109 protein-coding genes, 1 tRNA gene, 1 pseudogene and 1 riboswitch (2 of these 112 running past the window's edge) are annotated in these 115,343 nt (G+C 51.3%); of the genes and pseudogenes, 82 read left to right on the top strand and 29 right to left on the bottom strand.

Going from position 1 to position 115,343, the window contains the following annotated elements:
* Together OIM03_02715 and OIM03_02720 are read right to left on the bottom strand one after the other, a co-directional pair.
* Positions 1–604: the beginning of an ABC transporter ATP-binding protein/permease gene (locus OIM03_02715; GenBank protein HJI73187.1), read on the bottom strand. Its footprint begins 1,061 nt before the window's first position; only the first 604 of its 1,665 coding nucleotides appear in the window; the start codon lies at positions 602–604; the stop codon falls past the left edge of the window.
* Positions 601–2,331 carry an ABC transporter ATP-binding protein/permease gene (locus tag OIM03_02720; GenBank protein ID HJI73188.1) on the bottom strand — a complete coding sequence of 577 codons (1,731 nt, stop codon included), beginning with the start codon at positions 2,329–2,331 and terminating at the stop codon, positions 601–603. Before OIM03_02720 ends, OIM03_02715 begins: the two co-directional genes overlap by 4 nt.
* A gap of 190 nt (positions 2,332–2,521) precedes the next feature.
* On the opposite strand from OIM03_02720, the gene OIM03_02725 reads away from it, so the two are divergent.
* Positions 2,522–3,184, top strand: coding sequence for a hypothetical protein (locus OIM03_02725; protein ID HJI73189.1), 663 nt, complete (start codon positions 2,522–2,524; stop codon positions 3,182–3,184).
* Between the two features lie 28 nt (positions 3,185–3,212).
* Entirely contained in the window at positions 3,213–3,878 is a 666-nt protein-coding gene (locus OIM03_02730; protein ID HJI73190.1) for a DUF3298 domain-containing protein, read from the top strand.
* A 337-nt stretch (positions 3,879–4,215) separates the two neighbouring features.
* Here OIM03_02730 and OIM03_02735 read toward each other — a convergent pair whose 3' ends face one another.
* The gene (locus OIM03_02735; protein HJI73191.1) at positions 4,216–4,839 is read right to left on the bottom strand and encodes a LysE family translocator; all 624 of its coding nucleotides are present in this window, start codon (positions 4,837–4,839) and stop codon (positions 4,216–4,218) included.
* 138 nt (positions 4,840–4,977) lie between these two features.
* Between OIM03_02735 and OIM03_02740 the strand changes: the two genes are divergently transcribed.
* Both OIM03_02740 and OIM03_02745 read left to right on the top strand, forming a co-directional pair.
* A complete protein-coding gene (locus OIM03_02740; GenBank protein HJI73192.1) occupies positions 4,978–5,688 on the top strand; it encodes an SIMPL domain-containing protein in 711 nt (236 codons plus the stop codon).
* A 128-nt stretch (positions 5,689–5,816) separates the two neighbouring features.
* Positions 5,817–6,305, top strand: a complete 489-nt coding sequence (locus OIM03_02745) for a GNAT family N-acetyltransferase (protein ID HJI73193.1) — start codon at positions 5,817–5,819, stop codon at positions 6,303–6,305.
* Positions 6,306–6,641: 336 nt separating this feature from the next.
* Here the strand turns inward: OIM03_02745 and OIM03_02750 are convergent.
* Both OIM03_02750 and OIM03_02755 read right to left on the bottom strand, forming a co-directional pair.
* A pseudogene (locus OIM03_02750) lies at positions 6,642–7,160 on the bottom strand (nitroreductase family protein).
* 69 nt (positions 7,161–7,229) lie between these two features.
* Positions 7,230–7,601 carry a RidA family protein gene (locus OIM03_02755; GenBank protein ID HJI73194.1) on the bottom strand — a complete coding sequence of 124 codons (372 nt, stop codon included), beginning with the start codon at positions 7,599–7,601 and terminating at the stop codon, positions 7,230–7,232.
* Positions 7,602–7,941: 340 nt separating this feature from the next.
* Here OIM03_02755 and OIM03_02760 point away from each other — a divergent pair, with 340 nt between their 5' ends.
* The 4 genes from OIM03_02760 (at position 7,942) to OIM03_02775 (ending at position 11,418) form a co-directional block, all read left to right on the top strand.
* On the top strand, positions 7,942–8,871 hold the full coding sequence (locus tag OIM03_02760) for a phosphatidylglycerol lysyltransferase domain-containing protein (GenBank protein ID HJI73195.1): 930 nt from the start codon (positions 7,942–7,944) through the stop codon (positions 8,869–8,871).
* A gap of 20 nt (positions 8,872–8,891) precedes the next feature.
* The gene (locus OIM03_02765; protein ID HJI73196.1) at positions 8,892–10,148 is read left to right on the top strand and encodes a GNAT family N-acetyltransferase; all 1,257 of its coding nucleotides are present in this window, start codon (positions 8,892–8,894) and stop codon (positions 10,146–10,148) included.
* A 356-nt stretch (positions 10,149–10,504) separates the two neighbouring features.
* Positions 10,505–10,798: a GIY-YIG nuclease family protein gene (locus OIM03_02770; protein ID HJI73197.1), complete on the top strand. Its 294-nt coding sequence runs from the start codon at positions 10,505–10,507 to the stop codon at positions 10,796–10,798.
* Positions 10,795–11,418 (top strand): YybS family protein, encoded by a 624-nt coding sequence (locus OIM03_02775; GenBank protein HJI73198.1) that lies wholly within the window; start codon positions 10,795–10,797, stop codon positions 11,416–11,418. Before OIM03_02770 ends, OIM03_02775 begins: the two co-directional genes overlap by 4 nt.
* A gap of 85 nt (positions 11,419–11,503) precedes the next feature.
* Here the strand turns inward: OIM03_02775 and OIM03_02780 are convergent, their stop codons facing one another.
* On the bottom strand, positions 11,504–11,677 hold the full coding sequence (locus tag OIM03_02780; GenBank protein ID HJI73199.1) for a hypothetical protein: 174 nt from the start codon (positions 11,675–11,677) through the stop codon (positions 11,504–11,506).
* A gap of 455 nt (positions 11,678–12,132) precedes the next feature.
* Here OIM03_02780 and OIM03_02785 point away from each other — a divergent pair, with 455 nt between their 5' ends.
* From OIM03_02785 to OIM03_02800, 4 genes are all read left to right on the top strand, one after another.
* Positions 12,133–12,780, top strand: coding sequence for a metal-dependent transcriptional regulator (locus OIM03_02785; GenBank protein HJI73200.1), 648 nt, complete (start codon positions 12,133–12,135; stop codon positions 12,778–12,780).
* A 692-nt stretch (positions 12,781–13,472) separates the two neighbouring features.
* The gene (locus tag OIM03_02790) at positions 13,473–14,873 is read left to right on the top strand and encodes an FAD-dependent oxidoreductase (GenBank protein ID HJI73201.1); all 1,401 of its coding nucleotides are present in this window, start codon (positions 13,473–13,475) and stop codon (positions 14,871–14,873) included.
* Positions 14,874–16,166, top strand: coding sequence for an adenylosuccinate lyase (gene purB / locus OIM03_02795; protein ID HJI73202.1), 1,293 nt, complete (start codon positions 14,874–14,876; stop codon positions 16,164–16,166). It abuts the gene before it with no gap.
* An 82-nt stretch (positions 16,167–16,248) separates the two neighbouring features.
* Complete coding sequence (locus tag OIM03_02800; protein HJI73203.1) at positions 16,249–16,887, top strand: hypothetical protein; 639 nt, start codon at positions 16,249–16,251, stop codon at positions 16,885–16,887.
* 429 nt (positions 16,888–17,316) lie between these two features.
* On the opposite strand, the gene OIM03_02805 is transcribed toward OIM03_02800, so the two are convergent.
* Positions 17,317–18,192, bottom strand: coding sequence for a LysR family transcriptional regulator (locus OIM03_02805; protein HJI73204.1), 876 nt, complete (start codon positions 18,190–18,192; stop codon positions 17,317–17,319).
* 142 nt (positions 18,193–18,334) lie between these two features.
* Here OIM03_02805 and OIM03_02810 point away from each other — a divergent pair, with 142 nt between their 5' ends.
* Together OIM03_02810 and OIM03_02815 are read left to right on the top strand one after the other, a co-directional pair.
* Complete coding sequence (locus OIM03_02810) at positions 18,335–19,285, top strand: aldo/keto reductase (protein HJI73205.1); 951 nt, start codon at positions 18,335–18,337, stop codon at positions 19,283–19,285.
* Entirely contained in the window at positions 19,282–19,869 is a 588-nt protein-coding gene (locus OIM03_02815) for a flavodoxin family protein (protein ID HJI73206.1), read from the top strand. Before OIM03_02810 ends, OIM03_02815 begins: the two co-directional genes overlap by 4 nt.
* An 87-nt stretch (positions 19,870–19,956) precedes the next feature.
* Here OIM03_02815 and OIM03_02820 read toward each other — a convergent pair whose 3' ends face one another.
* Positions 19,957–20,475: a flavodoxin family protein gene (locus OIM03_02820; protein HJI73207.1), complete on the bottom strand. Its 519-nt coding sequence runs from the start codon at positions 20,473–20,475 to the stop codon at positions 19,957–19,959.
* A gap of 453 nt (positions 20,476–20,928) precedes the next feature.
* On the opposite strand from OIM03_02820, the gene OIM03_02825 reads away from it, so the two are divergent.
* Both OIM03_02825 and OIM03_02830 read left to right on the top strand, forming a co-directional pair.
* Positions 20,929–21,390 (top strand): low molecular weight phosphotyrosine protein phosphatase, encoded by a 462-nt coding sequence (locus tag OIM03_02825; protein HJI73208.1) that lies wholly within the window; start codon positions 20,929–20,931, stop codon positions 21,388–21,390.
* A 131-nt stretch (positions 21,391–21,521) separates the two neighbouring features.
* Positions 21,522–22,568, top strand: coding sequence for a zinc-dependent alcohol dehydrogenase family protein (locus OIM03_02830; GenBank protein HJI73209.1), 1,047 nt, complete (start codon positions 21,522–21,524; stop codon positions 22,566–22,568).
* Positions 22,569–22,649: 81 nt separating this feature from the next.
* Here the strand turns inward: OIM03_02830 and OIM03_02835 are convergent, their stop codons facing one another.
* On the bottom strand, positions 22,650–22,967 hold the full coding sequence (locus tag OIM03_02835) for a hypothetical protein (GenBank protein HJI73210.1): 318 nt from the start codon (positions 22,965–22,967) through the stop codon (positions 22,650–22,652).
* 101 nt (positions 22,968–23,068) lie between these two features.
* Between OIM03_02835 and lonC the strand changes: the two genes are divergently transcribed.
* From lonC to OIM03_02855, 4 genes are all read left to right on the top strand, one after another.
* The gene (gene lonC, locus OIM03_02840) at positions 23,069–25,048 is read left to right on the top strand and encodes a Lon family ATP-dependent protease (protein HJI73211.1); all 1,980 of its coding nucleotides are present in this window, start codon (positions 23,069–23,071) and stop codon (positions 25,046–25,048) included.
* A 12-nt stretch (positions 25,049–25,060) separates the two neighbouring features.
* Entirely contained in the window at positions 25,061–26,497 is a 1,437-nt protein-coding gene (dnaB, locus tag OIM03_02845) for a replicative DNA helicase (GenBank protein HJI73212.1), read from the top strand.
* Positions 26,498–26,524: 27 nt separating this feature from the next.
* A complete protein-coding gene (locus OIM03_02850; protein HJI73213.1) occupies positions 26,525–27,253 on the top strand; it encodes a uracil-DNA glycosylase in 729 nt (242 codons plus the stop codon).
* Between the two features lie 130 nt (positions 27,254–27,383).
* Positions 27,384–28,475, top strand: a complete 1,092-nt coding sequence (locus tag OIM03_02855) for a L,D-transpeptidase (GenBank protein ID HJI73214.1) — start codon at positions 27,384–27,386, stop codon at positions 28,473–28,475.
* 508 nt (positions 28,476–28,983) lie between these two features.
* Here OIM03_02855 and OIM03_02860 read toward each other — a convergent pair.
* The 4 genes from OIM03_02860 to OIM03_02875 form a co-directional block, all read right to left on the bottom strand.
* Entirely contained in the window at positions 28,984–29,439 is a 456-nt protein-coding gene (locus OIM03_02860; protein ID HJI73215.1) for a hypothetical protein, read from the bottom strand.
* 31 nt (positions 29,440–29,470) lie between these two features.
* Positions 29,471–29,899: a VOC family protein gene (locus tag OIM03_02865; protein ID HJI73216.1), complete on the bottom strand. Its 429-nt coding sequence runs from the start codon at positions 29,897–29,899 to the stop codon at positions 29,471–29,473.
* Between the two features lie 181 nt (positions 29,900–30,080).
* Positions 30,081–31,490: an aspartate ammonia-lyase gene (locus tag OIM03_02870; GenBank protein ID HJI73217.1), complete on the bottom strand. Its 1,410-nt coding sequence runs from the start codon at positions 31,488–31,490 to the stop codon at positions 30,081–30,083.
* A 456-nt stretch (positions 31,491–31,946) separates the two neighbouring features.
* A tRNA-Gly gene (locus tag OIM03_02875) sits at positions 31,947–32,020 on the bottom strand.
* Positions 32,021–32,457: 437 nt separating this feature from the next.
* On the opposite strand from OIM03_02875, the gene OIM03_02880 reads away from it, so the two are divergent.
* The 23 genes from OIM03_02880 to OIM03_02990 all read left to right on the top strand — a co-directional run bounded on the left by OIM03_02880 (position 32,458) and on the right by OIM03_02990 (position 56,722).
* On the top strand, positions 32,458–34,296 hold the full coding sequence (locus OIM03_02880; protein HJI73218.1) for a diguanylate cyclase: 1,839 nt from the start codon (positions 32,458–32,460) through the stop codon (positions 34,294–34,296).
* Positions 34,297–34,428: 132 nt separating this feature from the next.
* A complete protein-coding gene (locus tag OIM03_02885) occupies positions 34,429–35,208 on the top strand; it encodes a TatD family hydrolase (GenBank protein HJI73219.1) in 780 nt (259 codons plus the stop codon).
* Between the two features lie 133 nt (positions 35,209–35,341).
* A complete protein-coding gene (locus OIM03_02890) occupies positions 35,342–35,902 on the top strand; it encodes a TetR/AcrR family transcriptional regulator (GenBank protein ID HJI73220.1) in 561 nt (186 codons plus the stop codon).
* On the top strand, positions 35,895–37,889 hold the full coding sequence (ftsH, locus tag OIM03_02895) for an ATP-dependent zinc metalloprotease FtsH (GenBank protein HJI73221.1): 1,995 nt from the start codon (positions 35,895–35,897) through the stop codon (positions 37,887–37,889). The genes OIM03_02890 and ftsH overlap by 8 nt, the downstream gene beginning before the upstream one ends.
* Before the next feature lie 408 nt (positions 37,890–38,297).
* Positions 38,298–39,353, top strand: coding sequence for an efflux RND transporter periplasmic adaptor subunit (locus OIM03_02900; GenBank protein ID HJI73222.1), 1,056 nt, complete (start codon positions 38,298–38,300; stop codon positions 39,351–39,353).
* 81 nt (positions 39,354–39,434) lie between these two features.
* Positions 39,435–42,530, top strand: coding sequence for an efflux RND transporter permease subunit (locus OIM03_02905; protein ID HJI73223.1), 3,096 nt, complete (start codon positions 39,435–39,437; stop codon positions 42,528–42,530).
* A gap of 143 nt (positions 42,531–42,673) precedes the next feature.
* Positions 42,674–43,165, top strand: a complete 492-nt coding sequence (locus tag OIM03_02910; GenBank protein ID HJI73224.1) for a GNAT family N-acetyltransferase — start codon at positions 42,674–42,676, stop codon at positions 43,163–43,165.
* Between the two features lie 281 nt (positions 43,166–43,446).
* Positions 43,447–43,929, top strand: a complete 483-nt coding sequence (locus OIM03_02915; GenBank protein ID HJI73225.1) for a hypothetical protein — start codon at positions 43,447–43,449, stop codon at positions 43,927–43,929.
* Positions 43,930–44,116: 187 nt separating this feature from the next.
* A complete protein-coding gene (locus OIM03_02920; protein HJI73226.1) occupies positions 44,117–44,587 on the top strand; it encodes a MarR family transcriptional regulator in 471 nt (156 codons plus the stop codon).
* Positions 44,588–44,713: 126 nt separating this feature from the next.
* Positions 44,714–45,451: a gamma-glutamyl-gamma-aminobutyrate hydrolase family protein gene (locus tag OIM03_02925; GenBank protein HJI73227.1), complete on the top strand. Its 738-nt coding sequence runs from the start codon at positions 44,714–44,716 to the stop codon at positions 45,449–45,451.
* Between the two features lie 1,033 nt (positions 45,452–46,484).
* Positions 46,485–47,597, top strand: a complete 1,113-nt coding sequence (locus tag OIM03_02930; protein ID HJI73228.1) for an undecaprenyl/decaprenyl-phosphate alpha-N-acetylglucosaminyl 1-phosphate transferase — start codon at positions 46,485–46,487, stop codon at positions 47,595–47,597.
* A 34-nt stretch (positions 47,598–47,631) separates the two neighbouring features.
* Entirely contained in the window at positions 47,632–48,789 is a 1,158-nt protein-coding gene (wecB, locus tag OIM03_02935) for a UDP-N-acetylglucosamine 2-epimerase (non-hydrolyzing) (protein HJI73229.1), read from the top strand.
* Between the two features lie 88 nt (positions 48,790–48,877).
* The gene (locus tag OIM03_02940; protein HJI73230.1) at positions 48,878–49,114 is read left to right on the top strand and encodes an AtpZ/AtpI family protein; all 237 of its coding nucleotides are present in this window, start codon (positions 48,878–48,880) and stop codon (positions 49,112–49,114) included.
* Positions 49,115–49,121: 7 nt separating this feature from the next.
* A complete protein-coding gene (locus OIM03_02945; GenBank protein HJI73231.1) occupies positions 49,122–49,505 on the top strand; it encodes a hypothetical protein in 384 nt (127 codons plus the stop codon).
* Between the two features lie 43 nt (positions 49,506–49,548).
* Positions 49,549–50,211, top strand: coding sequence for a F0F1 ATP synthase subunit A (gene atpB / locus OIM03_02950; GenBank protein ID HJI73232.1), 663 nt, complete (start codon positions 49,549–49,551; stop codon positions 50,209–50,211).
* Positions 50,212–50,343: 132 nt separating this feature from the next.
* Positions 50,344–50,595: a F0F1 ATP synthase subunit C gene (gene atpE / locus OIM03_02955; GenBank protein HJI73233.1), complete on the top strand. Its 252-nt coding sequence runs from the start codon at positions 50,344–50,346 to the stop codon at positions 50,593–50,595.
* Positions 50,596–50,637: 42 nt separating this feature from the next.
* Positions 50,638–51,132 (top strand): F0F1 ATP synthase subunit B, encoded by a 495-nt coding sequence (atpF, locus tag OIM03_02960; protein HJI73234.1) that lies wholly within the window; start codon positions 50,638–50,640, stop codon positions 51,130–51,132.
* A gap of 2 nt (positions 51,133–51,134) precedes the next feature.
* On the top strand, positions 51,135–51,680 hold the full coding sequence (locus tag OIM03_02965; protein HJI73235.1) for a F0F1 ATP synthase subunit delta: 546 nt from the start codon (positions 51,135–51,137) through the stop codon (positions 51,678–51,680).
* A gap of 15 nt (positions 51,681–51,695) precedes the next feature.
* Entirely contained in the window at positions 51,696–53,240 is a 1,545-nt protein-coding gene (gene atpA / locus OIM03_02970; protein HJI73236.1) for a F0F1 ATP synthase subunit alpha, read from the top strand.
* Between the two features lie 5 nt (positions 53,241–53,245).
* Positions 53,246–54,127 (top strand): ATP synthase F1 subunit gamma, encoded by an 882-nt coding sequence (atpG, locus tag OIM03_02975; protein ID HJI73237.1) that lies wholly within the window; start codon positions 53,246–53,248, stop codon positions 54,125–54,127.
* Positions 54,128–54,160: 33 nt separating this feature from the next.
* Positions 54,161–55,594: a F0F1 ATP synthase subunit beta gene (gene atpD / locus OIM03_02980; GenBank protein HJI73238.1), complete on the top strand. Its 1,434-nt coding sequence runs from the start codon at positions 54,161–54,163 to the stop codon at positions 55,592–55,594.
* 3 nt (positions 55,595–55,597) lie between these two features.
* Positions 55,598–56,017, top strand: coding sequence for a F0F1 ATP synthase subunit epsilon (locus OIM03_02985; protein HJI73239.1), 420 nt, complete (start codon positions 55,598–55,600; stop codon positions 56,015–56,017).
* A 186-nt stretch (positions 56,018–56,203) separates the two neighbouring features.
* Entirely contained in the window at positions 56,204–56,722 is a 519-nt protein-coding gene (locus tag OIM03_02990; protein ID HJI73240.1) for a nitroreductase family protein, read from the top strand.
* A gap of 113 nt (positions 56,723–56,835) precedes the next feature.
* Here OIM03_02990 and OIM03_02995 read toward each other — a convergent pair whose 3' ends face one another.
* Both OIM03_02995 and trxA read right to left on the bottom strand, forming a co-directional pair.
* Entirely contained in the window at positions 56,836–57,768 is a 933-nt protein-coding gene (locus OIM03_02995; GenBank protein ID HJI73241.1) for a LysR family transcriptional regulator, read from the bottom strand.
* 478 nt (positions 57,769–58,246) lie between these two features.
* Positions 58,247–58,570 (bottom strand): thioredoxin, encoded by a 324-nt coding sequence (gene trxA / locus OIM03_03000; GenBank protein HJI73242.1) that lies wholly within the window; start codon positions 58,568–58,570, stop codon positions 58,247–58,249.
* Between the two features lie 349 nt (positions 58,571–58,919).
* Here trxA and OIM03_03005 point away from each other — a divergent pair, with 349 nt between their 5' ends.
* Together OIM03_03005 and OIM03_03010 are read left to right on the top strand one after the other, a co-directional pair.
* Positions 58,920–59,504, top strand: a complete 585-nt coding sequence (locus OIM03_03005; GenBank protein HJI73243.1) for a hypothetical protein — start codon at positions 58,920–58,922, stop codon at positions 59,502–59,504.
* Between the two features lie 28 nt (positions 59,505–59,532).
* Positions 59,533–61,287 carry a carbon starvation protein A gene (locus OIM03_03010; protein HJI73244.1) on the top strand — a complete coding sequence of 585 codons (1,755 nt, stop codon included), beginning with the start codon at positions 59,533–59,535 and terminating at the stop codon, positions 61,285–61,287.
* A gap of 164 nt (positions 61,288–61,451) precedes the next feature.
* Here the strand turns inward: OIM03_03010 and OIM03_03015 are convergent, their stop codons facing one another.
* The 5 genes from OIM03_03015 to mnmA all read right to left on the bottom strand — a co-directional run bounded on the left by OIM03_03015 (position 61,452) and on the right by mnmA (position 67,697).
* Complete coding sequence (locus OIM03_03015; GenBank protein ID HJI73245.1) at positions 61,452–62,294, bottom strand: IS3 family transposase; 843 nt, start codon at positions 62,292–62,294, stop codon at positions 61,452–61,454.
* A gap of 29 nt (positions 62,295–62,323) precedes the next feature.
* On the bottom strand, positions 62,324–63,022 hold the full coding sequence (locus tag OIM03_03020; GenBank protein HJI73246.1) for a helix-turn-helix domain-containing protein: 699 nt from the start codon (positions 63,020–63,022) through the stop codon (positions 62,324–62,326).
* Between the two features lie 390 nt (positions 63,023–63,412).
* Positions 63,413–63,967, bottom strand: coding sequence for an anaerobic ribonucleoside-triphosphate reductase activating protein (gene nrdG, locus OIM03_03025; protein ID HJI73247.1), 555 nt, complete (start codon positions 63,965–63,967; stop codon positions 63,413–63,415).
* Between the two features lie 64 nt (positions 63,968–64,031).
* Positions 64,032–66,230 (bottom strand): anaerobic ribonucleoside-triphosphate reductase, encoded by a 2,199-nt coding sequence (gene nrdD, locus OIM03_03030; GenBank protein ID HJI73248.1) that lies wholly within the window; start codon positions 66,228–66,230, stop codon positions 64,032–64,034.
* A 408-nt stretch (positions 66,231–66,638) separates the two neighbouring features.
* Positions 66,639–67,697, bottom strand: coding sequence for a tRNA 2-thiouridine(34) synthase MnmA (mnmA, locus tag OIM03_03035; protein ID HJI73249.1), 1,059 nt, complete (start codon positions 67,695–67,697; stop codon positions 66,639–66,641).
* A 319-nt stretch (positions 67,698–68,016) separates the two neighbouring features.
* Between mnmA and OIM03_03040 the strand changes: the two genes are divergently transcribed.
* The 5 genes from OIM03_03040 (at position 68,017) to OIM03_03060 (ending at position 73,458) form a co-directional block, all read left to right on the top strand.
* Positions 68,017–68,814 (top strand): enoyl-CoA hydratase/isomerase family protein, encoded by a 798-nt coding sequence (locus OIM03_03040; GenBank protein HJI73250.1) that lies wholly within the window; start codon positions 68,017–68,019, stop codon positions 68,812–68,814.
* Between the two features lie 12 nt (positions 68,815–68,826).
* Positions 68,827–69,525 (top strand): alpha/beta hydrolase-fold protein, encoded by a 699-nt coding sequence (locus tag OIM03_03045; GenBank protein ID HJI73251.1) that lies wholly within the window; start codon positions 68,827–68,829, stop codon positions 69,523–69,525.
* 39 nt (positions 69,526–69,564) lie between these two features.
* A riboswitch (Fluoride riboswitch) is annotated at positions 69,565–69,632 on the top strand.
* A gap of 34 nt (positions 69,633–69,666) precedes the next feature.
* On the top strand, positions 69,667–70,053 hold the full coding sequence (gene crcB / locus OIM03_03050; GenBank protein ID HJI73252.1) for a fluoride efflux transporter CrcB: 387 nt from the start codon (positions 69,667–69,669) through the stop codon (positions 70,051–70,053).
* Between the two features lie 318 nt (positions 70,054–70,371).
* Positions 70,372–71,769, top strand: coding sequence for a hypothetical protein (locus OIM03_03055; GenBank protein HJI73253.1), 1,398 nt, complete (start codon positions 70,372–70,374; stop codon positions 71,767–71,769).
* Between the two features lie 348 nt (positions 71,770–72,117).
* Entirely contained in the window at positions 72,118–73,458 is a 1,341-nt protein-coding gene (locus tag OIM03_03060; GenBank protein ID HJI73254.1) for an anaerobic C4-dicarboxylate transporter, read from the top strand.
* Between the two features lie 80 nt (positions 73,459–73,538).
* On the opposite strand, the gene OIM03_03065 is transcribed toward OIM03_03060, so the two are convergent.
* On the bottom strand, positions 73,539–74,945 hold the full coding sequence (locus tag OIM03_03065) for an SLC13 family permease (protein ID HJI73255.1): 1,407 nt from the start codon (positions 74,943–74,945) through the stop codon (positions 73,539–73,541).
* Positions 74,946–75,098: 153 nt separating this feature from the next.
* On the opposite strand from OIM03_03065, the gene OIM03_03070 reads away from it, so the two are divergent.
* Complete coding sequence (locus tag OIM03_03070; GenBank protein ID HJI73256.1) at positions 75,099–76,049, top strand: LysR family transcriptional regulator; 951 nt, start codon at positions 75,099–75,101, stop codon at positions 76,047–76,049.
* Here OIM03_03070 and OIM03_03075 read toward each other — a convergent pair.
* Positions 76,035–76,961: a transglycosylase domain-containing protein gene (locus OIM03_03075; protein ID HJI73257.1), complete on the bottom strand. Its 927-nt coding sequence runs from the start codon at positions 76,959–76,961 to the stop codon at positions 76,035–76,037. The two genes, OIM03_03070 and OIM03_03075, sit on opposite strands and share 15 nt — an antisense overlap.
* A 302-nt stretch (positions 76,962–77,263) precedes the next feature.
* On the opposite strand from OIM03_03075, the gene gyrB reads away from it, so the two are divergent.
* From gyrB to OIM03_03140, 13 genes are all read left to right on the top strand, one after another.
* On the top strand, positions 77,264–79,213 hold the full coding sequence (gene gyrB, locus OIM03_03080) for a DNA topoisomerase (ATP-hydrolyzing) subunit B (GenBank protein HJI73258.1): 1,950 nt from the start codon (positions 77,264–77,266) through the stop codon (positions 79,211–79,213).
* 268 nt (positions 79,214–79,481) lie between these two features.
* Entirely contained in the window at positions 79,482–79,862 is a 381-nt protein-coding gene (locus OIM03_03085; GenBank protein ID HJI73259.1) for a type II toxin-antitoxin system HicB family antitoxin, read from the top strand.
* 53 nt (positions 79,863–79,915) lie between these two features.
* Positions 79,916–80,374 carry an Lrp/AsnC family transcriptional regulator gene (locus tag OIM03_03090; GenBank protein HJI73260.1) on the top strand — a complete coding sequence of 153 codons (459 nt, stop codon included), beginning with the start codon at positions 79,916–79,918 and terminating at the stop codon, positions 80,372–80,374.
* Between the two features lie 186 nt (positions 80,375–80,560).
* On the top strand, positions 80,561–81,775 hold the full coding sequence (gene gltS / locus OIM03_03095) for a sodium/glutamate symporter (GenBank protein ID HJI73261.1): 1,215 nt from the start codon (positions 80,561–80,563) through the stop codon (positions 81,773–81,775).
* 80 nt (positions 81,776–81,855) lie between these two features.
* Positions 81,856–82,485, top strand: a complete 630-nt coding sequence (locus OIM03_03100; protein HJI73262.1) for a site-2 protease family protein — start codon at positions 81,856–81,858, stop codon at positions 82,483–82,485.
* Between the two features lie 235 nt (positions 82,486–82,720).
* Positions 82,721–83,377 (top strand): trimeric intracellular cation channel family protein, encoded by a 657-nt coding sequence (locus OIM03_03105; GenBank protein ID HJI73263.1) that lies wholly within the window; start codon positions 82,721–82,723, stop codon positions 83,375–83,377.
* 428 nt (positions 83,378–83,805) lie between these two features.
* Positions 83,806–85,287: a chorismate-binding protein gene (locus tag OIM03_03110; protein HJI73264.1), complete on the top strand. Its 1,482-nt coding sequence runs from the start codon at positions 83,806–83,808 to the stop codon at positions 85,285–85,287.
* Entirely contained in the window at positions 85,271–85,837 is a 567-nt protein-coding gene (locus tag OIM03_03115; GenBank protein ID HJI73265.1) for an aminodeoxychorismate/anthranilate synthase component II, read from the top strand. Before OIM03_03110 ends, OIM03_03115 begins: the two co-directional genes overlap by 17 nt.
* A 25-nt stretch (positions 85,838–85,862) precedes the next feature.
* Complete coding sequence (gene trpD / locus OIM03_03120) at positions 85,863–86,876, top strand: anthranilate phosphoribosyltransferase (GenBank protein HJI73266.1); 1,014 nt, start codon at positions 85,863–85,865, stop codon at positions 86,874–86,876.
* Entirely contained in the window at positions 86,873–88,288 is a 1,416-nt protein-coding gene (trpC, locus tag OIM03_03125; protein ID HJI73267.1) for an indole-3-glycerol phosphate synthase TrpC, read from the top strand. The genes trpD and trpC overlap by 4 nt, the downstream gene beginning before the upstream one ends.
* Before the next feature lie 5 nt (positions 88,289–88,293).
* Positions 88,294–89,484 (top strand): tryptophan synthase subunit beta, encoded by a 1,191-nt coding sequence (gene trpB / locus OIM03_03130; GenBank protein ID HJI73268.1) that lies wholly within the window; start codon positions 88,294–88,296, stop codon positions 89,482–89,484.
* Positions 89,477–90,262: a tryptophan synthase subunit alpha gene (gene trpA / locus OIM03_03135; GenBank protein ID HJI73269.1), complete on the top strand. Its 786-nt coding sequence runs from the start codon at positions 89,477–89,479 to the stop codon at positions 90,260–90,262. Before trpB ends, trpA begins: the two co-directional genes overlap by 8 nt.
* A 250-nt stretch (positions 90,263–90,512) precedes the next feature.
* The gene (locus OIM03_03140) at positions 90,513–91,442 is read left to right on the top strand and encodes an alpha/beta hydrolase domain-containing protein (protein ID HJI73270.1); all 930 of its coding nucleotides are present in this window, start codon (positions 90,513–90,515) and stop codon (positions 91,440–91,442) included.
* A gap of 59 nt (positions 91,443–91,501) precedes the next feature.
* Here the strand turns inward: OIM03_03140 and OIM03_03145 are convergent, their stop codons facing one another.
* Positions 91,502–91,804, bottom strand: a complete 303-nt coding sequence (locus tag OIM03_03145; protein HJI73271.1) for a hypothetical protein — start codon at positions 91,802–91,804, stop codon at positions 91,502–91,504.
* On the opposite strand from OIM03_03145, the gene OIM03_03150 reads away from it, so the two are divergent.
* The 6 genes from OIM03_03150 to OIM03_03175 are packed head-to-tail and all read left to right on the top strand — an operon-like array spanning position 91,700 to position 96,176.
* On the top strand, positions 91,700–92,659 hold the full coding sequence (locus OIM03_03150; GenBank protein ID HJI73272.1) for a 7-cyano-7-deazaguanine synthase: 960 nt from the start codon (positions 91,700–91,702) through the stop codon (positions 92,657–92,659). The genes OIM03_03145 and OIM03_03150 overlap by 105 nt on opposite strands.
* 17 nt (positions 92,660–92,676) lie before the next feature.
* The gene (gene queD, locus OIM03_03155; GenBank protein ID HJI73273.1) at positions 92,677–93,006 is read left to right on the top strand and encodes a 6-carboxytetrahydropterin synthase QueD; all 330 of its coding nucleotides are present in this window, start codon (positions 92,677–92,679) and stop codon (positions 93,004–93,006) included.
* Positions 92,996–93,679 (top strand): putative 7-carboxy-7-deazaguanine synthase QueE, encoded by a 684-nt coding sequence (gene queE / locus OIM03_03160; protein HJI73274.1) that lies wholly within the window; start codon positions 92,996–92,998, stop codon positions 93,677–93,679. The genes queD and queE overlap by 11 nt, the downstream gene beginning before the upstream one ends.
* A 2-nt stretch (positions 93,680–93,681) precedes the next feature.
* The gene (folE, locus tag OIM03_03165) at positions 93,682–94,248 is read left to right on the top strand and encodes a GTP cyclohydrolase I FolE (GenBank protein HJI73275.1); all 567 of its coding nucleotides are present in this window, start codon (positions 93,682–93,684) and stop codon (positions 94,246–94,248) included.
* A gap of 24 nt (positions 94,249–94,272) precedes the next feature.
* A complete protein-coding gene (locus OIM03_03170) occupies positions 94,273–95,235 on the top strand; it encodes a hypothetical protein (GenBank protein ID HJI73276.1) in 963 nt (320 codons plus the stop codon).
* The gene (locus OIM03_03175; GenBank protein ID HJI73277.1) at positions 95,232–96,176 is read left to right on the top strand and encodes a hypothetical protein; all 945 of its coding nucleotides are present in this window, start codon (positions 95,232–95,234) and stop codon (positions 96,174–96,176) included. Before OIM03_03170 ends, OIM03_03175 begins: the two co-directional genes overlap by 4 nt.
* A gap of 179 nt (positions 96,177–96,355) precedes the next feature.
* Here the strand turns inward: OIM03_03175 and OIM03_03180 are convergent, their stop codons facing one another.
* Together OIM03_03180 and OIM03_03185 are read right to left on the bottom strand one after the other, a co-directional pair.
* Positions 96,356–97,231, bottom strand: a complete 876-nt coding sequence (locus OIM03_03180) for an IS3 family transposase (GenBank protein HJI73278.1) — start codon at positions 97,229–97,231, stop codon at positions 96,356–96,358.
* A gap of 61 nt (positions 97,232–97,292) precedes the next feature.
* Complete coding sequence (locus OIM03_03185; GenBank protein HJI73279.1) at positions 97,293–97,925, bottom strand: helix-turn-helix domain-containing protein; 633 nt, start codon at positions 97,923–97,925, stop codon at positions 97,293–97,295.
* A gap of 326 nt (positions 97,926–98,251) precedes the next feature.
* On the opposite strand from OIM03_03185, the gene OIM03_03190 reads away from it, so the two are divergent.
* From OIM03_03190 to OIM03_03200, 3 genes are all read left to right on the top strand, one after another.
* Positions 98,252–99,217 (top strand): macro domain-containing protein, encoded by a 966-nt coding sequence (locus OIM03_03190; GenBank protein ID HJI73280.1) that lies wholly within the window; start codon positions 98,252–98,254, stop codon positions 99,215–99,217.
* A gap of 117 nt (positions 99,218–99,334) precedes the next feature.
* Positions 99,335–100,000 carry a VWA domain-containing protein gene (locus OIM03_03195; protein ID HJI73281.1) on the top strand — a complete coding sequence of 222 codons (666 nt, stop codon included), beginning with the start codon at positions 99,335–99,337 and terminating at the stop codon, positions 99,998–100,000.
* A 427-nt stretch (positions 100,001–100,427) separates the two neighbouring features.
* Complete coding sequence (locus OIM03_03200; GenBank protein HJI73282.1) at positions 100,428–100,970, top strand: flavin reductase; 543 nt, start codon at positions 100,428–100,430, stop codon at positions 100,968–100,970.
* Positions 100,971–101,185: 215 nt separating this feature from the next.
* Here the strand turns inward: OIM03_03200 and OIM03_03205 are convergent, their stop codons facing one another.
* The 3 genes from OIM03_03205 to OIM03_03215 all read right to left on the bottom strand — a co-directional run bounded on the left by OIM03_03205 (position 101,186) and on the right by OIM03_03215 (position 103,829).
* Positions 101,186–101,947 (bottom strand): hypothetical protein, encoded by a 762-nt coding sequence (locus OIM03_03205; protein HJI73283.1) that lies wholly within the window; start codon positions 101,945–101,947, stop codon positions 101,186–101,188.
* A 180-nt stretch (positions 101,948–102,127) separates the two neighbouring features.
* The gene (locus OIM03_03210) at positions 102,128–102,775 is read right to left on the bottom strand and encodes a hypothetical protein (GenBank protein HJI73284.1); all 648 of its coding nucleotides are present in this window, start codon (positions 102,773–102,775) and stop codon (positions 102,128–102,130) included.
* Between the two features lie 406 nt (positions 102,776–103,181).
* Positions 103,182–103,829 (bottom strand): hypothetical protein, encoded by a 648-nt coding sequence (locus OIM03_03215; GenBank protein ID HJI73285.1) that lies wholly within the window; start codon positions 103,827–103,829, stop codon positions 103,182–103,184.
* 301 nt (positions 103,830–104,130) lie between these two features.
* Between OIM03_03215 and OIM03_03220 the strand changes: the two genes are divergently transcribed.
* The 7 genes from OIM03_03220 to OIM03_03250 all read left to right on the top strand — a co-directional run bounded on the left by OIM03_03220 (position 104,131) and on the right by OIM03_03250 (position 110,845).
* Positions 104,131–104,358: a hypothetical protein gene (locus tag OIM03_03220; protein ID HJI73286.1), complete on the top strand. Its 228-nt coding sequence runs from the start codon at positions 104,131–104,133 to the stop codon at positions 104,356–104,358.
* A 16-nt stretch (positions 104,359–104,374) separates the two neighbouring features.
* Entirely contained in the window at positions 104,375–104,617 is a 243-nt protein-coding gene (locus OIM03_03225; protein HJI73287.1) for a hypothetical protein, read from the top strand.
* A gap of 12 nt (positions 104,618–104,629) precedes the next feature.
* The gene (locus tag OIM03_03230) at positions 104,630–105,532 is read left to right on the top strand and encodes an RluA family pseudouridine synthase (protein HJI73288.1); all 903 of its coding nucleotides are present in this window, start codon (positions 104,630–104,632) and stop codon (positions 105,530–105,532) included.
* Between the two features lie 817 nt (positions 105,533–106,349).
* Positions 106,350–107,705 (top strand): sodium-dependent transporter, encoded by a 1,356-nt coding sequence (locus OIM03_03235; protein HJI73289.1) that lies wholly within the window; start codon positions 106,350–106,352, stop codon positions 107,703–107,705.
* Between the two features lie 60 nt (positions 107,706–107,765).
* Positions 107,766–109,133, top strand: coding sequence for a sodium-dependent transporter (locus OIM03_03240; GenBank protein ID HJI73290.1), 1,368 nt, complete (start codon positions 107,766–107,768; stop codon positions 109,131–109,133).
* A gap of 215 nt (positions 109,134–109,348) precedes the next feature.
* Positions 109,349–110,605 carry a Glu/Leu/Phe/Val dehydrogenase gene (locus OIM03_03245; protein ID HJI73291.1) on the top strand — a complete coding sequence of 419 codons (1,257 nt, stop codon included), beginning with the start codon at positions 109,349–109,351 and terminating at the stop codon, positions 110,603–110,605.
* Between the two features lie 48 nt (positions 110,606–110,653).
* Positions 110,654–110,845, top strand: a complete 192-nt coding sequence (locus OIM03_03250) for a hypothetical protein (GenBank protein HJI73292.1) — start codon at positions 110,654–110,656, stop codon at positions 110,843–110,845.
* Positions 110,846–111,240: 395 nt separating this feature from the next.
* Here the strand turns inward: OIM03_03250 and OIM03_03255 are convergent, their stop codons facing one another.
* Positions 111,241–112,812, bottom strand: a complete 1,572-nt coding sequence (locus OIM03_03255) for an IS3 family transposase (protein ID HJI73293.1) — start codon at positions 112,810–112,812, stop codon at positions 111,241–111,243.
* 753 nt (positions 112,813–113,565) lie between these two features.
* Here OIM03_03255 and OIM03_03260 point away from each other — a divergent pair.
* Complete coding sequence (locus tag OIM03_03260; protein ID HJI73294.1) at positions 113,566–114,408, top strand: deoxyribonuclease IV; 843 nt, start codon at positions 113,566–113,568, stop codon at positions 114,406–114,408.
* Positions 114,405–115,343 carry the 5' portion of an exonuclease SbcCD subunit D gene (locus tag OIM03_03265; GenBank protein ID HJI73295.1) on the top strand. It continues 228 nt past the right edge of the window, so 939 of the gene's 1,167 nt are visible here — the first part of the coding sequence; the start codon lies at positions 114,405–114,407; the stop codon falls past the right edge of the window. The genes OIM03_03260 and OIM03_03265 overlap by 4 nt, the downstream gene beginning before the upstream one ends.

A 115,343-nucleotide genomic window follows, 5' to 3' on the forward strand; every position in this document is an offset into this window, starting at 1 on the left:
CGGCTTTCCTGTTGTCGAGCTGCGCGGAGAGCATGCGGCGCTGGAATGATCTCGTGAGGAGGAAGAGAATCGGCAGCGATAAGAAGAGCAGGATCATGAGGCCCTTGCTCAGGAAATAGACGACGCAGAGGATGGAAACGATGCGGAAGACGTCGGAAATCATGGAAATGATGCCCGAGTCGAAGAGGTCTTCGAGGGTATCGACGTCGTTCACGAAGAGCGAGGCGAGCGAACCGCTGTCGTTTTCTATGAAGACGGAAGAGGGCAGGCGCGAGAGCTTGTCCGCCATGAAGGAGCGGATGTGGCGCGTCGAGCGCTGGCCGAAGATCGTGATGATCGTTTCCTTGACTGAGTCTGCAATGCCCGAGACGGCTGTCAGGGCAAAGTAGAGAAGGCCTGCCTGGAGGAGGAAGGGAAGCGTCGCATTTTCTGCCGTCAGTTCATCGACGATGCGCCTGAGGATCAGCGGCGGCGTGACGGAAACGGTGACGGAGATGAGGATCGCAAGGACGAGCCCGATGGTCAGCTTCTTATTATGCAGGGCAGCATAGCGGAAAATGGAATAAAGCGGGCGCTTCGTGTCGACGGGATTCTTTTTGTTCATTTATCGTCCCCTCCTTCCGCGAGGGCGTGCTGCATCTTCCAGAGGCGGCGGTACTGCCTGTTCTTGCTGAGAAGTTCTTCATGGGGAAGGACCTCTACACTTCCGTCGCCAGAAATCCAGACGACGCGGTCGAAGTCCTTGAAGAAATGGAGACGGTGAGAAATGAGGATGACGATCGAATCCCTCAGCATCGGGCGGATGTTGGTGAGGATTTCCTCTTCCGTCTTTCTGTCGACGGCGGAGAAGGGATCGTCCAGGATGAGGAGCGGGCGCTTGTGGTAGAGCGTACGGGCCAGAGCCACGCGCGCCTGCTGGCCGCCGGAAAGACGGAGGCCGCCCTCTCCGATCATCGTGTGGATGCCATCCGGGAAGGAGGAAATTTCCTTGTCCATCTCGACAGCTTTAAGAACAGCATCGAGATCGCCGGGCTTTCCGAGGCGGATGTTGTCCTCGATCGTTCCGGAGAAAAGTTCAGGGCGGTGGCCCATGTAGCCGACTGTGCCGATGGGGTCGATTTCGCTTCCAAGGCGCTTTCCTCCATAAAGGATCGTGCCCTCATAAGGGTACTCGCAGAGGAATGTGCGGCCGAGCGTCGATTTCCCGCTGGCAACTTCCCCTGTGACGCCGATGAATTCACCGGACCTGGCTTCAAGATTGAAATCCTTGTAAATCGGGTGGTCGCCGCCCGGGTAGGTGAAGGAAACGTGGCTGACGGAAAGATCGGCAGACGGGGACACTTTTTCTTCTGTCTCCTCGATATCCTTCAGGTAAGGACGGACGCGGACCCATGACACCTTCGCTTTCTGCACAGCATTGAAAAGATGCGCTGCATGGGAGGCTTTCACCGCAAGGCGCGCAAAGCAGGCAAGGTAGGCGGAGAAGGCCGCAATGTCCCAGGAAGCCCAGCCCGTCCCCATGACGTTCCTGCCGCCATGGACGATGATAAAGAATGCGCCCGTCATGGCGATGACTTCATAAAGAGGCTCCATCGTATTGCCCCATAGATTGGCGCGGACGGTCTTCTTCTTATAATCGGCAAGGTACGTCTCATAGATGGTGTCCTGCGCCGTTTCCTCGCCGAAAATGCGGTAAGTGAGCGCATTCCTGATGCGGTCCATTGTGCGGTCAGAAAGGCGCCCGCTTGATTCTTTCCCGGCGCGTGCGCTGTCGGTCACGACCTTCTTGAGCCGGCCGGCAATGAAGTAGGCAATCGGAGGGAAGAGAAGGACGAGGAATGTCAATTTCCAGTCATAGTAAAAAAGGAGCGCGGCATAAGCCACCATGACGACGCCCGTGTCGAAGACCTCCGTCGTGAATTTGCGCATGCCTTCCACGCAGGCATCGACGTCCGAGACGACGCGCGTCATGAGGGATCCTTCCGTCTCGCCCGCCTTCGCCGTTTCCTGATGGATGAGCGTGCGGTAAAGGATTGCCTTCATCGCAAGGGAGATGTCGTTCGCAAAATGGCGCACGTAGAGACGCTTGAGAGCGCGGCAGCCCTGCACGATCATGATCGTCAGAAGGTAGAGCGAAGCGAGGCGCAGCATAGCCGAAGGCGCTCGCTCGCCGCCCAGGATATCTATCACGTACTGGGCCAGCTGTCCTTCAAACCAGGGAGAGAGCGTCATGCCCACATTGTAGATGAGCCCGCTGATCGTCACGTACAAAAGGACCTTCTTCTCTCCCGCAAAATAATAGAGAAGATCCGACGGCGTATATTTCTTCATAATAATCTTCTTTCTTCCTGCTTCCTGAATTTTTCCTTTTTCTCTATTATAATTCAGAGAGAGACACATGATTTTAAACAATACTTAAAATAGAAACAAGAATGACAAATGAGAATTTTTCCTGTTTTGGCAAAGTGTTTTTTAGTATATAATGAGAAACAGATATGAGGAAAATAAAGGGGGACCTTGTATGAATTGGAAAAAAGCTGCTGCAGCGGCCGTTTTTGTACTCGCACTCGGGGGAAGCATCGGAGCGGATGCTGCCGCCATTTCCCTTCCGGGACTTTCCGGAAATCCGGCGGAGCAGTCCGGGGCATTCCGCACAGACGACTACCATCTCACGCGTGCTTACCTCAAAAGCCCGTACCTGATTGCGCACGGCATCAATGAAAACTTCGCAGGCTACGTCAATGCGGCGATTGCCAGGGAGAAAAGGAATTTCCTGGACGAACTTTCCAGGGAACCTGCCGGCATCACGGGGATCATGACGTGGAATGAAGGTCTTATCGCAAACTACTACAGCAACCTGCAGGGGATCACAAGCCTTGTCCTCATCGAGGAATGGAAGAGCGCAAGCGGCTCCTCCCTCTTCGTGAAGGGACTCAACTTTGACGCGGGAGGAAATCTCATTCCCTTCAAGCGTCTCTTTCCGCGCATGACAGCAGGCGATGCGGAGGAAAGGATACAGGCATATGCATCCAAAGCGGGGATCATGCTGCTTCCTCATAGAAAGGCGGCCCTTCCCACGAACTACTACGTGTCGAAGAAAGGCGTCGTCTATGCCATTTACCAGCCGGGCGAAAGGACGCTTTACAAGTACGGCGTCTTCTGCGTCCCGATAGGGACAGTCTGACCCGGCATTCCATCAAGGAGGAATCACTATGAAGAAATTGGAAATCGGCCTTATGGCTGCCCTGCTCCTGTTTCCAGCCATTGGCACCGCTGAAGCGTACACCGCCGAGACACTGAAACAGGCGCAAGGCCCTGCCATTGTTTCTGAATCCTACAAAGACGGCACCATGGAAGTGCGCAAAGCCGTCTCGAAAGACGCAAATCTCCTTCGCCGCGCAAGAATCAACAGCGCCATCGATACAGAAATCGACCGCTTTGCCAGCTATGTGGCAAAAGCCAATCAGCGCACCGGAGGCGGCACAAAGGGATGGATCAACTACAAAGAAGGTATGGTTGGAGAAAACGATCCGTACACCAGCCTTCTCCTCTTCGAATCCGTTTACTATTACCATGCGGCGCATCCCCTGACCTATGCCAAGGGACTGACCTTCGACCAGATGGGACATAAAGTCACCTTCGAAGACCTCAAGAAGAAAATGCCGAACCTCACCCTGGAAGAACTCCGCCGCCAGACCGCCCTTCAGGCAGAGGCCAACCACCTCTTCCTCTTCAAGGACTACAAGATCAACAAATTCCCGGAAACCTTCTACATCGACAAAAACAATCACCTCTACTTCGTCTTCCAGCAATACGCCATCGCTCCCTATGCCGCAGGCTTCATCGTCATAGACATGGGCGAAGTCCCGGAGAAATAAGCATTTTAAAAGGGGCTGTAGAAATCTCCTAAAACACTGCTTCTCCTTTTCTCGAGCGAAGCGAGGTTTAAAGGTGTTTACCTTCCCAGACGGGGAAGGAGGGCCACGAAGTGGCGGTTAGGGTTGATTTCCACGAGCGAAGCTATATAAGTTTAAGACAAATAAGAACTGAGTTCCTTTGTTTCTCATCGCAGAGCTGCCCCCAACGGAGGGAAGTGCCCGAAGGACGAAAGGGGTGCAGTTTCTAAGAAGGCGAAGCATCCTTTACGGTTTTAATCATCCTACCCATCAAAAAAGGAAGTGCATCTGTCAAAGAACGCACTTCCTTTTTATTTCATTACAGGAACATCAGCCCGATGGCGATCAGGAGGAGAAGCGTGCCCTCCACGCGGCTCATGATGAGCGGGAAGCTCTCATGACGGATGAGGGTATCCTTTAGCTGGCCGGCGCAGATGGCGGCGATCGAGAAGAGGATGGCTGCCTGGATGGAGAACGTCAGCCCCAGAAGACCGATCTGAAGACTGGGGGAGAGGAACCCATTCGGCTGGACGAACTGCGGAAGAATCGCGAGGAAGAAAAGAAGCACCTTCGGATTCGACGCATTCATGAGGAAACCCCTCTTGTAGAGCGCAAAGCTCTCCGACTTGTCCACCACGTCGCCCGCCTTGATCGAAGCACCCTTCGAACGGAAAGCGCCGTAGGAGAGATAGAGGAGGTAAGCCGCGCCGCAGTATTTCAAGACCATGAAAGCCGCCGGCGAACTCTGGATGAAAGCCGCCACACCTGCCATGACAAGAAGCGTATGCCAGAGAGGACCCGTCGCCAGCCCCATCGCCAGCGTCACACCCTGCCTGGGCCCTGCCGAAAGACTCTTCGTCAGGATGTACATATTATCCGGCCCCGGAGCCAGCGTCAGCAGGATCGCCGCGCCAAGGAAAGACAAGTAATTCGCTAAATCCATCTCTTCGCCTCCTCAAAAGTAAATTTCAATTATTATATCATTTTCAGCGGTGCTCTGGCGGGAAATTTGACCCTGATCCCCTAAGAGTGTATAATATGACTTATAGTCAATTATTTTACAAATGAAAGGAAGGTTCCCATGAAAAAGAAATGGCTGGCCCTTGCGGCCGCAAGTCTTCTCGTATTCTCTACCATGACAGCGCAGGCAGAAGAACCTGCCAGAAGAAGCATCACCGTTTCCGGATCGGGACAAGTGACCGCCAAGAGCGACATTGCCACCCTTCATATTTCCGTACAGACAGAATCTGCCAACAGCAAAGCTGCCGTCCGTGAAAATGCGAACACGATGACCGCCGTCAGAAACGCCGTCATTGCAGCAGGCGCCGACGCTTCCAAGATCGAAACACAGAACTACAGCGTCTATCCGCAGCAGAACTACGACAACAAGGGAAGAAAAACCGACCTGAAATACATCTGCAACAACACCATGAACGTCACCGTCACCAACATTGCAAGGACAGGTGAAGTCATGGATGCAGCCATCAATGCAGGCGCCACCCGCCTCGACTCCGTCGACTTCGGTGTGAGCGATACACAGAAATTCAAGGACGCATCCTTAAGAGCCGCTGCCCTTGATGCCAAAAATAAAGCCAACATCCTGGCATCAGCCCTCGGACGTACCGTCGTGAACGTCATCTCCGTCAACGAAGACAGCGTGAACGTCGTCCCGTACCGCCTGATGTCTTTCAAAGCCGCCGCTGCCCGCGACAACGTGGAAACGACGACACCCGTAGACCCCGGTGATTCCAAAATGGAAAGCCACGTCACCGTCGTCTTTGAAATTGCCTGAGGATAATTTTATATAAAAAGAAAAAAGGGCTGTGACAAAATGGATAATCATTTCGTCACGGTCCTTTTTCCTTGCAAATTTTCAGGGAAAGTGCCTAGAATAATAAAAAAACAAAAAGGAAGAAAGAAATGGAAATCACAAACGCATCCATAGAAGACATTGACCGCATCGAAGAAATCGCAACCGCGGCATTCAAAAGCACAGTCTACTACGCCAAGCCCATCCTCACCGCCCACGTAGAACACTTCCCGCAAGGCTTCCTCCTTGCCAGAGAAGGGAAAGAAATCCTCGGCTTCATCTGCGGCCTTGGCGCCAGAGAAACATCCATACAGGGCTGGATGTACGAAAAGAAAGCCCGCCCCGAAGAAAATCCCACCACCTTCATGGGTCTCTACCTCGCCATCGATCCCAAGTATCAGGGAAAAGGCATAGGCACCAAGCTCCTGAAGCAAGCCGAACACCTCTCGGCCACCCTGGGCTGCACACGCCTCACACTTATCTGCGAAGACCACCTCGTCCCGCTGTATAAGAAACTAGGCTACAAACTAGACGGCATCAACGCCCTCAAATACGGCAACAAAACCTGGTACGACATGTCCATACAAACAAAAAAATAAAAGAGCCCAAAGCAGAGCCATGCCGTATTACTTGCTTTCCCAGACGGGGAAGTATGCCTTTGACCTTGCCCTGGAAGGGAAGGTTTGGATAGGATTACGAAAGGTCCAAAACAAATCAGATTGGAAATCTTTTCTTTATTCCTTGTGAAGCCTTCCCTTCTGGGGAAGGTGCGCAGCTTATCTTTTATCTGTAGCTGCGCGGAAACAGCAGTTAATAAGTAAAGGGATGAGTTGCATTTCCACCGAGCGCAGCGAGGTTGTATGGTTTTCTTCCTCTCCCACACAAAAAGGACTGCAGAAATACATCTCGTATTTCCGCAGTCCTTTTCTATTTCCCTATTTCTTGATGCAGATTTCATCAAGCGGACGTTTCGGGACGCAGTAGTCCTTGTTTTCATCCAGATAATACTTGATCGAACCATTCTCAGGAACGTCGACGATCGTGCTCTTGCAGCCCGGGTATCCCAGAGCAATCAGGAGACGCGGGTTCCAGTCTTCCGGAACCCCGAGGAGCTCCGTCATCTTCGGGAATTCGACAGCGCCCAGCATAGCCGAGCCGATGCCGTAGCTGTACGCATTCAGCGTAATCGTCCTTGCTGCGATGCCCACATCCACATCAGCCCACGGATTGCCGCGGCCTTCCTTGCAGATGAGGACGAAAGCTGTAGGCTGTTCGCCAACCTTCGGCGTGCCGAGCTCCTTTGGAAGAGCAGCGGCCCAGTGGATCATCGGCTGCATCTTGGCGACAAGATCCGGATCCTTTACCAGCACATAACGGAGCACCTGCCCGTTCATCGCGCTGTTCGCAATGCGGACATTGTCCATCAATTCATCCAATACTTCCGGAGCGATCTTTTCCTGCGTGAAACGGCGTTACGCACGGCATCCGGTGCAAAGCGACTTGAAATCCATAAGAAATCCTCCTTATTTGACGTGAGCGATGACTTCCACTTCACAAAGCGCCCCAGCAGGGAGAGCCAGGACAGACACACAGCTTCTGGCGGGCTTGCTGATGAAATGCTTCCCGTAAATTTCATTGAAAGCTGCGAAATTTTCCATATCCGTCAGGAAACAAGTCGTCTTCACGACAGCTTCCATATCTGCGCCAGCCTTCTTCAACACAGCCTCGATATTTGCGCAAACCTGCTCAGCCTGAGCCTCCAGACCCTCAGCAAGCTTTCCCGTTTCCGGATTGATTCCGATCTGACCGGATAAAAATACAAGATTTCCGACCTTCTTAGCCTGAGAATAAGGCCCCAGAGCAGCCGGAGCATGCTTCGTTTCAATAGTCTTCATAGAAATCCCTCCAATGGAAAAATATAAAGATTCTGACCTAAATATAAACCTTAAATAGATATAAAAGCAAGAAGTACCCAAAGGGGAACCACTGTAGGGACGCCGCAGGTATCTATAGAATTTTCAATCCGCAAACAAATGTTGATAATCGTAAAAGTCGATACCGGCTTGCCTTCCCAGACGGGGAAGGGGAACCGCGGAACGCGGGGGATAGGGTTGATTTTCCAAAAGAGCAGAGTCACAATGATTGCTCACTCTGCTACAGCGTTTTTTCCTTTCCTTGATATATGTGGTAGAATAGAAACAGATAGTATTCAAAAATTTAAATATATACGAAACAATGTATACAGAACAAATTTATAAGGAGATGGGCATCATAGAATTTCATCCGTTTCGCATAGAAGATAAGAAAATGATCGACGGATTCTTCCGCATTCACCATTATGAGCAGATCGACTGCACATTCAATACGCTTTTCATCTGGCAGAAGGCGCACGACACGTCCTGGGCTGTTCAGGATAATATCCTTTTCATCCGAGCAGGACATGGCAAGGACCTTTTCTTCCTTCCGCCATTTGCCAAGGAAGAAGAGGAATTCAAGCATGGCCTTGACCTGATTCATGAAGAACTCGATAAGCTGGGCATGCCTTTCCGTCTGAAATCCGCATCCCGCTGGGTGACGGAACAGATCGAAAGACTGCTGCCGGGCAAGTATGATTTCATCGAAGACAGAGACAATGAGGAGTACGTATACCGCACCGCTGACATGATCAGCCTGCCGGGCAAGAAGCTCCGCATGAAGAAGAATCACCTGAATGCATTCCTCCGTCAGTACGGCGGGGATTACACTTACGAATCGATCACGAAGGAAAACATGGAAGATGCGAAAGCGGGCATCCATGAATGGTTCGAACGTCATGGCGACATCGAGGAAGAAGAGGAAGCCATGAAGATCTGCTTTGACAACTGGGATGAACTGGGCGTCAAAGGCGCGATCATTCGTATTTACGGCAAGGTGGAAGCCTTCACCAATGGCGACCTTGTCAATGAAAGAATGGCACATATTATTTTTGAAAAGGCAAATCCGAATATCAGGGGATTATATCAGGCGATCAACAGGGATTTCCTGATCCATGAATTTGCCGACACGGAATTCGTCAACCGCGAAGAAGACCTGGGCATCGAAGGCCTGCGTGAGGCGAAGATGGGCTACAACCCGGATCATCTGACTGAAAAGTTTGATGTCGTGCTGAAGAAATCATCTGACTGACCTGTTGACAAGGAGGAAAGATGAAAATCCGCAAATCTACACTCTCCGACGAGTCTGATGTAAAGGCGCTCTGGGGCTACTGCTTCGAACCGCCGACAGATCCGTTCTTTCAATGGTACTTCAAAGAGCTTGCCAAGCCTGAGGAAATCCTCGTAGGTGAGAACCAGGGCAGCATCGCATGCGACCTGCACCGCCGTCCGTATGACCTTTCTATCAGGGGGCTCCGCTATCCTGTCGACTACATTGTCGGCGTTGCGACGCACCCGGCAGCGCGCATGAGAGGGTACGCCAAGGAGCTCATCCGCGGCGAATTCCACCTCGCGCTGAAAGAAGACAAGCCCTTCGTCATCCTGATGCCGTCGGCCGCTTCCTTCTACCTGCCGATGGGCTTTGGCTTCTATGCCCACCAGTGGGAAAGAAGCGCAGCACCTGAAAAGCTCGCAGCTCTGGGAAGAAGAGCCGATTCCTGCCGCACGCTCACGAGTTCCAATGACTGGAAAGACCTCGCTTCCATTTACAGAGAATATACAAAGAAGAGAAACGGCTGGGCTTACAGGGACGAAGTATCCTGGGAAAAGCACATCGATGCACAGCTTCTTGAAGGCTATATCGCTGTCACCTATGACAGAAAAGGCCCGTCCGGATACCTTTTCTACACCCTGGACGACAGAAAACTGATCGCCTCTGAAATGGCATTCAAGAACGAAGCAGGACGCAAAGCGCTCTATGCCTTCATGGCAGGGCATCAGGGCTCCGTCGATACCTGCGTATGGTACGAACCGCTTGACGACCACTCCTTCCGCTACTGGCAGGACGGCGCCGAGCATACATATATCAAGAACCGCACATTTTCCTTCATGCTCGGACGCGTCATCGACCCTGTCATCGCCTTTGACGGCCTTCCCTGCAGCAAGGAAATCAAGGGAGAAATCGCATTCCAGCTCATCGACTCCTTCCTTCCTGAAAACAGCGGCATCTACGTCCTCCGCGCCGAGGACGGCAGAATCCATGCCCTGAAGGAAGACGTCTTCTACGATCTGAAATGCCACATCGAAGACATCTCAGGCCTCCGCCTGGGCTCGGTCCCTGATCCCGTATTCAGCATCGACGCAGGAAGCCTCGCTGAACTCTTCATGGGCGCAGCCGACCTCTCCGAACTCGTCGAAGCAGAAAGAGCAACAATTCTTCTCTCTGACGATGAAGCAGCAGAAAAAGCGGTGGACCTCGCCGTAGCCATGCTCCCAAGAGAAAGAAACTGGATCAACGAATGGTTCTAATAAGGATAAAATAAAAGGGGCTGTGACAAAATGGTTAATTATTTTGCCACAGCCCTATTTCAATTGGGATATTCCGTTAAAAGATTATCTAACATTTATAAGCATTGACTTGGTCTGAATACCAAACAACCTCGCTGCGCTCGAAGGAAATGAACCTCCTCAGTCGGCTCCGCCGCCAGCTCCCCCTACGGGGCAAGCTCCGACACCCTTAAACCGAACTTCGTTCGAGAAAAGAAGTCAGCACTTTGGTGGATTTTGTCACAGCCCCTTTTGTCTGATACATTATAAATTTCCTCTATGCACTCCATGGTATAATAAAGGATATTATTTTCCTGTGGTAATGAGAAGAAACGGACATGAGCGAAGAAACGACGGAGAAGGAAGAGCGGAAGTATTTTACTTACATGGTGCGGTGCGCGGACGGGAGTCTTTATACGGGATTCACGGTGGATGATGTGCATCGGCGTGTGGCGGTGCATAATTCCGGGAAGGGCGCGCGGTATACGAGGAGCCGGCTTCCTGTGGTTCTGGCGTGGTATCGCGAGTGGGGGACGGAGCATGAGGCCCGTTCGATGGAATACCGTTTGAAACGTATGAAGAAAGAGGAGAAGGAGGCCATGGCGGCTTCTTTCGGAGAGGAGAAAACGTGAATCCTGCTGTTAGAAGAACGAAGTATTTGACGGAGGCAGCGGCGGCTGCTGCGATTGCGGCACTCCTGGTGCTGCTGAAGCTTTTGGCGCCGTTCCTGGTTTTCGTCACGATGATTGCGGCGGCAGTTCCGATTGCCATCATCTGTGATTTCCATGGCATGAAATGGGGACTTGGCACCTGCGTAGCTGAAGTCCTGATCGTGAATATGTTCGGCGGGCCTGAAATCGGGCTGACGACGGCTTTCTATGCGGCGGCTCTCGGTCTTGCGATGGGGTATGGCTTCCGTCATAAGCTGTCGTATGCAAAGACGCTGAATCTGACGGCGCTTGCCTATATCGTGGAAATGTCGTACAAGATTGTTTTCTCCATTTATATTCTGGGAATCGCGGATGCGCTTTCGTCGATGATCGACCGTCTGGTGACGTTCGTCCGCTGGGCATGGCAGCCGCTGTCTCAGATTTTCGGCTTCGACCCGGATCCCGGCAAGACAGTCTTCACGACGTCCGGCATTATCATGGTGGCTTTGATATTCGTCCTGAATGCATACTGCTATGCGTACCTGAATCTGGAAATCGGGAGCGACATCCTGAAACGCATCAAGGCAGGAAGAAGAGAATGATAAAAATAGAAAAAGAGAGGTCTCGTGATGAGGCTTCTCTTTTTTATTTCCAGATTATCTGTCTCCTGGCTGTCCAGAGGGCGTTTTATCTGTAGCTGTAATTGTTGTAGGGATTTCCATCAGGATACGTGTGGTGGTGGGGCTGTACGTAGGTACCGTCGTTGCGCTGGTAGCCATGGACATAGACATCAGCGGATGCAGTCTGGGCGCCTGCAAAGAGGGCAGTGAAAAGGATTGCTGCTGCGATGAGTTTCTTCATATACTTCTCCTTTGTTGAATCATATGATTCAGAAAATATTCCAGCCTGATAAAAGGAAATTTTTTATTATGGCTAAAATAGAAACGGGTATCTTTTACTATAAGGGGGCTGTCAGGGATTGTCAACGCAGAAAAGCGGCCTGAAACCGTTCTGAAATGGTTCTGCGCTCTTCATTTCTTTCGAAAATATCGGGGAATAAGGCACTTGAAATGGAAATTGTTCTGAATTAACCTGTATAAAGATTTGTTTATTAATTATTTAACATTTTATGGTTAACCTGTAATTTTCGAAGAAGATGCCGCTTTATATTTCGATTTTCTTCCCAAAAATCAATTTTTATACTGTAAAAAAATTACTGGATGGCATATAATAAAATTAAACAAGAGTATCGGTATAAAAATTTAGGGAATGACTATTTTTCCCGGTGATGATGAGAGAAAGAGGGTATAAAGAAAATGACATCCGGCAAGGAAGATTATCTGAAAGCGATTTATCTCATCAGCGAATCCCATGAGCTGGTGACGAACAAGGAACTGTCAAACATGCTCCATGTATCGCCTCCGTCTGTTAGTGAAATGATTACGAAACTGCAGAAGCAGGGGTATGTGGACTATACGGCATACAAGGGCAGCAAGATGACGAGAAAGGGCCGCCGCGAGGCAGGCCGTCTGCTGCGTTATCATTCTCTGTGGGAAGTGTTCCTCGTAGAGAAACTGGATTTCTCCTGGAGCGAGGCACATGAAATCGCAGAGGGTCTGGAACACCAGACGACGGAACCATTGTCTGAAAGACTGGACAATTTCCTGGATCATCCGGTCCACACACCGCGCGGTGATCCGATTCCGAGAAAGGACGGCAGCCGTTCCGGCATTACGCACCGTCTCCTGAGCGATCTGGAAGTGGGCGAGATGAGCCACATCCGCCGTGTCATGGAAGATTACACGCTGATGGATTATGTCCAGGGCAAGAATATCGGCATCGACATGGAAGTGACTGTGAAGGAGAAGGAACCTTACGAAGGTCCGATTCTTCTCTCTACGCCGATCGGGGACATTTCCCTGAGCTACAAGGCAGCACAGCAGATTTTCGTTGACGACGACTAATGAAGTAAAAATAAAAAGGGAGCTGTGACAAAATGTTCAATCATTTTGCTACGGCTCCTTTTTGCTATTGGAATACTCCAGTAAAGGATTATCTAACAAATGTATTTATTGGTTCTATCTGAAAACCTCAAAGGATGCTTCGCCTTTTTAGAAACTGCACCCCTATCGCCCTTCGGGCACTTCCCTCCGTTGGGGGAAGCTCGGCGATGAGAAACAAAAGAAATTAGTTCTTATTTGTTTTGAACTTACATAGCTTCGCTCGAGAACTACTGTATTCCCGGTCTCCGACTGGACCTTCTCCTTCGGAGCAAGGTTAACACCCTGAGCGATGATGCTTCGCCTTTTTAGAAACTACACCCCTTTCGCCCTTCGGGCACTTCCCTCCGTTGGGGGCAGCTCTGCGATGAGAAACAAAAGAAATCAGTTCTTGTTTGTTTTAAACTTATATAGCTTCGCTCGAGAAAAGGGATAAGCAGCGTTTTAACGGATTTTGTCACAGCCCCTTTTTGCATCTAGTGATTTCCTATTTCCTTTTCCCTTGCATTTCCTTCTTCACTTCTGTAAAATAAAAAAAGGGATAATCTTTTACAGATGATCCGGCCCCCATGCGGGGCTTTTTTGTTGCCTGTTTTCCCAGAGGCGGGCGGGAACGGCGCTTTTCGCCGGATTTGATGAAATCGGAAGTGCGTTACATGGCTAAGAATTATGATGTGATTATTATTGGCGCAGGCCCTGCGGGGATTTTCACTGCGCTGGAAATCGCAGATACGGGCCTTTCTGTGCTGATTCTTGAAAAAGGGCTGGATATCCGCGATCGTATCGCTTTGAACAAGAACGGGACGGCGCCGGCGAGCGACAGGCGCGCGAATATTGTCTCCGGCTGGGGCGGAGCGGGGGCTTTCTCTGACGGGAAGCTGACGCTGACGACGGATTACGGCGGCAATCTGGACGATTACATGAATAAGGGCGAATTGTCCCGCCTGATTTCCTACGTGGATTCCATTTACTGCCAGTTCGGCGGTGCAGACAGGAAGGTCTACGGGGATGAGCATCTGGAAGAGCTCCATGCGCTGAAGAGAAAGGCAGCTGCGGCTGACCTGGCTTTCATTCCTGCCCGCATCCGTCATTTGGGGACGGACGTGAACAGTGAAATTCTCTCCCATATGAGAGACAGCCTGCCGAATAATGTGACCGTCATCGCACAGACGCCGGTCGACACGATTCTGGCGGATAAGGACGGCAGCGTCCTTGGCGTTGTGGCTGGCGGAGAAACGTACCACTGCAAGTACCTCGTTTCCGCTCCGGGCCGTGACGGCGCTGAATGGTTTGCCGGCGAGGCGAAGCGCCTGGGCCTCAAGACGAAGTCGAATGCTGTCGACATCGGTGTCCGCGTAGAGTCTCCGGCTGAGATTTATGAACCGATCACCGACCTCTGCTATGAGTCCAAACTCGTTTATTTCTCTGAAGACTTCGACGACCGCGTCCGCACCTTCTGCATGAATCCGTACGGCTTCGTCGTCACGGAAAATAACAACGGCCTCATGACGGTCAACGGCCATTCTTATGCGAATAAGAAGAGCCAGAATACAAACTTTGCGATCCTCGTTTCCAAGCAGTTCACCGAACCTTTCCATGAACCGATCGAATACGGCAAGTATATCGCATCCCTGGCCAATATGCTGGGCGGCGGCCCGATCGTACAGCGTCTGGGCGACCTTCGCGACGGACGCCGTTCGACGCCGGAACGCATCAGGAGAGGCCTTGTTCAGCCGACAATGCCATCCGCTGCACCGGGAGATTTATCTTTGGTCTTGCCATATCGCTTCTTAAAGGATATTATGGGGATGTTCGAAGCGCTGGATAAGGTAGCGCCGGGAGCCAATTCGCGCCACACGCTTCTCTATGGCGTAGAAGTGAAGTTCTATTCCTCCCGGATCGAGCTGTCAAACAAGCTTGAAACAGTGATTCCTAATTTCTTTGCTATTGGTGATGGAGCCGGCATCACCAGGGGTCTTGCACAGGCCTCCGCAGCCGGCGTAGTCGTGGGTCGTGAAATTTGCGCCCGCATTGGTCAACCGAAAGGGGATATTTAAATGATTCCAAGGTACACACGCCCTGAAATGGGCAAGATTTGGGACGAAAGAAATGAATGGCAGACAATGCTGGATGTCGAGATCGCAGCCTGCGAAGCAAACGCGAAACTGGGCCGCATTCCTGAAGAAGCCGTCAAGGTCATCAAGGAAAAGGCAAACTTCGACGTAGACCGCATTCATGAAATCGACCATGAAATCAACCATGACATCATCGCTTTCCTGACAAACGTCGGCGAATACGTAGGCGATGAAGCCAAGTACATCCACATGGGCCTGACCTCCACCGATGTCAAGGATACCGGACTCAATGTCCAGATCAAACAGGCATCCCAGGTCCTCATTGCCGATCTGGAAAAACTCGCAGAAGTCCTGAAGAGAAGAGCTGTGGAATTCAAGTACACACCAACCATCGGCAGAACACACGGCGTCCATGCTGAACCGACCACCTTCGGCCTGAAGATTCTGCTCTGGTACTCCGAAACCCTCCGCAACATCGAAAGAATGAAACGTGCTGCTAAAGAAATGGCAGTCGGCAAACTCTCCGGTGCTGTCGGCACTTATGCGGATATCGATCCATTCGTAGAAACCTACGTATGCCAGAAACTCGGCCTCACTCCTGAAGTCGTAGCTACCCAGGTCGTTCAGCGCGATCACCATGCTGAATACATCACAACCCTCGGCGTCATTGCAGGCGTTCTTTCCCAGATCGCTCTGGAAGTCCGCCACCTGCAGAGAACCGAGGTCAGAGAAGCAGAAGAATACTTCAGCCCGAAACAGAAAGGCTCCTCCGCAATGCCACATAAGAGAAACCCGGTCAAATCCGAAAGAATCTGCGGCATGGCAAGAGTCATCCAGGGCTACAGCGTACCGGCATTCGAAGACATTCCGCTCTGGCATGAAAGAGATATTTCCCACTCTTCCGTAGAACGTGTCATCATTCCGGATGCTACCATCGCTCTTGACTACATCCTGGACCAGACGACCAGCCTGATCGACAAGCTCCTCGTTTATCCGGAAAAGATGATGGCTGACCTGAACCTCACCGGCGGCCTCATTTACAGCCCGAGAGTACTCCTGGCCCTCGTTGCCAAAGGCGCTTACAGAGACACCGCTTACCGCTGGGTACAGAGAAACGCTATGAAACGCTGGCTGCAGGGTGAAGATTTCTACGAAAACCTCTGCAAAGACGAAGACGTCAGAAAGTATCTGAACGAAGAAGAAATCAAGGCATGCTTCGACTACAAGCCGATGCTCGTCCATGTCGATGAAATCTTCGCAAGATTCGGACTTTAATCAAAAAGCTGAAGGCTTATGAGGATCCGCCTGCCAACGCGGGCGGATTTCTCACACATAAGCCGAAGAAGGAGCACCATTCATGAACTTGACAGTCATCCTTGTCATTATCCTCACGACCGTCCTTTTCGTTCTGAACTACCGCATGCTGCAGATGAAGAAGAACGTGACGAACATCGTGGACCAGATCGTCGCAGCCCACAGCCGCGATAAAAACTTCAAGAACCAGGAATTCCTGCACTACTACAAATCCAACGGCAACATCTGGCTCTCCGCCATGGAGCCGATGTTCAGGAAATCCCTCACGCTGAAAGCAGCCGTCTGCGTATTCAGCATCGTAGGCGCCCTCGTCATGATCGGCCTTGCCTACGTAGAGGACATCTACATCCTGGCCGTCTATCCCTTCCTTCTTCTCGTATTCCTCATCAAACTGGCGATGGACATCGAACTCGTCTCCTCTGATGACAAGAAAAACGCGAAGAAATCCATGTCCAACTACGTGAAACTCTACCCGAACGATCCCACAGCCAAGGGCATCAAAGAAGGCAAGACAGACAAACTCCACGTATGGTACATGACAGCCAAGAAAACCTCCGTCCAGACCGGCCGTCTGGGCAAAGGCGGCGAAGCCCAGGAAGCCATCGCCAAAGCACAGGAAGGCAAAGGCCCCAAAGGCCCGAGACCCCCAAGACCCGGATTCAGAAAACCAGGCAGAAGATAAAAAAACAAAAAGAGATGCACAACAAAACGCTGTGCATCTTTTTTATGTGGGGTTCTATACTCGCCTTCCCAGACGGGGAAGAATGCCTTTGACCTTGCTCTGGAAGAGAAGGTGCGCCGTATACCAGTTGATAGTAGCGGTAGCAATACAAATGTCTCATAAGTTAGTGTACGGGGCGGATGAGTTGCATTTCCTCAAGGCAAAGCCTTGGTTTTATGGTTTTCAAGAGGGTTGATTACCGACAGCCGTCAGGCTGGTTGTAAGGTTTTTTACGAACGAAGTTCGGTTTAAGGGTGTTTGACCTTGCCTCGTAGAGGAAGGTGGCGCGCATGCGCCGAATGAAGTTCATCTCCCGCGCAGCTTGCTGCGGTTGTAAGGGTTTTTACGAACGAAGTTCTGTTGTACGGTTTTCTAATCTCCAAAGCCCCCTCATCTCAGCTCCTTCTCCAGCTCTTCCAGCAGAATCTTTGCCGCCGGCGTGAATGCCTGGTACTTCTTCCATATGACATGCATGGGCGAGGAGAGCTCGGGGGAGAGCGGGATGAAGACGAGGCCGCTTCCCTTTCCTGTATGGACAAGATTGTCAAAGCCGATGGGGTATCCGAGTCCTTCTTTCACCATGAGCGTCGTATTAAAAAGAAGATCGTACGTCGCCGCGATGTGGAGGCGGGGCGTTTCTTCTCCGAACCAGGAAAGCAGTTCTTCCTGCATGCCCTGACGGGACACGATGAGAGGAAGCTCCTTCAATTCATCAAGTGTGATGCAGGATTTTCCTGCCAGCGGATCATCGTCCCTTGCAATGATGCCCCAGCAGTCCTTGTAGGGGACAGTGAGGCAGTTGTACTTGGAAAGATCGGCGCTCTGCACGATGACAGCCATGTCGAGGAGACCCTTGTCGATACGTTCCGTCACGGCATCCGTCCCGCTGCTGTAGAAATGGAAGTGGATATTCGGGTACCGCTTCTGCACCACGCGCGCAGCATGCATGAAAAAGGACAGCCCGGACGATTCCGCGCACCCGATGCGGATATCGCCGCCGGTGATTTCATCCAGTGATTTGAATTCAGAAGCCGTCTTGTCCACCATGTCGAGGATATCCTCCGCGCGTTTCCGGAGAAGCTGCCCTTCGTCCGTCAGATGGATGCGGTGGCTGCTCCTGACAAAAAGGGGCCGGCCCAGTTTCTCCTCCAGCTCCTTCAGCTGCCGTGACAGCGTCGGCTGCGACACGTGGAGAAAAGCCGCCGCCTTCGTGATATTCTCTTCCCTCGCCACTTCCAGAAAGTATCGTAATACACGGATTTCCATGGAACACCTCCTTATTTCTTCATTGTACAGGAAAGAGCAGGTATTTGAAATATGAATATCTAGGAATAATTAAAGAGTATTTTAAATATCTCGCAAAAATGAGTAGAATAAAGTCCTAAATGAAATATGGAAGGTGAACGACATGACAGAAAAGAAATTACCGCCCCTCGCACTGGGCGCATGGTCCTGGGGAGCCGGCATGGCTGGCGGAGACCAGGTTTTCGGAAATCACTACTTCGAGGACGACCTCCGTCCCGTTTTTGATAAAGCCATGGAAAAAGGACTGACCCTCTGGGACACGGCAGCTGTCTATGGAGAAGGAACGTCTGAAAGGATCCTGGGCAATTTCGTGAAGGACGTGCCAAGAGAAGACGTCCTCATTTCTACGAAATTTACCCCGCAGATCGCAGGCCCCGGGGAAGACGCCATGGAGAAGATGCTGGAGGGAAGCCTCTCCCGTCTTCACACGGACTACGTGGATATCTACTGGATCCACAACCCGATGGACGTCGAACGCTGGACGAAGGATCTCATCCCCCTCGCTAAGAGCGGAAAGATCAGGAAAATCGGCGTTTCTAATCATAACCTTGATGAAATCAAAAGAGCGCAGGAAATTCTGGCAGAAGGCGGACTTTCCATTTCCGCCATCCAGAACCATTACAGCCTCCTGCACCGCTCCTCTGAAAAAGCGGGCATCCTGGATTACTGCAAAGAGCACGGCATCACATTCTTCTCCTACATGGTATTGGAGCAGGGCGCGCTCTCCGGCAGGTACGACGAAGCGCATCCATTTCCTGAAGGAACAGGGCGCGGCAATTCCTATAATCCGTACTGGAAGGAGATCGGGAAACTCGTCGAAGCATTGAGGGAAATCGGAAGGGCGCATGAAGCAAAGCCGTCCCAGATCGCAGGCGCATGGGCGATTGCCAAAGGGACGCTTCCGATTATCGGCGTGACGAAAGTCTATCAGGTGGAAGAAGCCGCAAAGATGGCGGACATCCATCTGACCGGAGATGAAATCAGCAGCCTGGAAAGTCTGGCGGACAAGGCCGGCATTTCCACGCTCCGTGAATGGGAAAAGGAGATGGCATGATGAAAGTACTGGGCATTTGCGTAAGCGCAAGAAAGAACGGAAATACAGCAATCATGATGCGGAAGGTCTTCGAAGCGCTTGAAAAGGAAGGCATCGAGACCGAGCTCGTCCAGTTCGCCGGGACCGTCATCGAGCCGTGCAAAGCATGCTGGGCATGTGCAGGAAGAGGAAACTGCGTCCATAAGAACGACTGCTTCCGCGAAGTCTTTGAAAAGATGAAAGAAGCCGACGGCGTGCTCCTGGGCTCCCCGTCCTATTCCGCCAATGTATCCTCCAACATGCAGGCATTCCTCGAAAGAGCCGCCGTCGTCTGCGACCTGAACCCGGGCCTCGTGAAGCATAAAGTAGGCGCCGCCGTCGCCGCTGCCAGAAGAGCCGGCCCCCTGCAGGCCATCGACACCATGAACCATTCCTTCCTGAACCATGAAATGATCGTCGCAGGATCGACCTACTGGAACATGGCCTACGGAAGACTTCCGGGAGAAGTCGAAAAAGACGAAGAAGGCATGGCCAACATGCAGAACCTCGGAGAAAACATGGCATTCCTCCTGAAAGCCATCGAAAAAGCGAAAGAAAATAATTGAGACACCAAAAAAGGATGTACATGGGATTTCCCGCTGTACATCCTTTTCATTTTCAGAAGGAAGAATCGATTCATTTCTCCCTCCTTTTTACTGATCCTTGAGATGCTGGTACATGACCCTTGCAAAAGTTTCGGCCTTGGCCAGATCCTCATCATTCGGATGCCTCGCTGAGCCTGAGAGGAGGCAGCACTCACTCAGGATTCTCGTCTCCGTATTCCCGAATGGATATTTTTCAAACATTTTCCGTACCGTCTCTTTCGATACGGCTCCCCGGCAGAGGAAGGTTCCTTTCGGGAAACTGTCCGAGGGGAGAAGGTTTTTGGCATTTTGCATGCTGGCGATGGCGTGCGCCGATTCAGGGTCGGCTGCCAGCGTGGCAAAGAGGAATATGTGACGGTTCGTCAAATGGCGAAGCACGTTCGCCGCTTCTTCGCAAGCCGTCCCTCCCTCAATCCAGAAACCAAGGAAAACACAATCATAAGCGGAAAGGTCTCCAGCCTCTTCAATAGGCTTTACGACAGTATCTCTGGGAAGCGCTCCTGCCATAGCAAGGGCAATCCTCTCCGTGTTTCCCGTACGTGATGAGTATGCGACAATCGTTTTCATGAAGAACTCCTCTCGAAAGAAGAAAGTTGAAACGATTTCATGCGCGGCAATGGCTGAATACAGGAAGGTGGGGGCCTTGCCTGCGGAACCCGGGGATGGGAAGGAACCTTTCTTTCATTCCTCCTCCCTCCAGAGCTCCGGGCAGATACAGCCGTGATGAACCCGATGGAAACCGAATGGATTTCCTGCATGGGGGATTGTCTATGCCGGGAGAGAGACGTCCCGGACCTGCATACGGGGGTATGTCGGGCAATTTAAATATCTCTATCAACAACTAAAGGATACCATAAAAAATGTAATTGGTGCTATATAATATTATTATAGGAGTTATGGACAAATCGAAAGAGATGGGCAATTACTGTACCATCTTTACTATACTATCTAAAAATGTAGTATAAATGTGGTATATTGGAAGAAAAGAAGTCAGGCGGAAATCCGCCGGAAGGAGGAATTATGTACCGCGTGCTTTTTGTCTGCCACGGCAATATCTGCCGTTCGCCGATGGCGGAATTCATCATGAAGGATCTGGTGGAGAAGGCAGGACTTTCTCAGGAAATCTTCGTTTCTTCGGCTGCCATGACGTCGGAGGAAATCGGCAATGACATGTACCCGCCGGCCAAACGAATGCTGACAGCGATGGGCGTGCCCTTCGAGAAAAGGAAAGCCCGCCGTATGACGAAGGCGGATTATGAGGAAAATGATGTCATCATCGGGATGGATGAGGAGAACTGGCGCCACCTGCTCCTTCTGACGGGCGGCAGGAAGGAAAAGCTGCACCTCCTGATGGATTACACGGACAGGCCGGGCGAGGTTGCCGATCCCTGGTACACAGGAGATTTCAAGGAAACGTACCGGGATATTCTGGACGGATGCAGGGGACTCCTTGCTGCTATTCGAAAAGATGAAGGAATGTAGAATTTCATAAGTTTTTCTTATAGAAAGATGGCCGGATTTGAATTGATTCGGCTGTCTTTTCTTTTTATACTTAAGGTAGGAAAGAATGCATTTGTTACGGCATCTGGAATGCCGGTAAGGGGGGAATAGACATGAAAGCAGGAGTATTTGTAGAACCAGGACGTGTCGAGGTCAATAATGAAGTGCCGATCCCGAAGGTAGAAGGCGAGAATGAAGCCGTGATCCGCGTGCTGCGCGCATGCGTCTGCGGTTCGGACCTCTGGTGGTTCCGCGGCATCAATCCGCGTCCGCATGGAAGCTTCACTGGCCATGAAGCCATCGGCGTCGTCGAAGAAGTCGGAAGCGCTGTCACGACGGTCAAGAAGGGCGATTTCGTCATCGCTCCTTTTACCCACGGCTGTGGCTGGTGCGCTGCGTGTCAGGCCGGCTTTGATGGCAACTGCCTGAACGCCCCGCAGGAAATGAATGCAGGGTATCAGGCAGAATATGTCCGCTTCAAGAATGCGGGCTGGGCCCTGATCAAAGTACCGGGCGAAGCTTCGGATTACACCGATGCCGATCTCAATTCCTTCCTGACACTGGCCGATGTCATGGCGACCGGCTACCATGCCGCCGCTTCGGCTGAAGTGAAGGAAGGGGATACCGTCGTCGTCATGGGTGACGGCGCTGTCGGCCTCTGCGGCGTCATTGCCGCCAGAATGCGCGGCGCCAAGCGCATCATTGCCATGAGCCGCCACATCGACCGCCAGGAACTCGCCCTTGAATTCGGCGCAACAGACATCGTCGCAGAAAGAGGCGATGAAGCTGTCGCCAAAGTCATGGCGATGACCCACGGCTCCGGCGTCGATGCAGCCCTTGAATGCGTAGGCACACAGCTCTCGCTTGATACGGCAGCCAAAGTATGCCGCCCGGGCGCCATCGTAGGACGCGTAGGCGTACCGCATGGAGAAGACGTCGATACCTCCATCCTATTCTGGAAGAACGTAGGATTAAGAGGCGGCGTTGCACCGGTTACGACCTATGTAAGAAACATCCTTCTCCCGGCCGTCCTGAACGGCACCATCCATCCTGGAAAAGTCTTCACCAAGAGATTCACCCTCGATGAAATCCAGGAAGCTTACGATGCCATGGACAGAAGAGAAGCCATCAAATCCCTCCTCGTCATCCATGATGCATAAGGGATGAAGGAAATGAAGGAATAAGGCAAATGAAAAAGGACTGCAGAATGAGCAATCATTCCCGCAGTCCTTTTCTATTTCTTATTCATCTTCATCATCTTCGAATTTGCTCTGCCAGAGCATTTCGTTGTACTTGTTCTGATAGAATTCCGCTTCTTTCTTTTCGCGCCAGAAGGAGCGGTCGTCGCAGATGGCGACCATTTCGTCTGCGATTTCTTCCATGCTCGGCATATCGGCATGGGTGAGGTAGTGGAGCATTTTTCCCATGGCGCGTTCGGTGCCAAGGCCGGCGGCGAGGGCGGTGCCGAATTCGGGCGGGTAGCCCATGGCGCTGACTTCCTTTTCTATTTTCGCGCGAAGGCGCTGTCTTTCTTCGTTATCTATGAAATGTGGTTCCATGAGGCCTCCTTGTTTCCCTTATCTTATAGGAAGAGGGCAGATTTGACAATAGATGCATAGATGCTCCCTTATGGTGTAAAATAGTAGGAAGAGGTCGCAGCATGCGGCTGAAAGAATGGGGGGATACCAAGATGGAAGATGTGAAAGATTTGCTGGGCCGGCTTTTGAATCGCGTCGACGGAAGCGGCATTTCCGATGAGGATCTGAACCGCCAGATCAATGCGATTTACAGCATTTACGCCAGCGCTGTCGGATCGGAACAGATCATCGTGCAGGCGAGCCGGTTCAACGCTTTGAAATATATTCATGACGAGAATCCGCGAATCCGGCTGATCGGAATGGAGAGGCTCATACTGGAGAGCCGCGAATACACGCACCAGCCAGCTGACGATGAGATCCCCGCCATCCTGGATAAACTGGAGGACAAGCTGGCAGAAATGCTGGCGCGCCAGGCGGTGGAAAAGCAGCTCGAGGAAAAGATCGCTGACCGCCTTGACGAACGTCATCAGGAATATGTGAATGAGATCCGTCAGGAAATCATTGAAGAAGAAATGGGCGAGGGTGAGTCTCCTGCGAACAGGAAGAAGATGGAAAAGCTCGAGGCGATGGACAAGGTGAAGCTGACTTCCACGGTCATGCAGGTCGTCCGTCCGCAGAGCTTGTCTGAAATCGTGGGGCAGGACCGTGCCGTGAAGGCGCTGGCTTCCCGCATCGCATCCCCGTATCCGCAGCACCTCATCCTTTACGGGCCTCCGGGCGTCGGCAAGACGACGGCGGCAAGGCTGGTCCTGGATGAAGCGAAGAAGCTTCCTTTCACGGCTTTCGGGGAGGATGCGCCATTTGTCGAATGTGACGGCACGACGCTCCGCTGGGACAGCCGGGACATGACGAACCCATTGATCGGTTCTGTCCATGACCCGATCTATCAGGGCGCGCAGAGGGATCTGGCGGATGAAGGCATCCCGGAACCAAAGCCGGGCCTTGTGACGGATGCGCATGGCGGCGTCCTTTTCATTGATGAAATCGGCGAGCTTGATCCGATGATGCTGAATAAACTCCTCAAGGTGCTTGAAGACAAGAGGGTCCATTTCGAATCGGCTTACTATGATGAAGATGCGCCGGGCATCCCGGAATACATCAGGAAACTTTTCAAGGAAGGCGCACCGGCAGATTTCATCCTGATCGGCGCTACGACAAGGGACCCGTCGGAAATCAATCCGGCGATCCGCTCGCGCTGCGCAGAAGTTTTCTTCGACCCGCTCCAGCCGGAGCATGTCATTGAAATCGTCAATCATGCAGCCGAGAAGCTGAAGGTGCACCTGGACGATGGTGTCGCCCGCCTCATCAGCGAGTACACGATGGAAGGCAGAAAGGCTGTGTCCCTTCTGGCGGATGCCTACGGGCTTGCCGTCTATGAAAAGGGGAGCGCCGATGCGCCTGTCATCACGCTCGATCTCATGAAGAAGACCGCGATGGCATCCCGCCTCTCCCCGTGGTATGACAAGGTGGCAAGCGACATTCCGAAGGTCGGCCATATTTACGGCCTTGGCGTTGCAGGGTACTGGGGAAGCACGGTCGAAATCGAAGCGACCGCATTCCCGGCAAGGGAAGAAGGAAAAGGGACGATCCATTTCAATGAAACGGCCGGTTCCATGGCCAAGGATTCTGTCGCAACGGCGGCATCGGTCGTGCGTGAGCTCACGGACAAGGTCCTTTCCGATTACGACCTCCATGTCAATATCGTGGGCGGCGGCAATATAGACGGCCCCTCGGCGGGCAGCGCCATCACGGCGGCGATCATTTCAGCCGTGGAAAAGATACCGCTCCGGCAGGACTATGCTGTGACAGGGGAAATTTCCCTCTCCGGCGAAGTGAAGCCGGTCGGCGGCGTGTATGAGAAAGCATTCGGCGCGCGTCAGGCAGGCATGAAGGGCATCCTCATTCCGGAAGGAAACCGTTCGGACATCGAGGAAGGGCACCTGGGCCTGACCGTCACGCCGGTGAAGAATATCCGGGAAGTACTCGACAAGATGCTTGTCAGGACACCCAAGACGGCAGGCGAGGAGCCTTTGCCGGTATAAGGAGGAATTGGTTTGGCAGATACAAAAAAACGCGGCCAGGGAGACTTTCGGCGTGAACCGAAGCCGGACACGAGCTCGATGATCCTGTCCCGCGTCCCGCCGCAGAATGTGGATGCGGAGAAGTCCGTCCTGGGCGCTATGCTCCTCGACAAGGATGCGATCCTTATGGCAGAGGACAAGCTGACGCCGGAGGATTTCTACCGCGAGGCGGATGCCGTCATTTTCAAGGCGATTCTGAACTTGTCCCACAGGGGCGAGCCGGCGGATATCCTGACGGTCACGGAAGAATTGAAGCGCATGGGGCGCCTCGACGATGTGGGCGGCGTTCTTTACATCAATGAACTCCCCATGAATGTCATTTCCCCGAAGTCCGTCGACCGCCATGCCGATATCGTGGCAGGCAAGGCCAAGCTGCGCCGCCTGATCGATGCGGCCGGCATCATTGCCGAAGAAGCGTATTCCGAGCAGGATACGGTCGAAGACATCACGGACAATGCGGAAAAGTCCATCCTCGAAGTCACGAGGGATGAGAGAAAGAGCGACTTCACGCCGATCGGTGAAGCCGTGCAGAACGAGCTGGAAGAAATTTCCAGGAAGTTCCGCAATAAGGAAACAATCACAGGCATTGCGACGGGCTTCCCGTCCCTGGATGCCCTGACGAGCGGTTTCCAGAAGGGCGACTTCATCATCGTCGCTGCCCGCCCGTCCATGGGTAAGACGGCCTTCGTCCTCAATATGGCAAAGAATATGAGTATTTCCTCGGCGCACAAGCATGTCGCCTTCTTCTCTCTGGAAATGTCCCGCGAGCAGCTCGTGCAGAGACTTCTTTGCTCCACGGCCCTGATTGACAGTGCAAAACTCCGTACCGGCCGTATTTCCACACAGAAGGAATGGGACCAGCTCGCCAATGCAGCCAGCGTCCTCATGGATGCGCCGCTGTATATCGACGACACGCCGGGTGTCTCGGTCTCCGAGATCCGCTCCAAGTGCCGCCGCCTCAAGGCTGAGCAGGGGCTCGACATCATCATGATCGACTACCTCCAGCTGATGCAGGCCAAGAGCACCGCAAGAAGCGGGGACAACCGCCAGCAGGAAATTTCCGAGATTTCCCGATCGCTCAAGAGCCTTGCCCGTGAGCTGAATGTCCCTGTCATCGCGCTTTCCCAGCTTTCCCGAAGCGTCGAAGCGCGTCAGGACCACAGGCCGTTCCTCTCCGACCTCCGCGAATCCGGATCCCTGGAACAGGATGCCGATATGGTCAGCTTCCTTTACCGCGAAGCGTACTACAACCGTGAAATCGAGGATGACGACCCGAGAAAGAATGAGACGGAAATCATCCTGGCCAAGAACAGAAACGGCCCGGTCGACACTGTGAAGCTCCACTTCGCCGGCCAGTTCACGCTGTTTTATGAAATCACGAATCAGGAACCGCCGCCCGATATGCAGTGATCCTGACCTTGGAAAGAGGGAAAAACTATGGATTTATTCGGACATGAGGATCCCGAAGACCGCCTGGCAAGGGAAAAGCAGATGTCGTATGCGTCGCATGAGGAAATCAAGCGCGCCATCGAAGCCTGCCATCGCTGCCACCTTCGTGATGAGGGAGGCCTTGGCCCCGTCCTTTCTACAGGCCCGGCCGATGCTCCGCTCATGATCGTCGGGGAAGGCCCGGGGCGTGTGGAAGATGATTACGGCGGACCCCTGATCGGCCCGTCGGGACAGCTCCTCGACAAAGCGCTCGCCTCCGTCGGCATCACACGCGACCATGTCTATGTGACGAATATCGTGAAGTGCCGTCCGCGCGGCAACCGCACGCCGACGATCGAAGAAGGCCATTTCTGCGGATCCATATGGCTTGCTGAAGAAATCCGGCAGGTCAGGCCGAAGGTCATCATCGGCCTTGGCAAAGTCGCCCTCCGTTTCTTTCTGGGAAGAGACGCGGGCATCGTCCGTTCGCGCGGACACTGGATCGACTACCACGGGATACCCGTCATGCCGACCTTCCATCCGGCCTACCTCCTGCGTCAGACCGGCCATGAGCTCGTCGAAGCCAAGTGGCAGGTCTACTACGACCTGAAAGCGGCGAAGGAAAGAGCTGAAGAAGCAGCGCCTGACTGGGTATGGAAGAGTGAAACACCGCCGAACCTTCTTGAGGAACTTGCCGGAGAGCGTGAGAAACGCCACGCGGGAGGGCCTCATTTCTGACAGAAAAATAACGGATGCATTCCTTTGACACAGGGCCGCCTTTGCGGTATCCTGTCAATATGTCGCAAGACATGGAATCCATCCGTTTCTTTATACCCGGGAAGGGTTTTCATAAAAAGGGGAAATTGCATTGCTGAAGAAAATCATTCTGGCCGCATCGATTGCGATCGCGCTCTCGCCCGTCATCGGGATTGAGGCCAAGACTCCGGCATCCAGTAAGGGGAAGCAAGCGCCGGCTCCCATTATTACGATCACATCCAGCGCGCCTGCCGCAGAGACAGTGAAGGCAGCGCCCGAAAAAGAAGCGCCTGTTCAGGTCAAAATCACGCCGGCCAAGGCAGAAACGACCGATAAGGAAGGAAAGAAGAAGCCTGCCTTTGAAGACAAGCGCATAGAAATCAACCTTGCCAGCCGTCTCCTGACTCTCTATCAGGGCGACGTGGGCATCCGCATGTATCCGGTCGCTCCGGGCAAGCCTGACTCTCCGACGCCCGTCGGCAGAAGAAAAGTCGTCGATATGGAAATCAATCCGACATGGATCGATCCTGATCATCCGGAAGTGGAAATCCCATCCGGCCCTGACTGCCCGATCGGCTACCGCTGGATCGGTATCGGCGGCAACTACGGCATCCACGGGACAAATGTCCCCTCTGCCATCGGCACCTATGCTTCCCATGGCTGTGTCCGCCTCAATGAAAAAGACGTCGAAGACCTTTATGCGCACATCGTCAAAGGCATTCCCGTCGACATCATCTACGAACGCGTCGTCATCCATGTGCAGCCGGACAAGACGCTGACCTACTACGTCTATCCCGACGGTTACCACAGAGAACCGCTGACCGTCAAGGACATTGAAAATAAGCTCGCTCCTTACGGCGCCTCTGCTTTCGTGAATGAAGACCAGGTCCGCGAAGCCATCGAATCCTCCGACGGCCAGCCGAACTACGTCGCCAAAGTCTACGACCTTTACGTCAAAGGCACGAAGCTTTCCGACAAGGCCCTCGGCAAAGACGGCGCTGTCTACATCCCCGTCATGCCCGTCGCCAATGCGGCAGGCGTCCGTGCCGAATGGTCCCCGAACTGGCAGCAGGTCAGAACCAAGTACGGAAGAGCACCGGGCATCTCCAAAGGCGGCTCCCTCTACGTCAATGCCAATGAAGCAGCTGCCCTCTTCGGCCTCAAAGGCACCCTCGAAGACAACGGCACCTACGTTATTCAGTAAAATGGCTTCTTGATATTTGCCAGCATTTCCTTTATACTGATGTCAAAAGGTACCTCTGTGCCGTTAGGCGCGTTATTCGCTACGCGTTTTGGCGGAGGTACCTTTTTATTGTATTTTTTTGGTATTTGTTAAAGCAAAAGCATCTCCCCGGCGCGGTTGCTGCACGCTAGTGGAGATGCTTTTTGCAGATGATCTGGATTCTTAGTCGTCCGCTTTCCATGAGTCCGGAAGGAGGCAGCCGACGAGGATGCCCTCTTCGGCCTCAAAGGCACCCTCGAAGACAACGGCACCTACGTCATCCAGTAAAATGGTCTCTTGATATTTGTCACCATTTCCTTTATACTGATTTCAAAAGGTACCTTCCTGCCGTTAAACGCGTTATTCGCTACGCGTTTGGCGAAGGTACCTTTTTATTGTGTTTTTGGGTATTTGTTAAAGCAAAAGCATCTCCTCTGGCACGGCTGCTGCGCGTTTCGAGGAGATGCTTTTTTGCAGATGATCGGGATTTCTAGTCTTCCACTTTCCATGAGTCCGGAAGGAGGCAGCCGACGAGGATGCCCACGACGAGGACGCCGTACTTGATGCCTGAGGGCATGAAGAGGTCGGCGACGGCGTACATCAGGACGACGACGGCGGCGAGTTCCTTTCCTCTGGGGTAGACGCGGTAGCGCTGGAACCAGGAGGAGAAGAGGATGACGTTCGCGATGAGCGTCAGGAAGAGCTGCGCGCCTGTGATGATGACGAGCGTCGTCATCTGCGGCAGCTGGAGCAGATAAGCCGCTGTCATGATGCCGATGGCAATGAGGGCGACGGGGATGAGGAAGAGCATCCTTTTGATGAATGTTTTCCTTCGTATGGTCTTTCTCCAGTCGAATGCGTTCTTCCTGTATGCCGAGAAGGCGAGGATCAGGATGGTAAGGACGTATTCAGCGATGAAAAACAGATTGGCCTGATGAGGTGTCATAGTGTTCCTTTCCCAATAAAACAGGACGGGCTCATTCGCTTGCGAGCTCGTCCTCATCTATAAAGTGCGGCTTCTTGCGGAGCGTCTTGTCCGCATAGCGTGCGATTTCTATGAAATTTCCATCCGGGTCGATGAGGTAGATGCTCTTCATCGGTCCGCGGGCGCCGTTTCTATCGACGATGCCGGTCACAAGCGGTGCATGGCGTTCTTCGAGCTTGCGGAGCACCTCTTCCATCGGGGAATCCGTGATGAGGCAGAGATTGATGATGCCCGTACGCACAGCGCTCGGAGTAAAGTCCGTCAGCCCTTTTTTCAGCGTGATTTCACAGGAACCGAAGTATAGGCAGATTTGCCCGTCTTTTTCATGCGCTTCCATGGAAAGGACATCATGATAAAAGCGGAGACACCGGTCGATGTCCGGTGTGGTCAGTACGATATGGTGATTATCGCGTAGTTTCATGAATTCCCCTCTTTTCTTGTCTCTTTCGGAAATATGGTTATTATTTTAATGACTTTCGTTCAAAAGTGCAAACCGCAATGCACGATACACAATAAAAGAATGTGAAAGAAGAACTCTTCATCCACATTCCTTTATTTTATTCTTATTCTATTATATACGATGAATCAATGATCCGTAAGTCTTACCGGGCCAGCGCGTCCTTGCCGCCTGCGATGCCCGGATGGGTCATTTCATAGGGCGAGAGGATTTTCTGGATGGCGCTTTCAGAGAGGAGCTTCCTTGCAAGGAGAATTTCCCGCACGGGACGTCCTGTCGTGTAAGCTTCCCTCGCTGTCGCGGCGCACTTTTCGTAGCCGATATGCGGGAGGAGCGCTGTGATGACGCCGACGCTGTGGTCGACCCAGCTCTTGCACTGCTCTTCATTCGCCTCGAGGTCCTTCAGCAGTTTCTCAGTGAATGTGGTGACTGCATTCGTGAGGTAGAGGAAGGAGTGGAAAAGGTTGAAGGAAAGGACCGGCTCCATGACGTTCAGCTCGAGCTGCCCGTTTTCGACGGCCAGTGTCAGGGTCAGGTCATTCCCGATGACCTGGTAGCAGGTCTGGTCGAGGACTTCTGCGATGACCGGATTGACTTTGCCAGGCATGATGGAGGAGCCGGGCTGGCGGGCAGGCACCTTCAGTTCATTGAGGCCGCAGCGAGGGCCGGATGCCATGAGGCGGATGTCGTTGGCAATCTTGATGAGGGAAAGGGAAACGACCTTGAGCGCGCCGGAGACATCAGCAAAGCAGTCCGTCGTATTCGTCGTATCGATCAGGTTGTCCGCTGTCTTGAAGGAAAAGCCGGTCAGCTGGGAAAGGATTTCCGGGAAGAGGCGGATGTATTCCGGTTCTGCATTGAGCCCGGTGCCGACGGCGGTGCCTCCCATGTTGAGCGCTTCCAGAGAAGAAAGGGAAAGGGAAATGCGGCGGATTCCGCGGCGGACGGCAACGGCATACGAATCCATTTCCTCGCCAAGGGTGATCGGTACAGCGTCCTGGAGGTGCGTGCGTCCCATCTTGATGACGTCCTTGAATGCTTCTCCCTTTTCATCGAAGCCTCTTGCCATGGAAGAAAGCGCATCCATCAGGCGGTATGCTTTCCTGACGAGGCAGACTTTGATCGAAGTCGGGAAGACGTCGTTCGTCGACTGCGCCATGTTTGCATGGTTGTTCGGTGAAATGATGTCATAGCGGCCCTTCGGATAGCCGAGGAGCTCGAGCGCACGGTTGCAGAGGACTTCATTCATGTTCATATTGACGGATGTGCCGGCGCCGCCCTGGATGGGATCCAAAGGAAACTGGTTGAGCAGTTTTCCTTCGATGATTTCATCCGCTGCGCGTATGATGGCGTCCCCGATTACGGGATCCATCCGTCCTGTCTTCAGATTGGTCAGGCAGGAAGCTTTTTTGACGACAGCCATGGACTGGATGAAATCCGGGTCAAGCTGCGCGCCGGTGATCTGGAAATTTTCCATGGCTCTCATCGTCTGCACGCCGTAATATACCTCATCAGGTACGAGTTTCTCTCCCAGAAAATCATGTTCCTTTCTCATTTTGCAAGCCTCCTGTAAATGAAATAGATAGATTTGATAGAAATGGATAACTTTTCCTTATAGAAAAACAGAGCTTCACATAAGAAAAGGGGGCAGAGCTTCCGCACCAAGCGGACCGCTCTGCCCCACGAAGAAGGGCGTCCGGCACTGCTCTGCCGGACGCCCTTGTCGCTCTTATGTACTTATGGAAATGCTCTAAGGAGTGCTCTCCTATGGAAGTAGTGTACATCTATCCCGGGAGAGTGTCAAGAAAATTTTTGTCAAATTTCTGTAAGGGGAAAGGGAGCAGCTTTTGCTCATTTCCCTGGGGAAAGTATATTTTCCAGGCACGGCAAGAATTGTAAACCTGTTTTCTCATCAGATTCAAAGAATAAAGAGTTAACAATTTATTTTTGAACATTTGCGAGATAGATATAACAGAAAAAGAGGACCCGTCGGGCCCTCCTTGGCTTTTCATGGAGCGGATGAAGGGAGTCGAACCCTCCTGTCCAGCTTGGGAAGCTGGCGTTCTACCGATGAACTACACCCGCATATTCAATTACTAAGTAATCATATCATTTTTTGTGAAAAATTTCCAGTCCCACTCTCCAGGCTGCGATAAAGCTTGAGGAAACCGAAGTTTCCAGGGAATGCATTAAAGCGCTAAAGATTTTCATTAAGTCCCGGGAAATGCAAGAAATCTATATATCGCGAATTCAGAAAAGTGAATACAATTTTACAAAAATTATGAAAATCAATAATAATTCATACTATTTCAAAATATAAACTAACAATAAACTCAAATCTATATAGACAGAAATCTATAAAATTTTTAATATACTAGAGTTTATCGAAGAAGATCTAACATATAGCAATTTTCGATAAAAACTGATATAATGTTTTCGAATAAATCAGTATATTTTTTGTTTATTATTTCAGCAATACGGAGTATTCCTTTTTGATAAATTGACAAGCGGAGAATAGAGAAATGGACAAATTCAAAAGGTTTCGTTCCTTCTTTTACTTGCCGGTCATTATTATCGGCTTGCTCTGCACGATTGTCCTCGACTGGGCTCTCTATGTCCAGGAGGAAAAAAACCTACAGAACTGGATGCAGCAGATCGCGGATGCAGAAATCCTGCGTCTGAACCGCGCCATGGACAGGTATATCAATATTTCAGCGGCCATCGAGGACCATTTGATGGAGAACAAGGGACTTCCTCCCGGGGATTACATGCGTAATCTCTACTTCTACTCGATGAGCCAGTCTTTGCGTGAAATAGAAATCCAGACGGCGCCGGACGGCCAGGTGCGCCCTGTCTATCCGCAAAACGGCAGTGTGCTTTCTGGTTTCAACCTTTTCGGAGAGAGCCAGTTTGCCAAGCGCGCAGCTTATGGAAGAGCGCAGGATGTCGTCGTGATTGAATCCGGCGTTCCTATGGCAGACGGCACGACGGGTATGGCAGTCGTCCGCCCTGTTTTCATGGACAGGACTGCCGATAAATCCTTCTGGGGCTACATTGTGGTAGCAGTCGACCAGGACAAGCTCGTCCACGAGGCGAATATCGACCGTCTCGACCAGATGGGCATCGTCTATACGCTGATGAGAAAAGGCTATGGCGAGTCCGAGTACACTTTGATCGACACGAATCAGAACTCGACGCACAGGGCGATCGATGCATGGAGTACGATCCAGTCCTCCGGCACCGTCGACGGGGACGAATGGCGCCTCATCATGCATCCGACAGGCGGATGGGTGAACTTCTGGCTGCTCTTCATTTCCACATGGGCAGGCCTCATCACCACATTCATCATTGCATGGCTCTGGCAGAGAAACAAGCGTCTTCGCTTCATTGGCGAGACAGATGCGCTGACTGGCGTATTCAACAGAAAGGGCGGCGACCTCGCTGTCGACAAGTATCTTCGTGCAAACCCGAGAAAATCGGCGATGGTCATTGCTGTCGACGTGGATAATTTCAAAATCATCAACGATGTCTACGGTCATGCGGCAGGGGATCTTGCACTGAAGACCTTCGTCCGCGACATGAAGCGCATCTTCGGCGCGAGCGCGATCATCACGAGAAACGGCGGCGATGAATTCGTCATCTTCTGTCCTTACAATAATAAGGAAGGCGTTTTCAATGATATGCGCCGATTCACGGAAGAACCGCATATCTTTGGTTTCAACGATAAGGAAATCCATTTCACTTCGTCGCTTGGCTGCGCTGCCTACCCTGAACAGGGAAGCAACTACGGCAACCTCTGCATCAAGGCAGACTTTGCCCTCTACGGCGCGAAGATCGACGGCAAGTCCGGCTGGAGGAAGTTTGATTCTTCCCTGACGGAACTCCGCCACCGTTTCCAGTTCGGCTTCAATCTGAGCGATATGGCAAACGGCATGCCTGGTGCCATGATCGTCTACAAGGCAGACAAGAGCGGCAAGCTTCTCTTTGCGAGCCATATGGCCATCGACCTCTTCGGCTGCACGGACTGGGACGATTTCATGAAGTACACAAGGACCGCTGTCTGGAAGCTCATCTATACCGAAGACCTCCAGTACGTCCGCTCGGAAATCAAGAGACAGACGCATCTTGAAAAGAACAAGAACAATATTCACTTCGTCAATCACCGCATCGTCACGAAGGACGGCAGAGTGAGGGAAGTGGAAAGCATCGGGCGCCTGCGCCACAATGCATTCTATGGCAACCTGTACTATGTATTCCTCTATGACCGCGAGCAGAAGCTTGAAAATCTGAGCTCGGACAAGCACCCCTGCAAAAACAAGCATGTGGGAATGAAGCAGGACGAGAAGAAAGACGATAAGTAGATCATAATAAAAGAACTGTGAAAGATGGGATGACCATTTCTCGCAGTTCTTTTTTATTTCCCTGCAAATCGGCAAGGCTCTGTTTCTTACGATTTCCTCATGTCATGGTAAAATAATAAAAAAGGAGGCATTATGGAAACGAAATATTATGATATCGGTTTGAACCTGTTCACACGTTCCTTCCCGGACCCGGAGAAGATCATACGGAATGCGGAGGAAGCCGGGGTGCGCTGCATCCTGACCGGCTCGGAAGCGCGTGAGAATGAGCTGGTGGCAGATTTTGTGAAGCATCATGACGTATGGGGCACGGCGGGCATCCATCCGCACAGCGCCGATACGGCGAAGGAAGAAGATGTCGAGCGTGTCAGAGAGCTTGTCATGACGAATCCGAAAATCGTGGCTGTCGGGGAGACGGGCCTTGATTACGATCATATGTATTCGAAGAAGGAGAACCAGATCCATTTCTTCAAGGAGCTTCTGGATGTGGCAGAGGAAACGGGAAAGCCGCTCTTCCTTCACGAAAGGGATGCAGCAGATGATTTCATCGCCTGCTTCAAGGGCCATGAGGATCTCTGCCAGCGTGCGATCGTCCACTGCTATACGGGGGACAAGAAGACGCTCGAGCGGTTTCTCGATATGGGCTTCTACATCGGCATCACGGGATGGATTTGCGATGAAAGGCGCGGGGAGGCTCTGCAGGACGCTGTTTCCATCCTGCCGCTGGACCGCGTGATGATCGAGACGGATGCGCCGTACCTGACGCCGAGGGGCTACCACCTTCCAAGGACGAACGTGCCGCAGAATATTACCTACGTGGCAGAAACGCTTGCCAGGTACATGCAGGTGCGTCTCGATCCGCTCCTCGAAGCAGCCAAAAAGAACACAGAAGACTTCTTCCACATCAAGAGCTGAGGGTCTCAAAAAAGACTCTCAAGTTTCACATGAGACACTATTGACTCATTTCAATGTGTATGATATGATTGTCTCATCTAAGACCGAAGTGTCTTATTTGATACAGCATAGTTGCAAATGAGAGAGGTGTTTTATGGAAACGGGGACCAGAGAAAACGAATTGAAGAAGCTGGCTTCCGCGCTCTGTACGAAACCGGGAGGCTCCGCCAGGGATCTGGCTGCGGCAGCCGGGATCAGCAAAGCGACATTCTACAGGGTGTATTCATCCAAAGACCATTTAGAAGAAATCCTGACGGAAAGGGCTGAAGAGGTCGTCGAAGGCCTTTTTGCCATTACGGAGAAGGATATCACGAGCCGCGATGCGCTTTCGGAAATGATGCGCTGGTGCTGCGACAACCGCGAGTACCTGATGTTCCTCTGCCGCTCGGCTCTTCTTGGCGACAGCTGCGTGGACACATGCCGCTGTGCGTATGACGACAGGATGAGAGCATTTTTCCTGAAGGGCCAGCAGCGCGGAGAATTCCGCGTCGATGTGCCGGCCGCTGTGATGGCGGAAATTTTCGGCGGCGAGATGGCCGCTTTGTTTGAAGCAGAAAGCCGGGGCCGGATTGCTTCGGCGATGATGGCGGATTATTGGGAGACAATATTCCTGTCCGGTGTGGAAGGTAAAGGAAAGAAGGAAAGCCATGAATAATATGAATGAGGTGAAATCACCGAAGAAACCAGTCCTGATGTACTACGTCATCATCTTTCTTCTGGTGATTCTGTTCAACTCCGCGGTCATGCCTGCATGGCGTGAACAGCAGGTGAAGGAAGTCGACTACTCGACATTCATGAACCTGACGGATGAGAAGAAGATCGATAAGGTCGAAGTGGATGAGGACCAGATCCTCTTTACGGAAAAGGGCGACACGAAGCAGACTTACAAGACAGCTCTCATGAATGACCCGCAGCTCGTCAGCCGTCTGCACGATTCCGGCGTCACATTCACCGGACAGATCGTGGACAAGATGAACCCGATCCTTTCCATCCTGCTCAGCTGGGTACTCCCGATCCTGATTTTCTTCTGGATCGGCCAGTACATGAATAAGCGTCTCATGAAGAACATGGGAGGCGGACCGGGAGCCATGCAGTTCGGCCTCGGCAAATCCAATGCGAAGATCTTCGTCAAGCCGACAGACGGCATCCGCTTTGCTGATGTAGCCGGTGAAGATGAAGCGAAGGAAGGATTGAAGGAAGTTGTTGAATACCTCCACAATCCGACCAAGTACAAGGAAATCGGCGCAAAGATGCCGAAGGGCATCCTCCTCGTCGGACCGCCAGGCACAGGCAAGACCATGCTGGCCAAGGCAGTCGCAGGGGAATCGAACGTACCGTTCTTCTCCATTTCCGGTTCTGAATTCGTAGAAATGTTCGTCGGCATGGGCGCAGCCAAGGTCAGAGACCTCTTCAAGCAGGCGAAGGAGAAAGCACCATGCATCGTATTCATTGATGAAATCGATGCCATCGGCCAGAAGAGAGGCGCGACCTCCATCGGCGGCAATGATGAACGTGAACAGACGCTGAACCAGCTCCTGACCGAGATGGACGGCTTCGAAGAAGACACAGGCGTCATCATTCTGGCGGCAACAAACCGTCCGGAATCTCTCGATCCCGCACTGACCCGTCCGGGCCGTTTCGACCGTCAGGTGCCGGTCGTTCTCCCAGACCTTCAGGGCCGTGTGGAAATCCTCAAGGTCCATGCAGCAAAGATCAAGACAGCTCCGAATATTGATTACAACAAAGTAGCACGCATGGCTTCCGGTGCCTCCGGCGCTGAGCTTGCGAACATCGTGAACGAAGCAGCCCTCCGTGCTGTCCGCGACCACAGAAAAGTCGCAACGCAGGAAGACATGGAAGAATCCATCGAAGTCGTCATTGCAGGCTACCAGAAGAAGCATGCGATCCTGACAGACAAGGAAAAATGCGTCGTTTCCTACCATGAAATCGGCCACGCTCTCGTGGCTGCCATGCAGACACATTCCGCTCCTGTCCAGAAGATCACGATCATTCCTCGTACGAGCGGCGCTCTCGGCTACACGATGCAGGTCGAAGAAGGCAACCATTACCTCATGAGCAAGGAAGAAATGGAAAACCAGATCGCTACCCTGACCGGCGGCCGCGCAGCTGAAGAAGTCGTATTCCATACATCCACAAGCGGCGCTTCCAACGATATCGAAAAGGCCACCCGCCTTGCCAGAGCCATGATCACACGCTTCGGTATGAGTGATGAATTCGGCATGGTCGCTATGGAAACCGTCACGAACCAGTACCTCGGCGGAGACACGACACTCGCATGCTCGCCTGAAACCCAGGCAAGAATCGACAAAGCCGTATCTGCCCTCATTAAGAAGCAGTATGAAAAGGCTGTCCAGATTCTGGAAAACAACAGAAGAACACTCGACGCTCTTGCGAAATTCCTGTATGAAAAGGAAACCATCACTGGCGAACAGTTCATGGGTATCGTAGAAGAACAGAGAAAAGCATCTGAAGGAAATGGCAGTGCGCCATCCGCTCCTTCCGCTCCGTCTGCTCCATCTGCTCCGGCAGCCCCGTCCGCTGAAGCTCCCAAAGAGGATACTCCGGCACCGGGTGCTCCCCAGCCAGTCAAGAACGTGCCGCCCCTTAATTTGGAGAGGTAACGAAGCTGATTAAACGATAAATAGAAGAGGCTGTGGCAAAATGTACAATCATTTTGCCACAGCCCTTTTTTATTGGATGATTTCATTAGGGGATTGCATAACAAAGATATACATTTGGATTATCTGAAAACCATGCAACCAAGGCTTTGCCTTGAAGAAATGAACCTCCTCAGACGGCTCCGCCGCCAGCTCCTTTTACGGGGCGAGCTCTGACACCCTTAAACCTCGCTGCGCTCGAGGAAGAGCAATCAGTATTTATCTGGATTTTGCCACCTCCTCTTTTTTTCATGGAAATTTTGTAGAATAATTTCTATTTCCTTCTATGGAAGAAGGGGCTTGTATAGTACAATAAATAAAACTGATGCATTCGCAGCTCCGGGCTGCTGCCTTTTGACTGGAGGCATGACCATGGACTTTAAGAATAAGAAGACAACGATTGCGCTCATCGTGTGCGCGGTCATTCTGGCGCTGATCGGCTGGCGTGTCTGGGCGAATATACAGGCGAAGAAAGCCGAGGCGAACCGAAGTGGCAAGGAGAAGGTTGCTGTCGTGACGGCAGCTTATCCTGAGCGGAAGACGATCGTCCCGAAGTTCCGCTTCTCAGGGACGCTTGATCCTGTCTGGCAGGCGGATGTCGCCGCCAAGGTGGACGGACGCATTGAACAGGTGCTCGTCAATGAAGGCGACGCCGTCAGTGCGGGCGAGGTCCTTGCCATCCTTGACCGGACGGATACGGATGCATCGCTCCTCAATGCCAAGGGGCTCTACGCGGATGCAAAGACGGATTATGAAAAAGCGCAGGCAGACCTTGCGCGTTATACGAAGCTCTATGCGGCAGGCGCTATTTCCAAGGAAAGCCTCGACAACAAGCAGTTTGCCTTAGAGAATGCGAAGGGCAAGCTGGATGCAGCACAGGGAAATCTGAATTCCGCAGATTCCCAGGCAGGCGGCACGAGAGTCACGACGCCCCGTCCGGGCATCATCCAGAAACGGTACTACCAGGAAGGCTACTATGCCAAGGTCGGCACAGCCCTTTTCCAGATTGCAGATATTTCGACGCTCCTTGCCAAGATCGACGTGCCGGAAGGGTACGTCCAGAGCATTGCTGTCGGAAATCCTGTAGAAATCCATATCCCGTCCATGAGCGGAGAGAACAAGACGGTCCAGGGCATCATCACAAGGATCAGCCCGGTGGCGACGCTCCCGGCCCGTACGTTTGAAGCGGAAGTGTCCGTGGACAATTCAGACGGAAGGCTCCGCGGCGGCGTGTATGCCGATACGACGCTCACGGCGAATCCGAAGGACAATGCGCTGACGATTCCGATGTCTGCGATCGTCATGAGAGACGACCAGAGGACAGTCTACGTCATTGAAGACGGCCGCGCCGTGAGAAAGGTCATCACGACGGGCTACATTGGAGAGAATCTTGTCGAAGTGCTGTCGGGTCTTTCAGAGAAGGACTAGGTCATCACGGGGGGACAGAATAAGTTCAAGGAAGGCGGCCAGGTCAAAGTATCAGGCGAAGGCTGATTTCAGGGGGAGCCTATGATCGAGACATTCATCAACAGGCCCGTATTCACGACCATGTTCATCCTGGTCTTCGTGGTATTCGGGCTGTGGTCGTACCCGAAGCTTGGCGTCGACCTCTATCCGGACGTCGATCTCCCGCTCGTCGCCGTCACCGTCACCTATGAAGGCACGGCGCCGGAGGAAATGGAGACGCTCGTCACCAAACCCATAGAAAACCGCATCAGCCAGGTCTCTGGCATCAAGACGATCACCAGCACCATCCGCGAAGGATACTCCCAGACGGTGCTGGAATTTGAGATTGGTACGGATCCGAGACAGATGGCGTCCGAAGTGCGCGAAAAAGTGGCCGGCGTGAGGAAACGTCTGCCTGACGACATCGATGAACCGGTCGTTGCGCGTTTCGATTCGGCATCGAGCCCTGTCGCAACATATTCCTTTTCCTCTGATACAAGGAGCACGGGGGAAATCCGCCGCCTCCTGAATGATTCCGTCGTCGACCGCCTGCAGATGGTCGAGGGCGTGGCTGATGTCAATGTCCATGGCGCCTCCGACCGTGCGGTGAAGGTGCATGTCAATTCGGAAAAGCTCAAAGCATACGGCATTTCCTTCCAGACAATCTTAACTAAAGTCAATAATGCAAATCTCAATACCCCGGGCGGCAAGATCCGCGACGATCATAATACGATCACCGTCCGCACGATGGGCAAACTCAATACGATCGATGATTTCAAGAACATCGTCGTAGCCAATATCAATGGCAAGCCGGTCTACCTGACCGATGTCGCTGATGTCGAAGATGCTTGGGAAGACGAGGAAACGTACTCCCGCACGAACGGCGTGCCGTCTGTCCTCATGTCTGTCAGGAAGCAGTCGAGGACGAATACGGTCAATGTCATCGACAGTGTCAATGAAGAGCTCTCTTCCATTGAAAAGAGCGATCTGCCTCCGGATATCAAGGTCAATATCATCAATGACCAGTCCCGCTTCATCCGCGAGAACGTAGGGGATGTATGGAACACGATCATTTTCGGCGGGTTCCTGGCACTTCTCATTACGTACCTCTTCCTGGGAGACCTTCGCGCGACGATCATCGGCGGCCTCGCCATTCCTGTGTCCGTCATCTCGACCTTCTTCCTGATGCGGACGCTCGATTTCACGATGAACAATATGTCCCTCATGGGTCTTTCGCTCGCTGTGGGCTTTTTGATCGACGATGCCATCGTTCTTGTTGAAAATATTTTCCGCCATATGGAGCTCGGCAAGCGGCCGAAGATTGCGTCTGCCGATGCGACGAAGGAACTGATGCTGGCCATTCTTGCCACATCCATGTCCCTTCTGGCGGTATTCGTGCCGATCGGCAGCATGGGTGAGACAATCGGGCAGTACTTCAAGCAGTTCGGGCTGACAGTTGCCTGCGCTGTCGTCTTCTCGACGATCTGCGCCTATACGCTGACACCGATGCTCTCCGCCTACTGGCTGAAGCTTCCTGATGTAAATGCCAAGGGACGTCCCAAAATCGTCAGCACAATCCTTCGCAAGTTCAATTTCGGATTTGAAAGAATCCGTCTTGTCTATAACCGTTTCATGGTGTATGCCGTCGAGCGCCCGTGGAAGATCGTCCTCATTGCCGTGGCAACGCTTGGTTTCAACCTGCTCCTCATCCCGTTCGTAGGGACTGAGCTGCAGCCTGTCTATGATTCGGGCGAATTCCGCGTCAACTTGAAAGCGCCTCCGGGCGTGGGCCTTCTCCAGATGGAGGAATGGTCCAAGCCTCTGGAAGAAACGATTCTGGAAGAACCGGAAGTCCGCGTTTCCTCTATGTGGCTGGGCGGCACAAGAACGCCTGTCAATGAAGGCGGCATCAATATCAAGCTGAAGCCGCTCGATGAAAGAGACCGTTCCATGACGGAAATCATGGCAGACCTTCGAAAGAAATTCTCGGATATCGGCACGATGCAGGTCGGCGTCGTCACAAACCAGGGCGGCCGCAATGATCCGCGTCCTGTCCAGATCGGCCTTCGCGGAAGCGACCTGAAGAAACTGACAGGGTATGCGAACGATCTTGCTGAACGCATCCGTCAGGTGCCGGGTGCAACGGATGTCGAAGTCGTCGGCATCTCGCCAGAGCCTGAAATCGTCGTCCGCCTGAACCAGCTCAAGGCAAGCCAGCTGGGCCTCGATAATACGGAAGTCGGCAAAGTCGTGCAGTATGCTTTCCAGGGCAAGAGCACGAGCCATTCCTACACGATCGGAAACGATGATTACGATATCATCCTCCAAATGGGAAAGGACGACAGAAGGACGCTTTCCGATGTGCAGAACCTTCGCGTCTCTACGACGAACGGCACCTTTGTCCGCCTGGGCGATATTGCTGATGTAACGCTGTCTTCGGGTCCGACCCGTATCGACCGCGAGGGACGCCAGAGACAGATTGCTGTTTATGCGAATGCTGCCGGCATTTCTTCCGGCGAACTGCTGAGTGAAATCCAGAACAAGATCATTCCGGATATGAATATGGAGATCGGCTACAATTACAAGCTGATTGGCGACTCGGACATGATGGGCCGCGTCTTCAAGGAAATTGCAAAAGCCGTCATCCTTGCCATCATCCTCATTTACATGGTGCTTGGCGCGGAATTTGAAAGCTTCCGCCAGCCGCTCGTCATCATGATGAGTCTTCCCTTCGCGGTCATCGGTGCGGTGCTTGCGCTCCTTCTGGCCAATCAGACAGCAAACATGATGTCCCTCATCGGCTTCACGATGCTGCTCGGTCTTGTCACGAAGAACGCCATACTCCTTGTCGACTATGCCAACCAGGCAAGAGACAGGGGCAAGGACGTGAAGTCTGCCATCCTTGAAGCATGCTCGCTCCGTCTTCGTCCGATCTGCATGACAACACTCTCGACCATCCTCGGCATGCTCCCCGTAGCCCTCGGCCTTGGCGCCGGCGCAGAGCTCCGCCAGTCCATGGGCGTCGTCCTGATCGGCGGTCTTACAACCTCGACACTTCTGACACTCGTCGTCGTGCCATTGATTTACCTTTTGACAGAACGTCACACAAGGAGAAATTTGAGTGACGAAAGTACAAATCAAAAAACACAAAATAGATGATTTTTAATAGCAAAAACGCATAAGCGATATAATAAAAATAATAAAATTTTATATAATATAAATGAAACGTATATTATAACCCGTGGGGTATCTGAATACATACCTATAATACGAGATGTATTAATGTTTGGTGGAGGTTATGAATGATGGAAATCATGATAAGAAAAGGGAAAATAGACGATGCCGCGGATTTAGCGGGCGTTGAGGCTGCATGCTTTCCGCCGGCAGAAGCTGCCACGGCTGAAGAAATCGCTGCACGCCTTTCCGTCTATCCTTCCCATTTCTTCCTTCTTTATGCGGATGGAATTTTGACCGGCTTCATTGACGGTATGGTGACAAATGAGAAAGACCTCCGGGATGAGATGTATGCCGATGCCTCCCTCCATGATGAAGAGGGAGACTGGCAGATGATATTCGGGCTGAATACGCTCCCGTCCTATCGCAGGCTCGGGCTTGCCGGCCGCCTCATCGAAGCCATGAAGGAAGACGCGGAAAAACAAGGCAGGAAGGGAGTCGTCCTCACCTGCAAAGAGGAGCTCATTCACTATTACGCAAAGTTCGGATTTAAAAATGAGGGGAAATCAAACTCCTCCCACGGGAATGTCACCTGGTACCAGATGCGTCTCACCTTTTGAGAATATAAGAATTGACCGTGTTGACAATAACTCAATTTAGGAAAAATTAAATTTGTCAACGATCAAAGGGCAAGATGCAGGATATCGCGTGCAAAAGGATTTCAAATAGTATAAAACCAATCTATACCCCGCTACAAGAAAACGTGAAACATATAATAGATAGCTATGTTTTGGCGGTTTTTATCCGCTGTGAATAAATCGTATATTTTTCTTCCTATAGCGCGTTCGATGTTTTATAATATATACAGAATACTTATATACCAATCATGCAGGAGGTACGCATGAAATTTCGTTGTGTATGGAGCATCGTGCTAATACTTGGCCTGGCAGCAGCCGGGACGCAGGCAGAAGCGGCGGGGGACAGGGCAGTGATTGCTCATTCCGCTTACGATCTGGAAGAAAAAGGAAATCAGGAATTCAGCACTCGTTCACTCTTCACAGAAGACGGGACGGGAAAGCAGGAGACTACGTTTTTCTTTAATGACGGTTTCGGCCGTCTGACGGAATTTCATGAGTACACAGAAGGCGCGAGGATGTTTCTGATCATCCGGCAGAACATGAACGTCGTCTGGCAGGGAAGCTGCCGCGTCACGAATCACCGGTTCTCCGTCTACAGAAGAGAATCGAATGGACGTGTTTATTTTCAGATTCGCATGGGTGAACATGAGTATTCCGCTGAAATCGGCCGCGATGACCGGTGGACCGTTACGGAAGGCGGTCTTCCCGTTGCCTCGGATCCCATAGAATTATCTTGGAATGCCTGACAAAAAGCCGGGCCCGGTGACAGGGGACTTCATGACAATCGTGAAATCCGCCTTTTCTAATTCGGGGGATCGTAGTATAATAATTGCAATTGTTTTTTAAGAATGAGTTGCATGACTATGAACCAGGACGCATGACCGGATACCTATCCTTATGGAGCGTTAATCAATAATCGACAGGGTGAGAGCTATGAAGAAACAGATTCATTTAAGAGCGGAAGATCTGGACAACAGCGACAAGCTGGGGCTGACTTACAACCTGGGGCAGGCGCACAAGCGTATGCTTCTCCGTCAGTCGGGCATCATGAAGAAGTTCGGCCTGACCGCACGTCAGTCACTGATTATCGCTTACCTTTCCACGCATGAAAAAGATGTCGTCACCCAGAAGACGCTGGAAGAACATCTTCACCTGACGAATCCGACCATTACTGTCATGGTCAAATCCATGATCGACAACGGTCTGATCCGCAAGGAACGCGTGCCGGAAGATGCAAGAAAGTACAGACTGTACATGACCGAGAAGGCAAAACAGGTCGAAAAGGCAAGCCTGCAGGCTGCCAAGACACTCGACCAGTCCTTCTACGAAGGCGTATCCGAGAGCGATTTGAAAGTTTTCAAAGGCGTTCTTGGACAGATTATGAAAAATCTGGATATGGTTTGATAAGAAGCGAGAAAGGGATGCACACGATGTGGTGCATCCTTTTTTATTGCTCAAGATGTAGTTTCATTTTCTTCGTTTTGCTGTATAATGAACGGAAAAGCCCCCTATAAGGGAACGGAGGTTACAATGAGAAAACCAATCGTGGCCGTTACGGCCGATACACTTCTGGCTGAAATGAAGCCAATCAATCAGAAAATGGCAGACTATGCGCCGAGGCCTTTGATCGACGCGCTGGGACGCAATGGATTCCTTCCTGTGATCCTTCCATACAATGACTATGCCGAAGCAGAAGAACTCATCGGCACATTCGATGCGCTCGTCCTTCCCGGCGGCCCGAATCCGACGCCGCGCTTCTACCATGAAGATCCGATCTGGAGCATCGGGCCGACGTATGAGAAGAGAGACCAGTTCGAAATCGACCTCATACAGGCATGCATCAAGGCAGGAAAACCAATCCTTGGCATCTGCCGCGGCCTGCAGATCCTGAACGTCGCTCTGGGCGGCACGCTCTGGCAGGACATGCAGTCGCAGAATTCAGGCGCCTTTATCCAGCACATGCAGAAGGCACCTGGAAATATCGCGACGCACTATATCGAAGTTGAAAAGGATACAAGACTGATGGAAATCTTAGGCGAGGGCCTCTACGTCAACTCCCGCCACAGAGAAGGCATCAAGAAACTCGCCCAGGGCCTCCGCCCGGCCGCAAGGACAAGAGACGGCGTCATCGAAGCCGTCGAGAGCGAAGAAGTCGACCTCATTGCCGCCGTCCAGTGGCATCCGGAAAACATGGACCCGGAAACCATGGATCCCCTCTTCCGCGCCTTCATGGACAGAGTCCTGAAACATATGGGCATAGAAGAATAAAAGAAAGGGCAGTGACGAAATGTGCAAGCATATCGTCACTGCCCTTTTTGTATTGAAATATCCATCAGCCTGCGGGAAGCTGTCCCCGTTAGGGGAAAGTGGCGCGAATGCGCCGAAAGGGGGGGAGGGGGATTTACGAAAGGTTTCAAACAAATAAGGTTGAGCTCTTTCTTTTATTCCTTGTGAAGCTGTCTCCGTTAGGAGAAAGTGGATCGTATACCGATTGACTCTATATTAATATCGGTACTGGCTCAATTGTTTTGTACGGGCCGAAAGAGGTGAATTTTCTAAAAGAGGGTTGATTATGCATTGGACTTTAAAATGCAAAAAGGTTCCGCGAGCGTCAGCGAGGTTTTGTGGTTTTCATCCAGCACAAATATATATGTGTTGATATCCTCTAAGGAAATAGACCAGCATAAAAAGGGCCGCAGCAGGATGATTGCACATTCTGCTGCAGCCCTTTTTCATTTCCTTTACATCCCTGCTTTATTATATTATATATAGTAGATAATAATTAGTAGATAATAATAAATAAAGAAAGTCCGCTTTTAAAGAAAGTCCGCTTTCATCAATCAGAAAACGAAAATAATGACGGGGAGGTTATGGGATGAAGGATTCATCAACTTTCAGGACAAAGAAAAAGAGGACCGGTTCGCGCCGGTCCTCAAAATAAAACAAAGGAAAAGGGATATAAGGAGTGAACCTCTTACGTGAGAGTTATAAGAGGCTGCTAATTGTGAGGACAAATCAGGATCCGTACATCCGGATTTGCCTTCAAAGAGAGTATATCATATAAGTTTCAATTTTGAAAATATATTTCAATTAGAATTTGATAAGAATTATCAAAATTACATTGCGTGCTATGATTCTATCGGAGAAACGGCGTTGGCGAATATGAGAAAAGGCAAATAAAATCCGATGTTCTCTGTCTTTTTCGGAAAAGAAATTTAAAAAGCGTATGCTTTACTCATTTCTCTTGACCGCGCTCTGTGGTAGAATGGACTTGAAATGTCTTTTTTTAGGAGGTGTTACGTTGTTCGCTTATGCGTTCACGTTTCTTGTCGCGCTTGCCGTCACGTTCGTACTGACGCCTGTCGTGAAGAACTTCGCCATCCGCATCGGAGCCGTAGACAAGCCTGACGCCAGGAAGGTGCATCACGGGCTGGTACCCCGGCTCGGAGGCCTTGCGATTTATGCGGGCTTCATGGTCTCTGCGATTACGACGATTGGTTTTACGTATGAGATGGTCGGCATCATGGCCGGTGCCACGTTCCTGATCATTGTCGGCATTGCGGACGACGTCGTTTCCCTGCGCCCGAAGGTCAAGCTTCTGGGGCAGATCATTGCGGCAGCGATTCCTGTCGTGATTTTCAACATCAATATTGACTGGATCAATGTGCCATGGCACGGCATCGTCTACCTGCCGGCTGTCATTTCCATCCCGCTTACGATTTTCTGGATCATCGGCTTCATCAATACGGTGAACCTGATCGACGGGCTCGATGGCCTTGCTGCCGGGATTGCGACGATCGCATCCATTGCCATCGCCCTTCTTGCTTTCCAGATGGGACAGTGGACAGCAGCGGCAGCCATGGTCGCCATGACCGGCGCATGCCTTGCATTCCTGCAGTACAACTTCAATCCGGCTAAGATCTTCATGGGAGATACGGGTTCGATGTTTCTGGGATACATCATTGCGGCCGTTTCCGTCATGGGATCTATGAAAACAGCGGCGGCTGCCGTCCTGATCGTTCCGCTCGTTGCGCTTGCCGTGCCGATCACGGATACGCTTCTTGCCATCGTCCGCAGGAAGAGCAGCGGCGTTCCGATTTTCTCACCGGATAAGAACCACCTGCATCACAGGCTCCTTGCCAAGGGCCTCAACCAGAAGCAGGTCGTCCTCATCATGTACGCGCTGACCGCCTTCTTCTCCTGCATTGCTCTCGTTGTCATTCACCTGAGCCTCTGGGCAGGACTTGCCATCGTGGCAGCTGCACTCATCCTCTTCATCCTCTGGGCGAGGAAACTCGGGGTCATGAAGGAAATCGTTCCTTCTCCTTACCAGATGAAAATGAAGAAGGAAAAGGAAGAAAAGGATAAAGAATCCAAGTCGAAAGGGCCGGAAGAAAAACCGGCGCTGAAATAAATCCGGGAGACCGGAATCAAGGGAGATAAGGGATATGTTAAAGGTAATGACGATATTCGGCACAAGACCGGAAGCCATCAAGATGGCACCCGTTGTCAGGGAACTGCTGAAGCATGAAGAAATTGATACCAAGGTCTGCCTGACCGCCCAGCACAGGGAAATGCTCGATCAGGTCGTCGACCTTTTCGGACTGCCTGTCGACTATGATCTCGACATCATGAAGAGCGGACAGTCTCTTTATGACATCACCGCCCGCGTCCTCCGCGGTCTGGAAGATGTACTGAAGAAGGAAAAACCGGATTACGTCCTTGTCCACGGCGACACGACGACGACCTTCACGGCCGCTCTTGCCGCTTTCTACCAGCAGATCCGCATCGGACACGTCGAAGCGGGCCTGCGTACAGGGAATCTTCTTTCCCCATTCCCCGAAGAAGCGAACCGCCAGCTGACAGGCGTCCTTGCTAATGTGAACTTCGCACCGACGGAAACAGCCCGTCATAACCTTCTTCGTGAAAACAAGAACGATGATTCCATTTTCGTAACAGGCAATACCGTCATCGATGCGCTCCTTACGACCGTCAAGAAGGATTACCATTTCGAAGATCCGGAAATTGAAGCCATCGAAGAACACAAGAGAGTCATCCTTGTGACGACGCACAGAAGAGAAAACCTGGGCGACCCGATGCACCATGTCTACAGAGCGCTCCGCCGCCTTGTGGAATCCGTGCCGAATACCGAAGTCGTCTTCCCGGTCCACAGGAATCCGCTCGTACGCGAAGCTGTTTCCGAAGAACTCGAAGGCGTTCCGGGCATCCATCTCGTCGACCCGATGGAATATGAACCATTCACAAACCTCATGGCGCGCGCGGCCATCGTCCTCACCGATTCCGGCGGAATCCAGGAAGAGGCGCCGAGCCTCGGGAAACCGGTCCTTGTCCTTCGCGACACGACCGAAAGACCTGAAGCCGTCGAAGCAGGCACTGTCCGCTTAGTCGGTACGGATGAGGAAAAAGTATTCCAGACGGCGTACAAGCTTCTTACCGATGAAAAAGAATACAAAGCAATGGCAGAAGCCGTCAATCCATATGGCGACGGCAAATCTGCAGCACGCATCGTTGATTATTTACTTTGGAAGGAAAGAATCAGCGACAAAAAACCTATGAAATTTATAGCCAATAAAGAATCATTATGATATACTGAAACAGTATAAATAATTTTTTGCGTCTTGTTCATTACTGAAGGGGCGCAATTTTATGAGATAATCCCGTTCCGGAGCGAATATGGATGAGAAGCCGAAAAAGAAAAACAAACCTGTTTCTGATTTTGATGCTCTCCATAGTATAGCTGTAGCTACGGGCGCCGGATTCACACTGCTGTCGTCGATCGGCGTGGGCGTCTGGCTTGGGCTTAAATGTGATGAGTATTTTGGCACGAAGCCCTTCAGATTGATTGTTCTGTCCATTGTAGGTGCCGCCAGCGGACTCTGGTCCGTCGTGAAACAGATGCTGGGGAAATAAACTGAAAATGAACTGTGATTCTGCATTTCCGGATTACACAAAGAAAATTACATATCTTCTGCTGGTTCTCGCCGCTGTTGGCGGGATCGTCACTCAGTTGATCTGGGGGTGGCGGGTTAGTGTCGCTTTTTCGCTGGCGGCTCTTTTTCACGCTGCCTTTTTCCTGTTTCTTAGAAAAATGTATCTCTTCTGGACAGAAACCGGCAGAGATAACTTATTCATCGGCCGCCGCATCGCGGGATTTGCTTCCGGCCGGTTTTTCATTGAAATCCTGCTTTGTGTTCTCGTCGTGGTATTCACGCCGCTGAACATTTTAGGCTTTTTAGCTGGCTTACTATCACTGGTGGCTGCAACCTATTGGGAGCGGATCGCCAGTGCTATTAAGGAATAACTGTTTTTTCTTGACATTCCAGTAAGAGAGAGGGGGTGAGATTATGCATCTTCATACAGGTACGCATGCTGTACAACAGTTGCTTGGGATGCAGGTCAACATGGACACCATTTTTACAACATGGCTGACTGCACTCATTGTTTTCCTTGTTGTCTTTGCCGCATCCCGCGGAAAGAGACTGGTCCCGACCGGAATTCAGAACTGCGTTGAAATTCTTGTTGAGGGCCTGCTTTCCCAGTTCGAAAAGAACGTAGGACCTAAGTACAGACAAGTCGTGCCGGCTCTGCTGACGCTGTTCCTGTTCATCTTGACAGCTAACCAGCTCGGGCTTCTGCCGACGGAACATCTGACAGCATCACCGACCAGTGATATCAATACGACACTGGGACTGGCGCTGGCAGTCACGCTCCTCATTCACGTCCTGTTTATTGCCAATCAAGGCGTTGGGAAATGGATCAAGCACTTCTTTGAACCGTTCCCCGTATTCGTCTTCATCAATTTGGTAGAAGAAATCGCAAGACCAGTTACACTGGCTATGCGTCTATTCGGCAATATTCTGGCCGGCGAAATTCTTTTGGAACTGCTGTACGCTCTGTGCCCCTGGCTCATACCGATCATCTGGATCGCATTCAGCGTCTTTGTAGGGTGCGTACAGGCGTATATTTTCACGACATTGTCTTCTGTGTATCTGAAACATAGTTTGTGATCGTCCATGGCAGCGCCGTCTGCGTAAACCGGTACCTATTTTGTTTAACACGGCGCCGTCCGTCCAAACGGTACTTAAAATCATCCGGATGACCCGGAAAATTCAAATTATCCTCAGGAGGAATTAATCATTATGGAACAGGCCATTATCGTTCAGTATTCTCTTATTGCAGCAGCAATCATCTCTGGATGCGCATCTATTGCAGCAGCATTCTCTGACTCCCGTGCAGCAAGCTCCGCTCTTGACGGCATGACCCGCCAGCCTGAAATGGCAGGCTCCCTGTTCACCAACATGCTCGTTGCTATCGGTCTGATCGAATCTATTCCGATTATCGCTATCGTCATCGCTATTGTCCTCGTATTCGCTAACCCATTCCTTGGATGATAATTCATAATGATTGAGTTATTTCACTAAGGAGGGAGCTCATTGGTAGACATTAACGGTACACTGCTGATTCAGATCGTTAACTTCCTCATCTTTGTTGCCATTTTGGGCCATTTCTGCTACAAACCGGTCATTAAAGTGCTGGACGAACGCAAGCAGCACATTAAAAATGATCTGGATTCTGCTGCAAACAACAGAGCAGATGCTGAAAAGCTGAAAGAAAGCTATGAAGCACAGCTCCGTGACGCAGAAGTCAGAGCACAGGAGATCGTAGACAAGGCAGTCAAGGAAGCCAAAGTACAGGCGCAGGCACAGATTGACGAAGCACATGCAGCTATTCAGAAGTCCAAGGACCAGGCTACCCAGCAGATCGAAAGAGAACGCAAGGACGCTCTCGAAGATCTGAAGGCTCAGGTAGCTGACCTTTCCTGCGAAATCGCTGCTAAGATCATCAGTAAGAACATGACACCGGACGCAAACGACCGGCTCATCGCAGAAAGCATCGCTAAGCTGGATGCTAAAAAAGCGGGTAAATAATCATGGATAAGAACGTAGTTCTTGCAAGAAAATACGGTCGCGCCATCTATGAAATAGCCGCTGAACAAAACAGCCTTGAAAAAACTGGAGAAGAGCTTCATTTAATCTCTGATACCATTATGGGAAACGATGAACTGAAGCAGCTTCTTTTCCATCCTCTGCTTGCGAAGGATGTCAAGAAAGATACATTAAATAAATTATTTGCAGATAAGGTTCAGCCTGTAGTTCTGCAATTCTGCTATGTCGTCATCGACAAAGACCGTTTCACCGATTTCCCGGCAATGGTCGACGTCTATGCGGCTCTGGCTAATGAAGGCATGGGTATTGAAGAAGCAGTGGTTACATCCGCTCTTCCGCTCACCAAGACCCAGGTCGAAGCCCTGAAGGCAAAACTTTCCGAAATCACCAGAAAGAAAATTGTCATGAAGCAGAAGGTAGACTCGGCGTTGATTGGTGGTTTTACCGTCCAAGTAGGCGATCGCCTGATCGATGGATCCGTGGCTAGACAGCTGCAGACTTTGAAACATATTATGAAACAAAGAGATTGAGGTGACTTCTAGGAAATGAAAATCAGTTCAGATGAAATTACATCTGTCATTAAAAAACAGATTGAAAACTACAAAGTAGACCTCAATGTCGATGAAGTAGGTACGGTTCTTGAAGTCGGCGATGGCATTGCCCATGTGTACGGCCTTCAGAATTGCATGGCCGGCGAACTGCTCGAACTTCCGAACGGCGTATACGGCATGGCACTCAACCTGGAAGAAAGCAACGTAGGTGCCGTTCTTCTGGGTCGCTCCGAAACCATTAAGGAAGGCGACGTTGTTAAGAGAACAGGTCACCTGATGCAGGTTCCGGTAGGCGATGCAGTTATCGGACGCGTAGTAAACGCGCTCGGACAGCCAATCGACGGCAAAGGCGAAATCAAAACCGACGAATATCGCGACATTGAAATCAAAGCTCCGGGCATTGCTGACAGACAGCCAGTTAATGTACCGCTGCAGACAGGTCTGAAATCCATTGACTCCATGGTTCCGATCGGCCGCGGCCAGCGCGAACTGATCATCGGCGACCGTGGTACTGGTAAGACGGCTATCGGCATCGATACCATCCTGAACCAGAAGGGTCAGAACGTTATCTGCATTTACGTATCCATCGGACAGAAAAATTCCAACGTTGTCCGTGTATATGAAAAATTGAAACAGGCCGGCGCTATGGATTACTCCATCATCGTTCATGCCGGCGCATCTGAAGGTTCCCCGATGCAGTACCTCGCACCATACTCTGGTGTATCCATCGCTGAACACTTCATGCATCAGGGCAAAGACGTCCTCATTATTTATGATGACCTCTCCAAACACGCAGTAGCATACCGCGCAATGTCCCTGCTGCTCCGCCGTCCGCCAGGACGTGAAGCTTATCCAGGCGACGTATTCTATCTGCACTCCCGTCTGCTGGAACGTGCTGCCCGTCTCTCCAATGAACTGGGCGGCGGCTCCATCACCGCACTGCCGATCATCGAAACACTGGCAGGCGACGTAGGCGCATACATTCCGACCAACGTTATTTCCATTACCGACGGCCAGATTTATCTGGAAACTGCACTCTTCTATTCCGGTATCCGTCCGGCTATCAACGTAGGTCTGTCCGTATCCCGTGTAGGTGGTTCCGCACAGATCAAAGCTATGAAACAGGTCGCAGGTACCCTGCGTCTGGATCTGGCACAGTACCGCGAACTTGCTGCATTCGCTCAGTTCGGTTCCGACCTGGACGCTGCAACCAAGGCACAGATTGACCGTGGTCAGAGAACGACTGAAATCCTGAAACAGCCGCAGTACACCCCATACCCGGTCGAAGACCAGGTACAGGTCATCTACGTAGCAGTTAAAGGCTACCTCGATGATGTTGCAGTTGACGAAGTCGTTGATTTCGAACACCGCATCCTTGCATTCCTCCACAGCACCCATCCGGAAATCGGAGAAGATATCGTGAAGAACAAGAAGCTGACAGAAGCAAACGAAGAGAAACTGAAGGCAGCTATTCTTGAATTCAAGGAACGTTACGCAGCTACAAAATCCCAGGATAAGTCTGAAACGGTAGAGGGGTGATCTGATTGGAAAGTACGCGTGATATAAAAGGGCGCATTAAATCTGTCACCAACATCCAGCAGATCACAAAAGCAATGAAGATGGTTGCCGCTGCCCGTCTGCGCAAAGCAGAAGAAAAAGCAAACGGCTCCCGTCCTTATGCTGAAAAGATCGGAGAGCTCTTGCGCCGCGCTTCTTCGGTAACTCCCGATTTTACCAGCCCGCTCTTCAGAACAGGCAAGGTAAAGAAGGTCGGCTATCTGGTCATCAGCGCCGATAAAGGCCTTGCGGGCGCTTTTAACTCCAACGTTATGAAGCGGACACTGCAGGAAATCTCCGGAAGGGATCGTTCCGAATACGCTCTTTACGTTTGCGGAAAACAGGGTAGAAACTACCTCAAATTCCGTGGATACGATCTTGATTCCTATCATTTCGGCTTTTCTGATAAACCTACCGCCCAGGATTCCATCGATCTCGCGAAGGAAATGGTTGACTACTTCGTGACCGAGGAAGTGGACGAAGTTTATGTGATTTACACGAAATTCATCACCGCTCTGCGTCAGCAGGTACTCGTCGAGAAGATTCTTCCCGTCGAAGCTCCTGAAGCAGATGAGGAAACCGGCAACGGATCTGAAAAGAAATGGAAAGAAGCGCCATACATTTTTATGCCTGACGCTCACACAGTTCTCTCCAGACTCCTTCCAGAATACGTACAGGTCAAGGTTTACAACGCCATGCTCCAGTCCGCTGCTTCCGAACTCGGAAGCCGTATGGCTGCCATGTCCGCTGCAACCGACAACGCTACGGAGAGAATCGCCGACCTCAACCTCACGTACAACAAAGCACGTCAGGCCCAGGTCACCAACGAAATTTCCGAAATCGTCGGCGGCGCAGCTGCGCTTGAATAAACCGCTTAACATATTAAGGAGGAATGCTTCTTCATGGCAAATGAACAGGAGATGCAGGTAGGTAAAGTAGTCCAGGTCATCGGCGCAGTCGTTGATATTGCTTTCGATGATGATAAGGAACTTCCTGCCATCTATAACGCAATCCATGTAAAAGATGATAAAGCCAGCGTTCCTGTTGATGTCATCTGCGAAACCATGCAGCACCTGGGCGACGGAGTCGTCCGTGCCGTTGCAATGAGTTCCACAGACGGCATGGTACGCGGCATGAAAGCCGTTGACACCGGCCGTGCTATTGCAGCACCGGTAGGCGACGGCTGCCTCGGACGTATTTTCAACGTCCTTGGACAGACAGTAGACAACGACCCGACGAAAGTCGACGCAGCTGACTACTGGCCGATTCACCGTGAGGCACCGGCCTTCAAAGACCAGTCTCCGGCAGCTGAAATTTTCGAAACAGGCATCAAAGTCGTAGACCTTATCTGCCCATACGCAAAGGGTGGTAAAATCGGTCTGTTCGGCGGCGCAGGCGTAGGCAAGACAGTCCTGATTCAGGAACTGATTCACAACGTTGCAACCGAACACGACGGCTGCTCCGTATTCTGCGGCGTAGGCGAACGTACCCGTGAAGGCAACGACCTTTGGGGCGAAATGAAAGAATCCGGCGTCCTTAACAAGGTTGCCCTCGTATACGGCCAGATGAACGAACCACCGGGAGCTCGTATGAGAGTTGCTCTGACAGGTCTGACAATGGCTGAATACTTCCGCGATAAGCAGGGACAGGACGTACTGCTCTTCGTAGATAACATTTTCCGTTTCGTTCAGGCAGGCTCTGAAGTATCCGCACTGCTCGGACGTATGCCGTCCGCCGTTGGTTATCAGCCAACCCTGGCAACCGATATCGGCGAACTGCAGGAACGTATTACATCCACAAAGAACGGCTCCATTACATCCATTCAGGCAGTATACGTACCGGCCGACGACTTAACCGACCCGGCTCCGGCAGGCGTATTCACCCACTTGGATGCTACCACCGTATTGAACCGTTCCATCGCCGAACTCGGCATTTACCCGGCAGTAGATCCGCTCGACTCCACTTCCCGTATTCTTGACCCGAACGTACTCGGCGAAGAACACTACGAAGTAGCCCGCGGCGTACAGGCTATTCTGCAGCGTTACAAGGAACTCCAGGATATCATCGCCATCCTCGGTATGGAAGAACTTTCCGACGACGATAAAGTCATCGTTGCTCGTGCAAGAAAGATCCAGAGATTCCTGTCTCAGCCGTTCTTCGTAGCTGAACAGTTCACCGGCTCCCCCGGCAGATACGTTCCGCTGAAGGAAACCATCAGAGGCTTCAAGGAAATCCTTGCAGGCCAGCATGATGACATGCCAGAAGGCGCATTCTACATGGTCGGCACTATTGACGAAGCAATGGAAAAGGCTGAAAAGATGAAGAAAGGGGAATAAGCCATGGCTGATACCCTTGAAAATCCAATGCACGTCGAAGTCATCAGTCCAGACGGTCCTATTTTTACACAGGACGGCGTGGATCTGGTGGCTGCCCGTGCGGAAGACGGCGAATTCGGTATCGAAAAGCGCCACCTTCCCCTTGCTGCTGCTCTCGAAATGTGCTGCGTGCGCATAAAGACAGGTGACAAGGAACAGAGAGTTGCCGTATTCGGCGGCTTCCTTGAAGTCAATGACAACCACGTCAACATCATCGCTCCTCTTGCTGAACTCGCAGACAACATCGACGTTGCCCGCGCTCAGGCAGCTAAGAAACGCGCTGAAGACAGACTGGCTTCCAAGAAAGAAGACGTCGATGTAGATCGCGCCAGACTCGCTCTTATGCGTGCCCTGGTCCGTCTCAAAACGACTGGAAATCTCTAATCAAATAAAAAGAGGATGTACATGTGTACATCCTCTTTTTTGCTGTTCGTCTGTCCCTTTCAACAGTCGACAGTTTCACCAATAAAAGGTATAATAAATATAAAGGCATAATAAACATAATAACAATATGAAGAATTTTATTTGACTATATTTTAAGCGCAAGCTTATTGGAGGAGGAGATTGGGCATGGATGAAATTTTCGGAAGAGGCGAATGCCGTAATTTCAAAGAACTGACACCAGTACCGGATGAACAGCTCCTGACACTCGTCAAGGCGGGCATGCAGGCCAGATCTGTAGGAAATCAGAAGGACAGAGACTTCATCATCGTAACAAGAGAAGACCTCGTCAAAGCCATTTCCCATAACAGCATCGTAGCAGGCCCGGCAAGAAAAGCATCTGCTGCCATCGTTATCGTAGGCAAGAAAGAAGGCGTCAGCTTCCCTGACGAATGGTCCTTCGACTGCGCAGCTGCCGCAGAAAACATACTGCTCGAAGCAGAGCACCTGGGGCTGGGGAGCCTCTGGCTGCAGGTTTATCCATATCAGGACAGAAAGATCCACCTTTGCAACATCCTCGATATCCCGACTGAACTTGATCCATTCTGCATCGTCGTCATCGGCTATGCTGAGAGAAAACCAGTCGTACTGAACCGCTTTGATGAAAGAGAAGTATCATACGACCTGTATACAAACCACAAAAAGTGACCGCCGCGGGGGTTAAAGAAACTCTGCTGGAAAACCAGCAGAGTTTTATTGTGGAGAAAATGGATATGAAGGGAAAGAAAAAAACGCCCGCCTTTCAGCGGACGTTTTTCCTTCTATTCGGCTTCAGCACTGGCTGCAGCAACGCTTGGTTGTGCCATGACAGGACGAAGATTCGTAGAAGTGAATTTGTAATTTTCCATGTACTGGATGAATTTTCCAAGGTGGTCGGTGATGAAGACGCCTTTCTTCCACAGCAGGCCAAACTGGTTTCCTATTTTTGGTTCGACAGGAATCTTCACGATGTTTTCCGGAAGGGTCATTGCCGAGTAGAGGAAAGCACCACAGTTGCCGGCGGAGAGACAGTTGAGAACTGTCGTCAGCTGGCTGCAGTACATTTTGATATGCGGAGTCGTTCCTTCGGAACGGAAGCCGGTGATGACGGTATGAGACTGGACGGAGTCTGTGTTGAAAAGAATGATAGGCTCTTCCTTCAGTGTTTCGAAGGAGACGGAAGGTTCCTTAGCCAGGTGATGATTCTTATCGACACAGTACACGTACGTATCTTCAAGGATGGTGTGGTAATCGTAGTTATCCAGATTGTAGAAATCCAGGTTGGCGATAGCCACATCCAGTTCATCATTATCGACGAGCTCGCGGGCATGCATGGAAGAGCATTCCATGAGCTTCACGGGGATGCCGTATTTCTCTTCAAACTCCATGGCAAGGGACGGCAGAAGCAGGGTGCTCGGAGTCGAAGTGATACCGATCCGAAGCGGGGCCTTGTTCGTGTCCTTGTCAGAGAAATCCGTGTACATCTCATGTGCTCTGTGAAGGATATATTCGGCCTTCTTGTAGAAGAGAGAGCCGTCATTGGTCAGTGTGATCCGGTTCTGGCCATGGGTGAAAAGTCTAAGGTGAAACTCCTTTTCCAGATTACGGATCGAAGTCGATATTGTCGGCTGTGAAACGAAAAGGGATTCCGCAGCGCGGGTGATGCTGTGATAACGGCACACGGCGCAAAAGTATTCCAGCTGATTAAGTGTCATAGCGATTGCCTCCTTGAAATTCCATGACAGGAAACAAACCGGTTCAGCTGAGAATTTCAGGCAGAATGACCGGTGGTGCAAAGGTGTTACAATTAAAAAGCCCGCAAATCATCCATATCTTTTAACGAACAATACATGCACATCAATCAGAATGAATGGGTGACTGCGGTGATACAGGCCGTGAAGCGAATGAATGGCATATTGTCACCCACTCAGATACGGAAAATTCTTAAATTACTATTATCAGTATAAATAAATATTATCAAATAATCAAGAGTATAAACAAAACTTTACATAAAAAATACTAAAGCAAGGTTATAAGTTATAAAAAATTGTAATATGCGAATAAATTGCATATATAATGGCGTATATGTACATCAAAATCTATGAATCAGGATGGAGAGAAAGCGAAGAAGATAGGAAGCCAGTCAGGCATGAAAAAAGAGCCCGGATATCCGGACTCTTTTTTGTGCATTCATTAAGTGAGGAACTTTTTCAGTTCTTCGAGGAATGCTTCCTGCGGTACAGCGCCGATCATGCGGTGTACTTCCTGGCCGTCCTTGAAGAGAATGATGGTCGGAATGGACATGATGTCGAACTGTCCTGCGAGTTCCTGCATTTCATCGGTATCAACTTTGGTGAAGTTGACCTTATCTCCGAGCAGCTCGGAGGCATGGTCCATGACCGGGGCCATCATGCGGCAGGGGCCGCACCAAGTTGCCCAGAAGTCAATAACGCTGTAACCTTTGTGATTGACGATTTCTCTTTCGAAATCTTCCTGGCTGTGAATTTCTGTGATCATAAGTCGATCGCTCCTTTTCGTCCGCGCTCCAAAAAGCAACGCTGCATTTAATTCTTTCGATATGATTATTATAACATATTTTGAAGTATGTACAAGGGGATAAGACTTGAAATTTTCAAGTTTTTAGATATATAGACTCATAAAAATAAAAATGATTTGCAGGACATTTTGTGACGAAATGTCAGACGTCTACTTAAATTTGATTTTTAAAATATAGTATACTTTTCAATACTTGCGAATAGGTATAAGTATCTTTTATTACAGAAATTATTTGAAGTAAGGTATAATCAAGTTAATATAATTATATCTCATTAAATAATGAGATTAAGAGATAAGAAAGGAGGACGCGATGGATCGAAGAAGAAACGCTGCTGAGAGGCTGCTTGCATCGTACAGCAGATTTTACGGAATCACCCGTTTCGACGGGATGGACGCTCCGGAGACGGAAGGAGTCAGGGAAGCGCTAAAGCTTTCCGCGCCCATTCTCCCGGACGGCGCAGAGCTTACGGCTGTGTGCGAATACTATGAGAGGGACGGCGGCTATTTCCTGCTTCGGTCCAACGAACTATGGACGTCGGAGCAGGAGGAGTTCATTTTCCTCTTCACCTGCCCGCGACTGACGGAGGCGGTCCATGAGGCCGTGAAGGAGTTTGTCTGCCGGGAAGGCAGGAAGATGGCTCATATAGGACCGGGCCATATGTACACAGGAGTTTCCTCTGTCATCATCTGCGATGATGCTGATGAAGCAGCAGAAAAGGCATTGAAGAAATCAAGTTACACGAAGACGTTCCGCTTCATGATCCACGGATGGCTCGAGTACCGGGCCAGCTGCCTGGACCTGTCGAGGGAGAGATTCCTCTTCAACAGGGCAGGACGGAGAATGCAGCCGGAAATGATGAAGGTGTGGGAAGGACGGAAGGCCGGTCTCGCGTGAGGCCGGGATTTGAAGGGAGGTCACTTCATTGAATACGCTTGTACTGCTCGCGGTTTGTCTCGCTATTCTCCTCTGCGGCTATATTTTCTACGGCCGCTGGCTGGTGAAACAGTGGGGCGTGGGTGAGGGAAATATCCCGACACCTGCTCATACAATGGAAGACGGGATTGACTATGTCCCCGCTAAAGCTCCGGTGCTCATGGGGCACCATTTCTCCTCGATTGCAGGTGCAGGCCCTATTACGGGACCGATCGGGGCTGCCATGTTCGGATGGCTGCCTGTCACGCTCTGGGTTCTCGTCGGCGGCATTTTCTTCGGCGGCGTCCATGATTTCGGCGCGCTCTTCGCTTCTGTCCGCCACAACGGGCAGTCCATCGGGGAAATCATTTCAGCGAATATGTCCAAGAGAGCCAAGCAGCTCTTCATCATATTCTCTTACCTGACACTGATCCTTGTCGTTGCAGCCTTTGCTGCCATCGTTGCTTCCACATTCGGCGCGACGATTGAAAACGGCGCGGTCAATATGGAAAAGAGTGCTGTCAAAGCCTCCGTCGCTATGGTTTCGATACTCTTCATTGTGGCTGCCATTATTTTCGGACTTATCGTATACCGTTTCCATGTATCCATGGCAGTATCCACAGTGATGGCCATCGGCGCCATCGTCCTCTGCATGGGTATCGGCATGAACTTCCATCCGATTTACTTCTCCCAGACGACATGGATGTGGCTGATCGGCCTTTACATCACGATTGCTTCCGTCACTCCGGTATGGATCCTGCTCCAGCCGCGTGACTACCTGAGCTCGTTCCTTCTCTATGCGATGCTCATCGTTGCCGTCGTCGGCATCGTAGGTGCGCATCCGGATATCGATCCGAACCTCTTCCCGGCTTACACAGGCTTCTCCGTGGACAATGGAAACGGCGTACAGTACCTGTTCCCGATTCTCTTCACAACCGTTGCCTGCGGCGCGATTTCCGGCTTCCATTCCCTCGTATCGTCCGGCACGACGTCCAAACAGCTCGATAAGGAATCCGACGCCAAGCCGATCGCATACGGCGGCATGCTCCTGGAATGCGTTCTTGCTATCATTACTCTCTGTGCGATTGCCTATGCCAGGGAAACAGGACATATCCACGGCGCAACGGATATCTTCGCCGGCGGCATCGCTGCCATGATTGCCAAGATCCCGGGTCTTGAAGGGGCAGAAACGATGATGTACACGCTCCTTGTCCTTACATACTCTGCATTCTGCCTGACATCCCTTGATACAGCGACAAGACTGGCCCGTTTCATGTTCCAGGAATTCTGGCTCGAACCAGGCGAAACACCGAAGGACATCAAGGGCGGATTCAAGAAACTGATGGTCAATCCGTACTTTGCTACCATCCTGACTGTCGTCTTAGGCGTCCTCCTTGGCATGAACGGCTTCATGAAAATCTGGGGCCTCTTCGGCGCAGCCAACCAACTCCTCGCCGGCATCGGCCTCCTTGCCGTAGCCGCATGGCTGGGCAATGCAGGGAAGAATAATAAGATGTTCCTCTTCCCGATGACATTCATGATGATCGTCACCCTTGCATCCCTCGTCATCATCGTCAGGAACCAGATCGGCATGATCATGAAAGGCGGAGCAGACTGGGGCCCGTACGCACAGGCCGGCATCGGCACGCTCCTCATCGTCCTTGCCCTTGAACTTGCCGTAGAAGGCTACCGCACCGTCATGCGCGGCAGAAAAGGCGGCGGAGATAAAGCAGAAAGACTGCCTGACCTTGAAGTAGAAGAATAAGTAAAGGTATTAAAAAAGGGGCTGAGAGGATACCGTAAAATGCGGACTTGCCTTCCCAGACGGGGAAGAATGCCCTTGACCTTGCTCTGGAAGAGAAGGTGGTGCGGATTTGTTAATACAGACAAATAAATATCATAAAAAATCTAATCGTACTTTAATCTTAATCATGCAGCCATTGGAGCTGCGTTGAATACTTCCATTGGAGCTAAAAGATGTAATTTGCGCTGAATGCGTTTGTTGTTGTAGAAGTAGATGTAGCCGTTGATCATGCTTACCACTGCTTTACGGCTGGTGAATTTACGTGTGTAGTAACGTTCGCGCTTCAGCATTCCCCAGAACCCTTCCATCAGACCGTTGTCTGCACAGCAGCCTACACGGGACATGCTGTGAACCAGTCCTGCTTTTTCAACAATCTTATGGAATCCGTTGCTTGTATACTGGAATCCGCGGTCGGTATGAATCATTGGATGTTCTCCAGGATTCTCTTTAAGTGCCTTTTCCATTGTCTCAAAAGCCAGTGCAGTATTGTTCCTGTCGCCGATGACATAAGAGACAATCCGGCGATCATGGCCGTCAATAATCGCGCTTAAATATAACTTGTGCAAAACTCCATCAGCAGTTGTGTACTTGAATTCAGTGACATCCGTCATCCATCTTGCATTGGACACGCCGGCATCAAAGTCACGGTTCAGCAGGTTTTCAAAAATGTACTTTGGATCCTTTGCGTTACGAGTGCAACCATCGGTCTTGTACTTGATCACGGACTTAATATTAAGTATCCGCATGATACGAAGAACCAGACTGTCGCTTACATTTATATTGATGTTGTCATCCTTCTTGATCCAATCGTTAATCCGGCGGTATCCCATATCCGGATATTCCTGATGGGTTTTCATGACCTCCTGTGCGACCTTTTCTCTCAGCAGTTCACGGCCGCTCTTAATATGATTCAGCCATCCGTAATAAGCTGCCCGGGAGACCTTTGAGAGTCGGCAGAGACTTTCTATGGAGATGTTGGTTTCTTCATGGACTTCTTTTATGGCTTTAAAATCTCTGAGAAGGTGAGTAAGGCTGAATCCTTCGAGGAACGCAACCTTTCCTCTATCTCCATCTTTTTTTTTAGCAGGGCAATCTCTGCTATAAGATCCTTCTGTTCTTCAAGAAGTCTGGCATTCTCCTGACGCAGCTGTTCTTCTTCGGTCCGGGGCGTTTGGAGCCTGATCGGCTTTCCTCTGTAATCCTCAAGACCAACTTCGCCCATTTCCTTGAACTTTTTTACCCATGTGTAGAGCGTTTGGTAGGACATGTTGTACTTCTTGGCTATCTTGTTATAATCGCATCCACTGGCGATGCACTCCTGAACGATTCTGACTCGCTCTTCCTTGACCGATTGCTGGCGTTTGCCCATAAGATCTCCTCCTTCAGAAACGAGGTCTGTCAACTTATGCTCATTATACGCCTCAATCCATGTTTTAAGGGAGAGTGTGCCGGAAATTCTGTATTTGGCACAGACGGAAAGCATGGAAACACCGCCTTTAAGATATTCCTTTACGGCCTGGATCTTCATCTGATTGGAGTAGTAAGACAAATGCTGCCTGGGCCGCAATCCCTTAAAGCCCTCCTCTTTATACCGGAGGACCCATTTCCTGAATGTTATGCGGCTCATATGAAGATTTTCAGCTGCCTGGGTAATCGTAACACCCTGATAGAGATATGAAGCAATCTGGTCTAACATTTCCTCCGGGGACGCTTTGGTTTTACATGGCATAAGAATGACCTCCTAATATATTTATGATATTATTCTGTCTTTCTTGTTGAATCATACCAAAGTGCGCCGTATACCAGTTGACATCAGCGGCATCAACACAAATGTCTCCTGCGTTAGTGTACGGGGCGGATGAGTTGCATTTCCTTCTAGCGTAGCGAGGTTTAGCTGTCCCCGTTAGGGGAAAGTGGCGCGAATGCGCCGAAAGGGGTTCATTCTCAAAAAAGGCGAAGCATCCTTTATGGTTTTCTCTTTTCATCTGCCACAAATGAACTTGTATTAGCATCTTCTAATCAAATGTAACAACAGAAAAGGCTTTGACGAAATGATTGTACATTTTGTCAAAGCCTTTTTGGTGTTTCAGATTTTCGAGTTCGGCGACATGCTGGTGTCTCTCGGGTCCCACGGGACGACGGTACCGGAGGCAAGGCTCTTCTGCACGTCAATGGTTCTCTGGTTGGAGGAGCCTTTGAAGAGGAGGGTGACATCCTTCTTTTCAAGGACGAATTCACCGTCGACAAGGACGTCGATGCGTTTCAGAAGTTCCATGGTTTCGGGCATCTTCCTGGCAAAGTTATCAAGGAGATCCCTGTCGTAGAGGTAGCCGGTGAAGCACCAGAGGTTCTTCTGCGGGTACATTTCCTTGAAGCGGGTGACAAGGGAGAGGAGCGCTTTCTGATTGGCCGGTTCCATCGGTTCGCCGCCGAGGAGGGTGAGGCCTTCATAGAAGTCCTGTCCGACTTCCTTCAGGATGTAGTCTTCTGTTTCCTTTGTGAAAGGCTTTCCGTAGTTGAAGTCCCATGTTTCCTGGTTGAAGCAGCCCTTGCAGTGATGGGTGCAGCCGGAAACGAAGAGGGAGAAGCGGATGCCGGGGCCGTTTGCAATATCATATTCTTTGAAATTGGCGTAGTTCATGTTGATTTCCTTTGGAATGAAAGAATGAAAAAGGGCGGCGGACGCCGCCCTTCAGATATTCAGATTACAGGTGGAGGACTCTGTCCTTGATTTCCTGTGTACGGCCCTGGTTCCAGAACTGGGTGCCGATGTAGCCGCAGGTTCTTCTTGCGACGCTCATCTTGTGCTGGTCGCGGTTGCCGCAGTTCGGGCATTCCCAGATGAGTTTGCCGGTTTCATCTTCGATGATGCGGATTTCTCCGTCATAGCCGCATGCCATGCAGTAGTCGCTCTTCGTGTTCAGTTCTGCGTACATGATGTTTTCATAAATGTACTTCATGACGGTCAGGACTGCCGGGATGTTCGTCTGCATATTCGGTACTTCGATGTAGGAAATAGCACCGCCCGGGGAGAGTCTCTGGAAGTCGGATTCGAATTTCAATTTATGGAATGCGTCGATATGTTCAGAAACATGGACGTGGTAGCTGTTGGTGATGTAGTTCTTGTCCGTTACGCCAGGGATGATGCCGAAGCGTTTCTGGAGGCATTTAGCGAACTTGTAGGTGGTGGATTCCATCGGTGTGCCGTATACGGAGTAGGAGATGTTTTCAGCAGCTCTCCATTCGGAGCACTTGTCGTTCAGCTTCTGCATGACAGCGAGGGCAAATTCTCTGCCTTCATCCGTTGTATGGGATACGCCGAGCATGCGGACGCACATTTCATAGAGGCCTGCATAGCCGAGGGAAATGGTGCTGTAGTTGTTGAAGAGGAGCTTGTCGATCGTTTCGCCTTTCTTGAGACGAGCGATAGCGCCGTACTGCCAGAGGATCGGAGCCACATCAGAGACGGTGCCGAGCAGTCTTTCATGACGGCAGCGGAGTGCTCTGTGGCAGAGTTCGAGGCGGTCTTCCAGGATTTCCCAGAATTTATCCATATCGCCGCCGGAAGAGCATGCCACATCGACGAGGTTGATGGTGACGACGCCCTGATTGAAGCGGCCGTAGTATTTATGCTTTCCGTTTTCACCAAGGCCCTCGGTATCCGGGGTGAGGAAGGAGCGGCAGCCCATGCATGGGTAAACGTCGCCGTTCTTCAGATTCTTCATGATCTTGGCGGAAATATAGTCAGGAACCATTCTCTTTGCTGTACATTCAGCAGCGAGTTTGGTCAGGTAGTAGTACGGGGAATCATCATGAATGTTGTCTTCGTCGAGGACGTAGATCAGTTTCGGGAATGCCGGAGTGATCCAGATGCCCTTTTCATTCTTGACGCCCTGCATTCTCTGGCGGAGGACTTCTTCGATGATCATGGCCAGATCCTTGCGGGTACGGCCGTCCGGAACTTCGTCCAGGTACATGAACATGGTAACGAATGGAGCCTGGCCGTTGCAGGTCATGAGGGTGATCAGCTGGTACTGGATGGTCTGGATGCCGGATTTGATTTCTTCCTTCAGACGGCGTTCCACGATCTTTTTGATGATGGATTCGTCCATGGATTCACCGGTTTCCTTGCGTTCAGCGATGACTTCCTTCTTGATCTTCTGGCGGCTGATATCAACGAATGGAGCGAGGTGTGCCAATGTGAAGGACTGTCCGCCGTACTGGTTGGATGCTACCTGAGCGACGATCTGTGTCGTTACGTTGCAGGCAGTGAAGAAGGAATGCGGCTTTTCAATCATGGTCTGGCTGATGACAGTGCCGTTCTGCAGCATGTCTTCCAGATTGATCAGGTCGCAGTTATGTTCTCTCTGCGCATAGTAGTCAGCGTCGTGGAAATGGATGATGCCTGCTTCATGCGCCTTCACGATTTCTTCGGGGAGGAGCAGACGCTTTGTCAGATCCTTGGATACTTCGCCAGCCATGTAGTCGCGCTGGGTGGAATTGATGACAGGGTTTTTGTTGGAATTTTCCTGTTTGACTTCTTCATTGGAGAGGTCGATCAGGGAAAGGATGCCGTCATCGGTCGTGTTGCTCTTGCGGGAAATCTCTCTCTTGTAACGATAGCGGACATACTTCTGCGCTACTTCATAGCCGCGCATTTCCATGATGCCCGTTTCGACCATATCCTGAATGTCTTCGACATTGGCTGCGTGGGAGTAGCCTGCGATCTTGTGCGCAATGTTGTCTGCGACAGCACGGATCTGGTAATCATTCATCTGGTGGACGTGATCGACTTCCTTATTGGCTTTGCCAATAGCGTTCACGATCTTGGTGATGTCAAAAGGTACTTCCTGGCCATTTCTCTTAATGACATTCATCTTGACGTTCATTTCCATTTCTTCCATTCATAACACCCCTAATGCTTTCAAAATCCCTATTTTTCTTTTGTTTTCTTTATTTATATAAGTTTCTCATTCTAGTCAAAATAAATACAAAATATTGATAAGCACACATAATAACGCACAATATGTTGTACCGAAATCTATTTTACAACAAAGGGCGAAAAAAGGGAATAGAGAAAAATCCCTTCTTTTTATTTCTAATGCAGCGTTCGGCGAAGCTCCTTTAAGAAGGAGGGCAGAACTGCCTTTCTGCCGTATATTTTCCAAGATAACTTTCGATATGGAAAAAATTTATAGTGACTAATAAACCCATATAGAATAATCTGAAAAACCTTTTTAAAAGTCCGGGCAATGAAAAAATGACCCTCAAAAGAGAGTCATCTTCCATCCGGTATCCACAAGGGATGACTTTTAGAGCGCTCTGACGATTGTGCCGCCGCCCAGGAGGAGGTCGCCGTCATAGAAGACGACAGACTGGCCGGTTGTGACAGCGCGCTGCGGTTCATCGAACGTGACGACAGCGCGTCCGTCGTCTCCGACCTTCACGGAGCAGTCATGGACACGGACGCCATAGCGGATCTTTGCCTGGCAGCGGAACTCTTCCTGCGGGATCTTGTCGTCGTAGAAATGGAGTTCGTTGGCGAGAAGGCGCGTGCGGAAGAGATCTTCATTCGATCCGACAACGACTTCTCTCGTGTCAGGACGCAGCTCGATGACGTAAAGCGGCGTCCTGGCAGCGATGCCCAGGCCCTTTCTCTGGCCGATCGTATAATAAGGAATGCCCTTGTGCTGGCCGAGCACATGGCCCTTTTTGTCGACGATATTTCCTGGCTGGAACGCTTCCGGCGCGTGGTTCTCGAGGAACTCCACGTACGATTTTTCGCTGGTCAGGAAGCAGATGTCCTGAGACTCTGCCTTGTTGTAAGTCGGAAGGCCCTTTTCCTTGGAAATGAGGCGCGTATCCTTCTTGAACGTGCGGCCAAGCGGGAAAATAATGTGCGAAAGCTGTTCCTGGGTCAGGTGGTACATCATGTAGGACTGATCCTTGGCGATGTCCAGACCCTTTCTGACCTCAAACAATTCCGTTTCCGGATTGTAGACGATGCGCGCATAGTGGCCGGTCGCAAAGTAAGGCGCGTCGAATGCCTTTCTCACTTCATCATAGAAGAGACCGAACTTCACCTTGAAATCGCACATCATGCAGGGATTCGGCGTCATCCCTGCTGCGTAGGACTCGATGAAATAATTGAGGACGAACTTCTGGTACGCCTCTCTGACATCGATGACCTTGAACGGAATCCCGATGAATTCCGCCATGCTGCGGGCGCCTTTGATCTCCTCATCCTGCCCGTCAAACTGATACATGGTAGCGCCGTAAACCTCATAGCCCTGATCGAGCAGGAGGCGCGCGGTCAGCGTGGAATCCACGCCGCCGGACATTGCCACGACGACTTTCTTCTTTTCTGCCATAATAAAATCCTTTCTGAAAACCATCATTCCCGGAAGTATTTCCGGAGAAATCTCATCGGAGTGAAAGTCCGAAGGATGCAATCCTGTCATTTTTTCCGCTGCGCAGAGGAGACCGCCCGGGGCGGTGCGCCCTTGGAAAGAGAGACAGAGATACCTCATTATTATACCATGGGAAATCAAGAGTTCTTTCCTTTTTATATAGAGAAATGGAAATGAAAGAATCTCTCCGTGATATAATAAAAACAGTGAATCCAGTTAAGAAACCCGGTAGATCCGGGAATCATTTTTGGCAGATCTGCCATGACAGGAGGAAATATCCATGGACTATACGAGAATCAGGACAAAAGTCGAAGACGGCATTGAAACGATTACACTCGACTACCAGCAGACGCTGAACGCAGTCGATCTCACGATGGCACTGGAACTCGAAGATGCGCTCACCAAAGCTGACAAGGACGAAGAAGTGAAGGTCATTGTCATGGAAGGTGCAGGACGCGCCTTCAGCGCAGGCGGCGACATCCGCTACATGAAAGCGCACTGCGAGGAACCGGACTTTGCCACGAAATCCATGGCGGCCCTGGCAGGCAAACTGGCAGAAGACATCATCCATATGAAGAAACTTTCCAAGATCATCGTCTGCGCTGTCCACGGGGCATGCGCCGGCGGCGGAATGAACCTCGCACTGGCTGCTGACTATGTCATCTGCTCCGACGATGCCAAATTCATCCAGGCCTTTGCAGGCATTGCCCTCTGCCCGGATACGGGAGCTGTCTTCCTCCTCCCGAGAATCATCGGTGCCAACCGCGCTCTCGACCTCTTCGTTTCCGGCCGCCAGGTCAAGGCAGACGAAGCACTTGCTATCGGCCTTGTCAAAGAAGTCGTTCCAAAGGATCAGCTGGATGAAACCGTCCATGCCTTTGCTAAGAAACTGACCGAAGGGCCGCTCCTTGCTTACAAGAATATCAAGAAGCTCATGTACATCAGCCTCTATCAGGGATTTGAAGACTACTCCAAACAGGAAGCAGGCCTTGTCGGCGAATGCTCTGCCAGTGAAGACTTCAAGGAAGGTATCACCGCATTCCTCGAAAAGAGAAAACCGCAGTTCAAAGGACGTTAATCAGGGGAAATCATGAAGAAGGAAATTTTTCAGGAAGGACCATACCGTGTTACGCTCTACACGCCTGAAGTGAATACGAAGGGGATCTGCTACTTCATCCAGCCTGCAGATATTGCTTCGGAGAATGAAAGTCTGGCGGACCGGCTTGAAATCGCGATCGCTGCTATAGACGGCCTTGACTGGAGCAATGATCTTTCTCCATGGGAAGCGCCGGGCATCTTCAAAAGGGAAGGCGATTTTGGAGGAAAGGCAGACGTCTTTGAAAAATTTCTCCTTGAAACGATTCTTCCTGAGACCGAAAAGAGAGCAGGCCTCGATAGGCCGGAAAGGCAGCTCGTCGGCATTTCCTTATCCGGCATGTTTGCGCTCTATGCGGCCTGCCATACCAATGCATTCTCCGGTGTTGCCTCCATTTCAGGTTCCTTCTGGTTTACAGGACTTATTGACTATTACAGGAGCCACCCCTTGTCGCCAGCAGTCAGGCGCGTCTACCTGTCGCTCGGTGCCAAAGAGCCGAAAACGAGAAGGGAACCATTGAATACGATCCTGGAAAGGACAGAGGATGTCCTTGGCATCGTCAAAGAAGAAGGAAAGGAAGCCATCTTCCAGATGAACCGGGGCGGCCACTACGTCCACCGGGGAGAAAGGCTCGAAGAGGCGCTCCGTTATCTCCTCTCCGGCGCAGAATGGAAGGGAGAGTTCTCCCTTTAGTTGCAGGATGCATCCACGCATGCTATAATGAGCTCACTTATGAAAGACGGCGATGGAGTTCGCCGGGCATATGCCGAACGCTTCGCGCTGATGACTCCTGTCCCTTAACCGGGGCAGGAGTTTTTTGTTTAAGGAGATAACATGCAGAACTACTTATTCCCTCTCTGGGTGGCCTTAGGAGGCGCCCTCGGCTCCCTCTGCCGCTACGGCACGACGATTTACATGGCAAGAATGGCAGGCACGTACTTTCCATTCGGGACGCTTGCCGTCAACGGCGTAGGATCCTTCCTGATCGGACTCTTGTCTGTTCTTTTGGTCAAAGCCTATCCCAATCCCGCCGCTGCCGCCTTCCTCATCACAGGCTTCCTCGGCGGACTTACCACATTTTCCTCCTTCATGAACGAAACCATGCAGTACCTCCAGGCAGGAGACATCCTCCATGGCTTCCTCTACCTCTTCCTCCAGCTGGCCGGCGGCCTCCTCTTCGTCATGCTCGGCTGGTTTATCGGTTCCAGAGTGTTCCTTTAAGAAGGGCGTCCCCGTTAGGGGAAGCTGTCGGCAAGGCCGACTGAAGGGGTTCATGTAATACAGTTAACCGGTAAGAACAGAAAGTGAGATCCATAAGGGGAAGCTGTAGCTGTCGGCAAGGCCGGCTGAAGGGGTTTATGTAATAGAGTTAACCGGTAAGAATGTTAATTATATAATACTTATATATATGATATGTTTATCTACACTAAATTCAGCAAAAAAGCCTCACAGAATTGACCGCGGGTCTTTTTTTTATGGCTGGTATCGGGTTACAATAGATGGATAGGGAAGGTTCTTTGGATGAAAGAAGGAATTCACATGAAAAAGAATCATTTAGCAATATGGGTGGCAGCAGCCCTGCTTTCGCTGCCTTTTAGTTCTGCTTTTGCGACAGATACCGCCGCCGCTACGTCCGCTCCTGCCATGGAGCAGGGGACTCAGCAGGGACAGCCGCCAGAAGGTCAGCCTCCTGAGGGACAGCCTCCGGAAGGGATGATGCCGCCTGGCGGTTTCAATCCGCCGGGAGAAGTCACGCAGGGAACTTCTGCCAATACGATTTCCAAAAATGAAACAGTCAAAGGCGCTGTCTACATGTCCAAGGGAGACAATGAGAATGCGCTCCGGATTACGGGAGCGGACGTTTCTCTTGACCGCATCGTCGCCGAGAAGGTATCGGGCGCTACGTCCAATACGGAAGCCGGGGATTTCTACGGACAGAACGCGGCCCTCCTTGCCACGGACGGCGCGAAGGTTTCCCTGAAGAATTCCTTTGTCACTTCGAATGCGCAGAACGGGAATGGCGTATTCAGCTATGGCAAGGGAACGAAAGTCTATGCCGAAGATACCGTCATCACGACGCACAAGGATAATTCGGGCGGCATCCAGACGACGGGCGGCGGATATACCGAAGCCAGAAATCTGACGATTGTGACGGAAGGCAATTCTTCAGCCGCTATCCGGAGCGACCGCGGAGGCGGCACGGTCATCGTGAAGGGCGGATCGTTCAAGACGGCTGGTTCCGGTTCGCCTGCCATTTACTCGACAGCAGATATCCGCGTGGAAGGGGCAGACCTTTTGGTCACATCTTCTGAAGGCGCTGTCATTGAAGGGAAGAACAGCATTTCCCTCAAGGATTCCACGCTCGACGGCCATATGAATGCGGTCCGCAAAATGGGTGACCGCACCATGACCGAAGAAAATGTCCACACCGTCATGATTTACCAGTCCATGAGCGGGGATGCGGAAAAGGGCCGCTCTGATTTCTCTATGGAACGAAGCACACTCCATTCGAGAGCCGGCGATGTCATCTACGTGACGAATACGGACTGCAACATCAAGCTGAAAGATACAGAAATCACGAGCGATGATGCAGATGGCGCTCTTCTTCGCGTCACCGGAAACAGCGCATCGAGAGGTTGGGGGAAGAAAGGCGCAAACGGCGGCAATGCGGACGTTCTCCTTGAAAATGAAAAGGTCAGTGGAAACATTATAGCCGACGATATCTCGACACTGAACCTCACGCTGAAGAATACCCGCTGGACGGGCGCTCTTTCCATCGATAAGAACGCAGCAGCCACGGATCCCAAGGGAACCGTCAATGTCAAGATCGATGAAGGATCCTCCTGGGTGCTCACCGGTGACAGCACCGTCACGACGCTTGAAAACCACGGCACCATTTTGAAGAATGGTCATACCCTGACGGTATTGAAAGCATAAAAATCAAAAATAAAAGTACCAAAAAGAGCTTTATTGGAGTCATTATTCTCCAATAAGGCTCTTTTTGGCTGCCTGAAATTTATAGTGTATCGAAAGTAAGCGAAAAAAAGAAATGGAAAATGTTTTCAGGAAAATCGATGAGATAGACATGAATACGGAAGAATAGAGGAGAATGGGGAAGATTTCATGTGCAAGTAAGTTCTACATAGAGCAAATATAGATGATAAAAAAGCATCCATAACATAAAATTCATGATTAAAGGGAATTTGATAAAAAAATTACATACGGTATACTATACATTAACACTCAGAAGAATAAGTATATTCTTCAATTCAGGAGGAAACAATTATGGAAATGTTCTTAGGATTTATGGTACTCCTTGCATGCCTGTTCCTTGGGATCAAGCATGGAGGGATCGGATTGGCGGTCATCAGCGGCATCGGTCTGATGGCTTATACCTTCCTTTTCGGATACAAGCCGGGCAGCCCGCCTATCGGCGTTATGCTGACAATCATGGCGGTTGTTACCTGCGCAGGCTTCCTGCAGACATCCGGCGGTCTGACCGTCATGCTGAAGTATGCAGAACGCTTCCTCAGAAATAACCCGAAGCACATCACGATTCTGGCTCCGGTCACTACATGGCTCCTGACCGTCCTCTGCGGCACAGGCCATGTCGTCTACACCATGTTTCCGATCATTTATGATATTTCCATCAAGGAAAATATCCGTCCGGAACGCCCGATGGCCGTTTCTTCCATCGCATCCCAGATGGGCATCTCTGCATCCCCGGTATCCGTTGCTGTCGTTTCCATCGTCGGATTCATGGCAGCTGCCGGCTATTCCTACTCCCTGCTCCAGATTCTTGCCGTATCCATTCCGGCAACCCTGATCGGCGTCATCGCAGCTGCTCTCATGAGCTACAGAAGAGGCAGGGACCTCGCTGACGACAAAGAATTCCAGGAAATGATCAAAGATCCGGAACAGAAGAAATATGTGTACGGTGAAAACGAATCCCTGCAGGGCAAGGAACTTCCGTCTTCTTACTACCACGCTACCATCATATTCCTTGTCGGCATCCTCTGCATTGCAGTCCTCGGCAATTTCCCGGATCTGCTCCCGCACTTCGCTGATGCCAAAGGCAAGATGAAAGCCATTTCCATGACAACCGTCATCCAGATGGTCATGCTCTTCGTTTCTTCAATCATCCTCTTCGTCTGCCACACCAAAGCCAAGGAAGTCGGCAACAGCCAGGTCTTCCGCGCAGGCATCGTCGCACTCGTATCCGTTTACGGCGTTGCGTGGATGGCTGATACCTACTTCGCCAACCACATGGCAGTCCTGAAGACATTCCTCGGCGCTGCTGTCACTGAATATCCATGGGCCTATGCGCTCGTCCTGTTCCTGACATCCAAGCTCGTCAATTCCCAGGGCGCAGCCGTTGCCATCGTCATGCCGATCGCTTTGAACGTAGGCATGGACCCGGTCATGGTCCTGTCCTTCATCCCGGCATGCTACGGCTACTTCTTCCTTCCGACCTATCCATCGGACCTTGCCTGCATCGGCTTCGACCGTTCCGGCACCACAAAGATCGGCCGCTTCGTACTGAACCACAGCTTCATGCTCCCGGGCCTCACCGGCGTGTTCACAGCCTGCGTTGCCGGCTTCATCATCGCTCATATTCTTTACTAAGAGAATAGGCACTTAAAGCTAATTAAAAAGGATGTGCATCCAATCACGGATACACATCCTTTTCATTTGGGAGGACAAATTTACAGCTCATTGAAGAGCGGCGAATAATTCATGAAGAGCGTGCAGATGATGATGGTCGTCGCGCAGGTCAGGATGGAAAGGCGTATGCCGTACTTGATCGGCAGCGATGGATTGAGGCCATATCCGACTGGAATCGCTCTTGTGGAAACAGGGAGAATGTATGCGCAGTTGGCAGCAACGATGGTTCCCAGGATATACGGGATGGGGTTGACGCCCATGACGCCTGTGATGCCGGTCACGACAGGGATGGAAATCGAAGCCGCGGCCGTGTTGCTCGAAAGTTCGGAGAGGAAGCAGGCGAAGGCACAGGAAATAGCCATGGTCATGAGTCCTGGCGGGAGCTGGAGTCCTACGATGATAACAGCGAGGCGGTCGATGGCGCCCGTTTCAATGACCAGGCGTCCCAAAGCAAGACCGCTTGCGAAGAGGAAAATCATGCCCCACATGGCGTGGCTTTCTGCATACTGCCAGTCGAGCATCGTCTTGCCGTTCTCATCATGCAGGAAGAACATCAGCATACCGATGACGAGGAAGACGTAAGCCGGCTTCATGGCAGGAAGGAACGAAGCAAAGAGCGGACGGATGAAGGCGAGGGCTGTCGCTAAGATGAAGAGATAGAGGCCGATTTTCTCGCCCCTTCTCATAGCGCCGAACTTGCTGTACATTTCACGGAAATACGCGCGCGTCCCCGGAAGGTCCTTGGCCGGAGCCGGGATGAGCCAGAGGAAGATGAGGTTCAGGAGGAAGACGATCGCAAGGAGCGGCACGAAGCGGATGACCCAGTCGTAGTACATGAATTCATGACCGGTCAGCTTTTCGATGTAGGAAACGGCGACAAGGTTCGCGGACGATCCGATCGGCGAGCCGAAACCGCCGATGCCGCTTCCCCAGCCGATCGCCAGAAGGATCGGGAGAGCCATGCGGCTTTCTGTCACATCATCCTCGCCGACTGAGCGAAGCATGGCGACGGCGATCGGGCAGAAGATGGCAGCCACGACGACGTTCGGAAGGAAAATGGAAAGGACAGTCGATGCAAGGAACCAGACAAAGATCTGGTTTTTCATCGAAGTCCCGATGAAGCAGAGCGCTTTGACCGACACGCGCTTGTCGAGGCCCGTCGTCGTCCATGTGAGACAGATGAGATCGGATCCCAAGAGCAGGACGGCGATTTCCGAAAAATACTGGCTGATGACGTGGGAATTCGGGATCAGGTTGAAGAACGCATTGACGACGATCGGCACGAAAGCCGTGACGTAAATGGATACAGGCCTGATGATCCACCAGAGTGCCATCCAGACGGCCGTTGCGATGGCGAATGCGGCCGGGGGCGTGAACGTGCCCCAAAGAAGAAAAGCCGATAAGAAGAATGATGCCGGCCCTATGAGAATTTTCCATACCTTTGCCAAAATGCATACCCCCTCACATGAGCCCGGAGACCGGGCCTTCCGATTTCTGTTATCTTTTCTTTATCTGTCTTTCATTATAATAAGGCGCATAACCATTTAAAAACTGTTAATTCTTGTTTATAATACAAGTATATAGTTGTAACAGGAGGGCCTATGAACTTTCTATCCATGAAATACTTCGTCGTGCTGGCTGAAGAGAGGAGCTTCACGAAAGCAGCGGAAAAGCTCCACGTGACGCAGCAGACACTGTCCGCACATGTGGCAGGGCTTGAGAAGGAATCCGGCGCCAAGCTTTTCATCCGCCATGTACCGCTTGAGCTGACGGACGCAGGCCGCGTCTTCTACCGCTATGCCAGGATCATCCGCAGAAATGAAATGGCGCTTGAAAGAGAGCTGACTGATGCGGCCGGCATGGGGAGGGGGACACTCCGGATCGGCGTTGCGCCTTCAAGAGGGCAGGTCGTCCTTACGCCCGTCATTGAATCCTTCAGGAAATCCTGCCCGGGCATCCGCATCCGCCTTGCCGAGATGGCAAATGACATGCTCTGGACAGCCCTGGCAAGAGACGAGATCGATCTGGTCCTTGCCCGTGCGCCGGAAGCGCTCCCAGGCATCGCATGCATACCCTTTGCCGAAGAGGATTCCGTCCTGTACCTTTCCGATGATCTGGCGGAGGTGCTCTGGGGGGAAAAGAAGGAAGAAATCCTCTCTTCCCTTTCTGAAAGAAACAGCGAGCTTCCTGAGTCCTTTGCCGAATGTCCTTTCCTTTTGAACAGCGAGAGCGACATCACGGGGGCGCTTGCCCGCCGCCTCTTCAGGGATGCCGCCATCGATCCCGTCATTGCTGTCGAGTCGGAGAGCATGGGCACGATGCTGAAGCTCTGCGTGGATGGAGCCGGCGCTTACTTCTGCCCGGAAAGTCTGGCGGAGAAGCTCCTTCCGAGAAGCGCGCACAAAAAACTCCACCGCATCACCTTCGAGGACGGAAAGTACGAGATTTCCTTCGGGTACCAGAAAAGTGCTGAACGGTGGAGTATGATCGGTCGTTTCATTGAAGAGGCTTTCAAAAGCCGCGGGAAGAAGTTTTCCTTAGCGAAGCCATAAGTTCGCGGCGGCATGCGCTGCCTGCTCGTGCGTGATGTAGCCTTCCTGCGCCATGAGAGTCAGGACGACAGTCATGCGCTCGGTACCGGCCTTGGGATGATCGATGGGATCATAGGCAGAAGGTGCCTGCGGAAGTCCTGCAAGCATCGCGCACTGGGAAAGGTCGAGCTCCTTCGGCTCCTTGCCAAAGTACGTGTGGCTGGCTTCCTTGAGGCCATAAGCCCCGTGGCCGAAGTAAATGGTATTGAGGTAGAGCTCAAGGATTTCCTGTTTCGTGTAGCAGCGGTCAAGCTGGACAGCCAGGGCGAGCTCTTCGATTTTGCGGCTCATCGTGCGCTCCGGCGAGAGGAAAATGTTCTTGACCGTCTGCTGGTCGATCGTGCTGCCGCCTTCTAGCGTTTCGCCTGCCATGTAGTTTGTCACCATCGCGCGGGCGACACCGATCGGGTCCATGGCGCCATGGTCATAGAAGCGGCGGTCTTCTGTCGCAACGACGCCGTCGATGAGGTACTGCGGGATGTCCTTGAATGGCACGAAGTTCTCGCGGTGGACGCGGGACTCGAGTGCTTCCCTGAAATTCGTGAGGTCATGGTATTCCTGGCGGAGCGTCTGGATGTCCTGCTCCTTGGCGACCGTTGCATTCGGCGCGTCCTTGGACTTATTGACCGTGACCTTGCCGGAATCTGTCGTTCCTGTCACGCCATCGACAAAGGTGGAAACCATGTCCGTCACTTCGGTGTAGAGGGAGTCATCCTTTTTGGGGGATGAAGACGCGGAGGCGGAAGAAGAAGCCGCCGTTTTGGGTGCGCTTCCTGAAAGACTGGCCGGAATGTACTTCTCGATGCCGCTTCCCTGAGAGAAACCCCAGTAGACGGCGCAGGCCAGAACGATAAGCATGAAAAGTCGTTTCATTGTATTCCTTCCCTGAAAACGGGATATTTCCCGTGGATATTCTGTTCTTTATTGTATCATAGGAAAAGAAAAGGGGAAAATGGGAAGGAATGGCCCCTGATGATTTTAAAAGGCTTTTTCCTGCCAAACGGAGGATGGAAAGGGAAATATCTTTCGAAGACCCTTTCCAAAGTCTCTGAGTGCGGTATTTCTTAAAATATGGTATAATAATTACACAAGCTGTATATCAGAAAAATATAGGATATCTGTTGGCAGTGGTGCATCATTATAGGCCGCTGCGTTTTTATGTGAAGGAGAGTTGTATGGCTGAAGACATTCATGAAATTCAGGACCGGCACGCCGAAGAGAACGGCAAGAGCGATTACGGCGCCAAGGATATACGAGTACTGGAAGGACTGGAAGCGGTCCGCATGCGTCCTGGCATGTACATCGGCTCCACATCGGCACGCGGCCTGCATCACCTGGTCTACGAAGTCGTCGATAACAGTATCGACGAAGCGCTCGCAGGATACTGCACGCACATCGAAGTCGTCCTGAATGACGACGGCAGCTGCACCGTTACCGATAACGGCCGCGGCATTCCGACCGGCATGCATGAAACAGGAAAGCCCGCCATGGAAGTCGTACTGACCGTCCTCCACGCAGGCGGCAAATTCGGCGGCGACGGCTACCCGATTTCCGGCGGCCTGCACGGCGTCGGCATTTCTGTCGTCAACGCTTTGTCCGAATGGATGAAGGTCGTCGTCAAGAGAGAGGGCGAGTTCCATGAAATGAAACTGTCCCGCGGCATTGTGACCCAGCCGATGAAGACCTATGGCAAGACAGATGAAACAGGCACAAGCGTCACATTCAAGCCGGACGCTGAAATCTTCAAGGAAGGCGTCGACTTCGATTATGACACACTGAAGGTCCGCATGAGAGAGCTGGCCTTCCTGAACAAGGGCCTCGTGATTACCCTGGAAGACCACAGAGACGGCGCTGTCAGAAGCGAACAGTTCCACTATGCCGGCGGCATCACAGAATTCGTCCAGTTCCTGAACGAAGGCAAGGACCTCGTCGATCCTTCCGTCATTGCATTTGAAGGCGAAAAGGACAAGGTCATCGTCGACATTGCCATGCAATACCAGACCGGGTACACGGAAAACATGTACACCTTCGTCAACGACATCAATACCGTCGAAGGCGGCATGCATCTGGCAGGTTTCAGAGCTGCGCTCACCCGTGTTATCAATGATTATGCAAGAAAGAACAATTTCCTGAAGCCGAACGAAGACAACCTGTCCGGCGACGACGTCAGAGAAGGTTTGACCTGCGTCATTTCCGTCAAGGTCCCGAACCCGCAGTTCGAAGGCCAGACGAAGACGAAGCTGGGCAACCTTGAAGTCAAGGGCATCGTCGACAACATTGTTTCAGAAGGTTTGAAGACATACCTCGAAGAACATCCGCAGGAAGCACGCGCTGTCATTGAAAAAGGCATCACCGCATCCCGCGCCAGGGAAGCAGCCAAGAGAGCCAGAGAACTTACCCGCAGAAAGAATGCGCTTGAAGTATCCAGCCTCCCGGGCAAGCTGGCCGACTGCACGGAAAAGGATCCGCGCTTCCTTGAAATCTACATCGTCGAAGGTGACTCCGCAGGCGGATCTGCAAAGACCGGCCGTGACCGCCGTTTCCAGGCTATCCTTCCGCTCCGCGGCAAGATCCTGAACGTCGAAAAGGCACGCCTTGACAGAGTCCTGAATTCTGACGCCATCCGCACCATGATCACTGCCTTTGGCACCGGCGTAGGCGAAGACTTCGATATCAAGAAACTCCGTTACTACAAGATCATCATCATGACCGATGCCGATGTCGACGGCGCTCATATCAGAACACTGCTTCTGACATTCTTCTACCGCTACATGAAGCCGCTCATCACAGAAGGCCATGTCTACATCGCGCAGCCTCCGCTGTACCAGGTACGCAAAGGCCGTCAGAAATACTATACTTATGACGACGATGAACAGAACCAGCTTCTGGCAAAGATCGGTATCGACGGATGCGCCATCCAGCGTTACAAAGGTCTTGGCGAAATGAACCCGGAACAGCTCTGGGACACCACCATGAACCCGGAACAGCGTGTCATGCTGAAAGTCGAACTGACCGATGCTGTAGAAGCAGACCGCCTCTTCACCATCCTCATGGGCGACAAAGTAGAACCAAGACGTCTCTTCATTGAAGAACACGCCAAGGATGTAACAAACCTCGATTTGTAATCTTGACCTGTAATCAGAAAGGGCTGTGGCAAAATGCAAAAACGTTTTGCCGCAGCTCTTTTTCCATGTCTTTACAAAAACGGGTTAAAATCCTTAAATCTGTATTTATATTCTTCGATAACGAGAAAGAAAGATTAAAAAAATTCAGAGTTGTAACAAAATTTTATCGAAAAAACCGTAATTTGTATTGGAACTATCGGGCAAAATGGTATAGAATAATAACGGTGTAAAGAGCACGTCAACGTATTCACTGGAAAGGGGATTTGTGATGGAATATTTCTATCCTGCAATAGTCAAGCATGATGCAAAAGGAGGAATTTTCTCTGTCATATTCCCGGATCTGAATGGATGTCAGGCGCAGGGGCGCACCGCTGAGGAAGCAGCCCTGAAGGCAAGGGAAGCTCTGGCAGCCTCTCTTCTGGAAATGGAAGAAAAGGGACTTGAGATTCCGCCGGCATCTGATGAAAGACTTTTCCGTCTCCGTTATGGCGGCAGCCGCTGCTGCACCATCCTGGTCAATATGGAAACCTACCGTGAATACCGTGAATATAAAGTAAGAGCCGCTGATCATCAGACGGCTGTATGGGCAGAAACAGCCCGCAAGACAAGACGAGTCGGAATTCTGGCAAGAGTCTTCGGATTAAGGTAATCAAGAGCCGCGGCTTCGTGCCGCGGTTTTTTTAGTGACCTGGGGAGGAAACTATGTGGGAGATGATTCCGAAGGAACTGGATGAGACGGATATGAAAATCATCCACGCCCTTCGAAAGAACGGACGCATTTCTATGACAGAGCTGGGCAAGGAAGTCTTCATGACGAGCCAGGCCGTGAAGAACCGCATTGCAAGGCTGCAGGACTTGGGCGTCGTGGAGCGCTACACGGTGAACGTGAACTGCCCGCTCTTCGGCTATACGATCCACTGCGTCTTCGAGCTCGTGACGAATGAAGAGACGAGGGAAGGCTTCCTCGAATTCATGAAACATACAGAATACCATATTTTCCACTGCTACCGCGTGGACGGCGCATACCGCTTCTTCCTTGATGCGCACTTCCATAGCGAAAAATCCAGAGCGGACTTCATCCGTGAAGTTTCTGCATTCGGCCGCCTTACGACACATCAGGTCATGGAAGAGATCCAGGGCCTGCATCCCGTAGATGAATGATCATCCGCGCTGTATTACCATTTATAAGGAGACTCGGAAGGGCCTCCTTTTTTATTGTTTCTTATACCCGGAGAGCCTCCGTGCCTGTCTGTTGTCAGTCACCGATGCTTGCAAATCATTCTTACTTGGGCTATACTTGCAAAATGTGCATAGCAAATCTAAATCATTATAGAAAGAGGGAATACTATGACCATAGAACTTAATTTGTACCAGACGCTGGCAGCGGCTGTCGCCGTCTTCTTCCTGGGAAGCTTCCTGAAGGACAGGGTCAGCATTTTCAGGAAATACTGCATTCCTGCGCCGGTCATCGGCGGGACGATTTTCTCGATCGTGAACTGCATCCTTTACACGCAGGGCATCTGGAACTATTCGCAGGATACCGTCATGCAGAACTGGTGCATGATGCTCTTCTTCACCAGTATCGGCTATATGGCAAGCATCCGTCTCATCAAGAAAGGCGGACTCCTTGTCGTCAAGATGGCCGTTCTTGTCTTCCTTTTGATCGTTATCCAGGACCTTGTCGGTGTCGCTTTTGCCGATGCGTTCTCGCTGAATCCGCTCATGGGTCTTGCAGACGGTTCGATCCCGCTTGTCGGTGGTCACGGTACATCCGGCTCCTTCGGTCCCGTCCTTGAAGCACTGGGCCTTAAGGATGCGACGACGATTGCCTTTGCTGCCGCTACCTTCGGCCTTGTATCAGGGAGTTTCCTCGGCGGCCCGGTCGGAGAACTTCTCATCCGCCGCTTCCATCTGAAATCCGATGAAGATGAAAACGGAGACGAAGTTCCGGAAAACCGTACGGAACATGAAATCGAAGGCGACGAAGCAGCCGCTTACCTCAATATGGACCGCTTCATGTATGCTTTCGGCCAGCTCCTCCTGGCCATGGGCCTTGGCACATACGTCAGCCAGTTCTTCATTAATATCGGCCTCGTATTCCCGGGATACATCGGAGCGATGCTCGTTGCTGCTGTTGTACGCAACATTTCTGATATGACAGGCCTTTACGGATGCTACCAGAAGGAAAGTGAAGTCCTTGGCGGCATCTGCCTGAACGTTTTCCTTTCCTGCGCGCTCATGAGTCTGAAGCTCTGGCAGCTGGCAGACCTTGCCATTCCGCTCATCGTGACCCTTGCCGTGCAGGTTTCCATCATGGGCCTCTTTGCTTACTTCGTCATCTTCCGTGTCATGGGCAAGAATTATGAAGCAGCCGTCATGGCATCCGGCAGCTGCGGCTTCGGCCTTGGCGCCACACCGAACGCCATTGCGAATATGAATGCCATGTGCGAAAGATTCGGTCCGGCGCATACCGCTTACTTCGTCATTCCGCTCATCGGCGCTTTCGTCGTCGATTTCCTGAATGCATCCGTCCTCATGGTCTTCATGAATATCTTGAAGTGACAATCGGCGGGTCGCTTTCATTCATGATATAATAAAAATGATTTACCATTGAATGATGCATTCTCCAAAGGAGTACCCTTATGTTCGATTTTCTAGACCTGTCTACGCTGATCTACCGCGTACCGGCGCTGCTTCTGGCGCTCTCCTTCCATGAATACGCGCACGCTGTCGTGTCCGACTCGCTCGGCGATCCCACACCTGCTGCCACGGGCCGTCTGACGATGAACCCGCTGGCGCACCTTGACGCCGTGGGCACGCTGCTGCTTGTCCTGTGCGGATTTGGCTGGGCGAAGCCCGTCATGATCGACCCGCGCTATTACAAAAACTACCGCTCCGGCGTCCTCAAGGTGTCTCTCGCAGGCCCCGGCGGAAATCTTCTTCTCTGCTTCATTTCCATCTTCCTGATGGGGCTCCTGCAGAGATTCGGCATGCTCGGCATGGGCGGATACCAGTTCCTTTACTGGATCATGCTTTACAACGTATGGTTCGCTTTCTTCAACCTCATCCCGGTCCCGCCGCTCGATGGCTCCAAGGTTGTCAGCATGCTTCTTCCTGGCGAACTCTCCTGGAAATTTGAAAACTTCAACGCACAGTACGGCTTTATCATCCTCATGGTTGTCGTATTCTCCGGCGTTGCCAACAAATTCCTGAGCCCGCTCTCCAACCTCTTCGTAGCTCTCTGCTACAACATTACGTATCTTCTTCTCTAGAGCCTTCCCCATCGGGGGAGGTGGCCGGCCTGTATTTTTTCTGTTGCCGGCCAGAGGAGGTGCAGGTAATAGAGTTAATTCCCATAACGGACGATGAAACTCTTCGAACCGGACAAAAGGTGCAAAACAAAAAAAGAGCTGTGAAATGATCCGTCATTTTCACGGCTCCTTTTTTTATGCTTTTTCCTTTGCCTGATGTATAATGAAAAATAAATTCTCATGGAAGGAGGACATCATGATTACTACCTGGCTGATTTTCGAAATGGCAGGGACGATTGCCTTTGCTTTTTCCGGCGCTGCTGTCGGGCTTTACAAAAGAATGGATATTTTCGGCATCACGGTGCTCTCCGTCATGACGGCGGTCGGCGGGGGCATGATCCGCGATGTCCTCTGCGGCATCACGCCGCCATCAGTCCTCCGTTCTCCGGAAGGGCTCATCGTGTCGATCGTGACGGCGCTTGTCGTCGGCTTCGGCTATCCGCTTTTCCGCATCCCCAAGAGAGGGAAATGGGTCATCACGATCCTGTACCACTTATCCGATACGATCGGCCTTGCCGCTTTCACCGTGACAGGGGCGCTCACTGCGTTTTACCGCTATCCGGGCTATGATATCATTCTTCCCGTCATGCTGGGCCTCATCACCGCGGTCGGTGGCGGCATCATCCGCGACATGATGGCGCGCCGCATGCCCGTCGTCCTTTACATGGACGTCTATGCCATCGCATCGATTGCAGGCGGCCTTCTTCTCTGCGCTTTGAGAGAGCCATTGGGCACGCCGCTCGCCTCCTGGATTTCCTTTGCCTTCGTCCTGCTCCTCCGTTTCCTTGCCATTCATTACCACTGGCAGCTCTATCATCCGCACCGCCGTTTCCACAGGATAGAGAGGGACTGAATTATTTCTTTACAAAAATTTTTCTTGACAAGCATTTGCGTTGAGCGTAATATCATAAACAACTTAAGGAAATCACTTAAGAAACTGAATAAAGACCTTACAAACCGGTGAGGCGGAGATAAAAACAGGAAATGCACTTCCAGAGAGCGGGGATTGATGGGAACCCGCAGTACGCAGCCCGTTAAATGGACCGCCGAGGGCGCTGTCAAAAGGAGAAATCCCTAGTATTCAGCGACGCATCATCTGCGTTATTGATGAGGGGTATGTTAGTACCCTGCGAGAGAGGGAGAAATCCAATTAAGGTGGTACCGCGAGTGTATATGAATGAGTACCGGGCATCCGGACTTTGAAATAGAGACCCGTCCTTGACAATTATTTTTGTCGAGGGCGGGTCTTTTTTGTATCCGGAAGCGGAAAGGAGAAACAGGATGGAACAGTTGGAAAGAATCAGAGCCTATGCGAAAGACTACAGAAGAGTTCCGATCGCTAAGGAAATCTTCGCAGATGTCCGCACTGTCATCGGGACATTGAGAGTCCTGAAGAAAGTCAGCAGGACAGCATTCCTCTTCGAAAGCGCGGACAATACCGAGCGATGGGGACGCTATTCCTTCCTGGGATATGATCCCAAGCTCGAGCTCTTTGTAAAGAACGGAAAGATGACGATCAAGGGCGCCGTCACAGAAACGTTTGAAACAGACGATCCGGCCTCCGTCATCAGGAAAGTCCTTCACGAATACCGATCTCCGGAAATCTCGGGCATGCCAACGTTTACCGGCGGGCTTGTCGGATACTTCGCTTATGAGTACGCAAGGTACGCGGAGAAGAAACTCTATTTCAAGGAGGAAAAGGAACCGGATATTTCCTTCAACGATGCGGACCTCATGCTTTTTGACAAGGTCATCGCATTCGATCATTACAGGAAAACAATCATCCTCATCACGAACGTCGACACGAGCGAGATTGAGACAAATTACGAAAAAGCGGTGAGGGAGCTCGATGAAATGGCAGAGCTCATCGCTTATGGAAAAGAAGCGGACATTCCGGAAGGAAAGCTCTTAAGTGATTTCGAAGATGAGTTCACCGAAGAAGAGTACGAAGCGCTCGTCAGAGAAATCCAGCAGCGGATCCATGACGGAGACATTTTCCAGGCCGTCCTTTCCAACGGCAGGAGCGCCGCTTTTGAAGGGAGCCTCCTCAATGCCTACCGGGTGCTTCGGACGATCAATCCTTCGCCTTACATGTTCTACCTTTCAGGCCACGACATAGAGCTTGCCGGTGCATCGCCCGAGACGCTCATCAAGCTGACGGGCGGCGAGCTTGAAACCTTCCCGATTGCAGGCACGATGCCGAGGGGAAAGACAGACGAGGAAGACGAAGCCCTCGAAGAAAGGCTGGTCAGTGACAAGAAAGAGCTTGCCGAGCATAATATGCTGGTCGACCTTGGAAGGAACGACATCGGAAAGATCAGCCGCTTCGGATCCGTCACGGTGAGGGAGCTTCGGAAAGTGAAGCGCTTCTCCCACGTGATGCACCTCTGCTCCTCGGTGACGGGGACAATCCAGGAAGGAAAGGATGCCCTCGATGCCCTGGCCGCCGCACTTCCGGCAGGCACGATGTCAGGAGCGCCCAAGATCAAGGCGATGGAAATCCTCCACGGGATGGAGAAATCGCCAAGAGGCGTCTACGCAGGTGCTGTCGGATACCTGAGCCTCACAGGAAACATGGATATGTGCATCGGCATCCGCATGGCAGCCGCCAAAGGGGGACGGGTATTCGTGAGAGCCGGCGCAGGCATCGTCAAGGACAGCGTTCCGAAGAGCGAATACAAAGAAACAAGGAACAAGGCAGAAGCCATGATTGAAGCAGTCAGGAAAGGACAGGAGGCGGGGGATTATGATTTTACTCATTGACCATTACGACAGCTTTTCCTTCAACCTCTACCAGCTCGTGGGAAGCCTTTCGGCGGATATCAAAGTCATCCGGAGCGACGAGCTGACAGTGAAGGAAATAGAAGACCTCAATCCTTCTCACATCATCCTCTCGCCGGGAACGGGGCGGCCCGAAAATGCAGGCGTCTACGAAGAAGTGATTGAAGAACTCAGGGGAAAAATCCCGATATTAGGCGTCTGCCTCGGCCATCAGGCAATCGGCGAAGTCTACGGGGCAAAGGTCATAAGTGCCAGGGAAATCCTTCACGGGAAATCCTCGGACATAGAAATCATCAAAGAAACGCCGCTCTTTGAAGGACTCGGGACATCTTTCGAAGGGGCCAGGTACCACTCCCTTGCCATCGACCCGGAAACGATTACGGGAGACCTTACAGTGACAGCCGTTTCCGATGACGGCGAAGTAATGGCCGTCGAAGACAGAAATCGAAAAGTCTACGGCGTCCAGTTTCATCCGGAATCCATATTGACGCCAAAGGGCGGAACGATACTTAGCAATTTCTTACAGCAGTGAATGAGTGAATCAGGGGGAATCTATCATGATACAGGAAGCAATCAAAACCATCGTAAAAGGCAGCGAACTGCCATTTGAAACAGCGAGAGAATCCATGGGGGAAATCATGAGCGGGAAAGCATCGGAAGCGCAGATCGGCGCCTTCCTTGCCGCTCTTTCACTGAAAGGCGAGACCGTCGGGGAAATCACAGGATTTGCCAGAGCCATGAGAGACGCATGCGTGCCGGTCTCCCATGAAGAAGAAGTCTTTGAAATCGTAGGGACCGGGGGAGACGGAGCGGACACCTTCAACATTTCCACCACATCCGGTTTCGTCATCGCATCCGGCGGCGTCGCAGTCGCCAAGCACGGCAACAGGAGCGTCTCCTCCCGCTGCGGCGCGGCAGACTGCCTTGAAGCGCTCGGCGTCAACCTGGCTTTGACCGGCAAGGAAAACACCGAGCTTCTGAAGAAAGCAGGCATGTGCTTCATGTTTGCTCCCGTCTACCACAGCTCCATGAAGTATGCGGCCCCGGTCAGAAAAGCTCTCGGCTTCCGCACCGTGTTCAATATCCTGGGACCTCTGGGAAATCCGGCCGGCGCGACGATGCAGCTCATGGGCGTCTATGAAGAAAAGCTCGTCGAACCGATGGCCAAAGTCCTTTCGAACCTGGGTGTCAAGAGAGGCGCCGTCGTCTACGGCATGGACGGGCTGGACGAAATCACCGCCTGCGACAGGACGCTCGTCTGCGAATTCAAGGACGGCCTCTTCCAGAAGTACCTCTTAGATCCCCGCGACTACGGCATGGAGCTGGCGCATCCGGGCGACCTCAAGGGCGGGGACAGCCGGGAAAATGCAGAAATCACAAGAGCCGTCCTTTCCGGAGAAAAGGGACCAAAGAGAAATGCAGTCCTCCTCAATGCAGGCATGAGCTTCCACCTCGCAGAGGGGATGTCCCTTGCTGAAGGCATAGAGAAGGCAGCAGATCTCATCGACAGCGGCAAAGCCCTTGCCTTCATGGAACGTTTCATCAGACTCTCAAGGGAGGCGGCACAATGATTCTGGACACACTGGCAGAAGGAGCGAGGCGGCGGGCCAGGGTTCTGGAAGAAGCCGACGGTGATGGCATCAGGGAAGCGGCGATGGCAAGAGCGCTCGATGAAGAAGTCCATGATTTTCCCTTTGAGAGAAATCTTCGGGCAGCAGGCGTGAACATCATCTGCGAAGTCAAGAAAGCATCGCCTTCCAAAGGCATCATCGCCGAGCACTTTCCTTACCTTGAAATAGCCAGGGACTACGAAAGGGCAGGAGCGGCCGCCATATCCGTCCTGACCGAGCCGGACTACTTCCTGGGAAGCGGGCTGTACCTGAAGGAAATCTCCCGCGCGGTGCAGATCCCGGTCCTTCGGAAAGACTTCATCGTAAACGAAGTCCAGATCTACGAATCCAAGCTATTAGGTGCCTCGGCGATCCTCCTCATCGTTTCGATCCTGACGGATGAAGAGCTCACAAGGTTCATCCGGACGGCCAAAAGCCTCGGCCTCTCGGCGCTTGTCGAAACAAGGACGGAAGAAGAAATTCGACGGGCGGTCCTCGCGGGCGCAAAGATCATCGGCGTCAATAACCGCGACCTTCGTGATTTCTCCATCGACAATACCCGCGCAGCAAGGCTGCATTCACTGGTCCCTGAAGATACCATCTTCATTGCGGAAAGCGGCATACAGAAAAGGGAAGATCTCGAAGGATTCATGGCCGCTGGCATCCGAAATTTCCTCATCGGGGAAGCCATGATGAAAGCAGAGGACAAGGCAGAAAAACTCGCTGAGTTCATCGGGGAAGAGCCAAAGGTTCAGTGCAAGATCTGCGGGATTTCAAGGGAAAGAGATATCGATTTCTTAAACGATACCCTTCCCGATTATGCAGGCTTCATCTTTGCAAGAAGCCCGAGGAAGGTGACACCCGATAAAGCGGCCGGTCTCATCAGTCTGCTGGATCCACGGATCAAGGCGGTCGGCGTCTTCGTGAATGAAACAGCAGAGACCATAGCAGACATTGCAAAGAAAGCTCATCTCTCCGTCATCCAGCTCCACGGGGATGAGGATTTCGAAATGATCCGCGAAGTGAAGGAAAGGACGGGACTTCCCGTCTGGAAAGCCATCCGGGCAGGAAGCGAGGAAGACATTCTTCCATGGAACGATTCTCCGGCCGATGCCCTTCTCCTTGATGCGAAAGTCACGGGGAAGAGAGGCGGCACAGGAAAGCGCATCGATCCAAATCTCGCCAGAGCCGCCAGGAAGCCATTTCTTCTGGCAGGCGGCATGAATAGTGGAAATATCGTTCGGGCAGCGCGCATCGCAAGGCCCTTCGCGGTCGACGTTAACAGCGGTGTTGAAACGGACGGCATGAAAGATAAAGAGAAAATACAGGCGGTAATCCGTCTTTTGGCCCGGTCGGGCCTGCGGAAAGGATGAAAGGTATGACGAAAAGAGAAGGACGCTACGGCGTGCACGGCGGACAGTATGTCCCGGAAACATTGATGAATGCAGTCCTCGAGGTAGAGGAAGCATATGAAAAGTACAAGAATGATCCGGATTTCAATAAGGAACTCGACGACCTGAACCGGAATTACACAGGCCGCCCCTCGCTCCTCTATTATGCAAAGAAAATGAGTGAAGACCTGGGCGGCGCGAAGATTTATCTCAAGAGAGAAGACCTCAACCACACAGGCGCTCACAAGATCAATAACGTTCTTGGCCAGGCGCTCCTTGCCAAGAGAATGGGCAAGACGAGAATCATTGCCGAGACCGGAGCAGGCCAGCACGGCGTAGCTGCCGCAACGGCCGCTGCCCTCTTCGGCATGGAATGCGAAGTCTTCATGGGCAAGGAAGACACCGAGCGCCAGGCGCTGAATGTCTACCGCATGCGCCTCCTCGGCGCCAAGGTCCACCCCGTCACCTCCGGGACCATGACCCTGAAGGATGCCGTCAGCGAAACGCTCCGCGAATGGACAAGACGTCTGGATGACACCTACTACATCATGGGATCGGCCGTCGGCCCGCATCCGTTCCCGATGATCGTCCGCGATTTCCAGGCCATCATCAGCAAGGAAGCCAGAGCGCAGATCCTGGAAGCGGAAGGGAAACTTCCGGCTGCTGTCCTTGCATGTGTCGGAGGCGGAAGCAACGCCATCGGCACCTTCTACCACTTCATCCCGGATGAAGGCGTCCGCCTCATCGGATGCGAAGCAGCAGGGAGAGGCATCCATACAGGAAAGCATGCGGCGACCCTGACGATGGGAACCGAAGGCATCTTCCACGGCATGAAATCCTACTTCGTGCAGGATGAATACGGACAGATCGCACCGGTCTACTCCGTTTCCGCCGGCCTCGATTATCCGGGCGTAGGACCTGAACATTCCTATCTGAAGGACATCGGCCGCGCTGAATACGTGCCGATCACTGACGACGAAGCCGTCGACGCCTTCGAATACCTTTCAAGGACAGAAGGCATCATTCCGGCGATCGAAAGCGCGCATGCCGTCGCAGAAGCCATCAAACTGGCACCGACGATGAAGAAAGACGACATCATGATCATTTGCATTTCCGGCCGCGGCGACAAGGACGTAGCAGCCATGGCAAGATACAGAGGGGTGGACATTCATGAATAAATTAGAAAAAGCCTTCGACGGGCATAAAGCATTCATCGGTTTTCTGACGGCAGGCGACCCGAGCCTCAAAGATACCGAGCGGTATATAGAAATCATGGCAAAGTCCGGGTGCGATTTGATTGAAATCGGCATTCCTTTCTCCGATCCTGTGGCAGAAGGGGAAGTCATCCAGAAAGCGACCATCCGCGCCCTTGCTGCCGGCACTACGACAGACAAGATTTTCGACATGGTAGAAAGAGTCGCTCCGAAAGTCGATATTCCTCTCGTTTTCATGACCTACCTCAATCCTGTCTACGTCTACGGCGCAGAGAAATTCTTCGCCCGCTGCGAGAAGGCAGGCATCTCCGGCATCATCGTTCCCGATATGCCGTATGAAGAAAAAGGAGAACTCGCAGAACCCGCCAGAGCACACAACGTACGGATCATCTCCCTCATTGCCCCGACCTCCGAAGGCCGCGTCGGCATGATTGCCAAAGAGGCAGAAGGCTTCATCTACCTCGTTTCCTCCATGGGCGTCACGGGCGTCAGAAGCGAAATCACGACAAACGTCAAAGCCATTACCGATACGATCAGGAAGTACACGGACGTTCCTGTCGCAGTAGGCTTCGGCATTGCAACGCCCGAACAGGCAGAAGACATGGCGGGGGCTTCCGATGGCGCCATCGTGGGAAGCGCCATCGTCAAGATCATCGAAGAGCATGGCAGCAAAGCAGACGAGCCGCTTGCCGCATACATCCGCTCCATGAAAGACGGCGTGGAAAAAGCGGAAGGAAAGTAAGTATCATATAAGTAAGCATCATAAAAGAGCTGTGGCGAAATGACTGCACATTTCCACAGCTCTTTTTCTTATTCTCCATTTCCTTATATAATAAGTATATATAAATAAAGGAAAGTGACTGATTTTCGACCAACGAAAAATAGAAATCTTTCACTCTACCATTTCTAGGAGTTCATGGTATAATGAGGGCGTTGCGATACTTTCTCAGAAATCATTCAATCAGGTGAAAGCCTGTGATAAGGAGCATTTCATGAGCACATTGATAAAAGCGCTGGCGGCTCTGGCTGCAGGCGCGCTGACGGCGTATCTTCTGCCGAAACATAAAAAAGAAAAGGAAAAGAAGCGCCTTCCTGTGGGGGAGAGCTTCCGTTTTCTGGCGGAACAGACAGGCACCTGCCGCGATCCGATTCCGGTCTACTACTATCGTCCGGCTACCTGGACCGAGGACCAGCCCGTCTTCATTTCCTTCCCGGACGTGACACGCCGCGCAGAGAAATTCGAGCGCCATATGGAAAGCCTTGCCGTGAAGTACAACATGCTGATCGCATGCCCTGAATTCTCGACGAAGAAATACCCGGGCGCGCGCTGGTATCAGGAAGGAAATGTGCAGGACAAGGAAGGCGAGGAAGGAACGATCCAGCCAAGAAACCACTGGTCCTTCGATGCCGTCAACCATATCGTTGCTGCAGTCCGCGCAAGAACTCATGCCAAGGGCAAGGTCATCATTTTCGGCCATTCTGCCGGCGGCCAGTTCATGCACCGCTACAGCCTTCTTGATGGAAGAGCAGATGTCGATGCCATTGTCTGCGCCAATGCAGGATGGTTCACGATGCCTGATGACACCACCTGCTACCCGTACGGCACAAAGGGCCTCGGCCTTTCTGATGCCGATCTGGCCTCTGCCTTTGCCCTCCCCGTCATCATGCTGATGGGAAGCGAGGACGTTTCCAGAGAGCAGCCCTTCCGCGCGACCCCCGAGGCCGATGCACAGGGCAAGAACCGCATGGAACGCTGCCTCCATTACTTCGATGCCTGCCAGAAGAAAGCCGAAGAACTCGGCGTTCCTTTCAATTGGAAGAAAGGCGTCGTAGAAGGCGCTGCCCATGAAGGCGGCAAGATGGCAGAAGGCGCCATGAAACTCTTCTGCGAAGAACCGCTCGATGAAACAGTAGGAATGTAAGCACTTGAAAAGGCTGCGGCGAATGATTGTTCATTTTGCCGCAGCCCTTTTTCATTTCATTACCAGTCAATCCATGTGAGCGCTTTTTCCAGTTCGTAGAAGGTCTTGCCATCCCAGAGGATATCTTCGGTGAGATGGTTCAACACATCTTCCGCGTCGTCGCTTTCGTAGTAGTACACCATTTCCATGAACTCTTCGAAAGGCTCGCCCGTGAAGCGGTACTTCTCCACGCTGATGCTGTAAGTGTCCCTTCCCGGATGGAACTTCAGTCCCGAAAAACGGTACACATAGCTCTTGTGCCTGACGGAAGCTTCCCCGTCATTCATAAAGTCGATAAATTCATCTGCGTCGCCGCCCTGCATATTGTCCTCCTTGTTCTTAACTATATTGGACGCTTTTATTATACAGGAAATCCGCGGGAAGCGGTAGGACTGCTTTCCTTTTTTGTACTTGCCTGTCGTGGTATAATAATTAAATACGATATTCAGTTGTCAGCTGTCAACCAACTTAAAAAAACAGGAGGAATGATGAAAAAAGCAATCATATTATCCAGCGGGGGCGTCGATTCTACGACGTGCGTATCCCTGGCTGTCGACAGACTGGGAGCAGACAATGTTGTGACTGCTTCTATTTTTTATGGCCAGAAACATAAGAAAGAAATCCTGGCCGCGCGCAAAGTGGCAGAATACTACCACCTGCAGCATTATGAATTCGATCTTTCCTCCCTCTTCCAGTATTCGAACTGCTCGCTCCTTGAAGGCTCCACACAGGAAATCGTGCATGAAAGCTATGCCGAGCAGATTGAGAAGAACGGAGAAGGAAAAGTTTCCACCTACGTCCCTTTCAGAAACGGACTGATGCTCTCCACAGCGGCTTCGCTGGCAGCCAGCCTCTTTGAAGACGACGACGTAGATATTTACATCGGCGCCCATGCCGATGATGCGGCCGGCGATGCGTATGCCGACTGCAGCGAGCCATTCCTGAAAGCCATGGGAGACGCTGTCTCGATTGGCACTTACGGAAAAGTCCATCTGGCATTTCCCTTCGCCAAGCTGAACAAGGCAGGCGTCGTAGCCATGGGCCTCAAGCTCAAGACACCTTATGAACTTACATGGAGCTGCTATGAAGGCGGCGAGAAACCCTGCGGAACCTGCGGGACCTGTATAGACCGTGCAGCTGCGTTTGCTGCAAACGGCGTTAAAGACCCGGCCCTCTGAGCCGAGAAAGGAATATTATGTTTACCGTAACAAAGAGAATGGAAGTATCCGGGGCGCACTACCTGCACCTCGATTATGAAAGCAAGTGCACGAACCTGCACGGCCATAACTGGATCATCACCGTCACCGTCCAGAGCGAAGAAGTCGACCACAACGGCATGGTCGTCGATTTCAGCAAGATCAAGGAAATCGTGAACCGCTTCGACCACGCCCTCATCAATGACGTCATGGGGGATATCAACCCGACCGCCGAAAACATGGCCAAGTGGCTCTGCGACCGCATCCCGCACTGCGTGCGCGTATCCGTACAGGAAACGGAAGGAAACGTGGCCACCTATGAAAAGTGAGTACCGCTATGACGACGGACTTTTCCATGTGACCGAGATCTTCGACAGCATCGACGGCGAAGGGAAAAGAACCGGCTGCATGGCCATTTTCGTAAGACTGGCAGGCTGCAACCTGCGCTGCACGTACTGCGACACCGCTTACTCGCTTGAACTTTCCGACACAAAGGAAGCGCTGACGGAAGACGAACTCATCCGCCGCATCCACGCCTTCCCGTGGAAGAACATCACACTGACCGGCGGCGAGCCGATGCTTCATCCGCTCCGCCATCTCTGCGAAAGGCTCTCCGAAGAAGGCTATGACATCAATATAGAAACGAACGGTGCGATCCCGCTTTGGGAAGACCGCCCGTCCGGCGTTTTCTACACGATGGACTTCAAGTGCTCGGGAAGCGGCATGAAAGAATCCATGAGGAAAGAAAATTTCCCCATCCTGAAAGAAAAAGACGTGTTGAAATTTGTCGTCGGCTCGAAAACAGACCTGGATGAAATGAAGGAAATCACGAATACGTACTTCGAAAGAAAAGACCATCCGGAATTCTTCGTTTCTCCCGTATGGGGGAAAATCACGCCGGCGGAATTGGTAGAGTATGTCAGGGAAAACCGGCTGAGCCGCGTGAGGGTGCAGGTGCAGCTTCACAAGATCATCTGGGACCCGAACAGAAGGGGCGTATAAAAATGGATCGAAAGAAACTCGAAGAGGCAGCCCGCCTCATCATTGAAGCAGTCGGAGACGACCCCGGAAGGGAAGGCCTCCTGGAGACGCCGAAACGTTTCGCAGACATGATGGAAGAACAGTTCAAGTACTGCAGCATTTCCAATGACGACATCGCCCGCGAATTCGACAAGACCTTCGAATCACCGGAAAGCGACATGGTCGTCGTGAAGGACATTGAAATCTTCTCCCACTGCGAACACCACATCGCTCTCATGTACAATATGAAAGTTACCGTCGGATACATGCCAAAAGGCCGCGTCATCGGACTTTCCAAGATCGCCCGCATCGCAGACGCCGTATCCCGCCGCTTCCAGATTCAGGAACGCATCGGCACCGACATCCGTGACATCATGAAGAAAGTCACAGGCTCTGACGACGTCGCTGTCCTGATCGACGGCGAACACTCCTGCATGACCGCCCGCGGCATCAAGAAGCCGGGCACCCGCACCAGGACGGTATCCGTCTCCGGTGCTTTTAAGAAAGACATCGAACTCCGCAAGGAATTCCTCATGCTCGCAGGCAAGTAACGGACACACCGGGAAAGGACGACTATGGATATTTTCAAGAAATTCACCGCGCGCGCCGTCAAGCTCGTCTCCGGACGCGCATCGGCTGCGCTCTTCTGCGACTACGCCTATGCCAATGAAATGAAGACCCCGGTGCATCCGGGCTATGGACGCGGCAGCAGAAACCGCGGCGCCCTCGAAATGGAATATGCGGCGGACGGTCCTGAAAAAGTCGAAGAGAAAATCTTTAAGACAGGAAATACCGATCCCAAAGGCGTCCAGAACATTCACGTCTGGTACCCTGCATCCATGGAAGAAGGGAAGAAATACCCGCTTCTCATCATTTCCAATGGCATGGAATTCCCCTGCACCTCTTTTACCGTGATTCTCCAGCACCTTGCCTCCTGGGGCTTCATAGCAGCCGGAAACGACGCACTGAACTCAGGAAGCGGCGAAACAGCGGCGAAAACGCTTGAGAAAATGCTCTCCGAAAACGAAAAGCAGGGAAGTATTTTCCATGACCGCATCGATCTTGACCACATCGGAAGCATCGGCTACTTCCAGGGAGGCGCCGGTGCCATCCGTCAGGCGACCATCTCCAAGAACAAGGACCATTACAGCGCGCTGTACCTGGCAAGCCCCATGACGCTTCCCTTCATTGAGAAAGCAAAAGCAGCAGCATGGTCATACGACCCGTCCCTGCTTACGATTCCCGTATTCATCGCCTCAGGCGGAGACGGCATCGAAAACAGCATCCTTTCTCCGAAGGAAGACATGGAAGGCATTTATCAGGCCGCAAAAGGACCGGCCGTCATCGGACGCATGAAAGGCGAGGACCATCTCCGCGTCATGACACGCGCCGACGCTTACATGACAGCATGGTTCCGCATGATCCTTACAGGCGATGAAAAAGCCGCCTCCATCTTTGATAAAGACGGAGAATTCATGAAGAATGCAGGCTGGACAGATAAAAGCATCAAGGGAATTCCCCTGGAAGGAAACGAATGAAACATATAAAGAAAATTCTGGCGGCGGGCATTTGTCTCGCCGCTTCACTCTATCTCACGCCTGCCATGGCGGCCTACGAAATCGACCCCGATTACACCATGAAGTACAACGACCCGGGGAAAATCGAGCAGCGCTATCGCTGGCACGGCCCATATCAGGTGAAATCCGTCGTCCTCTCTGACGGCGAAGCAAAATATGGAAATTACAAGTACAAAGTCTGGTATCCCGTGCAGCAGGCAGGGCGCGAAAGGCCGCGGCCCCTTGTCATCACGCTGAATGGCACAGGCGGCTCCTGCGACAAGGACGAACCCATTTTCAGGCACCTCGCCTCCTGGGGCTTCGTCGTGGCAGGAAATACAGACGCGCAGACAGCGCCGGGCTTCTCTGCCGAATGGACACTCGATCAGGCCCTTGCGGCCAATCAGGATTCCAGGAGCCCTCTTTATCACCAGATCGATGAAAAGGAAATCGGCATCGTCGGCTACTCCCAGGGAGGCGCCGGTGCCTACAATACACTCGAAGGGAAAGACGGCGATAAATTCAAGACCATGGTTACCGTCTCAGGCGTCACAGAATCCATCGGAGAAAAACTCCACCTGCCCGTTTGGATCTACGATCCGTCCAAAGTCACCATCCCCGTCTTCATGGCAGCCGGCACAGGCATCCTTGACAGGAAACTCATCACACCGCTCGATGAAATGAAAGAAAACTACAGCAAAATCCAGTCGAAGACAGCCGCCATGGGAAGAAGAAAAGACGCAGACCACCTCGACATCCAGACAGCCGCCGACGCCTACATCACCGCCTGGCTCAGATGGCAGCTCGATGACGACATCTACGCCAAAAAAGTCTTCACAGGAAAAGATCCCGAAATCCTGAGGAACCCCGCATGGGACAACGCAACAGTAAGGAACCCGGAAACGGCTCCCAAAACAGACTGAAAAGTGAATCGATGTTTAAAAGGGGGCTGTGACAAAATCCGTTAAAACGCTGCTTTTTTCTTTTCTCGAGCGAAGCGAGGTTTAAGGGTGTTAACCTTGCTCCGAAGGAGAAGGTGGTGCGGATTTGTTAATACAGACAAATAAATATCATAAAAAATCTAATCGTACTTTAATCTTAATCATGCAGCCATTGGAGCTGCGTTGAATACTTCCATTGGAGCTAAAAGATGTAATTTGCGCTGAATGCGTTTGTTGTTGTAGAAGTAGATGTAGCCGTTGATCATGCTTACCACTGCTTTACGGCTGGTGAATTTACGTGTGTAGTAACGTTCGCGCTTCAGCATTCCCCAGAACCCTTCCATCAGACCGTTGTCTGCACAGCAGCCTACACGGGACATGCTGTGAACCAGTCCTGCTTTTTCAACAATCTTATGGAATCCGTTGCTTGTATACTGGAATCCGCGGTCGGTATGAATCATTGGATGTTCTCCAGGATTCTCTTTAAGTGCCTTTTCCATTGTCTCAAAAGCCAGTGCAGTATTGTTCCTGTCGCCGATGACATAAGAGACAATCCGGCGATCATGGCCGTCAATAATCGCGCTTAAATATAACTTGTGCAAAACTCCATCAGCAGTTGTGTACTTGAATTCAGTGACATCCGTCATCCATCTTGCATTGGACACGCCGGCATCAAAGTCACGGTTCAGCAGGTTTTCAAAAATGTACTTTGGATCCTTTGCGTTACGAGTGCAACCATCGGTCTTGTACTTGATCACGGACTTAATATTAAGTATCCGCATGATACGAAGAACCAGACTGTCGCTTACATTTATATTGATGTTGTCATCCTTCTTGATCCAATCGTTAATCCGGCGGTATCCCATATCCGGATATTCCTGATGGGTTTTCATGACCTCCTGTGCGACCTTTTCTCTCAGCAGTTCACGGCCGCTCTTAATATGATTCAGCCATCCGTAATAAGCTGCCCGGGAGACCTTTGAGAGTCGGCAGAGACTTTCTATGGAGATGTTGGTTTCTTCATGGACTTCTTTTATGGCTTTAAAATCTCTGAGAAGGTGAGTAAGGCTGAATCCTTCGAGGAACGCAACCTTTCCTCTATCTCCATCTTTTTTTTAGCAGGGCAATCTCTGCTATAAGATCCTTCTGTTCTTCAAGAAGTCTGGCATTCTCCTGACGCAGCTGTTCTTCTTCGGTCCGGGGCGTTTGGAGCCTGATCGGCTTTCCTCTGTAATCCTCAAGACCAACTTCGCCCATTTCCTTGAACTTTTTTACCCATGTGTAGAGCGTTTGGTAGGACATGTTGTACTTCTTGGCTATCTTGTTATAATCGCATCCACTGGCGATGCACTCCTGAACGATTCTGACTCGCTCTTCCTTGACCGATTGCTGGCGTTTGCCCATAAGATCTCCTCCTTCAGAAACGAGGTCTGTCAACTTATGCTCATTATACGCCTCAATCCATGTTTTAAGGGAGAGTGTGCCGGAAATTCTGTATTTGGCACAGACGGAAAGCATGGAAACACCGCCTTTAAGATATTCCTTTACGGCCTGGATCTTCATCTGATTGGAGTAGTAAGACAAATGCTGCCTGGGCCGCAATCCCTTAAAGCCCTCCTCTTTATACCGGAGGACCCATTTCCTGAATGTTATGCGGCTCATATGAAGATTTTCAGCTGCCTGGGTAATCGTAACACCCTGATAGAGATATGAAGCAATCTGGTCTAACATTTCCTCCGGGGACGCTTTGGTTTTACATGGCATAAGAATGACCTCCTAATATATTTATGATATTATTCTGTCTTTCTTGTTGAATCATACCAAAGGTCCCGGCGAAGCCGGGGAATGAGATGTAGTTCTCGAGCGAAGCGAGGTTTTTAGGTTTTCAGATCGAATCAATAAATACATTTGTTAGATAATCCTTTAATGGAATATTCCAATAGAAAAAGGGACTGTGGCAAAATGATTAACCATTTTGTCACAGCCCCCCTTTTTCAATATAGTTTCCATCCCCTCATGCTATAATGAAACAAAAAGGACAGGATGGGGATGGCGGTATGCCGCTTTTATTTGTCAAAGAAGATATCACGAAGATGAAGGTAGATGCGATCGTCAATGCGGCGAATACGGAGCTCCTGATGGGCTCCGGCGTTTGCGGTGCCATTTTCCGCGCAGCAGGCGAGGAAAAGATGACGGAAGCCTGCCAGAAGCTTTCTCCCATCAGGACAGGCGAAGCAGTGATGACAGACGGTTTTGCCCTTCCTGCCGGACATGTCATCCATGCGGCAGGACCTGTGTATCAGGAAAAAGAACCGGCCGAATCAGCGCTTCTTCTGACGAAGACATATCAAAGCGCACTTGCCCTTGCCGCAGAGCACCGATTAAAGAGCCTGGCATTTCCTCTGATATCTGCCGGCATTTACGGGTATCCCAAGGACGAAGCACTTTCTCTTGCCGTCTGGGCGATCCGCCATTTCCTGGAAGATCACGAAATGGACGTCTATCTCGCTTTCCCGGACAAATCAGCGTTCGTCCCTGAAGAGTACCTTGTCCGCGATGTGGAAGAGTACATGGCAGAAGGCGCGTACGAAAGTGTGCCGGTTCTCTACGACGCCATGCCGGAAAGAGCTGTTCCGAAAGCTTTAAAAATGCCAGCCGGGCTCGATCATTGGGTGCATCATCTGGATGAGCCATTCAATGAAGCGCTTCTCCGCCTGATCGACGATAAGGGCATGACAGATACAGAAGTGTACAAGAAAGCAAACATTGACCGCCGCCATTTCTCCAAAATACGAACGGGGAAGGGCTATACACCTAAGAAACCGGCCATCCTTGCGCTTGCCATTGCTCTTGAGCTTGACCTTGACGAGGCCGAAGACCTCCTTGCAAAGGCGGGCTATGCCTTCTCGCCGAGCAGGAAATTTGATGTCATCGTGCAGTACTTCATCATCAAAGGGCAGTATGACATCGATGAAATCAATGAAGTTCTCTTCCATTACGACCAGCCCCTTCTGGGCGGCTGAGCCTTAGATGTCGCTTTCCGGGCGACCACGGTTCCTCCGTTTCGATGTATCCTTTAAATAGAAAGAGGAAGGACAAGAGATACACGAAATTCCAAGTGATTGAAGGAGGAACCTAAAATGGACAAGAACTTAACTGAACTCGTATTCATCCTGGACAGAAGCGGATCGATGGGAGGCCTTGAAAGCGATACGATCGGAGGCTTCAATTCTCTCCTCGAAAAGCAGAAGAAAGTGGAAGGGAAATGCAACCTGACGACCGTTCTCTTCGACCATGACTATGAACTGCTTCACGACAGGATCAATATCCAGGCCGTATCACCCCTCACAGAAAAAGATTACTACGTCCGGGGATCGACAGCCCTCCTTGATGCAGTGGGGAGGACCATTTCCAAGATCGAACACGTGCAGGAAACGACAGCAGAAGAATACCGCGCAGGAAAAGTCATGTTCGTCATCATCACCGACGGCATGGAAAACGCCAGCCGGGAGTACACCACGAAGAAAGTGAAATCCATGATCGAAGCCGAAAAGGAAAAAGGATGGGAATTCGTCTTCCTCGGCGCGAACATGGACGCCGTCGAAACAGCTGCCCAGTATGGCATCGATGCAGAGAACGCCGCCGACTACCTCGCTGACAGAGAAGGTACCAGGCTGAATTACACAGCCATGAGCGATGCCGTCGCCCAGTTCCGCACCTGCGGATGCGCTCCGAAAGAATCCCTCAAAAGGATCCGTGAAGACGCTGCCAGACGCGGCGGAAGGAAACCCAGAGCAAAAAAGTAAGAAGAGTTGGAAGAATCCGATGAAATGCTAACTCGTCTTCCCAGACGGGGAAGGGCGTATGGGATGGGGTTACATAAGGTTTCAAACAAATAAGAGCTGAGCTCTTTCCTTTATTCCTTGCGAAGCTGCCTCCTTCGGGGGAAGTGGCCATTATACCAATGATTGCATGTGAAATCACAGAAATGATTGTAGAATTTTCATAATGGCCGAAAGGGGTGCAGTTTCTAAAAAGTGTTGATAGGGTTGATTTCATCAGCCGTCAGGCTGGTTGTATGGTTTTAAACACCATAAATGTACTTGTGTCAGTATCTTCTTCTCGAATATACCGGCACGAAGGGGGCTGTGGCGAAATGATTACACATTTCGTCACAGCCCCTTTTTCCTTGCTATTAGTTTTACAATAGAAATATGGAGAGGGGTGAAAGATATGGATAAAACATCACTTGAAAACGATCCTGTATTTGAACTGTTCAGCAAGCACTGGGCACTGGTTTCCACAGGAACTATGGAAAAGCACAACGCATGCACCGTCAGCTGGGGAAGCTTCGGCATTCTCTGGGAAAGGCGGGGGAAGAGCGGCAAGACGATCACCGTCTACCTCCATCCGTCCCGCTATACCTGCGAAATGCTGAAGGAAAGAGACACCTTTACCGTCAGCTTCTTTGAAAAGGAATACCAAAGGGCTTTGGGCTACATGGGCTCCCATACCGGCAGAAACGAAGACAAGGCAAAGGCAGCCGGCCTCACGCCCGTAGAACTTCCCGAAGGCGGACTTGGCTTCAAGGAAGCGAAAGTTTCCTTCGTCTGCAGGAAGATCTACCAGCACATGTTTACCAAGGAAGACCTGGCTCCGGACATCCAGAAATACTACAAAGGAAGACCGCAGTCCTTCCCGCTGAATGAAAAAGGCGAATGGGAACCGCACATCGTCTTCGTAGGAGAAATCAAGACAGTCACTGGAAATGAATAATTGAACAATAAAAGAGCTGTGGAGATGAAGCCTTGCCTTTCCAGACGGGGAAGGGGGACCGCGGGACGCGGTGGATAGGGTTAATTTCCACGGACGAAGTCCGGTTGTATGGTTTTCAGACAATACAGTTGGACTTATGTTAAATAATTTTCTAATCAAATATACCAGCACAAAAGGCTGCAGCGAAATGAATGATTATTTCGCTGCAGCTCTTTTTACGTATGCATTCCCGGCGCCGCCAGAAGGAAGGCGGTGATGACCGCGATGAAAAGCAGGATGAATCCTGCGAGGCGGAAGCCCTGCGTGTAAGGATCCGGTTCCTTCTTCGGCAGACGGTAGGGATGCGCCTTCACCGTTTCATAATAGGAATCCGGAATCAGTCCCCGGTAGTAAGAAGAAAGGTACTGCGCATACGCGGCCGTTTCCTTCTCAAAGAACCAGAAGACAGGCGTCAGGAGGGGGAGGTGATTCTTCTTGGAAATTGCCGTGAGACTTTCCGAGACAAGGCCCTTCAGCGCATGGCCGCCGTCCTGCGTCTTCGACTCGGCCTCCTTGGCAATCCTGTCGAAGAATTCATGGTGATTGTCCATTTCCTTTTCCGTATATGAAGAAAGATCTTTTGGCAGGAAGGAAATCCCTGCCGCTTCCCAGCCCGGATCGGAAGAAGACCGGATAAATCCGGGCCAGTCCTTCTCTGCATCCTTGAAACCTGCGTAAAGCTCGGTGAGAGGGCTGTAATCCCTGGCATACGATTTCAGGACATACTTGGCAATGTAAAGGCGGAAGACAATGTAATCGCAGAGAAACGAACGCCACCGTTCCTTGTCTTCTTCGAACGTGATGACCTTCTGCGCCTTGAGCATCTTCAGGAAAATCAGCGGAAGCCCGTAGCTTCCACGTGGCTGTGCCGTATAAGAATAGAAAGCGCGCCGCGCTGCCGACAGCCCTGCACTTCTGTAGTACATCCTTCTGTCCATGGGAATCCCTCCTTCCCGTCAGTTACCTTATTGTACTATGCCGCATGTACTTTGGACAGGGGAAGCCTTCACTTGCATAGTAAAGAGCCAAAGGAAGAGTGAGGGAATCAAAAAGAGAAAAGCCACAGGCACAGGCCCATGGCTTTTCTCCCGTTTATATTGAATTATGAAGGAACCTTGTCAAGCATATATGTCGCTTCCGCCGCCGCCTTCGAATTTCTTCTCTGCATTGGCTTCCATGTATACGCGCTCAGGAGTGAGTTCCATCATCCTGGCTGCTACCGCCGCCGCAAACCCGTGCGTTTCATCATAGAAGTAATCAAGGAGTCCTTCGGTGACTTCCATGCCGGAAGCTTTTGCGACATTCTCGATGCAGGCGCGGACCGGATCGCCGGAGCACTTCGTCTCCACAGCGCGGAGCTCATTCAGGCGGGTGAGGACGTGCTCCCTTGTCAGAATGACGGAGCTCCTGCCCAGAGTGAGGAAGCAGCCATTGAGCGCTTTCCGGAGGGCGATTGCCTTGAGGTACATCGGCATATCATCCATCAGGTCATGCAGGCCTTTCAGGATGGATTTCTTGTAGGAAGGAACCATGCCTTCGCAGTCACGGATCACATTTCCTGCCACATGGAGCCTGTAGATCATGTACTCCCAGTAGAAGGTATCGACTTCGCCTTTGGCCGGTCCCTTGGAGCCGATTCCGCCGGCCTCTTCCCTGGCCTTCTTCCACTCATAACGCAGGCTGCAGCCCGTGTTCCTTCCAAACGCCTTCAGGGCCGTCATCATCATGCCCGAACCTACGAATTCCAGATAACTATTGACTGTCATTTGAACCGTCTCCTTTCTGCCCGTTTCATCGTGAAGCGGAACCAAATTATGTAAAGTATGAACGAAGCGGATAAGCCGTTGAAATGTAATCCGGATGAAGAATGCCAGGTGGTTCACCGGTGTGCCTGAATCATTCCTTTTCCTAATTCTATTATAAGTCTGAGTAACGTATAATAAAAATAAAGTAATTACATATAGCTTATAACAAATTTTCATTATTCTTGAGACAGGAAAGACTCCGTACCATATGGATGTCTTCCTGAGGAAACGGGATTTCCCGGCCCGTTTCCTTCAAATCTGCGCACAGCATTCATCCCATGCAAAAGGACCGTGAACCGATGCTTTTGCATGGTCACAGTCCTTCTTAAAGGTGGATTATTTAATTGCTTTTGCCGCCGTGTGGATTTTATGCGTACATATCGCTGCTGTTGCTTCCCTTGAAATCATCTTCAGCATCGGCTTCCTGGCTGACACGTTCAGGCGTGAGCTCCGTGAGCCTTGCTGCAATATCGGCAGCGAAACCATTAGTTTCTTCTTCAAAGTAATCAAGAAGCCTGTCTGTGACTTCCATGTCCGAAGCTCTGGCTACATCCGCTACGCATGCGCGGACCGGATTGCCGGAATACTTCATTTCCATAGCACGGAGTTCATTCAGACGGGTGAGGACATGCTCCTTTGTCAGGATGTCACTGCTCCTCCCCAGTGTGAGGAAGCAGCCATTCAGTGCTTTCTTCAGAGCAATCGTCTTCAGGTACATCGGCATATCTTCTGTCAGGTTGTTAAGTCCTTTCAGGATGGAATTCTTGTAAGACGGATCCATGCCTTCGCAGTCACGTACCATGTTGCCTGCTGTATGGATCCTGTAAATCATGTACTCCCAGTGGAAAGTGTCAATATCGCCATTGGCGGTTTTCAGGAGATAGACCTCCTCCGCTTTCTTTCTTGCCTTCTTCCACTCATACCGAAGGCTGCATCCGGAGTTCTGTCCGAATGCTCTAAGGGCTCTTGTCATCATGCCCAGACCTTCGAGTTCAAGATAATCATGAATCGTCACTTGAAAAACCTCCTTCCTTCCCGCTTCCGAAAAGCGGAACCCAATTATATAATCCATCGGCTTGCGGCTTATGGCATTTGAAGACAGGGTAAGAGAATATTCATAAGCAATCAATTATTCTTTTTTCTAATTATATTATAACTTTTATGTATAAATAGTTGAAATATAACAAATGAATAAATCCTATAATATTTTGCTATTATTGTTATAGGTTAATAAAATATGTTGATAAATTGAATGAATGGGAAGGATTTACAGGAGGCCCTTTTTCGTGTAGCATAGAACAGATAAGGAGAAATCTATGGAAAATACGAAAAGCCATTTCATCGAGATAGAAAGCCATGAGGGAAAAGACCTCATCATACGGTCGACTGCAAGCCGCGAAGAAACAGCAGGAATCCTTGCCGCTGCCCTTTGCCGCGCCGAAAACATCGATCCGTCCCATGAAAGAGACATTTCCGCATTCCTTCAGGTTCTCGCTGATGAATACAGAAGGGAAGACCTTGAAAAAGGCTCCCGCATCCAATAAAAAATAGAGGTTAAGCATGAGTGATATGAAAGAAGCAGCCGTCCAGATCCGCGTGAACGCAGACGGCAAAGTGACATTATCCATCGACGAAACGCTCCGCCGTTCCGTCATTACAGCCTACTCCCAGGCATTCTGCGGCGCTTTTGACTTCGCAGGAGAACATGAAAATGAAGTCGTCAACGCATTGAAAGATTTCGCCGAAACGAATGCGGCCCACCCGCAGCCCGAGCTCGCTTTCAATCTGCCGACCGTCCACTAAGAAAGGAAAGGCATGGAAACATTCAAGATCGGCCCCAGGGACGAAGGAAAACGGCTGGACCAGTTCATGCAGGACAAGAAACACTGGCCAAGATCCCTTGTCATGAAAGCCATCCGCACCAAGAAGCTGAAAGTCAACGGAAAGAAAGAAGACGCATCCTTCCGCCTCTCAAGGGGAGATGATGTCGTTTCCTATGTACTGGAAGAAAAGAAAAATACAGAATCCGTCATCCTGTACGAAGACGAAAACATTCTGGCGGCCGTGAAACCCGCCGGGCTCCTGTCACTTGATCCCGAAGGAAAAGAAAAGGACACCCTTCTTACAAGAGTCAATAAGTACCTCGAAGGAAAAGGCGAAGCGCCGGCCATCCCGGTCCACCGCATCGACTTCCACACAGAAGGCATCCTCCTCTTCGCCAAGAACAGGCCCGCTGCCAATGTTCTGGAAGGCCTCATCCGTGACAGGAAGATAGGGAAGACCTACCTTGCCGTCGTCACAGGAAGAGTACAAAACAGCAAAGGCCGCCTCGAGCATCAGCTCTTCAAAGACGCCAAACAGAACAAAGTCTTCGTCTCCGAAGAACGCATAAAAGGCTCCAAGACAGCCATCACCGAGTACGAAAGAATGGCAGCCACAGGGGACCTTACCCTCGTGAAGTGCCACCTCATTACAGGAAGAACCCACCAGATCCGCACCCAGCTCGCCCACATCGGCCACCCGATCCTGGGCGACGACAAATACGGATCCAAGGCCCTGAACAAAGAATACAAAGAAAGAGGCCAGCTCCTCTGCGCCTACCAGCTCTCCTTTGACTTCACCGAAGAAGGCGGCATCCTGTCCTACCTCTCCGGCAAAACCATCCGCCTCCCGAAAGTAGCCTTCGTCCACAAATACTTCTCCGGCGTGCATTATTAATGTATATATAAAGGAAAGAAAACTGTGGAAATTCGGTCAACTGCTGACTCGCCTTCCCAGACGGGGAAGGGGGACCGCGGAACGCGGTGGATAGGGTTGATTTCCTCAGCCGAAGGCTGGTTGTATGGTTTTCATTATTCAGCTAATCCGGTTCATCAATGTCAGTCAATCCATTAAATAAATATTAAAGAGACAAAGGGACTATGGCGAAATGATTAACTATTTTGTCACAGTCCTTTTTATTGTGAGCGCAGCGAGGTTTAGCTGTCCCCGTCAGGGGAAAGTGGCGCGCACGCGCCGAAAGGGGTTCATTTTCTAAAAAAGCTTGTCCGGTTTTCCTCCTCCAAACCCGATCCCAAAATAATTTCCCGCACACTTTATTCGACATATCCCATAAAATATATCCATTCGAAAGTGATGATAGCTTTATTATTTTTCCAGTGGTACTATATGTATGAAACAAAGTGTTCATTATTGTAAACGTAGTTCGACAGCGAGATGGAGGCGGTCATGATGTCCTTTCATTGGATTTCACTTCTTTCCGGATGGGGAAAGAGGACTTTTGATTTCTTCCTGTTCCGTACCAGCCATGGAATTTATCAGATCCCAGGCTGCGGAAGAGAGCCGTTCGGCATGTAATATAGTCATTAAAAGGAGTCATGAAATGCGTATCACTCATTTCATGGCTCCTTTTTTCTTGCTTCTCTTTTCCAAACACTTGCCCAATAGCGTCTATTGATATATGATAGGGGGAAAGTCTTTTTAAGGCTGTCTGGAAGGGGCAGCTGAAAAAATGGTAGGAAGGCAGGAGCAGGAGATGGAAAATCGAGATAGTTTCAAATCCCGGTTGGGATTTTTACTTGTCAGCGCAGGCTGTGCCATCGGCATCGGGAATGTCTGGAAATTCCCGTATGTGACCGGGGAATACGGAGGCGCTGTTTTTGTATTGTTTTACCTGATGTTTCTTTTACTGATGGGCATTCCCGTCATGACGATGGAGCTTGCCGTCGGCCGTGCATCCCGCGGGAGCGCCGTCCAGGGCTATAAGAAATTGGAAAAACCCGGGCAGAAATGGCATATTCACGGCTGGTTCTGTATTCTTGGCTGTCTGCTTCTCATGATGTACTACACGACAGTATCCGGATGGATGGTAGCCTATTTCTGGAAATTCCTGACAGGCACATTTGCCAGTGTCCCGACGGAAGCCGTCAGCGGCGTATTCACGCAGCTTCTGGCATCTCCTATGGAAATGGGAATCTTCATGGCAATCACCGTTCTTGGCGGCTTCGGCGTCTGCGGTCTTGGCCTGCATAACGGCGTCGAACGCATCACGAAAGTCATGATGCTCTGCCTCCTGGTTCTCATCGTCGTCCTTGCTGCGCACAGCGTTTCACTCAAAGGCGGCGAACCCGGACTTGCTTTCTACCTTCTTCCGGACTGGAACAGGGCGGTCGAAGCAGGAATTGGAAACGTGGCAGCCGCTGCGATGAACCAGGCATTCTTTACATTGTCCCTCGGCATCGCTGCCATTGAAATCTTCGGCAGCTACATGTCAGACGACTTCACACTGACGGGTGAGGCAGTCAGGATCACAGCGCTCGATACATTCGTCGCTGTCCTCTCCGGCCTCATCATTTTCCCGGCATGCTTTGCCTACAACGTGCATCCGGACGAAGGCCCGTCGCTTATTTTCATCACACTTCCGCGCATATTCCAGAACATGTCCTTCGGCCAGCTCTGGGGCACACTTTTCTTCGTCTTCATGACATTTGCCAGCTTCTCCACCGTCACCGCGGTCTTCGAGAACCTCATTGCATGCGCGAGAGACAACTTCGGATGGTCAAGAAAGAAAGCTGTTCTCGTGAATCTCGTCGTCGTATTCGTTCTGTCCATCCCCTGTGTACTGGGATACAACATCTGGAGCGACGTCCACATCATCGGAGCCAGAGACGTCCTTGACAGCGAAGACTTCATCGTCAGCAACCTGCTCCTTCCGGGCGGCGCGCTCGTCTACCTGCTCTTCTGCGTGACGAAATTCGGATGGGGCTTTGACAACTACATCGCCGAAGTCAATAAAGGCAGCGGACTGAAAATGCCGCTCTGGATCAAACCATATTTCCAGTTCATCCTGCCGCTTCTGATCCTGGTCATCCTGATCAGAGGCCTTATGTAAGCTTCCTTTCCGCGGGAAGCCATTGCGGCAAAGCGGACCGGAAAATCCGGAAAAGAAAAAATGGAGGAAAGAAGAATGGAAGAAAGAGACAGTTTCAAATCCCGCCTGGGATTTATTCTGGTCAGCGCCGGATGCGCCATCGGTATCGGGAACGTATGGAAATTCCCGTACATCACCGGGGAGTACGGCGGGGCCGTGTTCGTATTGTTTTACCTGTTATTCCTTTTAATACTGGGGATACCTGTCGTCACGATGGAATTGGCCGTCGGACGCGCCAGCCACAAGAGCGCCATGATGGGCTTCAAAACACTGGAGCCGAAAGGCAGCAAATGGCACTGGCACGGGTGGATCTGCCTTCTGGGCAGCTTCGTCCTCATGATTTACTACACCGTCGTATCCGGCTGGATGGTCGACTACTTCTGGAAATTCCTGAACGGATCCTTCAATGGCATGGGGCCTGAGAAAGTCGCAGCCACATTCGATGCCATGGTCGCTGATCCTTATGAACTCATATTCTTCATGGGACTGAACGTCCTCGTCGGCTTTGCCGTCTGCGCAGGCGGCGTTGCCAAGAGCCTTGAAAAAGTCACAAAAGTCATGATGCTCGGCCTCCTGGGGCTCATCGTCATCCTCGCCGTGAACAGCCTTCTCCTTCCGGGAAGCGCCAAAGGCGTCGAATTCTACCTTCTTCCTGACTGGAACCGCGCCGTCGAAGCAGGCATTGGAAACGTGGCAGCCGCTGCGATGAGCCAGGCATTCTTCACACTTTCCGTCGGCCAGGGCTCCATGGAAATCTTCGCCAGCTACATGAGCCGCAACAACACTCTGGGCGGCGAAGCAGTCAGAATCACCGCGCTTGATACATTCGTAGCCCTGATGGCAGGCCTCATTATCTTCCCGGCATGCTCCGCATTCGGCGTAGAACCATCCGAAGGCCCGTCCCTCATCTTCGTTACACTGCCAAACGTATTCATCAACATGTCCTTCGGACAATTCTGGGGATCCCTCTTCTTCGTCTTCATGACATTCGCCAGCTTCTCCACCGTCACAGCCGTTTTCGAAAGCCTCATCGGCAACTGCATGGACGACTTCGGCTGGAGCAGAAAGAAGACAGTCCTCGTACTTCTGCCCTTCGTATTCCTGGGCAGTATTCCCTGCGCACTCGGCTTCAATGTATGGTCCGACGTGCAGATCGCAGGAAAAGGCATCCTCGACATGGAAGACTTCCTCGTCAGCGGACTCATCCTTCCGCTCGGCTCCATCATCTTCGCCCTCTTCTGCGTATCCAAGTACGGCTGGGGCTTTGACAAGTACTTAAAAGAAGTCAACACCGGCACAGGCATGAAAATGCCCCGCTGGATCCGCCCTTACTTCTGCTACGTACTCCCGCTCCTCATCCTCTTCGTATTAATCAGAGGACTGATCTAAGAGGAGAGAGGAAATAAAATCATCAACGGCGCTCCGGCGCCGTTTTTATTTGCCAAATAAAGCATGACTTAAAATATAACCTATGCTGAATACTCATTCATGTATGCAATTATCTTCTCAAACAGGAAGAAAAGTGGTATAGTAAAACCATAAGTTTCAGGATATAGAGTCCACTTATTGGAATTCGTATCCCATTTCTTCTTGGAGGCTTGATCATGGCAGGTTACAATCCGTATGAAAATATGCTTCATGTATTGGATAAGGCAGCAGAAGTACTTGGCTGCCCGAGAAATGATTATGAATTCGTCCGTTATCCGGAACGCGAGCTGACAGTCAGCATCCCGGTCACCATGGATGACGGCCATGTAGAAGTATTCTCCGGCTACCGCGTACAGCACTCCACAGCACGCGGCGCAGCAAAAGGCGGCATCCGTTTCCATCCGCAGTCCGATGAAAACGAAGTCAAAGCCCTCGCAGCATGGATGACAATCAAGAACGCTATCGGCAACATCCCTTACGGCGGTGCCAAAGGCGGCATCAAAGTCGACCCGCATAAACTGTCAAAGCGTGAACTCGAAAGACTGACACGCATGTACGTACGCCGCATTTATCCGATCATCGGACCAGACCAGGACGTACCGGCGCCGGACGTCAACACCAATGGCCAGATCATGGCATGGATCGCTGACGAATACGCAGCCCTTTCCGGCAAATGGCAGCCAGGCGTCGTTACCGGCAAACCCCTCGAAGTCGGCGGATCCCTCGGCAGAAACGAAGCCACCGGCCGCGGCCTTCTCTTCACACTCGAGACCTGGTGCGAAAAGAACCATAGAGAAATGAAAGACCTCACCATGGTCGTACAGGGCTTCGGCAACGTAGGCTCCGTAGGCTCCCTCCTCATGCATAAAGAAGGCGTCAAGATCATTGCAGTCGGCGATATCAACGGCACATGGAAGAACCCGAATGGCCTCGACATCGAAGCCATGTACGTTTATGCCAACAGCCACGGCAGATCCCTCAAAGGCTACACAGAAGAAGGCGCATCCTTCATCCCTGACAGCGAACTCTTCGCCCAGGACGTCGACGTCATCTTTGCAGCAGCTATGGAAAACCAGCTGAACGCATCCACCATGGAAAAAGTAAAAGCAAAACTCATCCTCGAAGGCGCAAACGGCCCGACCGATGAAACAGCAGACAAATACTTCGAAGAACACAACATCGAAGTCCTCCCGGACGTCATGAGCAACGTCGGCGGCGTCGTAGGCTCCTACTTCGAATGGGTCCAGAACCGTACAGGCTACTACTGGACCGAAGACGAATACAACGCCCGTCTTCAGAAAAAGATGAGAGAAGCATACGAAGACGTCTATGCCCTCAAAGAAAAATACCACGTCACCTACCGCCTCGCCTCCTACATGCTCGCACTCCAGAGAGTCATGGCAGCCCAGAAACTCAGAGGCTTCTTAGGATAAGTTATAGTGGAAATACAGACAGGAGTTGTGACAAAGTGAGCAATCATTTTGGCGCGGCTCCTGTTTTTTGATGCAGAAAAGGGCATGGCACGCCTTCGCCGCAGCGCAGGAAATAACAAGGTACGCCTTCTGTTTAAAAAAGATAAAAAAGAAGGCTCTTATATAGAAACCGAACAACCGCGGCGAAGCGCGAAAGGGAAAACAAGCAAACCTCGCTTCGCTCGTGGAACCTTTTTATAAAAATCAATGAATACTACACCCCTTTCTCCGGCAACAGTTAAAAGATTGGCCGGACGCCTTCCCCGCTGGGGCAGGTCAAAACCTTCCGCACCGGCGCTTACCTATGTTATCAGTAGTGATTTAAATACGAACCGTAAATGAAAACGGTAAGGTGTTCGTTCGATAATATCCATCAGAATCGAGAAAACCTGCCCATCGAGGTGGATCCAGCCTATCCTTATACTGACGCTGGTGAAAGGAGTGCAGTTCCTTCGAGCGAAGCGAGGATGTATGGTGTTCTTTCGAACGAAGTGAGGTTTAAGGGTGTTGACCTTGCTCCGAAGGAGAAGGTGGTGCGGATTTGTTAATACAGACAAATAAATATCATAAAAAATCTAATCGTACTTTAATCTTAATCATGCAGCCATTGGAGCTGCGTTGAATACTTCCATTGGAGCTAAAAGATGTAATTTGCGCTGAATGCGTTTGTTGTTGTAGAAGTAGATGTAGCCGTTGATCATGCTTACCACTGCTTTACGGCTGGTGAATTTACGTGTGTAGTAACGTTCGCGCTTCAGCATTCCCCAGAACCCTTCCATCAGACCGTTGTCTGCACAGCAGCCTACACGGGACATGCTGTGAACCAGTCCTGCTTTTTCAACAATCTTATGGAATCCGTTGCTTGTATACTGGAATCCGCGGTCGGTATGAATCATTGGATGTTCTCCAGGATTCTCTTTAAGTGCCTTTTCCATTGTCTCAAAAGCCAGTGCAGTATTGTTCCTGTCGCCGATGACATAAGAGACAATCCGGCGATCATGGCCGTCAATAATCGCGCTTAAATATAACTTGTGCAAAACTCCATCAGCAGTTGTGTACTTGAATTCAGTGACATCCGTCATCCATCTTGCATTGGACACGCCGGCATCAAAGTCACGGTTCAGCAGGTTTTCAAAAATGTACTTTGGATCCTTTGCGTTACGAGTGCAACCATCGGTCTTGTACTTGATCACGGACTTAATATTAAGTATCCGCATGATACGAAGAACCAGACTGTCGCTTACATTTATATTGATGTTGTCATCCTTCTTGATCCAATCGTTAATCCGGCGGTATCCCATATCCGGATATTCCTGATGGGTTTTCATGACCTCCTGTGCGACCTTTTCTCTCAGCAGTTCACGGCCGCTCTTAATATGATTCAGCCATCCGTAATAAGCTGCCCGGGAGACCTTTGAGAGTCGGCAGAGACTTTCTATGGAGATGTTGGTTTCTTCATGGACTTCTTTTATGGCTTTAAAATCTCTGAGAAGGTGAGTAAGGCTGAATCCTTCGAGGAACGCAACCTTTCCTCTATCTCCATCTTTTTTTTTTAGCAGGGCAATCTCTGCTATAAGATCCTTCTGTTCTTCAAGAAGTCTGGCATTCTCCTGACGCAGCTGTTCTTCTTCGGTCCGGGGCGTTTGGAGCCTGATCGGCTTTCCTCTGTAATCCTCAAGACCAACTTCGCCCATTTCCTTGAACTTTTTTACCCATGTGTAGAGCGTTTGGTAGGACATGTTGTACTTCTTGGCTATCTTGTTATAATCGCATCCACTGGCGATGCACTCCTGAACGATTCTGACTCGCTCTTCCTTGACCGATTGCTGGCGTTTGCCCATAAGATCTCCTCCTTCAGAAACGAGGTCTGTCAACTTATGCTCATTATACGCCTCAATCCATGTTTTAAGGGAGAGTGTGCCGGAAATTCTGTATTTGGCACAGACGGAAAGCATGGAAACACCGCCTTTAAGATATTCCTTTACGGCCTGGATCTTCATCTGATTGGAGTAGTAAGACAAATGCTGCCTGGGCCGCAATCCCTTAAAGCCCTCCTCTTTATACCGGAGGACCCATTTCCTGAATGTTATGCGGCTCATATGAAGATTTTCAGCTGCCTGGGTAATCGTAACACCCTGATAGAGATATGAAGCAATCTGGTCTAACATTTCCTCCGGGGACGCTTTGGTTTTACATGGCATAAGAATGACCTCCTAATATATTTATGATATTATTCTGTCTTTCTTGTTGAATCATACCAAAGGTCCGGTCGGAGACCGGGAATACAGTAGTTCCCGAGCGCAGCGAGGTCGTATGGTTTTCTTTTTCCACGAGCAACGCGAGGTTTAAGGGTGTCAGAGCTCGCCCCGTAGGGGGAGCTGGCGCGCATGCGCCTGAGGAGGTTCATTTCCCTCAGCCTTCAGGCTGGTTGTCCGGTTTATACTCGCCTTCCCAGACGGGGAAGGTGCCCGGTCTCAGATTCTGATGCCGGGCGGATAGGGTTGATTATTCATTGGGTTTTATAAAAAGGTTCCACGAGCGCAGCGAGGTTTTAAGGTTTTCTTTTTCCACGAGCAACGCGAGGTTTAAGGGTGTCAGAGCTCGCCCCGTAGGGGGAGCTGGCGCGCATTGCGCCTGAGGAGGTTCATTTCCCAGCCTGTAAGGCGGCTGTATGGTTTTATCATGTTTTCCTCAGCCGGAGGCTGGTTGTCCGGTTTATACTCGCCTTCCCAGACGGGGAAGGGGGACCGCGGAACGCGGTGGATAGGGTTGATTTCCCTCAGCCGCAGGCTGGTTTTAAGGTTTTCTCATCTTTTCTCACGCTTCCCATCTTTCCCCCCTCCCTCCGTCCACAAATTTCCTCATGCTATAATGAAAGGGAATTGAGTATTGGAATGGATTTAAATAGAAAGAAGGACTTTATGTTTATACTTGGATGCCATTTATCCGTCACGGGCGGGTATCTTTCCATGGGAAAGACGGCCACTTCGATCGGCGGAAATACGTTTCAGTTCTTCCCGCGGAACCCGCGCGGCAGCCAGTCTGCTCCCGTGAAGGAAGCGGATGCGCTCGCACTGAAGGCGTGGATGGAGGAGCATGATTTCGGACCGATTCTCTGCCATGGGGCTTACACGATGAACGGCTGCTCCACGAAGGAATCGGTGCGTGAGTTTGCCCGCACGGCACTCCGCGAGGATCTGGCCAAAGCGGCACACCTGCCGAACTGCCTCTACAATTTCCATCCGGGTTCCCACTTGAAACAGGGCGCAGAAGTTGCGATTCCCATGATTGCAGACATGCTGAATTACGCCATGGATCAGGAGGAGCTGCCGCCGTTTGTCCTGCTTGAAACCATGGCAGGGAAGGGGACGGAAGTCGGACGCACGTTTGAGGAGCTCGCCGCGATTATCGACAAAGTCGAGCGCAAGGAGCGCATGGGCGTGTGCCTCGACACCTGCCACGTCTATGATGGCGGTTACGACATCGCAAACGATACCGACGGCGTTCTGGCCCATTTCGATGAAGTCATCGGGCTTAACCGCCTGAAGGCCGTTCACCTGAATGACGACAAGAATCCGATGGGAAGCCACAAGGACCGTCATGAAAAAATCGGCGAAGGGACGATTGGGATCGAAGGGATGGAAAGGATCATCAATCATCCGCTTCTCAGAAATCTTCCCTTCTACCTTGAAACACCGAATGACTTGGAAGGCTACAAGCGTGAAATCGCGCTGCTGAGAAGCCTTCGGAAGGAGGACGCATGAAATTCATTCACACAGCCGACTGGCACCTGGGGAAACTCCTGAAGGAACACTCCATGACAGAAGATCAGGCATGGCTTTTGGAAAACCGTTTCCTGCCGATTGTCGACGAAGAAAAGCCGGACGTGATTCTTCTGGCCGGGGACGTCTATGACCGTTCATTTCCTCCGGAAGATGCCGTCGAGCTCTTTGACCGCATGACAGAGGAAATCGTCGGAAAGAGAGGGATTCCCTTCATCGTCATCAGCGGGAACCACGACAGCGCCGAGCGTCTCGCCGTGGCAAGCCGTCTTCTCCGCTCGCAGGGGCTCTACATCTTCGGGCCGCTCGACAGGCTTTCTCCTGTCATCCTGAAGGATGAATGGGGCCCCGTCGCCTTCCTTCCGATGCCGTATTCCGAACCCGCCCGCGTGCGCGTCATGATGAACAAGCTCGGCATGGAAGAAGCGGAAAAGGTGAAGACATATGAAGAGGCAGAAAAAGTGCTCTCCGCCCGCATGCTTTCCCTCCTTCCCGATGAAGGAAAAGGCATGAGGAAAATCGCTCTTGCCCACGTCTATGCAGCTGGCGGCATGTCGTCGGAATCCGAAAGACCGCTCTCGATCGGCGGCTACGACCAGATTCCTGATGAAGTCTTTGCGCCTTACGACTACACCGCGCTCGGCCATCTCCACCGTCCGCAGAAGACGAAGAGGGATTCCGAGAAGATTCAGTACAGCGGAAGCCTCATGCGCTACTCCTTCGACGAGGTGCGCCAGAAGAAAGGCATCATCGTAGGAAGGATTGACGGGGAAGGAAATGTTTCTACCACGTTCCGCGAAATGCTGCCCCTCCATCAGGTACGCGAAATCCAGGGCTCCTTTGCAGACATCATGGCCAAAGAAGGCTCGGAAGACTACCTGCAGATCGTATTGACCGACTCCGAGCCCGTCATCGAT

This window comes from Veillonellaceae bacterium (genome assembly GCA_025992895.1).
Taxonomy (GTDB): domain Bacteria; phylum Bacillota; class Negativicutes; order Veillonellales; family Dialisteraceae; genus Dialister.

What these genes read in the sequence shown, in the direction of transcription:
- OIM03_02720 (HJI73188.1), bottom strand. Translation starts at nt 2,331, where the DNA reads ATGAAGAAATATACGCCGTCGGATCTTCTCTATTATTTTGCGGGAGAG.
- OIM03_02725 (HJI73189.1), top strand. Translation starts at nt 2,522, where the DNA reads ATGAATTGGAAAAAAGCTGCTGCAGCGGCCGTTTTTGTACTCGCACTC.
- OIM03_02730 (HJI73190.1), top strand. Translation starts at nt 3,213, where the DNA reads ATGAAGAAATTGGAAATCGGCCTTATGGCTGCCCTGCTCCTGTTTCCA.
- OIM03_02735 (HJI73191.1), bottom strand. Translation starts at nt 4,839, where the DNA reads ATGGATTTAGCGAATTACTTGTCTTTCCTTGGCGCGGCGATCCTGCTG.
- OIM03_02740 (HJI73192.1), top strand. Translation starts at nt 4,978, where the DNA reads ATGAAAAAGAAATGGCTGGCCCTTGCGGCCGCAAGTCTTCTCGTATTC.
- OIM03_02745 (HJI73193.1), top strand. Translation starts at nt 5,817, where the DNA reads ATGGAAATCACAAACGCATCCATAGAAGACATTGACCGCATCGAAGAA.
- OIM03_02755 (HJI73194.1), bottom strand. Translation starts at nt 7,601, where the DNA reads ATGAAGACTATTGAAACGAAGCATGCTCCGGCTGCTCTGGGGCCTTAT.
- OIM03_02760 (HJI73195.1), top strand. Translation starts at nt 7,942, where the DNA reads ATGTATACAGAACAAATTTATAAGGAGATGGGCATCATAGAATTTCAT.
- OIM03_02765 (HJI73196.1), top strand. Translation starts at nt 8,892, where the DNA reads ATGAAAATCCGCAAATCTACACTCTCCGACGAGTCTGATGTAAAGGCG.
- OIM03_02770 (HJI73197.1), top strand. Translation starts at nt 10,505, where the DNA reads ATGAGCGAAGAAACGACGGAGAAGGAAGAGCGGAAGTATTTTACTTAC.
- OIM03_02780 (HJI73199.1), bottom strand. Translation starts at nt 11,677, where the DNA reads ATGAAGAAACTCATCGCAGCAGCAATCCTTTTCACTGCCCTCTTTGCA.
- OIM03_02785 (HJI73200.1), top strand. Translation starts at nt 12,133, where the DNA reads ATGACATCCGGCAAGGAAGATTATCTGAAAGCGATTTATCTCATCAGC.
- OIM03_02790 (HJI73201.1), top strand. Translation starts at nt 13,473, where the DNA reads ATGGCTAAGAATTATGATGTGATTATTATTGGCGCAGGCCCTGCGGGG.
- purB (HJI73202.1), top strand. Translation starts at nt 14,874, where the DNA reads ATGATTCCAAGGTACACACGCCCTGAAATGGGCAAGATTTGGGACGAA.
- OIM03_02800 (HJI73203.1), top strand. Translation starts at nt 16,249, where the DNA reads ATGAACTTGACAGTCATCCTTGTCATTATCCTCACGACCGTCCTTTTC.
- OIM03_02805 (HJI73204.1), bottom strand. Translation starts at nt 18,192, where the DNA reads ATGGAAATCCGTGTATTACGATACTTTCTGGAAGTGGCGAGGGAAGAG.
- OIM03_02810 (HJI73205.1), top strand. Translation starts at nt 18,335, where the DNA reads ATGACAGAAAAGAAATTACCGCCCCTCGCACTGGGCGCATGGTCCTGG.
- OIM03_02815 (HJI73206.1), top strand. Translation starts at nt 19,282, where the DNA reads ATGATGAAAGTACTGGGCATTTGCGTAAGCGCAAGAAAGAACGGAAAT.
- OIM03_02820 (HJI73207.1), bottom strand. Translation starts at nt 20,475, where the DNA reads ATGAAAACGATTGTCGCATACTCATCACGTACGGGAAACACGGAGAGG.
- OIM03_02825 (HJI73208.1), top strand. Translation starts at nt 20,929, where the DNA reads ATGTACCGCGTGCTTTTTGTCTGCCACGGCAATATCTGCCGTTCGCCG.
- OIM03_02830 (HJI73209.1), top strand. Translation starts at nt 21,522, where the DNA reads ATGAAAGCAGGAGTATTTGTAGAACCAGGACGTGTCGAGGTCAATAAT.
- OIM03_02835 (HJI73210.1), bottom strand. Translation starts at nt 22,967, where the DNA reads ATGGAACCACATTTCATAGATAACGAAGAAAGACAGCGCCTTCGCGCG.
- lonC (HJI73211.1), top strand. Translation starts at nt 23,069, where the DNA reads ATGCGGCTGAAAGAATGGGGGGATACCAAGATGGAAGATGTGAAAGAT.
- OIM03_02850 (HJI73213.1), top strand. Translation starts at nt 26,525, where the DNA reads ATGGATTTATTCGGACATGAGGATCCCGAAGACCGCCTGGCAAGGGAA.
- OIM03_02860 (HJI73215.1), bottom strand. Translation starts at nt 29,439, where the DNA reads ATGACACCTCATCAGGCCAATCTGTTTTTCATCGCTGAATACGTCCTT.
- OIM03_02865 (HJI73216.1), bottom strand. Translation starts at nt 29,899, where the DNA reads ATGAAACTACGCGATAATCACCATATCGTACTGACCACACCGGACATC.
- OIM03_02870 (HJI73217.1), bottom strand. Translation starts at nt 31,490, where the DNA reads ATGAGAAAGGAACATGATTTTCTGGGAGAGAAACTCGTACCTGATGAG.
- OIM03_02880 (HJI73218.1), top strand. Translation starts at nt 32,458, where the DNA reads ATGGACAAATTCAAAAGGTTTCGTTCCTTCTTTTACTTGCCGGTCATT.
- OIM03_02885 (HJI73219.1), top strand. Translation starts at nt 34,429, where the DNA reads ATGGAAACGAAATATTATGATATCGGTTTGAACCTGTTCACACGTTCC.
- OIM03_02890 (HJI73220.1), top strand. Translation starts at nt 35,342, where the DNA reads ATGGAAACGGGGACCAGAGAAAACGAATTGAAGAAGCTGGCTTCCGCG.
- ftsH (HJI73221.1), top strand. Translation starts at nt 35,895, where the DNA reads ATGAATAATATGAATGAGGTGAAATCACCGAAGAAACCAGTCCTGATG.
- OIM03_02900 (HJI73222.1), top strand. Translation starts at nt 38,298, where the DNA reads ATGGACTTTAAGAATAAGAAGACAACGATTGCGCTCATCGTGTGCGCG.
- OIM03_02905 (HJI73223.1), top strand. Translation starts at nt 39,435, where the DNA reads ATGATCGAGACATTCATCAACAGGCCCGTATTCACGACCATGTTCATC.
- OIM03_02910 (HJI73224.1), top strand. Translation starts at nt 42,674, where the DNA reads ATGATGGAAATCATGATAAGAAAAGGGAAAATAGACGATGCCGCGGAT.
- OIM03_02915 (HJI73225.1), top strand. Translation starts at nt 43,447, where the DNA reads ATGAAATTTCGTTGTGTATGGAGCATCGTGCTAATACTTGGCCTGGCA.
- OIM03_02920 (HJI73226.1), top strand. Translation starts at nt 44,117, where the DNA reads ATGAAGAAACAGATTCATTTAAGAGCGGAAGATCTGGACAACAGCGAC.
- OIM03_02925 (HJI73227.1), top strand. Translation starts at nt 44,714, where the DNA reads ATGAGAAAACCAATCGTGGCCGTTACGGCCGATACACTTCTGGCTGAA.
- wecB (HJI73229.1), top strand. Translation starts at nt 47,632, where the DNA reads ATGTTAAAGGTAATGACGATATTCGGCACAAGACCGGAAGCCATCAAG.
- OIM03_02940 (HJI73230.1), top strand. Translation starts at nt 48,878, where the DNA reads ATGGATGAGAAGCCGAAAAAGAAAAACAAACCTGTTTCTGATTTTGAT.
- OIM03_02945 (HJI73231.1), top strand. Translation starts at nt 49,122, where the DNA reads ATGAACTGTGATTCTGCATTTCCGGATTACACAAAGAAAATTACATAT.
- atpB (HJI73232.1), top strand. Translation starts at nt 49,549, where the DNA reads ATGCATCTTCATACAGGTACGCATGCTGTACAACAGTTGCTTGGGATG.
- atpE (HJI73233.1), top strand. Translation starts at nt 50,344, where the DNA reads ATGGAACAGGCCATTATCGTTCAGTATTCTCTTATTGCAGCAGCAATC.
- OIM03_02965 (HJI73235.1), top strand. Translation starts at nt 51,135, where the DNA reads ATGGATAAGAACGTAGTTCTTGCAAGAAAATACGGTCGCGCCATCTAT.
- atpA (HJI73236.1), top strand. Translation starts at nt 51,696, where the DNA reads ATGAAAATCAGTTCAGATGAAATTACATCTGTCATTAAAAAACAGATT.
- atpD (HJI73238.1), top strand. Translation starts at nt 54,161, where the DNA reads ATGGCAAATGAACAGGAGATGCAGGTAGGTAAAGTAGTCCAGGTCATC.
- OIM03_02985 (HJI73239.1), top strand. Translation starts at nt 55,598, where the DNA reads ATGGCTGATACCCTTGAAAATCCAATGCACGTCGAAGTCATCAGTCCA.
- OIM03_02990 (HJI73240.1), top strand. Translation starts at nt 56,204, where the DNA reads ATGGATGAAATTTTCGGAAGAGGCGAATGCCGTAATTTCAAAGAACTG.
- OIM03_02995 (HJI73241.1), bottom strand. Translation starts at nt 57,768, where the DNA reads ATGACACTTAATCAGCTGGAATACTTTTGCGCCGTGTGCCGTTATCAC.
- trxA (HJI73242.1), bottom strand. Translation starts at nt 58,570, where the DNA reads ATGATCACAGAAATTCACAGCCAGGAAGATTTCGAAAGAGAAATCGTC.
- OIM03_03005 (HJI73243.1), top strand. Translation starts at nt 58,920, where the DNA reads ATGGATCGAAGAAGAAACGCTGCTGAGAGGCTGCTTGCATCGTACAGC.
- OIM03_03020 (HJI73246.1), bottom strand. Translation starts at nt 63,022, where the DNA reads ATGTTAGACCAGATTGCTTCATATCTCTATCAGGGTGTTACGATTACC.
- nrdG (HJI73247.1), bottom strand. Translation starts at nt 63,967, where the DNA reads ATGAACTACGCCAATTTCAAAGAATATGATATTGCAAACGGCCCCGGC.
- nrdD (HJI73248.1), bottom strand. Translation starts at nt 66,230, where the DNA reads ATGGAAGAAATGGAAATGAACGTCAAGATGAATGTCATTAAGAGAAAT.
- mnmA (HJI73249.1), bottom strand. Translation starts at nt 67,697, where the DNA reads ATGGCAGAAAAGAAGAAAGTCGTCGTGGCAATGTCCGGCGGCGTGGAT.
- OIM03_03040 (HJI73250.1), top strand. Translation starts at nt 68,017, where the DNA reads ATGGACTATACGAGAATCAGGACAAAAGTCGAAGACGGCATTGAAACG.
- OIM03_03045 (HJI73251.1), top strand. Translation starts at nt 68,827, where the DNA reads ATGAAGAAGGAAATTTTTCAGGAAGGACCATACCGTGTTACGCTCTAC.
- crcB (HJI73252.1), top strand. Translation starts at nt 69,667, where the DNA reads ATGCAGAACTACTTATTCCCTCTCTGGGTGGCCTTAGGAGGCGCCCTC.
- OIM03_03055 (HJI73253.1), top strand. Translation starts at nt 70,372, where the DNA reads ATGAAAAAGAATCATTTAGCAATATGGGTGGCAGCAGCCCTGCTTTCG.
- OIM03_03060 (HJI73254.1), top strand. Translation starts at nt 72,118, where the DNA reads ATGGAAATGTTCTTAGGATTTATGGTACTCCTTGCATGCCTGTTCCTT.
- OIM03_03070 (HJI73256.1), top strand. Translation starts at nt 75,099, where the DNA reads ATGAACTTTCTATCCATGAAATACTTCGTCGTGCTGGCTGAAGAGAGG.
- OIM03_03075 (HJI73257.1), bottom strand. Translation starts at nt 76,961, where the DNA reads ATGAAACGACTTTTCATGCTTATCGTTCTGGCCTGCGCCGTCTACTGG.
- gyrB (HJI73258.1), top strand. Translation starts at nt 77,264, where the DNA reads ATGGCTGAAGACATTCATGAAATTCAGGACCGGCACGCCGAAGAGAAC.
- OIM03_03085 (HJI73259.1), top strand. Translation starts at nt 79,482, where the DNA reads ATGGAATATTTCTATCCTGCAATAGTCAAGCATGATGCAAAAGGAGGA.
- OIM03_03090 (HJI73260.1), top strand. Translation starts at nt 79,916, where the DNA reads ATGTGGGAGATGATTCCGAAGGAACTGGATGAGACGGATATGAAAATC.
- gltS (HJI73261.1), top strand. Translation starts at nt 80,561, where the DNA reads ATGACCATAGAACTTAATTTGTACCAGACGCTGGCAGCGGCTGTCGCC.
- OIM03_03100 (HJI73262.1), top strand. Translation starts at nt 81,856, where the DNA reads ATGTTCGATTTTCTAGACCTGTCTACGCTGATCTACCGCGTACCGGCG.
- OIM03_03105 (HJI73263.1), top strand. Translation starts at nt 82,721, where the DNA reads ATGATTACTACCTGGCTGATTTTCGAAATGGCAGGGACGATTGCCTTT.
- OIM03_03110 (HJI73264.1), top strand. Translation starts at nt 83,806, where the DNA reads ATGGAACAGTTGGAAAGAATCAGAGCCTATGCGAAAGACTACAGAAGA.
- OIM03_03115 (HJI73265.1), top strand. Translation starts at nt 85,271, where the DNA reads ATGATTTTACTCATTGACCATTACGACAGCTTTTCCTTCAACCTCTAC.
- trpD (HJI73266.1), top strand. Translation starts at nt 85,863, where the DNA reads ATGATACAGGAAGCAATCAAAACCATCGTAAAAGGCAGCGAACTGCCA.
- trpC (HJI73267.1), top strand. Translation starts at nt 86,873, where the DNA reads ATGATTCTGGACACACTGGCAGAAGGAGCGAGGCGGCGGGCCAGGGTT.
- trpB (HJI73268.1), top strand. Translation starts at nt 88,294, where the DNA reads ATGACGAAAAGAGAAGGACGCTACGGCGTGCACGGCGGACAGTATGTC.
- trpA (HJI73269.1), top strand. Translation starts at nt 89,477, where the DNA reads ATGAATAAATTAGAAAAAGCCTTCGACGGGCATAAAGCATTCATCGGT.
- OIM03_03140 (HJI73270.1), top strand. Translation starts at nt 90,513, where the DNA reads ATGAGCACATTGATAAAAGCGCTGGCGGCTCTGGCTGCAGGCGCGCTG.
- OIM03_03150 (HJI73272.1), top strand. Translation starts at nt 91,700, where the DNA reads ATGGAACTTCAGTCCCGAAAAACGGTACACATAGCTCTTGTGCCTGAC.
- OIM03_03145 (HJI73271.1), bottom strand. Translation starts at nt 91,804, where the DNA reads ATGCAGGGCGGCGACGCAGATGAATTTATCGACTTTATGAATGACGGG.
- queD (HJI73273.1), top strand. Translation starts at nt 92,677, where the DNA reads ATGTTTACCGTAACAAAGAGAATGGAAGTATCCGGGGCGCACTACCTG.
- queE (HJI73274.1), top strand. Translation starts at nt 92,996, where the DNA reads ATGAAAAGTGAGTACCGCTATGACGACGGACTTTTCCATGTGACCGAG.
- folE (HJI73275.1), top strand. Translation starts at nt 93,682, where the DNA reads ATGGATCGAAAGAAACTCGAAGAGGCAGCCCGCCTCATCATTGAAGCA.
- OIM03_03170 (HJI73276.1), top strand. Translation starts at nt 94,273, where the DNA reads ATGGATATTTTCAAGAAATTCACCGCGCGCGCCGTCAAGCTCGTCTCC.
- OIM03_03175 (HJI73277.1), top strand. Translation starts at nt 95,232, where the DNA reads ATGAAACATATAAAGAAAATTCTGGCGGCGGGCATTTGTCTCGCCGCT.
- OIM03_03185 (HJI73279.1), bottom strand. Translation starts at nt 97,925, where the DNA reads ATGTTAGACCAGATTGCTTCATATCTCTATCAGGGTGTTACGATTACC.
- OIM03_03190 (HJI73280.1), top strand. Translation starts at nt 98,252, where the DNA reads ATGCCGCTTTTATTTGTCAAAGAAGATATCACGAAGATGAAGGTAGAT.
- OIM03_03195 (HJI73281.1), top strand. Translation starts at nt 99,335, where the DNA reads ATGGACAAGAACTTAACTGAACTCGTATTCATCCTGGACAGAAGCGGA.
- OIM03_03200 (HJI73282.1), top strand. Translation starts at nt 100,428, where the DNA reads ATGGATAAAACATCACTTGAAAACGATCCTGTATTTGAACTGTTCAGC.
- OIM03_03205 (HJI73283.1), bottom strand. Translation starts at nt 101,947, where the DNA reads ATGGACAGAAGGATGTACTACAGAAGTGCAGGGCTGTCGGCAGCGCGG.
- OIM03_03210 (HJI73284.1), bottom strand. Translation starts at nt 102,775, where the DNA reads ATGACAGTCAATAGTTATCTGGAATTCGTAGGTTCGGGCATGATGATG.
- OIM03_03220 (HJI73286.1), top strand. Translation starts at nt 104,131, where the DNA reads ATGGAAAATACGAAAAGCCATTTCATCGAGATAGAAAGCCATGAGGGA.
- OIM03_03225 (HJI73287.1), top strand. Translation starts at nt 104,375, where the DNA reads ATGAGTGATATGAAAGAAGCAGCCGTCCAGATCCGCGTGAACGCAGAC.
- OIM03_03230 (HJI73288.1), top strand. Translation starts at nt 104,630, where the DNA reads ATGGAAACATTCAAGATCGGCCCCAGGGACGAAGGAAAACGGCTGGAC.
- OIM03_03235 (HJI73289.1), top strand. Translation starts at nt 106,350, where the DNA reads ATGGAAAATCGAGATAGTTTCAAATCCCGGTTGGGATTTTTACTTGTC.
- OIM03_03240 (HJI73290.1), top strand. Translation starts at nt 107,766, where the DNA reads ATGGAGGAAAGAAGAATGGAAGAAAGAGACAGTTTCAAATCCCGCCTG.
- OIM03_03245 (HJI73291.1), top strand. Translation starts at nt 109,349, where the DNA reads ATGGCAGGTTACAATCCGTATGAAAATATGCTTCATGTATTGGATAAG.
- OIM03_03255 (HJI73293.1), bottom strand. Translation starts at nt 112,812, where the DNA reads ATGTTAGACCAGATTGCTTCATATCTCTATCAGGGTGTTACGATTACC.
- OIM03_03260 (HJI73294.1), top strand. Translation starts at nt 113,566, where the DNA reads ATGTTTATACTTGGATGCCATTTATCCGTCACGGGCGGGTATCTTTCC.